This window comes from Fusibacter ferrireducens (genome assembly GCF_015352425.1).
GTDB classification, from domain to species: Bacteria; Bacillota; Clostridia; order Peptostreptococcales; family Acidaminobacteraceae; genus Fusibacter_A; species Fusibacter_A ferrireducens.
On sequence record NZ_JADKNH010000006.1, the window covers coordinates 115344 to 230686 of the forward strand.

The following is a 115343-nucleotide window of genomic DNA, read 5'->3' on the forward strand; positions in this document are numbered from 1 at the left end:
TGCTTCAGCATTTTTCATAAACAAATCCGAGTAGCCAACATCTAATAATAATTTAGTACCCTCATCCTCAATGTAGTAAGATACAGCCGGTTCCCCACAATAGTAAGCATCAATATACGTATTATTATCAACCAATACCTTAAGCTTCATTTCACACCTCACTTTTCTCTCATTATTCTTGAGTATATCATATTTTTAAGTAATCATCTTTTATAAAAGACTTTGATTTAAGAATTTTTACGACAACCATTGTCCTCCAAAACCTTGTACCTGTTAACGTTCAATTGCTTAGAGCAGTCTGAACATTCCTGTCTCTAAGCTGGACTAAAACGAATGAGATTCATAAGACTTTTGGCGGCGACAACATTTGTGTCATCTCTTGATGTGCCACAGCAAAAAACCTCCAATGATCACCTTAGACCATTGGAGGTTTACAGAACACTCTTTTATTAACGTATTTCGTCTATTGACGTACTTATGGTGTAACTGTGATTAAGAACTTTCTCACAACGGTTGCCTTTCCATTTTCCAATGTCACCATGACAACCTCAAGCGTTCCTGTTGAAAGGATATTATAATCCTGACCACTTGTGTAATTTGACCCGTTAATTTGAATCAATGACCCTGCAAAGCCTGCGTCCGTTACTGTGATTTTAATTGCAGAGGCTGAAGTTGCTATCCAACCCGTTACAGTACCTGTTGAGTCAGTTCCACCGGGAGCTGGAATCGCTACATTTGTGACGCCTCCCACTGGATTTGAACTGCCTACTGAAAGTGTAATCGCACTTGGCGATGTTGCCTGAACTGCATTTTCAGCAACAGATATTGTAAACGTTCTTACTGCTGTCGTCTTACCTGTTTCTGCTGTTGTCACCACAACTGTTAAAGCTGAAACAGAAGTTGCAATTACATAATCTTCTCCACTTGTATAAGCACTGCTATTAATTGTAATTTCAGATAAAGCTGATCCGGCATCTGTAACTGTAAATTTAATTCTATCGCCATTCATATAAGACCAACCTGTAACTGCACCTGTGGTATCTATGCCACCAGCTGCTGGAATTGCTACATTTGTAACACTCCCCACTGGGTTTGAACTCCCCACTGCAAGCGTAATGGCACTTGGTGTTGTTGCATCCACCATTGGCGTGTTCACAACTGTAAACATATCTGTATCTGGATCATAACCTGTTTTGGCAAATCGCACTTTATACATGCCCTCAAAAGTACCGCTAACTGGTGCCAATAAAAACTCGGTAGAAGGTAAATATGGATCATAATCAGACCCCACTTGGAAATTAACACTGATTAAGTTACCCGCACCATCAAACAATTGGATATCTCCTGAACTTAAGCTTTCAAGAAGCACTGATTGCCCCTTATCTTCAACCGTGACCCAAATTTCACCTTGATCGTACATAAAGGCACTCACTTCTGTGCTATTATCAGCCCAATTTGCAAAATTGAACGCATTGCTTTGAGCTATAACAGTAGGCGTAAAAGGATCAACGCCTGTATAGAGTTTGAAATTGGAAGTATAGTTATTCAAATCGCCGAAGTCTCCGAGTATTGCCAATGTCATTGAATTGGCAGTTTGGCTGATCAACCCATAATGACCAAATCGACTTGAATCCGAATTATAATACACATCAAAAGAATACGTTCCAGACCCAAATACAATTGTATTCGGCATCGAAATGGATGTAATATTTTGATCAAAAGTGACTGTAAAAGTATCTTTTGTCGTGGTAACGCTACTTACTGCTGGCACACTTGAGGCATCCTTAACAGTCACCACACAAATTGCAGAAAAAGTCGTGTTTGCCACAGAAGTTGCCTTAATATTAGCAGTACCCGCAGCCACCGCTGTCACCACGCCATTTGAAACCGTTGCTACACCCGTATTACTTGATGACCAAGTCACTGATTTGTTAGTTGCATTGGTTGGTGTCACTGTAGCCGTAATTGTACCAGTACTGCCTCCAACCGTTAAAGCCATCGATGTTGTGGAAAGGACAACGCCAGTGACGTTTACAGTATCGTTTCCACTGTCGTTGCCGTTATCACCACCTCCACTTGGTGTTGTAGGTGTTACCGGCGTAGAAGGCGCGCCTGGTATTACCTCTACCACTTCAGTTGGCGCGGTTTCAAAGGTAACATTTTTCACACTAACTTCTGCTGAATCTATAGTGCCCTTTCCTGTGATCTTTATTTCTGAATTCACTTTTATTTTTTTGACAACTGTATTTTGACCTAAATCAATATTTGAATTTGCTGCTGAAATTGAAACGGTCATCTCTTTAATGTTAGTCTCTCCTTGTGTTAAAACTGCAACATCAGGTGCATCCACTTGAACACTCTCAAAGCTACCTTCGAGGACAATCCCTTGACCTTTTGCATTATTAGAGATAACAACTTTAAGGCCATCAATATTGGTGGCAACTACACGAACTCTGCCACTGGAAGTTTTCTGAACCGTAACGCTTTTGTATTTACCGCCGTTAATGTGAATACTATTCGTACCACCACCTCTAACATAGGTCTCACCATCCACGGTCAAATTGTTTAATGTGACATCGCCATCGCCAACTTCTTCAGAGACGATTAAATCACCTGTTATGTGTAAATTTTGTAGTATCACGCCATCTGCTTTGATTACGACATGATTATCTACCGTTTCCATACCTGTTTCAGGCCCATAGGTGCCTGACTTATCATAAACAACATAAGCTTCTGCAAGCGTATTGTTAAGTGCCACAACCGCTTCGCCTCTTTTAACGATATCATTTGGTCTAAAGGTGTCATCTGGATAGCCTTTCATATAACCCGCTTCAACAACTGCATCTACGTAAGCTTTACTCCAGACTGCAATCCTTGACACATCAGAAAAACTACTGATCGATTGTGAATTCAAAGCAAGACCTCTAACCTTAGCGATAATAATAGCCGCCTCTTGTCTTGTAATCGATTGATTTGGCGCCATCATCTTATTGGGATAACCCGTAATGTAGCCAGCCGATACCGCATTTGACACCGTATTGTAGTACCAATCTGATGTTTTAACATCTTTAAAATCAATTTCTTTGCCTTGGGTAAAATAAAAGGCTTTATTGACTAAAGCCATAAATTCAGCTCTGCTAATAGCCGCATCCGGTCTAAAAGTATTATCTGGATAACCACTTGCTAAACCATTTGACAACCACTCGTTAATTACATTTTCAGCCCAATGTCCTGCGATATCATTAGGTCCTGCAAATGATACAACTGGAATCATAGTCGCTAACAAAATCAACGTCGTCAATAACGCAATTAATTTGTCCCCCCGCTTCCTTTTCTTCATAATAACCCCCTTGATATGTTATTTTTTTCCCTTTAAGGCCATTTTGTTTCATCATTATAAATCGTTCTCTGTACCGATTTAAATCAGATCTTCATTAAGCTTTCAACTATATCATGCCCCCTTAAAATTTCCATTTCTATTGCATCTATTGTGATCATTGTTTTATGTACTTTAATTCTGCATGAATGCAATTCTTATTAAGAATACAGCTATCAAGTCCTTATACCCATTATTCTTAAAAATTCTCTAAAAGTTTTATACAGCATTGGCTTTTAAAAAAATACTGTTTTATAATCACAAAAACCACACACCTTGATAATCTCCATCTCAACAAAGAGTCGGATACAATTCAAAGTGTGTGGTCTCCTAATATTTTAATATTTTATAATTTAATATTTTGCAATCTAAATCGCTTGTAATTAAGCCATCTCTACATCAGAATCGAGTTCATTCGGTGCATAGTAAACCTCTTCATCAAATTCATTTTCTGTTTTAGCGACGATTAATGTACAAACGGCATCGCCAGTGATGTTAATAACCGTTCTACACATATCTAAAATTCTATCAATTCCTAGAATCAGACCAATGGCTTCAACAGGTAACCCCACCTGTACAAGGACCATGGATAACATTACCAAACCAACCCCTGGAACACCAGCAGTACCAATAGATGCAATGGTAGCTGTCAAAATAACGGTTGCAAAGTCACCAATCCCCAAAGGAATACCGTAGAGCTGTGCTATAAACACCGTTGCAACCCCCTGCATAATTGCAGTGCCGTCCATGTTGATCGTTGCACCAAGAGGCAAAGTAAAAGAAGCCAGTTCTTTTTTAACACCTAATCTCTTTTCAGCCGTTTCTATGGTTACTGGAAGCGTTGCATTACTTGAAGAAGTTGAAAATGCAACTGCCATAGCGGGTGCAAAATTCTTAAAGAATTGAATTGGACTTAATTTAGTCGTCGCATATAAGAGCCCTTGATACGTTAAAACACCATGAATTACAAGAGCGCCTAGGACACATAACATATAGGCAAGCAAGGAGCCAATCGCGTCAAATCCAAATGTCGCCATAGTCTTACCCACTAGAGCAAATACGCCATAAGGTGCAAATTTCATGATCAGCATAACCATTTGAAGAATGACTTCATTGACTTGCTCTAACAGATCCTTAACCAATTTGGCTTTTTCACCTATAATTGTAATTGCCGTCCCTGTTAAAAGTGCAAATATAATGATTTGAAGCATATTGCCCTTTGCCATGGCATCGATGGGATTGGTTGGCACCATATTGATTAATACGTTCACAAAATCAGGACTTTCTGCCGCTTCATAAGTCATTTCCTGTGCTGTCATCTGCATAAAAGAACCTGGCTTTACAATGGTTCCAACAATAATCGCAATCGTGATGGCAATTGCTGTTGTCAATAAATAAAAACCAACTGTTTTACCACCAATTCTACCCAGTTTTTTGATGTCTCCCATTTGTGCTGCACCTAGAGTAAGTGACACAAATACAAGTGGTACCACCATCATCTTAATAAGAGCTATAAAAACCGACCCAAATAAAACAAACCCAAATCCTACAACATAATCTTTTACAATGACATTTTCACCAAAAGGATTTAAAATCAATCCGACGATGACCCCTAAAAGCATAGCAATCAGAATTTTCTTCGTTAAACTTGTACCTTTCATGTTGTTCCCCCTTTTTTAAAATTCAAAATAAATAAAAGTTTTACAAGATTACATTTTATTTATACAGAAGGGACTACATATTCCTACAAATTATTACAGAATCCTACGCATTTTCATGTCAATTTTGTAATAAAACAGTTCTATTTATTCATTTCAATAATCAACCCGGCGATGAATTTTTTTATATTGATCTTGCCGGGCTCTTTTGAGCGTCTTTTTAAATACTCCATTTCCTTTCTCACTTCTCTAAATTCAAATAGTGTATTGGCATACCGATCAAAATACATGTTTTCATAATCGTCAAGACCGATTTCAGCAATTGTTTCAAGCGCTTGTCCAATCGTTCGCCTTATGCGTTGCTCAATGGTCTTTTCATTGACGATTTCACCTTTCTCTCTTTCATACTTATCACTGACATACGTATAGAGTTCTGAAAGTCTGTAATCCAACACTTTTTTCCTGATGCCATCGTCAAATCCAAGAATAAATTCAACGATATGGAGGATGTCCTTTGTTCCAGAATCACTAATCACACCTAAGTGAGACAAAATCTCTTTTGCACTGGAAAGTGGGTCTCTATCTATTTTACTAATTTCCATAACTTGATCCTCATTCAAAGACTGCATACTTTTAAAGGCAGATTGAAATGAGTCAATCACTTTTTTCATTTTCAGTTTTTCATCAATCCGTTTGACGACATTAATCACCTCGATGACATTGATAGGCTTGTTAATATAAAACTCAATACCGCTATTATAGGCTTTAGAAACCATATCCTTTGCGTGCACTTCGCTGATCATTATAAACGGTAAATCCTTAAATTTAGGTTTCAATTGAGACACCAAAGTGATCCCATCGATTTTAGGTAGCAATAGGTCTACAATTACAATATCTGGCTTTAACTTTACAATTTCGTCAACCGCATTCTCACCAGTGGTATCCTTCCCAACCACATCGCCCAAATTCTGATTGACAATAATTTTTGAGAGTATGCTGATGACACTTATATCATCATCTATCAGATAGAAATTATAATTCATAAACGCCTCCTACTGTTGGTTTTCGGTGTCCTCTCGCTCACTTACCAAGCAAATCTTTGGAATTACTATATCAAATTTAGTGCTAATACCCTTTTGAGATTCTACCACCAATTTGCCCTCTAATATGTCTTCAACAAGATATTTAACGTGTGTTAACCCAATCCCAGAGGACATAATGCCATTGATTTCATTGTACTTCGTTGAATAACCGGGTTCAAAGATGAGATTTAAATCCATCTCTTCTATGCCTATGCCATCATCGTACACGCTTATAAAGATCAACTCGTCTTTCAAATTTTCATAGATGCTGATCAATCCTGTATGCTCAATGGCCTCGATCGCATTTACCACAAGGTTATTGAGCACTGAAATTAGAGCAAAATATTCATTGGTTTTGAAGTTATAGAACTTACTGATCTCAAATTTTATTTTTTTCCCTTTGGATTCAGCCAACTTTTGATTGGTTTCAGTGACAATACTGAGTATCTCAAAAAAAGACATTTGAAAACTTGAAGTCTCTTCAATACTCTTCTCTATACCTGCAATCACTCTCGTATAATCTTTTTTTATCTCGTGAATATCTTTCGCAACCGTTAATATGGCCGTTTTCTCTTCACCATCTTGAATTTTTTCATAGATCTCAAAACTGCGCCTCATGGCATCCTCTATATCATTTTTTGATTTTCTAAGAAAAAACAATTCCGTTTTCAAACTGGACATAAGAACGATCTTTTCCACAAATTTTTGATGATTTTGTCGCTCTTTAATATGTTGCAAATAATAGTTGGAAATATAGATTAAAATGGTCGTAAAAATGGTTCTAAACAATCCAATGATAATAATCGTATAAATCACATGTTCGAAATTGGCACTTTGCCATTCTCTTCTTACAATCACTTCAATAATGTTCGGAATACTATCGCAAATCCAAATGCTCAAAAAAAGTATCAGTGGATTTTTGAGAAAACTTCTCACATCCAGTAGCACAAAAAAGATGCTGTAAAAAATATAAAAGAAGACCACTGGATAGTAAATTTGAAACGCTTCTAAGTAAGTGCCATTTTGATTGAACACAAAAACGGAACTTCTTACGAAAAACATCAATAGTCCCACAAGATTAATCGTCGGTAACGGTTTAATCTCCTTAAACGTCAGCATGAGAATATTGAGTACCACAACTGCAAAGGTAAGTCTAAATTCTGTTCCAAATGGTGCGAAGTATATTTGTCCCATAAACGTGGTGAAAACAGCCACTAAAATGGTTTTTTCTATCTGCCTTGAGTTTTGATTGATCAAGCGCCTATCACATCCCCAAATTAAATTGTTACGTTTATTTTATCATATTATCATGGAAAATATTATTACGGAAAAAAGGCGCTTACATTTTGAAAATACAAATCGTAAACGCCTTTTATAACACCATCCTTCACTTTAGAAGATTTATTTTAATTCAAATCGATTCCGTTCAGAACCTGCTTTTATTTTTCACAAAATGCTTTTAGTCTTTTAAGGCCCTCTTCGATATTCGCCATACTGGTTGCATATGAAAGCCTAACGTAATCGTCCACGCCAAATGCAATGCCTGGAATGACAGCAATATTCGCATGATCTAATAAAACAGATGCTAGATCAATAGAATTTTTAACTTCAATGCCTTCTATTTTTTTCCCTAGGAAATAAGAAATATCAACCATTACATAAAATGCACCTTCTGGTTCAACACAGCTGACATTTGAGATATTATTAATGGTTTTAACCATGTACTGTCTTCTTTCGTCAAAAGCTTGTCTCATCACTTCAATTGGCGATTGATCACCATTAAGTGCTTCAATACTTGCATATTGTGCAATTGTATTTGGGTTAGAAGTTGCATGAGATTGAATATTGCTCATGATTTTAGCGATTTCCACAGAACTCGCTGTGTAGCCAATGCGCCATCCAGTCATGGCATAGGCTTTACTCAAGCCATTGACAACAATCGTTCTCTCTTTGAAGGCTTCAGAAAGCGCAGCAATGGAGTAATGTTGTTTGCCGTATATCAATTTTTCATAAATTTCATCGGATATGATATAGAGATCGTGTCGTACTGCAAAATCTCCAATAGCGACGAGTTCTTCCTTTGAATAAACAGCGCCCGTAGGATTGTTAGGACTATTGAGAATAATCGCCTTCGTCTTTGTTGTTACTGCTTGTTCCATTTGCTCTACAGTTACCTTAAACAGATTGGAAGCTTGTGCTTCAACTAAAACGGGCTCACCATCTGCCATCTTAACGAGTTCGTAGTAGCTTACCCAATACGGTGAAGGAATGATCACTTCATCCCCTGGATTTAAAAGTGCCTGCAATGAATTGAAAAGTGAATGTTTTGCACCTGATGAAACCACAATTTGCTCAGGATTGTAATCCAGTTCATTGTCTCTTTTGAGTTTGTCACAGATTGCCTTTTTTAATTCAATCAATCCAGATGCAGCAGTATAACCATTGCCGCCTTTTTCAATTTGTTTAATGGCTGCTGTTCTGATATACTCTGGTGTATTAAAATCAGGCTCTCCTGCACCAAAGCTGACGATATCAACGCCACTTTCCTTTAATTGTTTTGCTTTAGCTGTAATGGCTAAAGTCATAGATGCTGAAATACCGCTGTTTTTTATGGACAAAGATTTCATAAATTCGACCTCCAATGATCTCTAAAATTATGTTCATTATAACAACTCTTTTAAGAGATGTACACGCATATTGTTAACCTTTTGATGATTACCTTATTTTTTTTTAAAGTTTTTTTCAACATTTTATTTAAAAGTATTTAGAAGATTTTCATCTTTTTAAATGCTCTTCAGTTGGCTCGTGAAGACACTTGAATCTTGACCCATCATACTTATAAATATGCAGTTTTGCATTGCCGGCCACATGGTAATCCTTGATCTTGTGAATTTGATCCCCATTGAAAATTAATCTTAACATCATCAATGTCACGCCATGAGTGACGATCATAACACGCTTGAAGCGATTTGCTTCAAAATGTCGATCTAATAACTCTCTTACAAAATCATCTACGCGTTTATAGAGCATATGATAGTTTTCACCATCTTCTAACTTGAATTTTTCTGGTTCAAAATAGTACTCTCTGTATGCCTTTGGATATTTTTTTTCAATATCCTCTGAAAGCATCCCCTGCCAAGAACCCAGTCCAATCTCTCTCAAACGATCATCACATGTGATATGGACTGCATTATTCGTTGCAATCTGAAGCGTATTCAATGCTCGATTTGAAGGTGAAGAATAATAAGCATCAAATTCAAGGGGTCTAATCTCTCTGCCCAAATAATGAGCACTCTGTATGCCACTTTCAGTTAACGGTGAATTCAACCAGCCCTGCATTCTCCCCAGAACATTCCATTCCGTCTGTCCATGTCTTGCCATATAAATCTCTAGCATGCCATTCTCCTTTACCTCATGTAATCTCTATTATTTTATATGATTCCCTTATGAGTTTACAAGGAGAATTCAATAAAATAGCTGAAAAATAGCACTAAATAATCTTTTAGGGCAATTTTTTCTCTAAATCGTCTTTCGCTGATGGTACAAAAAAAGAACTATAAATCCTGCTTTTGAGAACGTCAAATTTGCGCCTCTAAAATAGGGTCTATAGCTCCTTTATCATCCACTTAAAACCTAGTATTCATCATACCAATCATCGGATTCACTTTCCTCAGAATCCACTGGTGTATAGCAAAGTTCATCTGGCGTACATAAGTTATGTCTAATCGCATTTACTCTTAATGAAGCATAGAGTTGTGCTTTAGTTGCATCCGCATAGGGGTTAACAAACCAAACGCCAATTCCAAACAGTAATCCACCCAAGATGTACCATCCTATGAAAGAAAGGTCTAACACAAATATGTCCCATTTTTGACCTCTTGTCATATCCATACTCAATTCAATAGCTCTACCGCTTTCTATGTTTGGATTGTCTGCCAAAATATAAGGTACCATTGAATAAGCATAATATTTTACGATACCCGGTATAATTAATAGCAATACCCACAATAAATTGTATACGCTTCTTATGAGCATGGTAATAACGATGTTGAAGTAGTACTCCGAGTTAAATCCAAATCCAACTTCTCTGAATGAAACCTCACGTTCAGTTCCTCTTAAAAAGTAGTTGCGTCCGCCAACTTCAAGAATATATCCCACAAATACTCTAAGTGCAATAAATACGACGATCATTACAATAATAGCAAAAGAAAAAACTGGTAACCATGATGTTAAACCGTCAAAGGTGATGTGCCCATTTTGATAAACATCGACTCTTGGCATTGGATTAAAATTATCCATACGCGAATTTGATCTCGTGGATGCTCCCGTTACAACCATAATGATCATACTCACAAAAAATGCTGTCATATAATTCTGTTTCAAAAACTTTTTAGCTTTCGTTTTAAGCTCTATTCGACTCCACATATATTCACCCCTCATCTATTTTATAAGATCTTGTTCATGATCTAACTCTATTTTAACTTAATACCCTTTAAAAAGCATTTTAAAAAGGTTAAAAACGTATTAAAAAACGACTTAAAATACAACTAAAACATGAATATATACAAAAAGGATAGAGATTTCATAATCTCTACCCCGATTATCACTTACGCGTTTTTAAATTTAGGCTTAATTTTTAAGCCAAGATATTGAGTTTGCTCTTTTGAGAGTTCATCTGCATCTTTTGAGTCGCCAACTGATATTGTTTTAGATACTCTTGTTTTTTAATCTCAGAGATTTGAGTCGTCAAATCCTCTTGAAGATTTGACCTTGAAGCAACTGTGTTTTCCTGAGTTATGTTATTGGCACGAACCGTCGATTCGAGTCCAGTGCTCTTGCTGCCCATTTTAGAACGCGCAGTGCTGACTTTTTCAATCGCCTGATCGATCTTATCTATATCAAAATCCTTTGTAACATCAAAATCTGCAAGGCCAAGCCCCTCTAAACTGGTGTTTTGAAGCTGCATAACTGTGCTCTGATTCCCAGTTTGAACGTTGAGTGGACTGTTTTGATTGAACAATTTAATCGTATTAAATTCGGTATTTTTAAGCGTATCATTTATGGAACTCTTAAGGCCTTCAATTTGAGTTTGAATTGCCTTCTTATCATCCTCAGTCATTATGCCATTCTTTGCTTGCACGGCAAGTTGTTTCATCTCATTTAACGGATCTGATACGGACTGAAGTGCACCATCAGCAGTTTTAAGTGCATCTATTGCAGTTTGAGCATTTTCAGTACCTTGATTCAATCCATTTATTTGAGAAGTCATTTTCTGTTCTATACCGACATTTGCAGGCTTCTTTTGTGCACTTTGGATCATTGGATTAAATGAACTCGACTCTATTCTCATAACATCACCACACTTTCGAAAAAAATTAAGGTCTCTTGTAGTTCATACCCTTTTTCCATTATGTCAACCAATTTTTTTAGTATTTTTTTAAAGTCCCCATAATACCTCTGGCCAAACTTGTGCCCAAAGACCTTCCAAAAGATGAAAACAAGCTCTTGGTTAGTTTGGTCAACATTGAATCCGGTTTACGCCCTCTTCTGGTCCTTTTCTTTGTGGTAGATTGCTCGCTCACAACTTGATTTTTCTGCCTTTTAAGTAACATTTCATAAGCTGAGTTGCGATCTATAGGCGTGCGGTATTTTTGATTGAGCTGCTCTTCTGGATAGTAATTGCAATTTTCAAATTTACCAATTAGGCTAGAAGGTGTTAACATAACTGCTTCTTCAAATGGTGTAGGCACACCATCCTCATCTAAGACGGATATGCTGACTTCACCCACTCCGTATTTCTTCATCTTCTCAAGCATTTCTTTCGGAATCATCTGATGTTTTATATCTTTCATGGTGTATGATCTTATGCCATGTTGAATACGATTCCCAAGCTGCGCCATAATCGAGTCGGGAATATCTGATGGACTTTGAGAAATAAAGAAAATCCCAACACCTTTAGAGCGTATTAATTTGATCACCTGCTCTATTTTACTGAGTAAAACCTCTGGAATGCCCTTGAAAATCAAATGGGCTTCATCAAAGAACAATACCAATTTAGGCATTTCCAAATCCCCCACTTCGGGTAATTGTTCGTATAGCTCAGATAATAACCAAAGTAAAAAGGCAGAATAGAGCTTGTCATTTAAAATAAGTTTGCTCGCTTCTAAAATATTTATAATCCCATCTTTCAAAAACAAATCTTTAATTTCTAGGACACTTTCTCCAAAAAAAACATCGATGTCACTTGCAATTAGGGCACGCTGAATCGCACCCAAAGACTGCTTGTTCAAAGTGCCATATTCCGCTTCAAAAGCCTTATTGTGATCATAGAGATGCTTAACGAGTTGTGTCAAATCCTTGAAGTCCAATAACAGTAGGCCTTCATCATCTGCGATCTGATAAATCGTATGCAGGAGATTGGTTTGGTTCGCATTCAGCTTTAATAATTTTGCCATGAGCATTGGCCCAAAATCCATTACAGTTGTCCTAATGGGAAGTCCCAGTTCATTGTATATATCCCAATAAAGCGTGCTGAATTTTTGAAATATAGGTGCTTCAAGATCATGTTTCTGTAAAAAATGTTCCAATCCTGATGTGAGTTTACCAACCTCACCGAAGCTGTTTAAATCCCCTTTGACATCGATCAAAAAAACGGAAGCACCCAGAGAAGCCATCTTCTCTGCCAAAAGCTTTAACGTCACTGTTTTACCAGTGCCAGTGGCACCTGTTATCAGACCATGACGCGTAATCATTCGACTATGTAGTTCTATAAATTCGCCAGAATGCTTTTTTGCAATTTCAACTTTCATGCATTCACCTCTATTTTTTGTTGTTTTTTTACACTTATAATAAAGTTTTTCCTAATTTTATCATATTTATTCTTATTAGGCAAAAAATATTTGAATCGCTTCATCGTGCCAACAGATGTATATAAGATTGTAAACTCTCGCGCCTGTGACCATTGACTCCTTCAACGGTTTCAGCAGCTAACATGGAATTCAAAACAGCCTCTTCAGTGGCCTCTACAACAGCTCTAAAGGCAATATCTATCTGGCTTTCGTCGATAAACGCATACTGTTTAATCTTCGATTTATCCGCCAAATTCATTTTATTTGCAGTGGAAAATCCAATGACGACCTCACCGCTACCATGTCCTATATAAGAGCCCAATCGTGCAAGTCCATTGACCGCACGCTTACAAATGCGTTTTAGCTGTCGATCTGAAACCGGTAAATCCATGGCAACAATAATCATGCAGGACCCTTTATCCACAGCCTGCTCATTTGCTTGAACTGATTTTAGCGCATCAATACGACTTCCGATCTCACTGTGATCTACAATTAAATCTGCTAATAAACCATGATTGGATAACACTAAAACCCCAAGTGTATATTGTTCCTCACCTATATTGAAACATCTGGATGACGATCCTATCCCACCCTTTAATTGATGACACGACATCCCTCTTCCAGCACCTACCGCCCCTTCTGAAAAGTCCACATTGGCTTCTTTTATGGCTTCAAGAACTTGATAGGCCTGAACTGATTTGTGCGTGATATCGTTTAAATAGCTGTCATTACATTCTCCAACAACTGGATTTATTGATTTTATCTTTGCTTCACTTGAAGCGATCATATAATCCACCAGTGCATCTTGGACACGTCCCACAGCTAATGTATTGGTCAAAGCGATTGGCGTTTCAAGCGTACCCAATTCGTCAATTTGTATTAGGCCAGTTGTCTTTCCAAAACCATTAATCACATGCGAAGCCGCAATCATCTTGTGTGCAAACATGTCCTCTTCAGATGGGATAATTATAGTTACACCTGTCTGTACGGCACCGCTTTGTAAAGTGGCATGCCCCACACGAATACCTGCGACATCTGTGATCTTGTTGAGGGCGCCTCTCTCGAGCGAGCCTATTTTTATACCCATTTCATGTGCTCTTTCAGGATAGTTGGATAGAAATGAAAGGCGATTTAAACTGTATATAATCTGCTTTTTATCAGATAAAATACCCGTTAGAGCGAAATGATAAAACTCAACCACTTTTACAGATGCTCTATTTTGAGCATGAATAATGCCTTCAACAGTAGAGAGCATCAAAACTTTAAACGCAAAGTTTAAGACGCGTTTGACACCTTCACGTACATAGCCATTATTTTGATAAGCTTTATCGAGTTCATAGCCAATCTCGGCTTTATTCTCGTCATAGTTGAAATTCCAAAGGCAGAGTGTACCAATAAGCGCTTTTGTAGCCTTGAGTTCAATGCCCCAAAAATACCACTTGTAAATCTCATATCCATTTAGGATCTTATCTATAAAATTTTTCGTTTCTTCATATGCTTTTTCTTCATAAGCTTTTTCATCACGTGTCTCATCAGGCATCGCATCAGTTGTCTGATTGACATAATTGAAATGATCCAATGAATGACGCATTTCATAAAGCGCATTGACATCTTCTTTTTTTAAAGCTCTCAATCTTATCCGATGACTTTCAAAGACCATACTCTGAGGCGGATTCTGTTTTAGTAACTGCTCCAATTGCATTTCTCTCCTCCTGTTTCAACAATTTCGCTCTAAATAGTATAGACAACAGATTAAACGTTCTCATTAAGTCATTAAAATTTTAAGCATTTTCTCTGTATTGTTCACAAATTGTTTTGTCGTGTTGTAGTGTTCTGTTTCCTCGTACTTGATACAAGCATAGTCCTGATCAATGCAGTATATTTTCGCATTTGGATACGCCATGAGGATTGGTGAATGCGTGGCGATGATAAATTGTGAATTTTCAAGAACCAAATCATGCATTCTCGACAGTAAAGCCATTTGTCTATTCGGGGAAAGCGCCGCTTCGGGCTCATCTAAGATATAGAGCCCCTTGCCACCTAATCTATTCATGAACAACGTCAAAAAAGATTCCCCATGAGAGAGTTGATGCAAGGATTTTCCCCCATAGGATTGAATTAATTTCGGACCACCACCAAAATCTCGATCTAACTCATCAATGTAAGATGCCACATTGTAAAAGCTTTCTGCTCTGAGAAAAAAACCATCTTTAGGGGATCTAATGCCCTTTACAAGTTTAATTTCATCGAATAAATTAGAATGTGAATTTTCAGTGGCAAAATTAAAATGCTTAGTCCCTCCCTCTGGATTATAGCCAAATGCCACTGCAATTGCTTCTAATATCGTGGACTTACCACTGCCGTTTTCACCGACTAAAAACGTCACGTTTGGATGAAATTCAAGTGAATCCAAACTCTGAACTGCTGGCAAATTGTAAGGATATACATTTTGTCTTGTCACATCATTCTGATTTTTATAAACTTCTCTAAGATATTGTTCTCTTATTTCTAACAATTGTTACTCACCAACTTCTTTTTTTCTTATTTCAAATGGGCTTTCCAATAAAGTGATCGTCTTATTAAAAGGATTGATTTCAACTTCACAGCCCAGTGGCAAGAGCCATTTAGGGTCCGTATGACCAAAGTCTCCCCCGCACATAACCAATAACTCGCCCAAATCGTTTTCAACAGTGAGAATGTTTTTAATGATTTCGTTGAGTGCATCGACTTCTTCATCAGAATAGTCTTTAGGCTTAGCAAACAAAACCCCTTTAACCTGCTCAAGAATCCCCTGCGTTGCATAATTCCTAAACATGTATCCGACAGTCATGGGGTCCGGCTTGTCTTCTGAGGTCTCAAACATCAATATTTTATCTGCCCAAAAATCTGATTTAGGCCAATAGGGCGTCCCCTTTAAAAATTCAAGGACTTCAATATTGCCGCCCCATAATTTGCCTTTGATGCTTTGATTGCCTTGTAAAGTATGCATCCCCTTATTATCAGAAAAAGGAAGACACTCTCCCAATGTTTCCATGCAGGTCCAATCCTTATATCCATGCGTCAATTGCTTGTACTCAGGATATTTATAGGGACATTCCAATGCCATTAAAAAAGTTTTAACATGTTCTATAAATGCACCTTCAAACGACTTGAGCTGAGCAAAACCAGCCATTACAGAAGGTCCATGTATCGTAGGAAGTCCCAAGACACTTAAATAACTTAAAAATGTAGTGGCATCTGAAAAACCCATAATCATTTTGGGCTTGGACATGATTTGATCCAAATCTAAATATTTAAGAATCCTCACAGATTCATAGCCGCCTATTGAACAAACAATGCCATCTATCTGATCATCTCCAAAGGCATCATTAATATCCTTTGCTCTGAGCTCAGGATGTTCATATAATGTTTTTCTGTCCAACCGAGCCGAGGGCATTTCCACAATTTCGATTTCCAGCGCATTTATTAAGTTTTGAAGTCCCAACTCATAGATATCTGGAAAAAGATTGGGCAGAGCAGCAGAAGGGGAAATAATCGCCAATTTCGACCCTTTTTTTATGGTTTTTAATTTTAATGTTTTCATCATGAACTCGCTTTCTATGGATTACTCCAACTAAATGATCTTGGGCCCCTTATGATTTAAGGACAGAAGTTATTTGTGATTCATCTGAGAATCCAATTTCAATCATGCACTCTATAAACCTTTCAAAAATATTTAAAATATTCTCAAGAGTATCTAAATCTTTAATAATGCCTGTTGCCTCATATGAAAGAATACTTTCATCAGAACTTTTTAAACATTTATCTTTTAACTTCGTTTCAATTGTAATTGGTTTTCCAAAAAGTAAAAGTGACTTTAATTTATAATCATTGAGCAATTGTTTTATTTTTTTTTCATCATTGCTCTTGACCACAAAGCGTTGATCAAATTCATCGTCACCAATGAGGATATCTTGCATCCCCAACATTTTACCTATACTACTGAAAAAACCTTCATGATAAATCTTGAAATTCAACTGATGAGGATTTTTAAAAATAGTTCTTATACGTGTATTCACAATAGGAGTATTCCCAACAATTGTCATGTAACCTTCAAGTAAAATAATATTGTTTTTGTACTGAAACGTCACTTTTTCTTGTTTTGTGAAAGTGGCTTTTTCATGCACGCCATTTCTTTTTTTACTAAGCTCTTCCCATGTGTTTTTTTTATTTTTCATTAGACGACTTTACGCTCCTTTCTCTATTTCTGGTTATTTATGTGTTTCTTTACATATGCCAACAAATGCGGTTGTATCTCTGGGTAAGTCAATGCCTCTGGCAATACATCAAAGCCCTGACAGCGTTCTATTTCATAATCAAAATTTAATTTCAGATGTCTAATTTCAGCATAATATAGTCTGCCATAACCCACCTCTCCCGCTCTTGTAACGCTGTAGTCACTTATGGGCACAAGTGTAAATTGATCTGCCGTACTCTCTTCTATAAGTTCTCTTCTAGCGGCTTCATCCGGCGTTTCCCCTGGCTCTATATGTCCCCCGGGTATTTCCCAAGTTGTTCTCTCTCTATGTTTAACAAGCAGCCACTGACCCTCATATCTGGACACAATGACAACGTATTTTAAATGTGATGTCACCTGCTCGCAATTCTTAAATTTAATTTCCATATATATTTACTCCTAATTATTAAGTCATTGTCTGTTTATTTCTATTTTAAAACTTATCCGCTGGCACAATTCAATCATAACTTTTTGAACATAGAATAGCTATTAAAAAACCATTAAATTCTATTCTACACTGAATTAGAAAAAGAGCGCATCTTTTTCGATGCGCTCCAATTGGGATTCTAAGGATTCTATTTTTCACTTAAAGGCCATACATTTATTTTCAAAATAGACCATGCTCAGAGTCTACTGAAAATCGATTATAATAGTACTTTCATTATTCTTTTCAAATTTCTACGGACGTTCTATGAGTAGCGACGTCCCCATGCCACCACCAATGCACAGCGTTGCAAGACCTTTTTTAGCATCTCTCTTTTGCATTTCGTGTAAGAGGGTTACCAAAATCCTAGCACCGCTTGCACCAACTGGATGTCCTAATGCAATGGCACCACCGTTGACGTTGACGATTTCAGGATTGAGATTCAAGTCTTTTACAACTGCTAAGGATTGAGCTGCAAAAGCTTCATTAGCTTCAACGAGTTCAATGTCTTCAATTTTCCAATTGAATGCTTTTAGAGCAGCCAAAGTTGCTGGAACAGGCCCATAGCCCATAATAGAAGGATCAACGCCTTTGGTGCCATACCCTTTAATCACAGCAAGATATTCAAGTCCAAGTGCCTCTGCTTTTTCTTTGCTCATGACGATGAGCATCGCTGCGCCATCATTGATTCCTGATGCGTTCCCGGCAGTTACAGTGCCATCCTTTTTAAAAGCTGGTTTTAGTTTTTGTAGTGCATCATATGTTGCACCATATCTAATATACTCATCTTCTGCCACTACAGTTGGCTCACCACGTCTAGAAGGAATTTCAACCGATACGATTTCATCCTTAAAGCGACCAGATTTTTGAGCGGCTTCTGCTTTATTTTGACTTGCCACAGCAAATTGGTCTTGCATTTCCCTTGTTAAAGCCCATTGTTCAGCAATATTCTCTGCTGTAATGCCCATGTGATAATTGTTAAAAGCATCCGTTAATGCATCTTTTATCATGTGATCCACCATTTCATAGTGGCCCATTTTTTGTCCCCATCGATTAGAAGGCGATAAATAAGGTGCATTGGACATACTTTCAGTCCCACCACACAAAATCACGTCTGCACCGTCAGAAGCGATAATTTGCGCTGCAAGACTCACGCTTCTGAGGCCAGATCCACATAAGATATTCACAGACATAGCTGGCACTTCCACAGGCACACCTGCGTGAATGGATACTTGTCTCGCCACATTTTGACCACAACCGGCACTCAGAATATTGCCGACTAATACTTCATCAATTTGATTGGGTTCAATACCAGCGCGCTTTATCGCTTCTTTTGCCGCTATTGTACCCAAATCAACTGCACTTAATGTTTTTAATGCACCGCCATAAGCCCCAACGGGTGTTCTTACAGCGGATACAATTACAACGTCCCTCATTTAATACCTCCTATAATCTCAAACCACCATTGACAGAAAGATTATGCCCTGTTATAAATGAGGCTTCATCACTCGCTAGGAACAGACAAGCATTTGCGATTTCTTGCGGTTCGCCCAATCTGCCAAGCATTGTCTTCGCTCTAATCGGATCGAGCACTTTATCCGGTACTGTTTTCATCATTTCAGTATTGACATAACCCGGTGCCACCGAGTTAACTCTCACTGCTGCACCTTTTCTGGAAAACTCTTTCGCCCATGTTTTTGCCATGCCAATAACGCCAGCTTTTGTTGCAGCATAATTTGTTTGACCCACATTGCCATATTCTCCAACAACAGATGCAATATTGATAATACTGCCTTGCCCCTGTGTCATCATTTGCGGTCCAATAACCTGTGTCATGTTAAAGACGCCTTTAAGGTTGACATCTATGACCATATCCCACATTTCTTCAGTCATCTTGTGAATTAAGCCATCTCTTGTAATACCAGCATTATTCACAAGAATATCTATTTTACCGTATTCAGCAACCGCCCAGTTGAAAAACTCAACAATTGCATTTCTGTCTGTTACATTCAGCGCATAGCCTTTTATATTTTCAGAATTAAAGGTTGCCTCTTGCATATCCACTGCAATAACTTTTGCGCCTTCTCTTTCAAATGTTTCACTAATTGCTCTACCAATACCCTGTGCACCACCTGTTACGATGGCCACTTTACCTTGTAATCTCATTGTGCCTCCAAAATTATAAGTTTAACCCCATTGGGCCTTCATTAAAAATTCGACTGTCCATTTCTTTTAAATTCTCTGAAATTGCAGGCTTAAAATACATTTGATCGATGATGTCCTTTTGTAAATCAACTCCTGGTGCAATTTCAGTTAAAGTCAATCCCTTTTCAGATAATTCAAAGACAGCTCTCTCTGTCACATAAATCACCGGTTGCCCTATTTCATAGGCATATTCACCAGAGAAAGTAATCTGTTCTACATCTGTTAAAAACTTCTTGGATTTACCTTCGTTTAATATGGTCAATTTACCCTCTTTAACTTCTAGTTTTAGACCACCTGCTGTGAAAGTCCCGCAGTAGACTACTTTTTTTGCATTTTGAGAAATATTGATGAAGCCACCGCAACCAGCAACTTTAGGTCCAAATTTTGAAACGTTGACATTGCCTTTAGGATCACATTGTGCAAGTCCTAAAAAAGTAACATCCAGTCCACCGCCATCATAAAAGTCAAACTGATAGGGTTGATCTATAATCATATCTGGATTTATAGCCGCTCCGAAACTTAGTCCACCTGCTGGGATGCCCCCAATGGTGCCAGCTTCCGTTGTCAGAATCAGACCTTTGATATTTTCTTCATTGGCCACCATGGAAACGCCTTCAGGTATCCCAATACCAAGATTCATAATAGCATTTTCCTTGAGTTCCATGGCAGCTCTTCTTGCAATTACCTTACGCTCATTAAGCGCCATTGGTGGAATGCTCTGAACAGGTACTTTAATGTCCTGACTATAAGATGGATTATATTGTTCTGCGAAGGTTTGCATGTGTTCATGTTGTTCCGCTTCCACAATTGCATCCACATAGATGCCAGGAATTTTGACCATTTTAGAGTTAATCGATCCATCTTCAACTATCTTTTCCACTTGAAGAATGACTTTGCCACCAGAATTCTTGACGGCTTGTGCCATAGACAGCATTTCAAGGCTTAAGCATTCCTTTTCAAAGGTGCAGTTGCCAAAACTGTCTGCATATGTGCCTCTAATAAAGGCAAAATCTATGGGAAAGGCTTTATAAAAAAGCCAATCCTCATTATTTATAGTCATAAGTTCTACCAGTTCATCTTGAGTCCTATTGTTTATTTTGCCACCCTCTAATCGTGGGTCCACAAAAGTTTTTAGACCAACCTTTGAAATAACGCCCGGTTTGCCGCCGGCAATTGCCCTGAACAAGTGAGAGATAACACCTTGTGGAAAATTGTATGCGTCGATTTGCTCATCTAGTGCTAATTTGCCAAGTTTTGGCGCTAGTCCCCAGTGTCCACCGACTACTTTTTTTACAAGGCCTACATGTCCAAAGTGATTTAAACCTCGATCTTTGCCATCGCCTTGTCCTGCTGCATAAACCAGAGTTAAATCCTTTGGATGTCCATTCTTTATAAATGCCTCTTCCACACCTCTGCTCAGTGCTTCAGGGTGCATATTACCTACAAATCCTCCGGTAACTAATGTTGAACCATCTTGGATGAGCGCAATTGCGTCTTCAAGTGACATCACTTTATTCATGTGATCCTCCTTATACGATTCCAGTTACGAGATAGAATATTGATACAACAAAGACAGCGATCAGCGGGATCACAGCGGTCATTGCTGCAATATCAAAGTAACTTTCTTTATGATTAAGTTTACAAACGGATAACAATGTGATTACAGCACCACAGTGTGGCAACGTATCGAGACCGCCTGATGCCATAAGCATGATTCTATGAAGTGCTTGCGGATCAATGCCCATTGACAAGAATTCTTTTGAAAGCACTTCAAGTGCAATGGCAGTACCACCAGAAGAAGAGCCTACTATACCAGCAAGTAAAGTTGTTGAAATTGCAACTTTAAAGATTGAAGGAATCGCAAGTGCAACGATACCTAATTTTACTGTTGTAAATGCTGCAAGAGACTTGATTACACCACCGTAACCCACTTCTGAGCCTGTGTTGAAAATCGGTAACAATGAACCCACCGCACCGTCAAATACAATTTTATTCGTATTGACTAAGAACTTTCTCATTGAAATTAAAATAAATACGATTGAAATTGAAAGCCCTAATACAACTGGCCAAGTCCCATTGATTTTAGAACCAGCGGCTTCATATGAAGCGATGATTGAAGGATTTGCAAAGTAAATCTTCGTAAAGATAAAGTTTAAAACAAATACTAAAATGATTGGTGTTGCTGAAATGCCAAAGTTTGGAAGGTCATCGCCGAGCTCATGTAATCCTTCATTTTCATGATTTCCGTAGCCTTCACCAGCAGCTGCTGCTTGTGCCGCTCTTCTGTTTAACCACCAAAGACCCCCGAAAAACATAATTGAACTCCCAATAAGACCTAAAATTGGACCTGCATAGATATCTGTGCCAAAGTAAACGGTTGGCATTGTATTAAGGTATTGTGGTGATCCTGGCATCGCCGTCATTGTAAATGTAAATGCACCCAGTGCAATGGCAGCAGGCAATAATCTCTTTGGAACATCTGCTTCTCTTAGAAGCATTGCACCTATCGGATACATTGCAAATACAACTACAAACAGTGAAACCCCACCATAAGTTAAAAGTGAAGTCGCAACAACAACTGCTGCAATGGCATGTTTCTTACCAAATTTGTCTGAAATAAAATGTGCGATTGAGGTTGCTGCCCCAGTAACGCCCATTAATTTACCAAATATTGCGCCCGCTAAAAAGACCGGAAAATAAGCTTGGATATATCCAGCTGCTGCTGGCATGAAAATATTAGATAGTGCATGCAACGCTGGTATCTCTCCTGACAAAAGTGCTGCAATCATTGCTAAAATTGGTGCCAATACAAGTACTGTTACGCCACGATACGCGAAATACATAAGAGAAAATAACGTCAATAATATCGCTAATACACCTAACATCTTTGTCCCCCTAAATTTTTAATAGAAAATTTAATTTCCAACAACTAATTGAATTAACTCGTAAAGAGTATATGCAAATGCCGCTATGGCAATTGCGTAGAGGCTATAAAATACCCCTAGTATGAAGTGTTTGCCTTTTTTGTATGCATCCACGTGTTTTGGATGCATTTTTTCTTTGAGATGATTTTTAGAATCTTTAATGACATTTGCAATCAAAACTGCAAGCATCCATATGAGTCCCAATAAAATCATCAAATACAATAAACCTAAATTTGTACCTGAGACCTTTTCAATGATGGAAATTATTGCACTCATAAACACCATTGGTATAAAAAGCTGATCCCATTTGAAGACACGGTATTCATTTTGATAAGTCTCTGAAATCAAAATTCTCACTAACAAAACTACCAAGTGCATATACTTATAGCTTTGCGGATAATATATTTGTTGTCCGATCGTAAACAACAAAAGGCCTTGATAAATCAAATTGAACACCAATGGTTTTTTTAAGTTGCGCATCATATTTGTTAAGTCTCCCATAGAAAATTCACCTCCACCCTATACAATCGCAAAACGCGTGCCAAACTTTTGAACACAAAAAAATGCATTTTCATTTAAAATTGTTTAAAACACGAACAATAATTGAGGGAATCTTTTGCTTTTTGCACTAAAATTCAAAAAAAGCGTAAACTATGATTTACGCTTTTTTTATAGCACTGTAACAAGTGTCAAGTTTTATTGACATAATTGACAACACTCTTCAAATTGTAAACATTTATTTACGCTTTCCTATTTGTAATCATTTCATTGTTGCTATCTGAGATCATATTTTTCTAACTTTGTGTGTAATGCCATTCTAGAAATCCCCAAATCTCCAGCAGTTTTAGTCTTATTGCCCTTAAAATAAATCAACCTTTCAAGTAAGAGTTTTTTTTCATAAATCTCCATCATATGTTTAAGGGGTTCTCCAGTGTAATCCAGCTCAGTGGTCTTCATAAAAGCTGGCAAGTGATACGGCTGAATAAAATCGTCCCCTTCCATGATATTATAAGCTCGTTCAATGATATTTCTAAGTTCTCTAATATTGCCCTGCCATTGATAATGTGAAAGTAGAAATTGTGCCTTTTCAGAAATTCCCCTCACTTTTCCATGATCTTGCTGATTGAGCTGATCTATGAAATGCTTGCTCAACAGCATTACATCTTCTTTTCGGTCTCTAAGTGGTGGTATTTTAAGGTTGATCACATTTAAACGATAATAGAGATCTTCTCTAAATTGTTTGGCTTCAACCATCTCAAGCAGATTTCTATTAGTGGCCGCAATTACCCTTACATCAATTTGCTTAGGTCTGTTAGAGCCCACCCGCTCCACTTCACCTTCTTGCAAAACTCTCAGTATTTTGGCCTGCATTTGCAGGGGCATATCGCCAATTTCATCTAAAAAAATCGTACCGAGATCTGCAAGTTCAAATTTACCTATACGACCATTTTTATCGGCTCCTGTGAAAGCACCTTTTTCATAGCCGAAAAGTTCTGACTCCAATAGTTGCTCTGGGATTGCCGCACAGTTGACAGAAATAAACGGCATATCATGTCGATTGCTTTCTTGGTGAATCGCATGAGCAAACAACTCTTTTCCCGTTCCACTTTCGCCCTGTATGAGCACATTGGATTTCGTATATGCTATTTTTTTGGCTTGATGTTTCAATTTATTCATTTGATCATTTGAAGTGATAATTTGTTCAAAAGTGTACTTCGCCTTGTGTATACTGCTGATTTCCGATCTTAAGTTTCGAAGTTCCTGTTCAATTTTAGTATATTTCTTATTGATATTATGAAGCTCAGATACATTTCTGAAAATGACTTTCCCAATGGCACCTGCCTGCTTGCCATCCACATAATAGGGAATTCGAGTCGCCACCATATAATCTCCGCGAATCTCTTGAAAATCATTTATTTCAGGCACACCTGTCTTTGCAACAATATGCATGCGCGTGTTAGGGATGACCTGTGTCACGTGTTTGCCAATCACTTCATCATCTTCTAAACCTAAAAACCGCTTATAGGCGTTGGATATCATGGTGATATTGCCATTTAGATCCACAACTAAAATGCCATCGTATGCCAACTCTAGTATGGATTTTAAAATAACCATTTCACTTTGATCCGCTTTAAGTTTTTCGTTAAGCGCCTCATATTTGGTTACATCATCAAAGATAGCAATTGCCCCCACGGGTTTACCACCTTCAAAGACCGGAATTCTAGAAGTAATACAGTGTCTTCCGTTTATTACAATGCTTACATCATGATCCACCGTAAGCGTTTTAAATGTATCCATCAATTTAGACTCTGCATAGACCTCTAAAATAGGTTTGTCTATGGCTTGCTCAATCGGTATGTTTAAGAGTTGAATCGCTCTTTCATTGATATTCTTCACTCTACCTTCATGATCTACTAAAATGATGGCATTCGTAATTTCTTCGAATACATTTTGGTTTTCTAAAACACAACTAAAAAAATTATTCAAAATAATCCCTCATTTCTGACTATTAGTTTTAGCCTTCATACTCTATATCACGCAAGTTCAATACCAAATGTAATTCTATTATAAAGGAAAATCTATAAAAATAGAATCGTTCATTGGGACGATTCTATTTTCATACAATTGTATATAGACAGTCTTTGCGCACTTCATTTCGAAGTATCTAATGTTTATTTTCTAACATGCTTTTTCGAATCTGATGACTCATTCGCAATATGTAATAGCCATCAAACACGACAATAAAAAAAATTATTATGAGACCGATCTGAAACCCTATTTTTAAATGCATCATATGCTACCTGCCTTCTAAATCCAACTCCAGATGAATATCATACGGTTCTAAATTGAACAATTCTTCGTCAAGCGCCTTGGCTAAAACACAACCCATGCTAAAATAAAAATTGATCGTGTTCTCTGACGGTGTTGCCGAAATATACAATTTCTTGCCGTTCAATTTTCTGGCGGCTTTCACAGCACTTTCCATAAGGGCCTTTGCAATCCCACGCCCTCTATAATTTTTAGATACAAATAGAATATCCATTTTAATATAATTGCAGTCTTTGCCTCGAAGCTTATTCTCGACAGAGGTTATCCCGATCAGGGTATCACCATTATAGGCGCCAATAACATATCCGCCACCCTCCAGAATTCGTCTTTGTCTTTCCAGTAAAGCTTGCTGTTCACCTTCTGGAAATCCATCCATCTCATAATACTCTTCTTCTAATTCTAATTTACCATCTCTGTAATAATAAACATGTTCTATAACTTCCCTGCGATCAATTTCTAAAAATGACTCTAACTCTTCCATTTTCATGTATCGATAAACCATTTTTCACCCCCAGAGATACTCTAATAAGATCATTATAGCATAATCGCCAAAATTTGAAGATAAAACTGTTTTCAATCCTATTAAATAATACATATAACATTGACTATCTTATATAATAAGATATAATATTATTGGCATACGCCATTTAAGGAGGCATAAGTATGGAAAAAGAAAGTCCAAATCAGTTTAGCAACATTAAAAATATCATAGGTATTATGAGTGGTAAAGGCGGTGTTGGAAAATCATCTGTCACGGCGCTTACTGCAATTACACTAAGAGAACAAGGCTATAATGTAGGAATTCTTGATGCAGATATAACAGGTCCCTCTATTCCAAAAGTTTTTGGCCTTAACCAAAGAAAAGCCATGGGAACGCCAAGTGGTGTGGAACCGGTCGTATCCTCTAGTGGCATAAAAATCATGAGTATCAATCTCATTCTTGATAATGAAGATGAACCCGTTGTCTGGAGGGGCCCAATTATTTCTAATGCTGTAAAACAGTTTTATACAGATGTCATTTGGGGAGATCTTGATTATTTATTAATTGACCTGCCACCTGGTACCGGTGACGTTCCTCTGACCGTTATGCAATCTTTAGCTATAGATGGCATTATAATCGTCTCAACACCACAGGATCTTGTTAAAATGGTGGTTAATAAATCCATGAAAATGGTAAAAATGCTCCACACGCCTATCATCGGTGTGATTGAGAATATGAGCTATTTTATTTGTCCTTCTTGCGATGAAAAACACAAGTTGTTTGGTGAGAGCAAAGTTCGAGATGCCGCAAAGAGCATGGGTACCCATCTCATCTCTGAAATTCCAATGGATCCTCTGTTGGTTGAACTCTCTGATGAAGGTAAAATAGAGCTCTATACCAAACATAATTTCACTTTCTCTGACACATATCAAAAAGAAATCAACAAGGCATTAGAACAATTTGAAGCAGAAAAGATCGTTGTCCCTTCTGCATTTAACATGGTTTAAGGCTATGACGTACTTAAAGAGTCTCATTGGATGGGACTCTTTTTTCTATCACACTTCTTTTAACATTCTATATTGTGCCAACGCATTTCTATGACTCGTCAATGCATTAGAACCTAAAAAACCTACCCTAGATCAAAACATATCGTTTCACTTTCAAGCAGGCTTATTTTTAGTTTGTTTTTGCTGGTTGCTTTTGTTGTTTGCTTATCTTTTGTAATAGAAAAACGTCTGGCTGGATTCAAAATTATAACGTTGTGGTTGAATAATCTGCTCTGTACTGCCCACGAAGAAATAGCCATCGTTCACAAGAGAATCGTAGAATTTTCTATACATTTCATCTTTAGCTTCTTCTGTAAAATAGATCATGACATTTCTACAAATGATTATATCAAATCCTTTTGGATATGGATCTCTCAACAGGTTCATCTTTTTAAATTCGACACACTTCTTAACCTCATCCTTAACTCTATAGGATTTACCCACCAATTCAAAGTATTTGTCCACATATTGCTTGGGCACATTTTTGATACTCTTTTCAGAATAAATGCCCACCTGAGCTTTTGAAAGTGCTTCATCATCAAAATCCACTGCATAAATTTTAATATCCTTAAGCGGTAAAAACTCACTTAAGCACATGACAAGTGAATAAGGTTCTTCGCCAGTAGAACATGCTGCTGACCAAATTTTAGGTCTCTTATTTCTTTTCAAAATTGCAGGAAAGACTTCTCCACGCAACGTTTCCCATTGACTTGGATTTCTATAAAATTCAGACACATTTATAGTCAAATAGGTAATAAATTCATCAAACGACTCTTTATCAGTATCTATCAACTTGAAGTACGAATCAAAATCTCCAAGACCATGTCTTGTAATTAAAGATTCAATACGTCTTTTCATTTGTCTCTCTTTATACAGCGTTAAGTCCAATTTTGTCTTATTAAAAACACGCTCTTTAAACTTTTCATAGCCTTCCATATAAAATCTCCTTTTGAAAAAATCAGTATCTGCTACATTTATATCCACACATATGCTTTTAAATCACAAATTATCGACCTCGACCCTGGATCGAACGCCTATTTATAGACACCCTTTCATTTAAAGTGACAGGATTAAAGCCGCCTTTACTATTTCAATTCTATTCTCACTGACGCTATTCCAGATCAAATAGGTTTCAATAACGGCTATCCAGTTGTTTACAATAAAAAAAAAGCCGATGAAATGAATTCATCGGCCTTAGGTTCTTATTCCTGCTCAGCCTCTTCTTGAATTGGATCGTTTACTGCTTTCATTGAAAGTTTAACTTTCTTTTCATCAGCAATATACTCTAATATTCTCACTTCAACTGTTTGATTAATTTTAAGAACGTCACTTGGTTTCTCAACATGCTCTTTAGCAATGTGTGAAACGTGAACAAGTCCTTCAATACCCGGTTCAAGTTCGACAAAAGCACCAAAATCAGTAAGATTGACAACTCTACCTTCATAGATACCATCCACTTCATATTTATCAGCAAAAGTCATCCATGGTTCTTGGCTAAGTTGTTTGATACTTAATGAAATTTTATTTTCATCTTTGTTGGCATCAATAATTTTAACATCAATGGTATCGCCTACACTGACAAAATCATTTACTGGTTTAATTCTGCCCCAGCTCATTTCAGTTACGTGAACAAGACCATCCATGCCACCAATATCAACGAAAGCACCAAAATTGGTAATTCTTTTTACTTCGCCTTTTACGACGCTGCCAATTTCGATTGTTTTCCAAAATTGTTCTCTTACAGCTTGCTTCTCTAATATAGCAAATTCTTTATGAGAAAAGACAGCTCTTCTTTTTTGTTTATTGATCTCAATTACTTTCACTTTAAGTTCTTGACCAATATAAGGTCTCAAATTCTTAACAAATCTGTCAGAGAGTTGAGATGCCGGAACAAATCCTCTAATTTCTTTAAAAAATGCAATTAATCCGCCATTTACAGCGTCAGCAATTTTTACTGTGATTTCAGCATCTTTTTCGTGTAACGCTTCAAGCTCGGTCCAATCTTTATCCACGTTTACTTTTCTAAGTGATAATAAAATATTACCTTCACCATTATCATGGTTCACAATGAATACGTCAAGCTCTTGTCCTACTTTAAAATTGCTTTCAATATCAAAGTTTGGATCTGCAGACACTTCATTTCTAGGAATTACGCCGTCAGATTTATAACCGATGTTTACGATTACAACATCAGTATTAACTTGAATTATGCTTCCTTTAACAACTGACCCTCTTCTTGGAATTCTCAATGATTCTTCGATTTGCTCCATCATCTCAGCCATTGAATTGTGATTTTCCATCAAAAAATACCTCGCCTTCATTTTCTATTTTAAGAATGACCGATTCAACAATCCAGTCTGGTGTTGAAGCACCCGCTGCGATACCAATTTTTGTATCACTTTTAAACATGGATACATCTACTAAATCATCCTTAGTTTCAATGTGAATTGTCGTAGCATTCTTGCTACATATTTCTACTAACTTTCTTGTATTTGAACTATGCTTTCCACCAATCACAATCATAAAATCAACAGATTTTGAGAGTTCAACACAAGCATTTTGCCTCTGTTCAGTTGCTAAACATATCGTATTGTTGATTATGACGTTAGATAGTTTTTTACTGAATAAGTCTATCATTTGATCCCACGTACTCAAATTAAACGTGGTCTGTGCTACAATACAAAAGGGTTCATCGGAAGGTTTCATATTTTCTACATCATGTAAGTTATTCATAATTGTAGCACTTTCATCACACCAACCATTAATACCAAGTACTTCCGGATGATTCATATCTCCGACAATAATTATATTATAACCTTTTAAGTGGTAAGATGAAACTGTATTTTGAATTTTTTTAACATAGGGACAAGTTGCATCATAAACTACAAATCCCTGTGCTTCTGCTAAATCATATACAAACTTTGGGGCACCATGTGAGCGAATAACTAAACGATCGCCATCTACTCTATTATCCACGAAATCTGTAAGTTTTTCAATGATTTTTACACCTTTTTCTTCATAATATTCAGTCACTTGATTATTATGAATAATTGGTCCAAGCGTAAACACCTTTTTTTGCCCATTATTGGATTCAATGAGGTCATCTAATATCTGGACAGCACGTTTAACACCGTAACAGAAACCAGAATGTTTTGCGATTTGAACAATCATTTTGCCTCCAAATATTGCATAGGAATTAATATTCTACACATTAAAATTCATTATATCATTTTTTATGCGAATTTACAAGTTCTCTAATTTAACATTTTCGATAGATTTATAAATACCATCCATAATCTCCTGAGATAGTCTCTCAAGGGTCTCAGAAGCGACCTTTTGATTATAATAAGCCTCTAAGACAACCGGTTCATGAAATATAACTCTCACACGTGAAAACAGCTTAAAATTGGAGTCGATTGTAACCGGTAAAATAGGGGTTTTAGTTCTAACTGCAAACAATGCAACACCTGATTTGACAGGCAATGGCTCAACACCTTTATTGCGAGTACCTTCCGGGAAAAGGGCCAAATTATCTTTTTTATTCAAAATGGTTAAGGCCGTTTTAATGGCTTTGATGTCATTGCCATCACGATCTACAGGAAAAACCCATACTTTTTTCAGTACCCAACCTACAATTTTATACTTGAAATTTTCTTTTTTAGACATAAAATGTGCTTGAAGCGGTAAAACCCCCCCTAATAAAAAGGGATCGTGCAAACTTGAATGGTTGCCGCATATGATATAATTTTGATTTCTATCTATATTTTCTCGGCCTATTAACTCCAGTTTAAAAAAAATTTTATAGTAAAGAAAAGAAGCTTTACTGCAAATTGCATAAAAAGTATTCATATTTTACTCCTAAATTTTAGTGGCGCTTTACTCCCGCTTTTAAAACATCTGCCAAAATAAGCTGCACAACATCGTCTATAGTCAAAGCCGTTGTGTCAATCAACTTAGCATCCTTCGCCTGAACAAGAGGCGCTGTTGCACGTTCTTGATCAATCTTATCTCTTGCTTCAATTTCTGCAATCATCTCTTCTAATGTAATGTGAATCCCCTTTGCTTCTAGCTCTAAGAGTCTTCTCTTCGCACGTTCCTTTGGCGTTGCCACAAGAAAGTATTTGTATGGTGCCTTGGGCAGGACGTGTGTTGCAATGTCTCTCCCATCCATAACAACTGATTGATCCCCAGCTATTTTTTGCTGTAAAGCCACCATTTTTTTTCTTACATACGCATCTTTAGCCACATATGAAACATTTTGAGTAACTTCTGGCATCCGGATCGCTTCTGTACAGTCTTTGCCATTGATATTGACGCTCTCTAAAGTTATTTTCAGATCTATTTCATCCACAAGTCGCCTTAACGCCGTAGAGTCGTCAAGATCAATATGATTGTTTAAAGCCTCATAAGTAACCGCTCTGTACATTGCACCTGTATCTAAATACGTAATGCGCAAATTTTGAGCTACAATCTTTGCCACAGTACTCTTGCCCGATCCAGCAGGACCATCAATGGCTATTTGAATAATTTGCATGTATTTACCTCTATCTCAGTTATTGTTGAATCATCTGTGTATCAAATCGATTTTCGCTGACGCTGCTTGAGGGTGAACATTCCTGCCTCTAAGCTGGACGAAAACTAATGATATTAATAAAACAAATACCACCTACTAGGGTGGTATTTACTTTAAAATTATATCGCATATCTAATTAAATATCAATCCATGAAATTACTTGATATTATAAACGCCGTAATCATCCCAAATGCGTTCCAGCTTTTCGAGATTTTTTTCAACGCCTTCTTTGCGTATGCTGACACCAATGATCAATGCATTAATGAGACTCATAGGTGCTACAAATGAATCAATAAATGTATTCATGTTGTATTTAGCAATTAAACAGTATTTAACTTTCTCATAAAGTGGTGAATTCATACCATCTGTTATGCCTATAATAGTTGCACTTTTTTTGATTGCGTAATTGACGCAATCATATGTCCTCTTAGAATAGCGCGGGAAAGAGAGTACAATCATAACATCATCCTCTGATAAATTCAAAAGTTGATCGTACACATCCTGTGCAGATTCTTGAATAATATGAATTTCTGGCAAAATAAAATTTAGGTAAAATCCCAAATAATTGGCCAGTACAGAAGAACTTCTAAGCCCCAAGATATAAACTTTCTTCGAATGAATAATTTCTTCGATGACCTTATCGATGAGATCATAATCAAATTGATCAATCGTCTGTCTGATGTGATCCATATCGTTAACCATGATTTTAGTCAAATACTCAGCTTCTTGGTGTTCTTTGGAGAGTTCAAAGCGTTGCACTGTTGTGAGCTTTGTCTTAATCGTCTCCTGAAGTTCTTTCTGTAATTGAGGGTACCCCTCGTACCCTATAGCATTGGCAAAACGAACCACTGTGGATTCACTGATGTTTACATTTTTACCAAGGGTAGATGCAGTCATGAAAGCTACTTTATCATAGTTTTCCAGTATAAAGTCTGCAATCTTTTTGTGACTTTTACTAAGTGTTAAATATCTTTGCCTAATGCGTCCTAATAAGTCTGAATTACTCATCAAATCACCTTTTACATTTGATTTGCCAGTTCATACCCCTTTTGCAAAGCGAGTTTATTTAAATCTTCTGTTCCCTTTGGAACTCTTGATAGAATAGCTGCTTCTAAACTCTCCGCACTTACAATACCAGTTAACCCAACAATTAAACCTAAAGCGACAATATTTGCAACAATTTCTTTACCAATAGCTGTTCTTGCAGTTTCAATGATTGGAACGCTAATGATTTTTTTCGCTTTAAGATCTTTAGGCAATTCAATTGAATCATCAACAATGATAGTTCCATCTTCAGAAATATCTCGAATATACTTGTCACTTGCAACTTGAGTTAATGCCAATGACATATTTGGTAATGTAACTTTTGGAAAATCTATAACACTATCACTTATAATAACTTCTGCTTTACTTGCTCCACCCCTAGCTTCTGGGCCATAGCTCTGGGTTTGAATGGCATTTTTATTATCTCTTAATGCTGCCTCTGCTAATATTATACCCGCAGTTATGAGTCCTTGTCCACCAGAACCCGATAATCTTAACTCTAATTGATTATTCATCTTACATATCTCCTTTAATTATACACTATTTTTTGAGTCTTTCGATAATGCCATCGTAAAGTTCTGTGTATTCAGGTTCGACTTTGTTGACGAATTCACCCATTAAGAATTTGCCTTCTACTTTTTCAGGTGGTAATTTTTCAGCTACCTTACGATCCACAAAGCTATCTTTAAGGAAGTTCATCATATCCACAACAGAACCTTTTTTATTCTTTCTACCATAGTAAGTTGGGCAAATCGAAATTGCTTCAACAAGTGAAAATCCCTTATGTTGTATAGCAGCTTCAATAAATTTTTGCATTTGAGTTGCATGGAAAACGGTTGTCTTTGCTGTATAAGTTGCACCAGCACCACCAGCTAATTGAGTAATATCAAAAGGTCTGTCGATATTCCCATAAGGTGCTGTCGTTCCTTTTTCATGAGTAGGTGTCGTTGGCGAATATTGTCCACCTGTCATGCCATAAATATTATTATTAAAACAAATCGTCGTTATATTGATATTTCTTCTAGCGGCATGAATTAAGTGGTTACCACCGATTGCAGATAAATCGCCATCACCAGCCACAACGATAACTTCGAGTTCAGGATTTGCAAGTTTAACACCAGTTGCAAACGCAAGTGCTCTACCATGAGTTGTATGAAGTGTATTGAAGTCCATATACCCTGGCGCTCTTGACGAACAGCCGATACCAGAAACGATACATACTTTATCTTTATCAAGTCCTAGATTTTCAATAGCTCTTCCCATTGCAGCCATTATGATACCATGACCGCAACCTGGACACCAAATGTGTGGTAACTTATCAACTCTAAAATAATTCTCTACTAACGGGCTATTCATTATAATACCTCCCTAAAAGATAGGATTAATTCTTCTGGTGTAATAATCTCACCATTTGCTTTTCCATAAAATCTCACTGGACACTTACCTTCTACAGATCTTTCCACTTCGAGTTTCAATTGTCCAAAGTTAAGTTCTGTTACTAAAATGTCTTTGACTTTTGCACCAATTTCTTTTATACGTGCTTCTGGAAAAGGCCATACGGTAATCGGTCTAAATAAACCTACTTTAACGCCTTCGTTACGAAGTTGCTTCACAACTGCTTTAGCAGTTCTAGCAGTGCCACCATATGCAAAAATCACATGTTCAGCATCTTCCATAAACAGTTCTTCATAATCAATGATATCATCAAGGTTATTATCGATTTTAGCCATTAATCTCTTAATAAGCACATCTGCATTTGCTGTACTGTTGCTTGGGAAACCTGTCTCATCATGCATAAGGCCTGTCACATGATATCTAAAGCCTTCGCCAAAAGATGCCATTTTAGGTACAAGATCATTTTCTTCTACTCTGTATGCTTTATAATCAGATCCCATTTCAGGTTTTACTCTATTATAAACTTCTACCTCAGATTGCTCTGGGATTTCGATTTTTTCTCTCATATGTCCTGTGATTTCATCTGTTAATAAAATAACAGGTGTTCTGTATTTTTCCGCTAAATTAAATGCTCTCACGGTTAAGTCAAAAGTTTCTTTAACTGAATCCGGTGTTAAGCAGATCACTGGGTGATCACCATGTGTGCCCCATTTAGCTTGCATAACATCGCCCTGTGCTGGTGATGTCGGAAGACCAGTAGATGGACCACCTCTTTGTACATTTACAACTACTAAAGGAATTTCAGCTAACGCTGCATATCCTATGTTTTCTTGTTTTAAAGAAAATCCAGGACCAGATGTTGCAGTCATAGCTTTACTGCCTGTCAATGATGCACCTATTGCCGCAGCAATACCTGCTATTTCATCTTCCATTTGAATAAATTTACCACCTATTTGCGGTAATCTCTCTGCTGATAATTCTGCAATTTCAGTTGATGGAGTGATTGGATATCCTGAATAAAATTTCATACCAGCCATTAATGCGCCTTCTACACATGCCTCATTGCCTTGAAGAAACTTCACTTTTTTAGCCATTATTCCTTACCTCCTAAAAAAATCGCAAAATCAGGACATCTCATTTCACACATCCTACATTTGATACAATGTTCACGATCTAACATGCTTACTTTTCCATTTTCATTAAATCCTAATACTTTTTTAGGACAAAAGGCGATACAAATACCGCAGCCCTTACACCAAGCTTCATTAATTTTAATTTCAAAATTATCTTTATTATCAGCCATTGGAAAACCTCCTTTTACTCTCTGAATTAATCATATCACAGTAAAATAGTTTTGCAAGTGCAATTTCATTTTTAGTTCGTTTTTTTGAAGAAATGCAATTATAATTGCATATTGTATAATTGACTATTCGTATTTTGGTATACACCCATATTGTATGCAAAGAAAAAGCCCCATTTTAAGGGCTTCTTTTAGACTTATTTGCGCTCAACAATCCACATCAGTGGCGGTGTATTTTTTTGATTGGTAAACGCCATTTTTAAAACATCAAACTCACTCTGTGACAAATTTGCAAGAAAAGAATTCATATGTATAAATTCCTCTGCACCTTCTTCGTGACCTCTATAGCATAATATAAAAATTAAACCGCCGTGTTTAAGATGATACATCGCTGAATTTAAGCTTTTAAGTGTCGTGTCGAAATGCGTTACGATGCTTTTATCCCCTTTTGGTAGATAACCCAGATTATATATAATAAAATCCACTTCTTCTGACTTTAAAAAATCAAAAGTTTCATGCGAGCACTGCTTTAGAACCAAATTTTCATCTTCGTCATAACCATTTGTTTTCAAAAGTGCCCTTGTGGATTCGATGGCGTCGTTTTGTATGTCTATAGCGTATAGACGACCTGAATGCGTTATTTTCTGTTTCAAGAAAAGAGCATCATTGCCATTGCCACAAGTTGCATCAATGACAGTCATTCCAGGTTTCAAGTAGTCATTCGCTATTATTTTATAAGCATTCACAACATTGCCAAGATACTTCATGCGTTACCTCTTGAACTCTTGCAGGGCTTATTAAAAAAGTCTGGCAAATCCACTTTAAAAACCAATTTTTCATCCGCCTTCATTGCAATTTCAAGACCTTCCGCTACAAAAAATCCATTTGCGCTCTCTTCAGATTTGATATACACTTGCGTCACTTTTTTATGATCTAAGTGATTAAGCACCGCTCTAAAAAGACCATCTCCAAGTTTAAAGCCGCGATCTTCATTTCTCACAAACAAATAACGCACCTCTGCTCTGTTCTCTCCCGTCATCTCATAGCCAGAGAGACCACAGATCTGATTGCCATCTTCCACGACATAACAATGGTCAACTTTGATTTTTAGATGTTCAAATTTCAACTGCGTCTCTTTGAGCATCTGGTCAACTGACTTCATGTCACTTGGTTTCATCATTCTGATTTGAATCATTATTCATCTCCTCCATTTCAATCGCCTTGCTTTGAAAAACATTAAACGCATCGAACTCATTTATTGAGGGCAGCTCCTTAATGGTTTTATATCCAAAGCTTTTTAAAAAAATGTCTGTTGTCCCGTAAATTTGTGGTCTTCCTATTTTTTCGAGTTTTCCAACGACTTCAACAAGCCTTCGCTCTATCAAATGCTGTAACGGTCCGTCTGAACTGACCCCCCTGATTTGTTCAATATCAAGCTTTGTTATGGGTTGCTTATACGCAATAATGGCAAGTACTTCTAATGCTGAATTGGATAAACCTTTGCTCTTGGAGGTCTGGCATAAGCTTTCTATATACGAATAGTTCTCTTTAAGAGTACAAAATTGGTAGTGACCATTCGTCTCAAGAATTTGAATGCCTCGTTCTTCAGATTCATATTTTAACATGAGATCATCAAGGAGTTTTCTCGTAATTGTAATTTTGAGATCCAATTGTTTGGCAATTTTTGAAATGCTCAGCGGTTCCCCCCATACAAAGAGCATGGATTCAATTGCTGATTGATACTTTTTATAATCTTCAATAATCTGATTACTCATCTAAAGTGATTTCCTTTCTGTGATTTCTAATCCACTCACATAACTAAATCATACTGAATCATACTGAATCACCATGTATTGTTGTCTGTTCCACATAGACGCGCTTTTTAATTTTGATCTCTTCAAATAGCCCATCTTGCTCAATTGAAATCTCTTTAAGTTTCAATAATTCTAATACAGCCAAAAAGGTCACAACGATTTCCTCCTTTGTCAATTCGTTCTCAAAGAGATCGGAAAAGACGAAATACGCACTGCCTTTCAACCGTTTTCGGATACCTGCCAATTTCTCTTCCACAGTAAAAGCATCTCTTTTGATGCCTTTAAAAAATCCTTTTCTGTGTTCGTCAAAGCGATTCATCTTTGTCATGAGCCTTTGAACAGCCTCAATTAAAAGTTCACTTTCTAGATTTTTATTTAACTCTTCTATCGATATTTGCTTTACATACTGCCCCAGCTCTTCTTGATCTTTAAAGACAACCTCATCCAGAGTGCCCTCTGTGGCTCTTAATTTCTCAGCGGCTTCTTTAAATCGCTTATACTCTATCAATCTCTTCACAAGTTCTCTTCTAGGATCTATATCCGAATACTCATAATATTCCATAGATTCATCTTTCTCAGGCAAGAGCATGCGAGATTTGATTTCAATCAACGTCGCTGCCATGACTAAAAATTCTGTGGATCGGTCTAAGTCCATTTCTTTAATGATCTCTAAATACTGCGTTGTAATCTTCACAATTGGAATATCGTAAATGTCAATTTCCTCTTTAGAAATCAGATGAAGCAACAGATCGAGTGGTCCTTCGAAAGCTTCTATTTGTACATCAATACTCATGCTTTATACTCTCAATATATTTTATTTCATCTTCCAGACTGAGGTCCAAGTGATGATTTATTTTATACTCTAAAAGGGCATCCATGAATTTGCGAATACATTCATTTTGCGGTATGCCCATGCGAATCAAATCATGACCGGTCAGATTTAAGCTGTACTGCTTTAAATTGATTTCATAGTGCATAATCTGATCTCTATAATGATGCGCCATGAGATTAAGCGTTTCAATTCTTTTATTATACAACAGTTTATATAGATTATAGTCATTAATTTCCGCATTATTTAAAAAGGCTTCTAAAGTCCTATTATACGCTTCATGGCATTTCTTAATTTGATGATCTACACCATATAGCCACTCTATATGCGTTATGAATCTGGACATTAAGAGCGTTCTCTTCTCTTCGCTTTCGTTCTTGAAAGTTTTAAGGAACATGTCCCCATAGTTAATTTCCTGCCAATTGAACGCCATCAACATTTTAAGATTTTTCTGCCACAGGTCGCCTTTAAAGAGCTTGGAAAACTCCAATTGGATTCTCGATAGCGGTAATTCTAAGAGCTTGTCCTCATAAAGCGCATTTGAAAGGGCGTTTAAAGTCTCTTCATCCATTCTGAAATCAAGTTGATTTACTATTTTCACGGCTCTCAAAATTCGAGAAGGATCTTCATTAAAGCTATTCAGATGCAAAAGTCTCACTTTTTTTAAGCTCATATCCGTATAGAAAAGGGGATGACTCGCGCATATATGGGATTTCAAGTAGTTTACAAGCGCTTCATCAATCCGTCTTTCCCTTAAATAAGTGGTCAACAGTTCCAAAAGAGAATCATTCAATTTAACATAGGCTGTATTGATCGTAAAATCTCGCCTGAGGATATCCCATTTTAAGGATGCTGCCTCATACTCATAACGGTTCAGCGTCTTATTGTAGGTCTCTTTTCGCATCGTTGCAATATCAAAGTGAATTTGATCTTCACTCTCGAAACGCATGGTTTGAAATTCAGAACACAGAGTCGCTTCATGCATCTCTTGAATCCGCTCATAGAGCGGCATAATCCCCGTTTTTGAAGCTTCAAAAGTAAAATCCAAGTCATAAGACTCTATACCGAGTAAAATATCTCTAATGAATCCGCCCACTATGTAAACTTGTTTCGAAGTTTGTTTTTGATATTCTAAAATTCGCTTTAAAAGTTCATGTGAAATCATTTTTTTACCTCTTCATGCTTCTCATTATAAGGCAATTTAGATATTTTTCATAGGAACATTCTAAAATCTCCACGGCTTTTGAGATAATATCTTTAGTCTCACTTACCCATAAAATTTAAACTTCCCAGCTCTGATTTTATTTCATAAGCTGGGAAGTTGCCTTTAAAATGTTCTATTATTCAATAGCAAGTACATCCTATTAAACAGCGCTTCATATTTTTATATCAAATAAAGAGGGTAAAATGGCAAAATCAAAAGAAACTTTTTTAATGGCTCAATGCCCATATCTATTCCACGATTTCATAAATATATTTGACTGGTTCTGGCTTTTTGGCACTAAAAGCAAATGCCGCTCTCACCATTTTCTCTGCTTCAAAAGTTTCTGCCGCATTGGTGTGAAGCACGCACAACACATCTCCAAGATTCACATGATCGCCTATTTTCTTTTTCAAACTGATCCCTGCCGCATAATCGATTGGATCTTCTTTTTTTTGTCTACCAGCACCAAGCATCATTGCCGATATGCCAACTTTTTCTGCATCAAATCCGCTGACATAGCCTTCTAAATCTGCTTTGACCTCAATGTGTTTTGAGGCAACAGGCAATTTCTCTGGATGTTCAATCATATCAGGGTTTCCGCCTTGAATTTCAACAAATGTTTTAAGTTTTTCAATCGCTTCACCCGATTGGATCAGTTTGTCAAAAAAAGTATGTGCTTCATCAACTGTTTTATAGGCGCCACCTAGAACAGCCATATAGGACGCAATCGTCATAGCGACTTCCGTTTCGTCTTCTGCACCATTGCCCTTTAAAACTTCTATGGCTTCACGAATTTCATTGGCATTACCCACCTCATGTCCAAGCGGTTGGTCCATATTCGTAATGACAGCCACAGTTTTCCGTCCTAAATGACTCCCTATATCCACCATGGTACGTGCAAGCATTCGCGCGTCTTCAAGTGATTTCATAAAAGCACCCGAACCCACTTTGACATCCAATACAATCGCATCAGCACCTGACGCAATTTTCTTGCTCATAATGGAACTTGCAATAAGTGGAATACTGTCAATCGTACCCGTTACATCTCTAAGTGCATAAATTTTTTTATCCGCTGGCGTCAAATCACCAGATTGACCAACGATTGCCATTTTATGCGCATTGACATTTTGAACGAATTCTTCACTGGTAAGCTCAATTTTAAAGCCCTCTATGGATTCGAGCTTATCCACTGTACCGCCAGTATGACCTAACCCTCGACCTGACATCTTTGCCACGGGAATACCACATGAAGCCACAAGCGGCGTCACGATCAAGCTGATTTTATCGCCAACACCACCGGTGGAGTGCTTGTCCACTTTAATGCCCTCAATCGCAGATAAATCCACCGTATCTCCAGATCTGACAAATGCATCTGTCAAATTCGAAGTTTCTTCCTTATCCATGCCTTGAAAATATATTGCCATGAGGAGAGCAGACATCTGGTAGTCAGGTACTTCCCCTTTAGTATAGCCTAGAACGATAAAATCAATTTCTTCTTTTGTGAGTTTTTCACCGTATTTTTTTTTATTGATCAAATCAACAATTCTCATGTAAATCCTCCAGTTAAGCTATCTCAACAATTTTCTTAACAAGCTCTATGAATGTCTTTTTCACTAAATTTGCAGTTTCAACGACTTCCTTGTGATTTAATGCAGTCACTTGTATGCCAGCGGCCATGTTCGTAATACATGAAATGCCAGTGACTTTTAAGGATGCATGTGCTGCAACTAAAGCTTCTGGAGCTGTAGACATGCCCACGGCATCGCCACCTAGAATACCTGCTAGCTTCACTTCTGCTGGTGTCTCGTACGCTGGCCCTGTATTGTAGAAATAAACGCCCTCTTTCAGATCAATTCCAAGACGACTTGCCTCTTCTAAAACACGTTTATTAAAAGTCTTGTCATAAATATTAGAAGCATCCGGGAATCTAGGTCCCAATTCATCCTCATTCTTCCCAATAAGGGGGCTTGCGCCTGTTAAATTGATGTGATCTGTGATCAACATCAAATCCCCTGCTTTAAAGCTTTTATTCACCCCACCAGCCGCATTGGTCAAGATCAAGTGTTCCACACCGATGGCCTTCATCACGCGCACTGGAAACGTAATCGCCTGCATGCTATAGCCTTCATAATAATGAAATCTACCTTGCATGGCGATCACTGTTTTACCACAGAGGTTCCCTACAACAAATCGACCTGCATGGCCCTGAACTGTGGAAATTGGAAAATGAGGAATTTCATCATATTGGATATACACAGGCGATTCAATTGCATCTGCTAGGATGCCCAAACCAGAGCCTAAAACCAATCCAATTTTTGGTTTTTCACTCAACTTAGATTCGATATAGTGCTGAGCTTCATTAATTTTAATCAATAAACTATCCATTTATAACTCCTTCAATTTTTTATTCTGAAAATCATCTGTCTCATATAAATCTATTTTAAAATTTGAGATTTAAAACTCTTCCCATGAGGTGTCTGTGGTATGCCGAGCATATCTGAAACTGTTGCTGCAATATCTGAGAAAGTATTCAGCGTGCCAATATCAACCCCTTCTTTTATAGAAGCGCCCGCCACAAGCACTGGAATGTACTCACGCGTATGGTCTGTCCCCGTATAAGTAGGATCATTGCCGTGATCCGCTAAGAAGATGATCACATCATCCTCACGCATTGCTTCCAACAACTCTGGAATCCTTGCATCCAACGCTTCAATTGCACCTTGGTAACCTTTAACATCTCTTCTATGCCCAAATTTAGCATCAAAATCAACGAGATTGGTAAACAGTATGCCTTTGAAATCTTGTTTTAGGTACTTCAATGTCTGTTCCACACCGTCCATATTATCCTTCGTATGAATATCTTCAGTGATCCCTTCACCATCAAATATATCCACAATCTTACCAACTGCCTTAACTTCTAGGCCATTTTCTTTTGCCATATCCAAAACCGTTTTATGAAAGGGTTTTAATGAATAATCTCTGCGATTTGAAGTTCTTTCAAAATGGCCTGGTGTTCCAATAAATGGTCTTGCAATGACTCTGGCAACTTGATCATCCCCCATAAGCATATCGCGTGCAATTTGGCACATCTTATAGAGTTCGTCGAGCGGAATGATGTCCTCATGTGCCGCAATTTGAAAAACGCTGTCTGCAGACGTATAGACGATTGGGTTACCCGTCTTCATGTGTTCCTCACCCAATTCATCTAAAATAACCGTTCCCGACGCAGGTTTGTTGCACATGACTTTTCTGCCAATCTTTTCTTCAAATGCTCGAATCACATAATCTGGAAAACCTTCTGGATAAGTCTTAAAGGGTTGATCTATCAAGAGGCCTGCAATTTCCCAATGCCCAGTGGTAGTATCCTTTCCATTGGACGCTTCAAGCGAACGTCCATAAGCCCCCATAGGCGAAGGATCAGCTTCAATGGCATCCACACCTTCTATATTGCCAATGCCCAGTTTTTTTAGATTGGGAATCTTAAAGTCATCCGCCTGTCTAGCAATATGCCCTAAAGTATCTACACCGATATCTCCAAATTTCTCTGAATCTGGCAGCGCACCAATACCTACACTATCTAATACAAATAAGATTACTCTGTTGATCATCTTTAACCTCCTTAAATCTATTATCTACTTAGATAAAAAATAAGAGCCAATTAGGCTCTTGGGTGTGTTTTTTCATAAACGTTTCTGATCTTGGAATTTGACATTTCGAGATAAATCTGAGTTGTGGAAACATCTGAATGTCCTAACATCTCTTGAACGGATTTTAAATCCGCACCATTTTGAATGAGATGCAGTGCAAATGAATGTCTTAAGGTATGAGGCGTTATGCTCTTTCTGATATCCAATGCCTCGGTATACCTCTTGACAACTTTCCAAAATCCCTGTCTCGTAATGCGTTTGCCATAATAATTGACAAACAGTGCTTCCTCATCTTCAGTAACAAGCTTATTGCGTCCATCTCTAATATATACTTCAACGGCTTTGGATGCAAGAGAACCAAGAGGTACAACCCTCGATTTTCCATTGTTCTTGCATCTGATATACCCCATGTTCGTATTGATGTCCGACAAATTAAGTGATACGAGTTCAGAAACACGAATTCCAGTTGCATAGAGCAACTCGATCATCGCCTTGTCCCTTTTGCCTATGGATGTTTTCAAATCTGGCTTTGCAATGAGCTTTTCAACTTCTGTCAAAGTGAGCACATTTGGCATTTTTCTTTCAGCCTTGGGTGCCTCTATGTCTAAAGTTGGATTATGGCTTATATACCCTTTATTGTGCAAATATGAATAAAAAGTTCGCAACGAAGCCACATTTCTTTGTATTGTGGAATTTGCTTTACCCTGCTTTTTAAGATAACTCACATAGGCAATTGTATCCACTTGACTTATTTTTAAGTAGTCTCCCAATTGTTGTTCATCAATAAAAATACCAAAGTAACGCAAATCTCTCTTGTACGCTTCCAATGTGTTTGTAGATAAATTCTTATGCTCCGTTAAATAGACTTCAAATTCTGATATATAACCGCTCATTCCCCAAAACTCCTTATTTTATTGTATCGGAATACACACTTATTTAAAAGCTAAATCCCCATCTTTTGTATAATTTATACAATTTAGTACTGCATTTTCTCTTTCATCTCTTTTTTCATGATGTACATGGCCTCATCTGCTTCGTGTAGAAATTCACTCGTATTTCTATGTTTTGAAGGTTTATACTGAGAAAAACCCGCACTGGCACTGGCACTAAATTTATACACATTTTGGAGATTTACTTGTAAGAACTCATCGCTAATGCGCTGCCAGACCCTTTTCGCTTGATGCATGCCACATCTTGAAAATATAATCATAAACTCGTCTCCCCCAAGGCGAGATATGACATCAAATTCTCTTAAATTGGATTGAATGGTATTCACAATGACTTTGATGAGCTTATCACCCTCTTTATGACCATATCGATCATTCACCACTTTTAAGTTGTTCACATCCACATAGGCGATGGTCAATTCCTGACCTTGTAAAGAGGCACGCGTCATTTCAGCTTTCAAGTAGCACAATCCAGCTTCACGACTCAAAACACCGGTCATCTGATCAATCTCCGCTTTATATTTATAGCGTTCAAGATTGTTGTCTATGATAAAATTGCGATTGACGAGCAATACGATGATCAGAGAGATCACTGTGATGAAAAAATAAGTGGACAACATATAAATGTTCAGATTAGAAGTTCCTGGTCCATTGATTACCCCAGTGGATGCAATCTCAATCAAACTTACAAAAGTTACTCTCTGATAAGCCAAAATCGCTGCAAATATGAAAAAATTGCTAATCACCAGCCGCCGTTCAACGCGTCTATTAATCGAAACAATATTTCTAAAAACTTTCATAATCAATTGGTAAAACTTCAAAAGTCCAAAAAAAATCACAAAATAGAGACCAATAACTGGAAAGTAAGGTTCCATAAAGAGCAATCTAAAATCGAGTACTCTATCATAAGTTAAAAAGCCCACATTGACTGTAACGAGAGATGCAATAGTTTGAATCAAAAAGAGCAAAACGACTGTGACTGAACTGATAAAACTGGACAACCCATAGAGCAGTCTCAGAATTAAAATCATCGAGCCATGGAGTGCCAATACATGTAGCAATTGAGTACCATCATAATAGAACATAAAAGCACTCAAATAAACCACCATTATAGCATGTTTAAATCGTGGTTGCTTGCTAAATTTTGGCGCTATGATTGACAACCCATAATAGGTAATTAGGGCACTGATCACCGCATATAGTACGCTCAAAAAAATTGTCATTGCAAAACCCCATCTTTCAATCCGATAAACCTATTTTGATTCTATTTTTTAAGTGCTTTTGCCTTCTCTATCATCTCTCTTGCATGATGTTTTGTTGCCGTTGTCATTTCCATCCCGCCTACTAATCGTCCAATCTCGTCAACAATTGAATTTTGATCAATTTCTTTTATGGTTGTCATGGTATTTTGAGTTGTCGATTCTTTTTCAATCAATAAATGATGATCTGAAAAAACAGCTATTTGTGGCAAATGGGTAATACAGATTACTTGACTCATCTTGGATAGCCTAGAGAGCTTTTCGCCAACAACATTTGCAGTTATACCACTAATGCCCGTGTCAATTTCATCAAAAATGAGCGTGGGTATATTGTCCAAATGTCCCAATACAATTTTAATGCCCAACATCAGCCTTGAGAGCTCTCCACCGGATACGACTTTCTTTAAAGGTTTAAACGGTTGCCCTAAATTTGTTGAAATTAAAAACTCAACTTCATCAAGACCATTTTCATGAACTCTTGTCATCACTTCAAGTTCAATCTTAAAACGCGTATCCTTCATATTGAGTTCAATCAATTCATTTTGGAGTGCACTTTCGAGTTTTTGGGCACTCTTCTGCCTTAAATCCGTTAAAACGCTGGCTTGTTCATTATAGATCAACAGAGATTGATCTCTTTGCTTTTTCAACTCAGAAACCTTGTTTTCAATAGATTCAAAATATTCGAGCTCTTCCACAATCGCACTTTCAAAAGCCAGTATTTCAGCTATAGATTGACCGTACTTTGTCTTCAAAGCGTTAATCGTATCCAGTCTTCTTTCAATAAACAAAAATCTCTCAGGATCAAATTCTAAGTTTTCCTTATAGTTTTCAACATCCTTAGATAAATCCTCCAGAGCATAAAATGCATCCTTCAGTCTGGCTGAAAAGTCCACAATTTCGTCATCAAAGGCCTCCAATTTGCTAAATTCATTAGAAAGCGTTGAAAGCTTATTGACAATGCCCTCATCATGATCATTTTTCATCCAAACAACGGCCTTTTCGAAACTCATTTTTAAAGCCTCAATATTGGATAAGTACTCAAACTCTTTTTCAAGCGCTGTATCTTCATCTGGCTTTAACGAAGCATTTGAAATTTCATCTAATTGAAAAGTTAGAAAATCAACTTTTTTTGCCTTTTCAAGATCATCTACCCTTAAGGCCTCTATAGCCTTGTCTAATGCTGCGATTTCTCTATATGTTGATTTAAGCGCCCTTTTGATCTCTTCGATTGGGATGCCGCCATAGGCATCAATTAAGTTAAGTTGATTCGATTTCATAAGTAATTTTTGATTTTCATTTTGTCCATGAAGATCAATGAGGCATTCTGTCACTTCTCTTATAATGTTGAGTGGTGTCACCTGTCCATTCACCCTAGAAATGCTCTTCCCTTTGGCTTGCACCTCTCTGGCAATGATCACAATTTCATCATCTGTAGGTATATCATACTTGACTAGGAGTTCATTTACGAGATCGTTGGTGTAAAAACTGGCTTTGATAGAAGCCTTATCTGCGCCGATTCTAACAGCATCTTTGTTCGCTGTTTGTCCTAAGATCAACCGAATAGCACCCAAAATAATTGACTTTCCAGCACCTGTTTCACCCGTTATGATATTTAGACCCGATAAGAAATCCACTGTAACATCTTCTATAAGAATGAAATCTTTGATTTTTAACTCAAATATCATATCGCCTCCGGCAAAATCGTCTATAATAAATCCTTAAATTGTTTAATTACTTTTTGAACTTGGCTTTCATCTCTAATCACTAAAAAGATCGTATCATCCCCTGCAATCGTGCCAACAATTTCTTTGATATTTAAAGCATCAATAGAAACTGCCGCGGCATTTGCCGAACCCACAAGCGTCTTTATAATAACCATGTTTCCCGCGTAATCCACTGAAACAACTGAATTTCGATAAATTTTGAGAAAACGATCATTCACAGCACCTTCTTTTTCTTTAATAGAAGCGTACTTATATCGGCCATCCTTGGTCAATACCTTAATCAATCTCATTTCCTTGATATCTCTTGATACCGTAGCTTGAGTAACTTGAAATCCTGAAGCTCTTAATTCGCTTGCCAACTCGTCTTGTGTTTCCACATCCTTAGCCTCAATAATCTCTAAAATCTTTGATTGCCTCGAATATTTCATAGTGCCTCCCTAATGATCATATTTCCACAGCTAATATTCATATTATATTACAAAAAAAACCTTTAGTAAAATATAACCCTCATAAGTTTTTTATATGTCTATTCTCACTTTAAGCTTATATACAACAACTGCGCCATTACCAGATAATGTTCCCCAACAGGCCTGCCAGAATAATATAGTAAATGGGATGTTTTTTATACTTATAAATCACCACAATAAAGAATAAAAACAACGCAACGGCCTTGAATTCAAGTCCATTAAAGATATTTATGAAATTCCCCTGACCCGTGTACAGCGACACAAGTGCAACCTGTAGGGTTGCCGTGGCAAGTAATCCAATGACGGCTGCCTTTAATCCGAGCAGTGTTGCCTTTACAATAGGGTGCTCATTAAAATGATTTAAAAATCGTGCAACAATCAAAGCCATCAAAAAGGCTGGCAGAATCACTGCAATAGAAGCGGCAATCGCTCCCATGACCCCATACTGCTGAAAACCTATGAACGTCGCCATGTTAATTGCAATTGGACCCGGTGTTGACTGAGCGATTGCAATTAAATTCGCAAACTCAGCATTTGTAAGCCAACTGTGTTCAATGGCAACAGATCTCAGAAGTGGAATCATAGCCAGCCCGCCGCCATAAGTAAATGCGCCAATTTTCACAAACTCCAATATAAATCTTATAAAAACCATCTTACTTCACCTTGCCTTTATAGACGAATGCACCCACAATCCCAGCTATGACAATGGTAATAATGGGCGAACCATTGTAAAACATAACAAAGACAAATCCCGATAGTGCAATTAAAAAGGCCATATAGTCTTTGATGGATGTCTTGACCATTCTCACCATAGAGTGACAGAGCAATGCCAAAACCACAATACGAATGCCTTTAAATGCATTTTGAACGATCTCTAATGACTCCAATTGTTTAAAGACAGCTGCTACCCCCAAAATAATCAAAATGGAGGGTGTAATGACCCCCAGAGCACATGCAATCGCACCCCCTACACCTGCCAATTTATATCCGACAAACACCGCAGTATTGGAAGCGATTACACCTGGCAGCGACTGTGCCACGGAGTAACTCTCAAGAATTTCATCCATGGTAAGCCATTTTTTATCCATGACGATTTCACGCTCAATAATAGGGAGCATGGCATATCCGCCACCTATGGTCAATAACCCTACTTTAAAAAAGGCAACATATAATTGTTGCCACTTTTTCAACTCCATTTGACTTTCTCCTACTCTATAATCAAAGCCTCATGTGCTTCCTGAACAAGTGCTTTTGTATCGAAACTAAATTGATTCTGTTTCTCCGCTGTTCTCTTTGCATATGCTAAAAATTCTATATTCCCTTTTGGGCCCTTGATTGGCGAATAAGTGAGTGCTGTTACAAGGAGATGTTGCGCCGCACAGAATGTCATCAACTCATCTAGAACGCTCACATGAACTTTAGAATCCCTAACGACGCCACTTTTTCGAACTGCCTCTCTACCCGCTTCAAACTGAGGTTTTATCAGAAAAACGATTTCCGCATCCACTTTAAGCAGAGATATTGCAACGGGAATCACCAGTTTAAGAGAGATGAAAGACACATCTATACTCACAAAATCAAGCTCTGTTTTAACCGTTTCCATCGTTAAATAACGTACGTTCGTACGCTCTAAATTTACAACTCTAGGATCATTTCTAAGTTTCCAGTCCAATTGACCGTAGCCAACATCCACAGAAAATACTTGTTTTGCACCATTTTGAAGCATGCAGTCTGTGAAGCCGCCTGTTGAAGCGCCAATATCCATACAAATTTTATCCTTTAGGTCTACACCATACATTGTAATGGCTTTTTCAAGCTTTAATCCCCCACGACTCACATATGGCAATACATTTCCTCTGACCTCAATTTCAGCGTCCACATCAATTTGAGTGCCCGGTTTATCCACTTTTTGTCCATTGACATAAACAACGCCAGCCATGATTGTGCGCTTCGCTTTTTCTCTAGACTCTATTATTTTTCGTTCTGATAAGAGTACGTCAATTCGCTCTTTAGCCATTTATTACCTCACTTACCTTTTTTACGATCCCCTCTTTATCGAGTCCCAAATCCTGCATCAACATATCTGTGTCACCATGAGGCACAAAGACATCGGGAATACCCAATTTATAAAATTTAGTTTTGCCCATGAGATCTGAATGATGCTCTATAAGTTTTGATATAACTTGATCTCCAAATCCGCCACTGATGGTATGATCCTCGATTGTGAAGACAAAGTCAATATTTTGAAGCAAGGATTCTAATCTGATGATGTCCAAAGGTTTTATCTGAGAGACATTGATCACACGCGCTCCAAGTTCATCTGCACAGGCTAAAGCTGTTTGAACCATTTTGCCTGTGGCAACAAGAGCAACTTTATCACCCTCGTGTAACACTTCAGGATGAAAAGTCAATTTCGATTGCGTATGCTCTCTTCCGGCACCCATTTGATGGGCCTTTCCTCTTGGATAACGTATTGCTATAGGGCCTTCTTTATAGGTAAGTGCAAACTGCATCATATCTTCGAGTTCAAATTGATCCTTAGGAGATAAAATCATCATCCCAGGCATATGTGACAAATAGCCAATATCAAAAATCCCATGATGTGTTTCACCATCATTCCCTACTAATCCCGCGCGGTCAAGACACAACACGACAGGCGCCTTTTGAATGCAAACATCATGTACAATCTGATCATATGCCCTTTGTAAAAAAGTCGAATAAATGGCTACATAGGGCTTTATGCCCTCCATTGCCAATCCAGCTGCCATGGTTACAGCATGCTGTTCTGCTATGGCAACATCAAATATGCGGTTGGGAAATTTAGATGCAAATTCATTTAATCCCGTACCATCGGCCATTGCCGCTGTAATTGCCACCACATTTTGATTTTCTGTTGCCAACTGAATAAGCTTATCTCCAAAAACTTTTGAGTAATCGTTTTTCGCCTTGGATTCAATACACTTTTCAGGATCAAATTGTCCCACACCATGATATTTATTGGGATCTTTTTCAGAAAAAGCATACCCCTTTCCCTTTTGCGTCAAAACATGCACTAGAACAGGGCCTTTGACATGCTTAATCATCTGAAAAGTTTCAATGAGTTCTTTTAAATCGTGTCCATTAATGGGACCAATATAAGTGAGTCCAATTTCTTCAAAAAAGAGACCGCCATCCACCACAAAATATTTTAAACTGTCTTTTAATTTCCCAATAAAGTCGATCATGTTATCGCCAATACTTGGTATTTTTGACAGTGTTGCTTTCGTATCCATTTTGACTTTAGAATACGTTTCCGTTGTTCTAAGTCTACTCAGCGCTTTTGCAAGGCCGCCTACATTTTCAGATATAGACATCTCGTTGTCGTTGAGCACAACTTTCATATTGGTTTTAACATGTCCTAAATAATTTAAAGCTTCAAGTGCCATGCCCCCTGTTAACGCGCCATCACCAATAATGGAAATGACTTCATTATGTGCCTCTTTGAGGTCCCTTGCCGTGGCAAAGCCAATCCCAGCAGAAATGGAAGTACTGCTATGCCCTGCTTCAAAAATATCATGTTCAGACTCTTTGCGCTTTAAAAAACCACTCAAGCCATTAAATTGTCTTAGAGATTTAAAGTCCTCTTTTCTGCCTGTCAAAACTTTATGTACATAAGCTTGGTGTCCAACATCCCACAACAACTTATCCGTTGGACTGTCAAATACATAATGTAATGCCACAGTTAATTCAACAACACCTAAATTAGAGGACAAATGACCTCCTGTCTTTGATATATTCTCCACTAAAAAAGCTCTCATTTCATGACAGAGTACAACGAGCTCTTCAAAGGATAATTGTTTGAGTGTATCTGGATTTTGGATACTATCAAGTATTTTATACATTTCTGTCCCTTCTTCCTTGGAGCATCTTCTTATATGTTCCAATTGAAAATACAAGTTTTAAAACATAAATGATTTTTCCTGTAAAATCAACAACTTCTTTCGCCCTTGATATTGCGATTTCTTTCCCGATAGCTTTCCCCCCTACGGTCATTGCAGCCACCAAGCCGCTAATGCCCACAGACAGATAAGGATAAAACTTCGTTGGAATATTGTATTGACTAATAGCCCCAATAATAATGCCAATGGTTGTTCCACTAATAATTCCAGCAATATCTCCTATGACATCATTACAAAAGTTAGAAACTTTAGAAGCATTTTTGATCAACATAATAGAGTATTTTGCACTTTTGATTTGAGCTGATGCCATGGAATGAAAGGGCTTTTCATTAGCTGCGGCAACAGCAATACCAATGGCATCAAAAAAAATACCGATGAAAATAATAATCATCAGCATCAAAAATGCCGAAAAGACATTCACATTGCGCATGAGTGCTTCAGAGACTACTGAAAAAATCACGGCAAGCATAAACGTCATTATAAATGTTCGAATAATCCAACGATAATTAATCTTTCTTTTTGCTTTCAAAGCATTTCACCTATCTAATTTATATTATGCAATCCCAACAAATAAAAAAATATGAATAAGGCTTAGAGGTAATCCAAAAGGTTAATTCTGCGGCTTAGGTCTAGTAGGATTTCCCATAAGATTACTGTTATGTCGCCAAAACAGCGGTTTCCCTTTAAATTCTTATTTATAGCGTTACCAACTATAAGACTAGACTACCACTTAGTCCACACTTCAATCCCTTTTTGATCTATAAAATAACAGTCTAGGAGATTTCCTCAACAGGCAAACTAATCCCTAGCCTCTTTTGCAACCACGGTTTTGATTAGCAATGGCACCCTCCTATTGGCCAATAGAAAAGCACCTGAACTACCGTCCACCGTCATCACTCAAGGCAGGCTACACTACACATAACCTTTCGACCAAATGTAGGTTTAATCTTGCACAAAGCAAGTCTCCACAGAGTGAGGGTCATTTCCCGCATGCCATTGCGGAATGCCCCCATATCCTTACTCCCAGCACCAACCCGAAACTGGGCGTTTCAAGCAAGAACCAGGAACTTCATCGATGTGCCCTTTAGCGGATTTTTAGCCCCGCCTTCAGAATTAGAAGCTCTGACTAGAATACTGCACCTCTAAGCCAACTCTATCATAAATAAGAATAAAGCTAACTTACAATGTTGGCAATCAATACGCCTAAAACTGCGCCAACAGCAACTTCAGTAGGTTTATGTCCTACGAGTTCTTTTAGTCTTTCCTCTTGCAAATGCTTAAACTCATAGATGTCCTTAATGATATCATTTAAAAGTTTAGCTTGTTTTCCAACTGACCTTCTCACACCTGATGCATCATACATGACGATAAACGACATAATGAGCGCAAGCGCATACAGCGGTGTATCAAATCCCATGGTCAACCCAATGGACGTTGAAGCAGCCATAATCGTAGATGTATGCGAACTCGGCATCCCACCAGATCCATGAAATCGTTCGAACTTAAATTCCCTCTCAAGAAGAAGTGTAATGATTACTTTGAGCGTCTGGGCAACAAACCACGCCAAAAGTGATGCCAAAAGCACCTTGTTTTGGGCTAATTGATTTATACTTTCCATGTTTCACCTGTTTCTAATTTATTATATCATCTCAATGATAATTTCCATGCTCTTAAGACATATCCTATATTGAATTCAATAACTTACTCTACATTATAAAACGTTTATCTGCTTTTGTCGATAAACGTCTCATTTTAGCATCAATAATCTCTATTCACTAAAAATTTTACAGTTTCAATTAAGAAATCACTTTGGATGTCAAGGGACCTTATGCCCTTTATGATCTCGCCTTCCAATTGTTTTATTCTCTTTTGAGTGTTATCAAGTCCCAAAAGCATTGGATATGTGCGTTTATCATTTTTAATATCCATTTGCGTTCTCTTTCCCAATTTTTCTGCTGACCCAATTAAGTCCAACAAGTCATCAACCACCTGAAATAAAAGACCCATTTTGCCTGCAATTTCTTCCACAGCATTAACGGCGTCCTCATGTGCACCACCTAGAATAGCGCCACTTTTCATCGCTGCAATAATCAGCTTGCCTGTTTTATGGTGGTTTATGAAATCAAGCGTCTCCACATCCATATCATCGCTCTGATACTTAATATCTGCCACCTGACCTAAGATCATCCCATTGCTTCCAGATGCCTTTAGGATTTCATGCATAGCCTGTATTGCTCGATGTGAATAATCTGATTTAATCACGCGATTAAGCATGACTTCATAAGCTTTATTGAGCAAACCATCTCCAGCAAGCACAGCCATATCATAACCATAGACCACATGATTCGTCGGCTTGCCTCGTCGTAAATCATCATCATCCATACATGGTAAATCGTCGTGAATGAGTGAATACGTATGAATCATCTCAATGCCCACGGCGAAATCTATTGCATCCTCATATGTGCCGCCAAAAGCTAAGCACATCTCTATTAATAAAAGCGGTCTAATGCGCTTACCTCCCGCTTTTAAGCTGTAAAGCATCGCATCATTAATAAGCTTTTGAGCTTGTGATGCGTCTTGAAAATATAAGTCTATCCGCTGTTCGAATGCGTCAATTTTCTTCTGATTATAATTCATTTGATCTCCTGCACATTGACGATTTTAACTGCCAATTCTAAGATTTTTTAAAATCATTTATATTAACTTCCTTTAAAGCATAATCATCTTCTAAAATCATTTTAATTCTAGTTTCAGTATCTTTTAAAATCTCAAAACACTCACGATATACCTTTATACCCTCTTCAAAATACTTAAGCATATCCTCTAAAGCTTCATTTCCATTTTCTAATGAATTGGAAATCTCATTTAACCGCATTATCTTTTGCTCAAAAGCGCCTTTTTTCCCATCTGTCATTTTGATCACTCCCTTTTTATTGTACCAAATCTCCCTCTTAATACAACTGTTTTACACGTGATTTAAGTCATTTTTAATCTTTTAAGATTTCTTTAACAATCGTTTCTACTTTACCATCTTTCAATGTGATTTCAACCTGTTCTTTTACACTGACCTCATTCACAGAGCGTATAATCGCTCCATTTTTTCTCATTATAGTATACCCCCTTTGCATCGTAGCTAACGGACTTAGCGCATTTATTTTGCTTCCCAGATATTCCAATTCAGCAAAGTTCGTTTTAAGTCTGAATTTCAAAATTTGAGTCATTTGATCTTTTAAGTGTTCTATTTCGCGATATTCTCTTTCAACTCTATAATTCAGCTTCATAGATAAGCGTTCCGGTGCTGTGGCTTCCAGCAACAAACGGCTGTTCTCAAGTTTACGCATCATCTGCTGTTGCATGGACTTCATCAGTTGATTTAAATACGATTCAATTTCCGCTTTTGATTTAATGGCGATCTCTGCCGCCGCTGAAGGCGTTGCCGCTCTAAAATCTGCAACAAAATCGGCAATTGTAAAATCGGTCTCATGTCCAACACCGGAAATAATAGGGGTTTCAGATTTAAATATCGCTCTGGCCACTTCAACCTCATTAAACGACCAAAGTTCTTCTATCGAACCGCCTCCACGCGAGAGGATAATTAAATCCACAGGCATTTTTTGATTGAAAAAATCAATCGCAGATGCAATTTCGCCAGCAGAAAACTCACCTTGAACTCGAACTGGAAAGATCAAGAGTTCTGCCAAATTAGACCGCCTGCCTGCAACCGATATAATATCTTGTATGGCAGCACCCGTTGGCGATGTTATAATGCCTATTTTTTGCGGCAAGTTCGGCAGCTTTTTTTTATATCTTTGATCGAACAGTCCCTCTTGTTCTAATTGTTTTTTCAAGGCTTCAAATTTGATATGTAACGCACCTAAGCCCACGAAAGTTAATGATTGTGCATACATTTGATATTTGCCATCTCGTTCATATATGCTTACCGATCCTTTTAAATGCACTTTTTCTCCATTTTTAGGCACACGATCTAACAATTTCACATATTGAGAAAACATAATACAACTCATTTTGCTCTCTTCATCTTTAATTGAAAAATAGGCATGACCACTTGAATGCAGTGTGAAATTTGAAATTTCGCCCTCTATAAGCACTTGGTTTAAAATTGGATCTGCACCAATGATCTTTTTTAAATATTTCGTAATTTCCGTTACCGAAAACGCTCTCATTTTTAGCACTTATAAAGCTCCTTCCATGAATATTTTTTCTCTACCCAGTAACGCTATCCCATAGGCATTATCTCTCGAATACTCTGGTTTTGCAAAATACAATTGATCGTAGTATTGATTTAAATAGGCTCTGATGATGCAATTGGATGCCACACCACCTGATATAATCACTGCTCTATCGGATTCAAAACCCTTTAGACAGTTCTCAAGAATATGTGCAATTGTATTGAAAAGGATTCTTGCAATTTCTTCATTTTCCACCTTGCCAATCAAGCTTTTAAAATAGTTTTCAAGCCCAGAAATATTGAATCCAAAACAGGCATGCTCTGCTGTATCCACTTTTAAGGGCACTTCTTTATACTGTGTCGCCTGGCTGCGCCCAGCCATTTCGTCTAGTGCTTTACCACAAGGAAAATCAAGCCCCATCTCAACGCCAATGCGATCAATGAGTTGTCCAAAATTGAGATCTAAGGTCTCTCCAATTAAATCTATCTTAAAGATTTTATTCGAATAATCCACATCCAAGAATTCTGTAGTGCCTCCTGAAAGATGCAATCCATAGAATTTATGTGGAATTCTACCTATGCCACTGGTTGCCAATGCCGCCATCAAATGGCCTTCTTGATGTGAAAACGTAAACATTGGAATGCCAAGTGCATTGGAAAGATTTCGGGCAAATAGTACACCTGCATTAAAAACAGGCATGTATGATCCTGAGACATTCCTAGGCGCATCACTCACCGCTATTGCCCTTAAATTTTTAACATCAAAAATAGCGGTAAGCGCTTCAAAGCTATCCGCTAGTTGATGTACGTGTTGATAAAATCCGTCTGATTGCCTTAACCCCTTTGACCCCGCTTTTACCCTGAGCAGTACATTCTTTTCAAAACGGATTTCCTGTGTTTGGATATCCACAAGCACCATTGAGGTCGTATAACAACTGGTATCAAGTCCTAGTATCATAACTTACTCCAGATTGATGAAATGTTTGAGTAGACCATTTATAAACTTGCCCGATTTTTCATCAACGTATTTTTTGGACATATTAATGGCCTCATTTACAGTTACTTTATTGGGAATGTCCGGCATCATTTTAAGTTCTGTAACTGCCGTTCTCAGAATGGCGAGATCTATTTTACTCAACCTTTCCATTGTCCATCTTTTAAGCAGTGGGGTAATTTCCCCATCGATCATGGCTTTGTTTTCAATAAACAGCCCCAAAACCTCATCAATGTATTTTTTGTCCACTTCTTCTTCGTATTGCTCTACCATTCGATCTGCAAAGGCTTTATCAAAAGTCGTGTGTATATCCATTTGATAAATGACTTCCATAGCAATTTCACGACTTCTACTCCTATTCATATGCGCCTCCTATACATCAAATAATGTGAAGCAAAGCTTCACATTATTTTGTCACTACTTCATATTGTCTTTCTCATTTTTTATATTAATGCCCGCTATATTCACGTTAACGCCTGCCACTTCCAGTCCCGTCATGGATTCAATTGCAAGCTTGACATTTTCTTGAACTTCTTTAGCCACCTCATGAATCTTTGTCCCATAGTCAACAATGACACTCAGCTCCACCAGTATGATATTGTCATTCATTTCAACTTGTATACCCTTATTGAAATTCTTCTTGCCGATCAGCTCAAGAACATCGTCCTGAAATGTGCCGTTTAAAGCTTTAATGCCCTTTATTTCTGAAGCTGCAATCGTTGAAATAACGCCAATAACATCATCTGCAATATTTACTTTACCGTGTTTATATGAATCAATAATCGTATTTTCAGCCATATTATTGCCTCCTATTCAAACTGTCTCTATGTTAAATCCATTATTTTCTACGTACATTTTATTATATCAAAGATGAATGGGTAATACAACTATGATTGAAATTGACCACTGCGTGGGGCTCATTTCGCCTTGCGAAAACGCTGCCTTCGCTTCTTAAAGGCAATGGACACTTTTTGACCTAGTGGTCAAAACCACTACACGTTAGCATTAAAAGATTAGGGACGGAGTATTTACTGTGTAAATACTAGCCGTCCCTGATATCTGTTCCACTCTGGTTATTTACGCTTTTTCTTCTGTTTCCTCTTCTTTACAACAATCACATTCGTCATCGCCACAACAATCGCATTCATCCGAAAATTCGATGATTAGTCCACAACTTGGACATTCGATCTCTTCACCTTTGTCAATTAATTGACCATCGACAAAAATTGTTTCCCCACAATCAGGACACTCGATTTCCTCAAAGTCATCTTGAAAATCTTCAAGTTCGTATATGTCTTCTTCGAGTTCAGCAAGGTCTTCATCAACTGCTTCGATGTAATCATCAAGTTCCATGACTGATTCGCTAATTTCGTCTAGCTCTTCATAGACTTCTTCCATTTCTTCTGCGAATTCTTCTAAAATGTTGATGATGTTTAGCAATAATTTGCCCTCTTTAGTTGAATCACTCATTTCCATACCTTCGGCTAATCCTTTAAGATATGACACTCTTTCATACATATAGCTCATGTGTTTTCCCTCCTTCAGTGGGTTTTATTTTTATTAAAACAGCTTGCGCTGGTTTAAACACTAAGCTCTGGATAAATACTCGCCAGTTCTTGTATCAATTTTGATTTTGTCACCTTCGTTGACGAAAGAAGGTACATTGATTTCTGCACCTGTTTCAACAATAGCTTTTTTAGTAACATTAGTCGCCGTGTCACCTTTAACGCCAGGCTCTGACTCTGTTACTAAAAGAACTACAAAGTTAGGCGGTTCCACTTGGAAACAGTTCCCTTTATAAAACTTAAGGGTCGCATTATCATTTTCTTTGATGTAAAGAATTGCATCTTCAACTTGTTCAGCTGATAATGGAATTTGATCATATGTTTCATTGTCCATAAAATAGTATAAATCGCCTTCGTTATACAAATATTGCATTTCTTTAGTCTCAATGTGAGCTCTTGGGAATTTTTCAGATGGATTAAAAGCTTGTTCTCTAATCGTCCCGTTTATTAGACTCTTGTATTTCGTTCTAACGAAAGCTGCACCTTTACCTGGCTTAACATGTTGAAAATCAACCACCACAAATGGCTCACCATTTATCTCAAATGTTACACCCTTTCTAAATTCACTTGCAGAAATCATTTCCTACCTCCAAAATTATATTAAATTATATTTCTATAAGATGTTCTGGCGCTTTCGTTAAACGCTCATAGCCATCTACAGTTACCAAAACCATATCCTTGATTCGGACACCGCTGTAGTATTAAAAAATGCTTTACAATACATCCTGTTCGCCAGATTCAAGTTCAGACCTTTAAGACGATGATCTTTGCATGTATTCGTCAAACCAGATCATATCATCTGCGTTGTTTTCACTTGCAAGTTCAAGCACTGCGCTTCTCGTCATATCGGAACAATATCCATTATATATACAACCCTAATCTGATGTCAAGAACTCTCCGTCTTCTATGATTTTATCAGATGCAACGCCATGTGGCAATGCCGATCTCATCCCAGATTTAATAATACTTTTAAACAGCTTGTTTTCAGTATTTTTAGATATCCTAAAACGATTGCATTCAGCAGATATTTTGCCTTTATTTTACCCTATTTTAATAAAACTTAGGATTTCAACAACAGGATTATGAGCTTAACGATCGCCGATGGGCTCAAAGACCGTTAATTGCTACGCCTTTTCATGTGTGAATTCCTGTCTTTTTACGAATTCAATGTCGTGCGCATACTTATAGACCACTGAACGTTTTATCTGCCCTGCCTTATAGAGTTCAAACAAGCTATTATCCATGTACATCATAGAATGTTTTCGTCCTGCAATAAGCGCCTGTGTAATCTCCTTGAGCTGATCATTGATGATATAGGACTTAATTGCGGCATTTGGCAATAAAAATTCATACGCCAACAATTGATTGGATTCATCTATGGCAGGTACCAATTGTTGTGAGATAATCCCCAACAAAGTCGCCGTCAATTTATATTTTCTCATTTCTGTTTTTTTATGCGAATTTGAAGTCACAATTTTTTCAATAGTCGATCGAGAATTATTAGCGGGTACACCTGCAATTACCAGTTTTCCTGACTCTGCTATCTGAAGTGCCAAATCGATAACCCGCTCATCAGATAAATCAGAAATCATCAAAATATCTGGATCATGCTTCATCGCTCCGAGCACGCCATCATATATTGTCGGGCAATCCGTACCAACATCTCTTTGCGAAATAATGGCATCATGGTGTTTGAACAGATATTCTATGGGCTCTTCAACTGTAATAACATGAGCCCTCGACGTCTGATTGATTTTGTTGATAAGTGCTGCAATGGTTGTTGATTTTCCAGATCCTGATGCGCCGCTCACAAGCAACAGTCCCCTTTGATAATTTATGAGTTCAATAAAAGCGTTGGGAATACCTAATGTATCAACCTCTGGGATATCGAATCTCAACAATCTAAAGGTAATACTCGCTGTGCCTCTTTGCATGATGATATTAATTCTAAACCGCCCCAAATTATGAATAGAATGACTGAAACTAACTTCACCATTTGATTTAAGTCGTTCCAATTGATCCTTATTGCAGATGGCATCCACAATACTATTTATCTCCAGATAGTCCACAGCCGCTTGAGCCTCAACCTGCTCAAGTTTTCCATTTTTTCTAATTACAGGCACAGCCCCTGGCACCAGATGAATGTCAGATGCTTGTCTCTCTAAAGCGTATTCCAAAAGTGTTATATAATCCATAACAAAGCCTCCAATGGATGAGCCTATCCCCTAGACACTAAAATTACAATTTTCTATTCAAGTATTGGTCAAAATCAATCAATTTACCTTCATAAGGTTGATTCATGTGTACACTGGTCAGCAAATAATCTGCCGTGGCAATATTCGTAGCAATGGGAATATTATAAAGTGTTGCAATTCTCAAAAGGGCTTTTACATCTGGGTCATGCGGATGCATGCTCAACGGGTCCCAAAAGAAGATCATAAAATTAATTTCTCCCTCAACAATTTTGCTGCCAATTTGTTGATCACCACCCAGCGGACCACTATTGACACCCCTCACCGGAAGTTCTGTCGCCTCACTGATCATTTTAGCCGTGGTACCTGTGCCATATAAAAAATGTTTCCCCAAAGATTCTTTGTTTTCATCACACCAGCGGATCATATCTTGTTTTCTGGAGTCATGTGCAATCAGTGCAATATGCTTTACAACTGGAATAACATGTGCATTTTTCTGTTCAGACATAGCAATCTCCTTTCTATTTGAAAAGCAGTGGTGACAACCACTGCTAAATCTTCTTATTTTTTTCTTGAATAATTGATGTTACTTTGGTAGTCATAATATCAATGGCAACCTTATTATAGCCACCTTCTGGGATAATAATATCCGCGTATTTCTTTGTGGGTTCAATAAATTGCTCGTGAGCGGGCTTAACCGTTTTTAGATACTGTTCAATTACAGATTCTAAAGTTCTGCCCCTTTCATTGATATCTCTTGTAATGCGTCTGATAATACGCACATCCGCATCCGTATCCACAAATATCTTAATATCCATCAAATCTCTCAACTGCTTATCTTCGAGAATCATGATGCCCTCTACAATGATAATATCTCTAGGACAGACTTTTATAGATTCTAGCTCTCGATTGTGCTTAGAAAAATTGTAGATGGGTTTTTGAATGGTCTTGTGATTGCAAAGATCGTGAATGTGTTCAATCAATAAACTCGTATCGAATGCAAGAGGATGATCATAGTTGGTCTTAACGCGTTCCTCATAGGTGAGATCACTCTGATCTCTATAGTAAGCATCTTGCTCTATAATCAAAATATTTTCATCCGGCAAGGACTGGAAAATAGCTTTTGCAACAGTACTCTTACCAGAGCCTGTTCCTCCTGCAACACCGATAACGATTGGCTTAGTCATGGAGACCCTCCTTAGGTTTTCTTAATATATAATAAGGCTTAACCTCAGATGCCACAGGTATTTTAATCACTTGCTGAGCATGAGGGGCTTTTTCAACCGACTCACCTTTATCATTAATAATCTGTTCTATCGTTTGATCCGCACTATAATAATTAGGTCCGATAATTTCGATTTTATCGCCTACACTGAAATGATTTCTTTGCTCAACAGTTGCCATTTTAGTCTCTGGATCATAAGATTTAACCACTCCTATAAAATCATATTCTCTTATATAAGAACTTGACGTATAGAGTTGGTCTTTATCAGTGGGTTTGTTTTGATAAAAGCCTTTTGTAAATTCACGATGAGAAGCCTTTCTAATTTCATCAAACCATTCAGGATTGTATTGATAGCCTTCTGGATCTCTATAATAAGCATCAATGGCTTCTCTATAGGCCCTCACTATATTGGCTACATAGTAGACCGTTTTCATTCTGCCTTCAATTTTGAGGCTGTTGAGGCCAGAATTTATGAGTTCAGGAATGTGTTCTATCATGCAAAGATCTTTTGAGTTGAAAAAGAATGTGCCCTTGTCGGTTTCCTCTATAGGTATATATTCCCCAGGACGGTTTACCTCAACCAATTGATATTCCCATCTACACGGTTGAGAACACGCACCTCTGTTGGCATCTCTATTGTTAAGATAGTTGCTCAAAAGACATCTTCCCGAATATGAAATACACATCGCACCATGTATAAAAGCCTCAATTTCAAGCGTTGGAGGTGTTTTAAGTCTTATTTCAGAGATCTCATCGAATGACAATTCCCGTGCTAAAATAACGCGTTTAACGCCTTGTTCATGCCAAAAATTCGCACTCATATAATTCGTATTATTGGCTTGAGTGCTCAAATGTATCTCTAGCTCAGGCGCATGCTGTTTAACGAACATAAAAGTTCCAGGATCGGATAGAATAACTGCGTCGAGACCTAGGTCTTTGATCTCTTCGATATACATCTCCAAATCTTTTATATCCTCATTATGCGGAATAATATTTAACGTCAGAAAGACTCTTCGACCATACGAATGTGCAAATTCAATGCCCTCTTTCATCTGTTCAATAGAAAAATTTTTAGCTGCAGCTCTAAGTCCAAACGTCTGTCCGCCAATATAGACAGCATCAGCGCCATAGATTATAGCATATTTGAGCTTATCTAAATCTCCTGCTGGTGCTAACAACTCAACTTTATTCATTCGTCTTTCCCTTCTTATAACTCACTGCAAGACCATCCCCCATTGTGAGAACAGTCGTTTCAAGATTAGGATGTGTGGTAATGAACTCGAGATATTTTCTCATGCGCTTTACAATCGTAATTTTGCGCCTTACCAAGTATTCATTGGTTGCAACCATCCCTTTATACAAAACGTTATCCGAAACAATAACGCCCGTTTCAGATAATAAATCATAAGCCGTTTCAAAAAAAGTCTGATAATGTCCTTTTGCAGCATCGATAAAGATCATGTCATAAGGGCCTTCAAGTGTTTTTATTACATCTTTAGCATCGCCGAGATGAATCGATACCGAAACATTTGGAACACTCTCGTTCAATCTTTCGAATGTCTCTTTTGCCTTTTCAGCCATGACTTCATTGAGCTCAATCGTATCAATATGACCGCTTTGCATACTTGTTGCAAAAATGGAAGCGGAGTAACCTATAGCCGTTCCAATCTCTAAAATGCGCACAGGTTTTACAATCCCTAAGAAAACTTTCATATACTGAGCAATTTCAGGATGTATGATGGGCACTCTATGAAGTGCAGCAAATGCTTCCAACTCTTCTAAAAGACCTGTGTGTTCAGGCAGTAAACTCCTGATATATTTTTCGACGTACTGATCCACTATTTTAGATTCCATTAGTTGCCCTTACCTTTTTCTTTATCTCTATTATGCCCTGCTAAAGTCTCATTAAAGTAGTGCGACCCATCATTCTTTTCTGTGGTGACAAAATAAAGATAGTTGGTATCCGCCGGATACAGAGCGGCGATAATTGATTGTTCTCCAGGCGATGCAATAGGCGCTGGTGTCAATCCTGCATGTTGATAAGTATTAAAAGGGGATACGATTTCAAGATCGTCATAAGTCAGGCGATCCTTGCGCTCTTTTAATACATATTGTATGGTTGCACAGGATTGCAACATCATCTTCTGGTCAATTCTGTTGTGAAAGACACTTGAGACAACAGGACGTTCCTCTGCGAGCTTGGTTTCTCTCTCTATTATGGATGCCAATGTGACCACTTCATCCACAGACATGTCCAATGCTTTAGCTCTATCATAATATTCCGGTTTAAAGATCTCGTTAAATCGGTTTAACATCTTTGAAACGATTTCTTTTTCACTTGAACCACGCTTGACAATATAAGTATCTGGAAACAAATACCCTTCTAAACGGTAACTGCGATCTACATTTTCTAAAAAAGGATACTCAAAGGGTTCATTCTCTAAAACTTGTATGAGGGCTTCTCGATCTGCAATCCCTTCTTCAACCAATTTATCAATGATCTGTCTTGTTTCAAAACCTTCTGGAATCGTAAACTTGACGTTGTCCTCGTATACTTCACCACTTGCAATTTTTCTAATGATCGCCTCAGATGACATGGATTGAGAGAGCATATAATCTCCCGCTTTCATCTTGCCATCGAGTTCAAGTGTTTTGGCCTTTGCCTTAAAAGCATTGACATTTTGAATGAGTTCATGTTCAAGAAGCAAATTTGCAATACTCGTCGTTGAAGCCCCTTTAGGCACCGCAACTAAAATTTCATCGGTATTTTCAGGGTTAACAGGTTCATTATATTTTTCTAAAATAGTGGCACAACCTGGCAACAGTAAGACCATTGCCAAGAGTGCTATGATATAAATTTTTTTCATATGGACCCCTTTTATAAAATATTGATAGCATATTTTAAGTAGCCAAATTGTTGTGGCAACAACTTAAATACACGATTTAAGTTGTTGCAGGGATTAAACTTCCATAAAAATCGGTAAAATCATTGGTGAACGCTTTGTATTTTGATAGATATACTGACTCAACGCATCCCTAACAGATGACTTTAAAGTCGCCCAATCTTTAATATTTTTATTTAAGCATTTATTGATTTCGGCATCAACTACCTTGCGTGCACCATCCATTAAAATTTCGGATTCTCTCACGTAGACAAATCCTCTTGAAATCAAATCAGGTCCATTGACGAGCTCTCCAGTGGTGCTGGATAACGCTACAACGATGATGATTAACCCATCTTCAGAGAGATGTTTTCGATCTCTTAAGACGATGTTGCCCACATCTCCGACGCCAAGTCCATCGATAAATACGCGACCCGCAGGTACTGATTTACCAATTTTAGCTGTTTTAGAGGTGAACTCAAGAACGCCTCCATTGCTCAAAATGAATATATTATTAGAATTCATCCCCATTTCCTGCGCCAACCTTTTATGTCTATCAAGGTGAACATATTCTCCATGAACAGGTAAAAAGTATTTTGGTCTTACAAGTGCGTGCATGAGCTTCAATTCTTCCTGTTTCGCATGTCCGGATACATGAACGTCCGCAAGCGATTCATAAATCATTTTCGCCCCTTTTTTGGTCAATTGGTTGATAATTTTACTCACACTTTTTTCATTACCAGGTATAGGGGAAGAAGATAAAATAACCAAGTCTCCAGGCACGATTTCCATACTTCTGTGTTCTGAATTCGCCATTCTTGCAAGCGCACTCATCGGTTCGCCTTGTGAACCTGTAGTGATGACGACAATTTCATTTTCTGGATATCGATCGATGTCTTTAACATCCACAATGATGTCTTCCGGCAATTTTAAATAACCGAGTTCCATAGCGACGTTAGAGACATTCACCATGCTTCTACCCGAAAAGGCAACACGTCTGTTATTCAGATAAGCTGCATTGATAATCTGCTGTAATCTGTGAATATTAGAGGCAAATGACGCCACAATAATCCTTGCTTCTGCATGTTTAAAAATGTCCTCAAAAGTCTCTCCCACAGTGCTTTCACTCATGGTGTAACCTTCCCTTACGACATTTGTACTATCTGCAAGGAGTGCTAATACCCCCTCATCACCAAGTCTTGCAAATCTTGAAAGATCCATTTTTTGTCCATCAATTGGCGTGAAGTCAATTTTAAAATCACCTGTGTGTACAATTTTACCATACGGCGTCTTAATCGCATATGCAACTGCATCTGCAATACTGTGACAAACCCTTATGGGCTCCACTTCAAATACACCCAATTTTATAATTTGACCCGGTACAATTGTGACGAGTTTTATATCGTTGAGCTTATGCTCTTTAAGTTTGTTTTCGACAAGCCCCAACGTCAATCTTGTGCCATAAACAGGTACATTGATTTCTTTTAAAACATAGGGCAGTGCACCAATATGATCCTCATGCCCATGCGTGATCACGATACCTCTTATCTTAGAAAGATTCTTTTTAAGGTAAGTGATATCTGGAATGACCACATCGATTCCAAGCAGTTCTTCTTCTGGAAACGCCAATCCACTGTCAATGACAAATATGTCATCTTCATATTGGATTACAGTCATATTCTTGCCAATTTCATTAAGACCACCAAGCGGGATAATCTTTAATGGGGATTCATTTATTACAGGACTTTCTGCCATCGGTGTTGCTGGTGACGTCGTTTTTTTCTTCTTTTGAGTGTTATTGCGATTTTGTTGACCATTCTGAGCGGAAACTTGTTGAGCCGCCTGCTGTGGCGCTTTTTTCTGTTTCGAACTCTCACCTGTTGCCTCATTATTTGAGGTTTCTTTTTTTGAAGCAGGTTTTCTTTCGCGTACTTTTTTTGTCGTCTGTTGCTTAGCTGATTGTGTTTTTTCAACCATTTCAGTTTTATTGTTGTTTTCATTTACACTTACATTCTTATTTTTATTTTCAATTTTTTGATTTGTCATAATTTCACCTCTCTAATTTTTGCGTGATATGACAAAGGCCGATCAATGAGTTTTATATACGAAAAATAAACCCTGTATCAAACAAGGTTTTTACATTTACTACATAAGCCATAGAATTTCAATTTATGATCAACAATCTTAAAATCATATTCTTTTTCTATTTTAGCTTCGAGTTGATCAAGTAAATCTCCTTCTACTTCTATTACTGCACTACAATTCGAACAAATCAAATGATGGTGATGATGCGAACCATCATCACAATACAATTCGTATCTTACACAGCCGTCCTCGAGATTTAAAGAGGTCACAACCTCTAATTCCTCTAACATTTGTAACGTCCTATAAACTGTAGCCAGTCCCATTTCTGGATTCCTTTGTTTAACGATATCATATATTTCTTCTGTATTAAGATGTCTTCCTTTGTTTTCTTCAATCGCATGGATAATAGCAAGACGTTGCGGCGTAAGTTTATATCCGGACTCTTTTAATTTTAGTTTATATGCTTCATGACATGAATTCATTTTAACACCTCAATACTTTTTTTAAAATTTTAACATATTGACAACAATCCGACAATACTCTGCTACTCTTCGTCTTCTTCTCCGTCCATCTCATCCATCAATTCATTGTAAGCCTGAATCACAGATTCAAGTTCTTCTTCATCTGAAATCGTTTCAAAGACAAATTCTGCATCTTCTTCCGTCACTTTAAAGATGAGCACCTCATCCTCATCTTCAACATTGGAAAGAATAGCATACTCTTGCTCATCGAGTTCCAAAGTTGCAATGATATTGAATTTTACCGCTTTGCCATTCTCGTCAAACAGCTCCACGACATCTTCATGACCATGGTCATGCGTGTCCACAACTTCGAACAAGTTTTCTTCTTTTTTCATTTTACACCTCTATCTTTTTAATATTTATCCTTAACATGGGCTATGCGCTTGGCCATATCCATGTATAGTTCTATTTTAAGTTACATTTATTCTCTTGGAAGACTGTCCAAATAACCTTGCAAAATCAATTGCGCTGCAATTTTATCGATTACGGTCTTTCGCTTTTGCCTACTCACATCAGCTTGTATCAACATCTTTTGGGCCCCAATAGTAGTCAGGCGTTCATCCCAGAATATAATTTCAACATCACGCTGAATGCGATCCGAATATTTGATTTTTTTTTCAAGTTTTTTGATAAAATCCTGTGTTTTTTCACCTTGTGGCCCCAAAGTGCCATTCATATTTTTAGGAAGTCCCGGGATAATTCTAGTGACTTCATACTCCACAATGAGATCCACCAATCGATCAATATCTTGTTTAATACTTTGCCTAAAAATAGTTTCTTTACCCTGTGCTGTTATTTTAAGCGCATCGCTTATGGCTACACCAATGGTTCTGTCACCTACATCTAGTCCCATATATCTCATTAATTCATATCCTCCAGTATAACCGAATATTTTCAAAATAACAATAGTATTCAAAAATAATGATAACATTTCTCATTTAGTACACTTTGATGCAAAACTCAGGACAAACAGATGCACAATAGCCACATAGCACGCATTTTGAACGATTAATGTGAATCTTCCCCCGATTCAATTCAAGGGCTTTATGATCGCACTTCTCTACGCATGCACCGCAACCAATACACCACTCTGCAATTTGAAGCTGTTTGGAATGGCCTCTTAAACGCTCTGCTAGAGATGCATCTACAGTTTCCCCATTAATCTTTTTTACATTGTAATCGATCTCGTCAAATGACTGCATGCCAAATGCAATCGAATCCAAAATCTCCAAATTTAGGACATAATCAAAACAAGCATCCACATTCGAAAGCAGATTGCCGCCACCTAACGGCTTCATGCCATAAATACCGCCCCCACTTTTTTTAAAGCTTTTTAAAGCCTCATACATCTCATCCATAGAACCATCTTGTATTCCAAGTCCATTCATGTTTACAATGGGATGTATGACTTCAATTTCAGGGTATTTAAGTGCCGCTCTTACCGCTTCAACATAGTGCGTTGATATACCGAAGGCTCTTATTTTACCTTGCGATTTCATCTTCAAAAAGTATTCAATCGCTTCATAGTGTCCTTTTATCGTAAGGCCGCTGGTCTGTTCATGGAGCATAAAAATATCTATATATTCCGTTCCAAGGCCTTTGAGCGCCTTTTCAAAACTCTCTTCAGCCGTTTCTTTTGAATAGGCATAACACTTACTCGCTATGACATAGTCAGAACGATCTATATGTTTTAACGCTTTATTGATGTGTGGGTAAGTCTCATAGAGTTCAGCCGAATCTAAAAAGTTAATGCCTCGTTCATATCCATACCGAATAAGAGAGGCCCCCTCTTCAGGTGATAAATTTCGCTGAAGAGGGCCCATTGTAAGACTTCCAAAACATAGTTTGGATACTTTGATGCCCGTTTTCCCAAGTTCTTTACGCTGCATCTTACTTCTTAACGCATTCCATATAATGTGTTAAGAGTTCCTCAAGGATTTCATCTCTTTCCACTTTTTTGATCATCGTCCTGGCATCATTATATGTTGTGATATAAGTTGGATCGCCAGAGAGCAAATAACCCACCAGTTGATTTACAGGATTATAACCTTTTTCTTCAAGTGCTTTAAAAACATAGAGTAAAATATCCTTCTGATTGCCTTGTTCCAAATAGTCTTCAACACTGAATTTCATCGTGTTTTTCATGTAAAAACCCCCTTCACCAAATGCCTATATCTATACTATACCCGATTTATGATAATAACTCATAAACTTTTGCAAGTGCTTCTTTAACTTTTTCAGGATGTTTGCCACCCGCTTGAGCCATGTTTGGTTTACCACCACCACCGCCACCAGCAACTTTGGCAACTTCTCTGATGAGATTGCCTGCATGAGCGCCCAGCTTAACGGCTTCGTCAGAAACCACTGCCAAGAACTCCACTTTATCTCCACTTGTATTTGCAAGTACCACAACACTATTTTCAAGCTTCGTTTTAAGTTGATCTGTCAAATTTCTTAAAGTAGTCATGTCTATGCCCGTAAAATCAGCCGTAATGACATTCATTCCTTGAATGACTTTAGCCCCTTGAATAAGACCATCTATATCACTTGTTACCAATTTATTTTTTAATTTTTCATTCTCTCTCTGAGATTGTTTCAATTCTAGAATCAAGGTTTCAACCCTCTTTTCCAAATCGTTTTGATTCGTCTTAAGCATATCAGAAAGCAGTTGAATTTTTCCATCAAGTTGTGTTAACATTTTATAAACATTTTCGCCTGTGATGGCTTCAATTCTTCTAACGCCAGCTGCTACACCTGTTTCACTGACGATTTTGAAAAGACCCGCCTCAGCTGTATTTTTAAGATGTGTTCCGCCACAGAGTTCGATGCTGTAGTCGCCCATAGTCACCACGCGCACCTTATCGCCATATTTCTCTCCAAAGAGTGCCATAGCCCCTTTAGCTCTAGCTGCATCAATACTCATATTCTCCGTTTGAATCGGGAGCATTTTTAAAATTTGATCATTGACACGCGTCTCTATTTTTTGAAGGTCCTCGTAGGACACGGCTTCAAAATGCGAAAAATCAAATCTCAATCGCTCAGGCGAAACCAAGGACCCCGCCTGTTCCACATGCGTTCCTAAAACTTCTCTAAGCGCTTTGTGCAGGAGATGGGTTGTAGAATGATTTCTTGCAATTGCAAGTCTTCTTTCTAAGTCAACAGAAGCGTGCACCATATCGCCTACTTTAATACTGCCTCTATTTACTTTAACATGAAGTGCTATTAATTTACCAACACTTTTTCGAGTTTCTTCTACCTCTGCTTCAAATTCAGCTGTGGATAATTTACCCGTATCAAAGACCTGTCCACCGCCCTCAGGATAAAAAGGTGTTCGATCGAGAACCACACTGACTTCCATACCTTCAAAAGCCTCATCTAGTAGCGACTCTCCAACAATTGCTATAATTTTGGATTCCACTTCTGTCTGATCATATCCAACGAACTCACTTGCCATATCTTTTGGCAATTGACCAAGCGCATCTTGTGCCCAACCAAGTTCATCACCTGAACCTCTCGCACTTCTAGCACGTTCTTTTTGCATGGTCATTTGTGCTTTAAAAGACTCTTCATCGACTGTCATCTGGTGTTCCTCTAATATTTCAAGCGTCAGTTCAAGTGGAAAGCCATAGGTGTCATATAATCTAAAGGCCTTCTCCCCACTGAGCACTTTGGTCTCTTCTTGATTAGATTCCATTTCCTCTATATACGCAGTTAAAATTGCCAATCCTTGATCAATGGTCGTTTGGAATCTTTCTTCTTCGACAGAGATAATCTTTTTAATATAGTCTTTTCTAGCCAAGAGGTTTGGATAACTCTCGCCGTAAGCCGCCATTACCGAGTCCACAAGTTCTGTGAGCACATTCCCTGTGAGGCCGAGCATTTTAGCATGTCGCGCAGCTCTTCTGAGAAGTCTTCTAAGCACATAGCCCCTGCCTTCATTGTTTGGCATAATGCCATCACCCACCATGAAAGTGATCGCCTTCACATGGTCTGTGATAATGCGTATAGAAATATCTTGTTTTCTGTTTTCGCCATAAACCACATTGCACATTGAAATAACTGCGTCTCTGATAGATTTTATCGTGTCCACTTCAAAAATAGTATCCACATCCTGCATGATACACGCAATTCTTTCAAGCCCCATGCCGGTGTCAATATTTGGATTTTCAAGCAAGTTATAATTGCCCTGATCATCCTTGTCATATTGAGTGAAGACATGATTCCAAAACTCTAAAAAGCGCTCGCATTCACAACCCGGTTTACAATCTGGATCACCACAACCATATTCGGGGCCACGATCAAAATATATCTCCGAACAAGGACCACAAGGGCCTGTTCCAATTTCCCAAAAGTTATCTTCTTTTCCCAATCTTGTTATTTTCTCTTCTGGAATACCAATGACATCTCTCCAAATTGTAAAAGCCTCATCGTCTTCAAAATAGACAGACGGCCATAACTTATCCACTGGAAGTTCTAACACTTCTGTGATAAATTCCCATCCAAATCGGATGGAGCCTTCTTTGAAGTAATCGCCAAAAGAAAAATTGCCGAGCATCTCAAAAAAAGTTGCATGTCTAGCAGTGACACCTACATTTTCAATATCCCCTGTTCTAATACACTTTTGACAAGTTGCCATACGTGGTTTTGGGGGCATTTCAGTGCCCATAAAGTATTTTTTTAAAGGTTGCATCCCTGCATTTACAAGCAATAAGCTCTTATCTCCCTGTGGTACAAGAGAGTAACTCGATGTTACATAGTGATCCTTAGATTCATAAAAATCCAAAAATGCTTTTCTTATCTCATTTAATCCCATAGATTTCATTGTTTAAGCCTCCTAAAAATTTTATCCTATAACTTGAGTCCACATTTTCTCAAAAAACAAAAAAACCTTCAAAAGCTGTAGGGACGACAACATCGCGGTACCACCCTACTTAAAGACATCCGAAGACATCAATCACTCTTAAAGGTAAACTGCAAAATAACGATTGCAAATCGCAAACATCTACTATTCGTTCAATATTTGAGCTCAGAAGCTGCTTCGATCACGATGAATTCATTTCAGCAAGAGAATTCTCTCTAAAGTTGTGATTTACTCCTCTTCGTCATAGCGATTACATATTCTCATTATAAATAGTTTATCACAGTTTTTTTAAAAATAAAGTCTTTTTTAAAATTCTATATCTACAACATCATGATGATCGTGATCTTCATTTGGATCAAAATCTTTTAAAGCCTCATAATGCAAATCATTTTTAGTAGCATAATCATAAATGGCAGCTTTTAAAGCTTGCTCTGCTAGAACTGAACAGTGAATTTTCACAGGAGGAAGTCCTCCAAGTTCATCTACCACTTGTTTGTTCGTGAGCTTTAAAGCTTCTTCAACCGTCTTGCCCATGATGAGTTCTGTTGCCACTGAAGATGCCGCAATTGCAGAACCACACCCAAAAGTTTTAAACTTGACATCTTCTATGATGTCGCCGTTAACTTTAATATAAATACGCATAATGTCGCCACACTTGACGTTGCCAACTTCACCCACACCATCCGCATTTTCAATTTCGCCAACATTTCTAGGATTCATGAAATGATCCATAACTTTTTCTGTATACATTCTTATTTTCCTCCCAAAACTCTATCGTATAGCGGTGACATCATTCTCAGTTTATGAACGACTTCTTTTATAGCTTCAATTGCATAATCCACATCTTCTTCAGTTGTGAAATCGCCAATGGAAAGTCTCAAAGAACCGTGTGCGATTTCATGCGGCAAACCAATTGCCAAAAGCACATGCGATGGGTCTAGAGATCCTGAAGTACAAGCAGATCCACTTGAGCCTGCGATGCCTTTTGCATTCAGGCTGAGCAGCAAGGCTTCACCTTCAATAAATTCAAAACAAACACTTACATTGCCCGGATGTCTTTCCGTCGGATGTCCGTTGTATCTCGAGTAGTCGACACTTTCGATAATGCCCTTTGCAAGTCGATCTCTCAAAGCAGATAATCTCTCAATGTGCTCTTCTAGATTCGCATCGGCGAGTTCAGCCGCTTTTGCAAAGCCCATAATGCCTGCTATATTTTCAGTGCCCGCTCTGCGATTGCGTTCTTGAGCGCCACCTTCAATAAGATTTTGAATTTTGATACCTTTTCGAATATATAACGCACCTACGCCCTTAGGACCATAGATCTTGTGGCTTGAAATACTCATCAAATCTATTTTTAGCGCTTCTACATCTATATGCACATTGCCATAAGCCTGAACCGCATCTGTATGGAAAATTACTTTGTGCTTTCTCGCAATTTCACCAATACTTTTAATATCTTGCATAGTGCCAATTTCATTGTTGATGAACATAATTGAAATCATGACGGTCTTTTCTGTGATAGCAGCTTCAAGAGCTTCTAAGCTGATCCGCCCCTGTGCATCCACTTCAAGATAAGTCACTTCAAAACCCTCTTTTTCAAGTGCTTTACAAGTATGCAAAATACCATGATGTTCAAATGTCGTCGTGATCAAGTGGTTGCCTTTAGCTTTATTGGCACGCATAACACCTTTTAGCGCCCAATTGTCAGATTCAGACCCTCCCGCTGTAAAATAGACCGTCTCTGGTGTCGTTCCCATTGTCTTTGCGATTGTGGATCTCGCAGACTCCAGTGCACGTTTTGCATCTTGACCAAAAGCATGTATGCTTGAAGCATTACCAAAATTTTCTGTAAAGTAAGGCATCATTGCATCTAAAACTTCTTGCTTTACTGGAGTTGTTGCTGAATAGTCCATATAGATCTTTTTCATAAGAACCCTCCTCATAAACTTAATTATTTGATACTTTCTCGCCAGTGTTGAATAGGTGTTACATGTTATTTACATTCACAGATCGTCTCAATAATGAGGCTATCCCGATTTTGTTCGTAATCATCAACCATGTGCTGCAATGTAATGGAATTGACAACACTCGTGATACTTTCATATATCTTTTCGTAAATGACCTTCGTGACACAATACGTAGAGTGATCACAAGCATCACCATCATCATCCTCAACAACACAGTCTGTAGGAGCAAGAGGACCTTCTAAAGTTGTTAAAATGATACCCACCGTAATTTTATCTGCTGGTCTAGCAAGCATATAGCCACCTTGAGCGCCCCTTATGCTCTTTACAAGACCTGCTTTACGCAATGGTGATATCAATTGTTCCAAATAATTCACCGAAATGGCTTGTCTTTCAGAAATACTCGTTAAAGATATGGGCCCTTCGCCGTAATGCATGGCCAAATCAAACATTGCCTTAAGGCCATATCGTCCTCTCGTCGATAGTTTCAAAATTATCCTCTCCTTCAATTCCTAGTTATTTACTATGAAATCTACTTCATTATAATATATCCGATTAATTGAGTCAACTTTAAAAATGTACATATCTATAAATTTATTGTTAACATTTTATCTAAATGTGCCGATAATGGTTATATAACTACAAAGAATGAGGTGTTAACATGTCAGAACGCATGAATGAACTCTACAATTTAACTCAGAAAGCACAAAAAATGGAACTCATAAATGAAGAAATTGCACTTGGCATTTATCAAGAAATCTTTGAAAACTATACCCCGAAAATTTCAAAAACGTATGAAAGTGGCATCCGGCTTTTGGAAAAGAGACACCGTTACGATGAGGCACTTTCCATTTGTAAACGTGCAATGGAATTGATTCAGGAAGATCAAATTTCTGGAACCTTAGGCCGATTTGAATCCATCCAAGAACGCTTAGAACGTAAAATAAAAGAACTCAATCCAGAACCCGTAAGTCCCGAGAAAAAGTCCTTTAAATTAAATTATAAAGTGGCTCTGTTTTTCTTTTTTGTCCTCATAGCCGTTTTTTTTCTCTTTAAGCTCTCCAATCCTTATGAAGATATCAATGTCAATCTCGAAGGCAAAGAAGCTTTAGAAGGTGCCGATCAAATTTTTGGCACTTCTAAACCCGGTGAAACAAATTCTGATGAACAAGCCTATCCCATTACAGAAAGCATGATTGAAATTACTTCAACAGAAGGCCTTAAAAATCATGATGTCACCCGCATAAACATTATCCCGCAAAATGAAACACTAGGCTTCGGTATTCTCGTTGCAGCGGGTACAAGCGAAAAACGCTGTCAAGAAATAGCAATAGATGTCGTAAAAACGCTTGCAGGTGCGGCTTCTGCAACTTACTCTGACATCAAAGGTCCCGGTATCGGTTCTCTTGGTGAGATCTATGATTATTATGAGCTCGTCATCTCAGTTGGCACGGGTATCACAGAGGATGAAATCATAGCGAGAGGCACAAAGAACAAAGGTTCATCTGATATCTACTGGCGCAAGTCTCAAAATTGAACGCACGCCTCCAAAATTTAAAATGTACTTAGAACGTGACCGTCTGTTCTTGCCAAATTGAATGCTCATCCAAATAGCGCTCAACATAAGTCACTTGATCCTCTTGATCCACCAATATAACCGTTTGATAAATCGTGCCATAAGTCTCCAAATCTATAAAAATAGAAGAAAGATCACGTTCTAGTGCAATTTCAATTCCCGTATCTGGCAAATACGCATCTGCGGGGATTTCAGAATCTTTTAAAATCTCAAAACAGGCTTCTAAATCCAATTGGTCCTGCTCAATAAGGCCCTTTAGTCTTTTTTTGGCTTTTTCCACCTTGTACCAAGCTGTATCTAAGAAAGCATTACTCAATCCATGAATGCCCGATTCGACTTTGACAATATGATCTTCAACATTGGAGTAAAAGTAGAGCTCATCCACTGTACCTGCCACTAAATTATAGGGATTGTACTGGTTCCTTTTTTTTCTCGCACATTCCAAATATTCTAGCGCAGACATGTTGCCCCTTAAGTAGTCCACAGTGAGTTCCCCTCTGGAGGACTGATTTTCTCTGTTGAGTTTAAAGTTTCTATGATTCGTTAGAAAAGACAACTTTTTATCTCTCGTAATGCCGAGCCAAGTCCCACAAGCTTTTAAATCCCTACCTGCCAATAAATTGGGCGCATCTTCCCAAAAACATGACGGCTGAGTGGGCCTAGACTTAAATTCATCTCTATTGCCAAGATAAATTAATTTATACTTGGGGTGTTGATTAAGTGCAAACAGAATTGTACACATGGCTTACCTGCTTTCAATTGTGGGCATCACCATTTTCGCTCTCAGGCGTTCTGAAAATGCATCGCCTTTCAACACAGATACAAGTCTTAATGCAAATTCAAGGGCAACGCCAACACCTTTACCAGTGATCAATTTGCCATCTTGTACAACGGCTTCATCGATTTGGATGCACTGATCCAACTGTTTTAAATAATTGGGATAAGCGGTCACTTTCTTTTGATCAATAAGGCCCCAATCATAGAGCACCGAAGGTGCTGCACAAATCGCTGCAATATAGCAATCGTTTTTAAAGCCATTGCTTATCAGCGCTTTTAAATCCAAGCTTGCTTTGAGATTATCAATACCAGGAACTCCCCCTGGTAAAACCATCATTTCTACATTTTCCATTTGAGTTATCGAACCCATTTCTGCATCCATTTGAACTGTGATGCCATGCCCGCCCGTGATTTCATTTCCACTTATACCGATCATTTTGACATCTATTTCTGCACGACGTAAAACATCGACAGTGGCAAGCGCTTCAACTTCTTCAAATCCTGTTGCAAAAAAAACATATACCATCTTTCATTCCTCCAATTTAACTTTTTCTATATTATCATTATATATTATTTAGTTAAAATCATGAGACATTTTTGTGATAATTGCGTATAATTAGGGTAACAGATAAAAAAATGGAGGTACTCTAGTATGTTTAAATATGCCAAGAAAATGGAAGAAGAAAGAAAATATTATGAAGATATGCTCGCAAGATCAGAACAAAGACAAACGGCTAATCTTTTAGTGGGCCTTGCGATTGGTGCGGTTGCAGGTTACTGTGCTAAGAAATATGTATTGCCAAAGCTCGCTGAAACAGAGTATAAGGAAAGACTCTCAGAGGAAACTGATCTTTTAAAGGATCGTTTTAATGATCTTAAACACTCATTTCTTTCGTTGAAAGACAAACTGCCTTTTGGCGATTGTTGCGATGATCTATGCTGCTGTGGCGATAGTGATGAAGATTGTTGTTGCGATGATGAATGTTGTTGTGAAGACGATAAAGATGAGACCGAACCTTCTGAAACCACTGAAGAATCTCCTGCGGAGCCTAGTGTTGATGATGAAATAGAAAAAGCAGAGGATGCGGTTAAAGCAGAAGATACTGATAAAGCATAATGAGGTTAGAAAAAGTTGCCACATAAATAAACCGCTCCCAATGCGTTAGACCTGATCGTCTGACTTATTGGGAGCGGTTCAAAAATGGCAACTTTTTTAATTGAGCTCACCACTTTTAAAAAAGCCTAAACACTTAATCCATCATATTCATCATGGCTTCCATGTTCACCTCTTGAAACTCAATATCACTTGCCGGTTGAAACAGGTTTGCATCTACTTTTATATTGCTTTCTATTTCTACCACTTTAAGCGTCATCATAGGTTGCTCTCCAGCGATCACCTCATATTTTAAAGGTGTGCTGTATTGAGTTGAATACCACATTTTTACAAGCACATTGCCCATTTCGTCATCTGCTTCAGTCGCTTCAATGTAGACAACTTCTTCTCCATCAAGTGTTTCCACCCTTGCAGAAATAGCCTCTGAAGAAGCATCAGTGAGCTCTGCAAGTTTAGTACTCATATCCATCATCAAGCCTGCATCTTCTGCCGATTCAAGATCAGCATCTATAATTTTAACGCCTTGCCCTGTGCCCTCAACATAGTTATACATTACTTTCTCTTTGGCATTATTGATGACAACACTTGTCCCAACGCCTTCAACTACAGTCTCTGTCCTTGAATTATCGCCATCATAATACATCGTTGACATTGTCTTTGTTCCAAAAGCACTGGTTTCCATAACCATTCTCATACTTTTGGGTTTGCTCAGAGATAAAGAATTTAAGAGTTCGGTCCCCTCTAAAGAGCGGTCTAACGCCGCAACTTCTGGCTCAGCTGCAACGGCTTCAACAGAATTAGCCGTTTGGGTTGCATTTTCCTCAGGCGTCTGACTGTCTTGATTTGCTGATTGTGCCTGCTCAGCAGTCTGTGTACTTTCCGCTTGAACCAGTTCTTTTGTCTCTCCAGTTGTCGTCTCACTTGCACATCCAAACATTAGTGCTGTCAAAATCGCAATCATTAAAATCATCCAAATATTTTTTTTCATCTTTTCCTGCCTTTCTACTCTAAACTAAAAGTACCAATTTTCACTTTTTCTCTCTCTTGAACACTTGGGTTTATCGTCATATAAAAATTATGATCACTTGTTCTGTAGTAGAGTCCAAAGGTCTCGCTTCTGGTCTCTCCCGGTTCCACTGGAAATCTATTGCCATAGCTGTAACCTTCATATTCAAGCTCACTGCCATCCTCTGCACAAACTTGTCTAATGGTGCTGAACATTCCTACACTTGTAAATTCAATTGCTTCATCCGATTGATTTTCCATGGTCATATCCAGTACAAGGAGGCCCATATCCGGTTGATCATAATTGGAATCATAAGTATTTACGGGTTCTATTCTAACGCCATCAAAAGTGATGCTCACGCCTTCAAATTCAACGGTATCTCCCACTGTAAAATCACTTTTAACACCACCATTTTCGAATACAGCATCATAAGTCACATCTATATCACTGCCAGTGACCTCAATGGCATCACTGAGCACCATCATTTTACCAATTTTTAAAATATATGCATCAGATTGTATTTCAGTGATGTCAAATGCCGCTTCACCGATGATTTTATTGCCACTTAAAATATTGCCATCTAGGAGATCCACCTCGTAGTGAGGATACATAATATCCAAATAGCCTTCCTGACCATTTGAGTTTACCATTCCCAAGTTCATCATTGCGCTGAAATTATAGTTCTCAGCACTGTCATTATAAGCTTCCATCTTTAAAACAAGATATTTGCTTCCGTCCACTTCATCTAAACGAGCACCTATAACGCTGTATTTCATATCACCTTGAATATAGGCTTCTCCACATCCTACAACATCGCCATTTGGCAGTTTTTCAGCCTCATCCATATCTTGAGACAATTTACTCACTTCGGAAACAACCTCTGCGACTTCATTGCTGATTTCTTTAACCGTTGGTGTGCTCTCTGCATTTGCTTTCTCAGTTTGATTGGAACACCCAACTATTGAAATGGATATAAACATGAGAACACATATCTTAATCATTTGACTTTTCATATTCACAACTCCTATGATTATCTTCTTAAGTTTTTTTCAAAGACTTGGCGTCTTATAGACTTAACGATTTAAAAGCGCATCCATTTTTATGAATACCAAATTTCACGGATACCAAAACGGCATGTTTTCGCCATCATTATTACTATTATCACCATGATCTATTATTTTGTAATCCGATGGCATTGCGTAAAGAAGCTCATCCATTTCACCAATCCCTACGACTTCGTATGTGATTATTGCGCCATCGATCACATCCTCAGTCAATGATTCTTTACTGTAGATCTTGACCGCTATGATTTTATTTTGAGCTTTATCAATCACATATTCATAAAAGCGAATCATGCCGCTGACTGAATCCACATGGTTATCATAAAATGTGTAACTTTTAACATTTTTCTCATCTTTTACACTGTATAATCCCACTTTTTCAAAATCAAAGCATCTCAATTCTAAGGATGACTTTTCATAAATTTCTGCCATTTTGAGTTCGGGACATATTGTGTAAAAATCAGATTCACTTCTATATCGAATAATTGTTCTTTCATCGCCATTCATACTTTTATTGCGAGTGAGATATAAAGGCCTATCCAACGTCATTTCTTTGAGGCCACCCGAATAAATCGTTATATTTCCGCCCACATCCGATTGAAGCATCATTGCATGTGGTTCTTTTGGAACTGTGTTTTCAACGGCACCTGCAAGCGTCTTTGTATCTCCACCTGTCATTGAAAAAACAAATAAGGTAATATCTCTAAATTTAACATCATCAGGTCTGTAAAATACAGTATCTTCGATGAACTTGTTTTCAACACTTGTTGAAATGATACGTCTCTTTAATAACCCCTCTTGATCAAATATAAGCTGCTTCAAGAGAACGCCATATTTAATGGATATCCATTCTTCATACAATTGACCGTCCAATTCAGTTGCTCTATAGACTACCGGTTCGCCTTCCAAAGTGGTGATTTTACAATTTAATACGGTTTCTCCCTTTTCCAAAACAAATGGATTATAGGTAGGCGCACTCAATTCACTAAGCCCTTTATAAAAACAGGCATTGCCCATGACTTTCTTTGTCAACACTGCATCTGGATCTGTAAAATTACCCATCATGAACTCAGACACTTCATAGTACACGCCTTCATCATCATCATAATATCTAAAATACTTTTCATATTCATCTACGATCTCGGCTTCATAGATGCTGTCATGCTTTAAACAAACTGTCTTTACAGACTCATACTGGCTGTAATCCAAGTCTCCAAAAAAATCGTTCCAGGTCAGTTTATCGATATCATATATGATTTCGATCCCCTCTACACCTCTATACTTCATGGCATGATAGAGCGCTTCATCTGATAAACTTGAATCGTATTGAATTACGTCTTCTATATTGGGTTCATAATCACTCTTTTCAATAGCAGACAATGGTGACTCAAATCCCATTTCCGAAGCTTTTGTCATTTTAGCCATGTCGAAGTTCCATTTTACATCGGCAAACTTTAGCGGTTCATCGGTAATAGGAATAGATACAGCCAATTCAGACTGACTTTGTGTTGGCTCTGGTTGACTTTTATCTAGGGTCACCTCCTGCTGTGGTCCGTTTATTGTGACAGTTGCAACCTTTGTCCCAACATTTAAACCACTTTCACTGTCGCCTTTGCACCCCAAATTAACCAACATCACACATATGATAATGACAACAACGCCAATGCGCTTAGCTATTTTCATTAGTCCCTCCCAAGTAAATTAGCAATACCTGCAAGTTCTTCTAGTGGATTGTTCAATCCCTTTGTCTCGCCTTTATGCCCACTCTTAGCCGCTGAATAAATTCGATCCGCCATTCGACTAAAAGGTAGCGATTGAAGCCAAACTAACCCTGGCCCCTGTAAAGTCGCCAAAAACAAACCTTCTCCTCCAAAAATACCCGTTTTTATGTCTCCAGCAAATTGCACGTCATAATTTATACCAGATGTCATGGCAACAAGACATCCCGTATCCAGCTTAAGTATTTCTCCAGCCTGTAATTCTTTTTTTATGATTGTACCTCCTGCATGCAAAAAGGCCATGCCATCGCCCTCTATTTTTTGCATGATAAACCCTTCTCCTCCAAAAAAACCAACGCCAATCTTCTTTTGAATGTGAATGTCTATTGAAATACCCTTTGCAGCGCATAAAAAGGCATCCTTTTGACAAATTAGACAGCCATTATAATCTGCTAAATTTGCCGAAATGATCTTACCTGGATACGGCGCAGCAAAAGCCACATGCGCTTTACTTTCACCGCGATTGGTGAATAAAGTCATAAAGATGCCTTCACCTGTAACAGCCCTCTTTCCGGCACCGATGAGCTTACCCATAAAACCTTTACCATGCCCTTTATTGCTCCCATCTCCAAAAATGGTTTCCATCTGGACTTTGTCGTCCATATACATCATTGCCCCTGCTTCTGCGAGTACGCCTTCTGAACGATTGAGTTCGATCTCCACAAATTGCATATCATCGCCATACAATAAGTAATCCATTTTACGAGCTCCTGCCATCATTAAAGCCCCCCTTCTTAGATTTTTGAGAATATATCCTCAAATTAAGTTTACTTTTTTTACATCCAATAAGGTATACACCAGTGGTCATTCTACATTGGCCCACGAGTCATTCTTTTTTAGCCAACTCACATATAAAAATAAAAAAGACCCAGAACTAAATCTGAGTCTAAAGTAATGCGCTTTTAAGGGGTATGACTATATTCGAGGAAAAACCCTCTAAGTTGTTGTGTGTATATTTTGCCTTTCCTCCAACGAGTGACAACCTGTCATCTATGCCGATAAGACCGTTGCCCTTGACAAGTGCCACTGTACCCACACCATTATCCATCGTTTGCAGTATGATCTGATCATCGCTGACAGTTACTGAGAGCAATAATTTGGTGGCTTTGGCGTGTTTCAACGTATTGGTCACTAATTCTATCGTCACCTTTCTCACAATATCAAATACCTTCTCTTCTAATCGATTGTTTACACCTCGTAAAAAGAAAGTAACACTAACACCGCTAATATTGACAACTTTCAACATATTTCTAAGTTCTCTTTCTAAATTTGCAGTTGTATAAATTTCCTTTTTATCCCTAGTTTGGATGCTCTTCATTTCATTAAAGCCCTCACGGATTGCCATGCTTGCCTTATCTAAACTTTCCATTGCACGATTCCTATTGTTTCTGTAAAACATCTTACTCACTTCTAATAGTTTAATGGTAATGACCAATGAATGACCTAAAATATCATGCAATTCTCGTGCAATATAGCTTCTGGCACCCACATGAGAGGTCTGTTTTAACAACATAATCTGCTCTTCTAGCTTTTTATTGGCAATTTCCAACTGCTTATTTTCTTTATCAAGTTCATTTTTGGCATATTGATGTGACGAAATATCTGTAAACGCAATGATAAAACGCTTGCCTGTAAAACGCCTGAGCGTATTGACATAATATTTATAAACACGCCCATTGTGCTCGATCACGGTATTATGCTCTGATTCATCATCAGTCATTATCGCTATTTTTTGCTGCATTTCTGATAGATCAAAGTGATTGTCAAACTGCTCGTTTGAGTACAATATTGCTGCATTTGAATTGAGGACCAATATGGGATTATCCAATCTGCTTGCAATTTCATGCTTCATAATAGGCGTTAAATCAAAAAACTCATATTTGAAAGTCGCATAGACAAAGATCAGCAAGGACCAAGTGTATACAATGGGGGTAATATCAAATATGAGGTCACCAATCCCCAATTTTATAAAAAAACTTTCCAATACTCTGGATATATAAATCAAGTTAAACCCCAGGGGCAATAAAATGGCAAAAGCAATGAGATTGCGTTCCAATCTGCTCTTGTCTTTGAGTTGATTGCTAAACTTGCGACTGCATAAAACAGTTCCTGTGATCATAAACAGATAATTGAGAACGACATATGCATAAAAGAGCACGCCAAAATCATCTTCACTAAAGTTAAATATTTTGTAGAATTTATAATGGTAGGGATTTGTAGCAACCAGTGCAAATTCCAAAATCGCAATGGTATAGATCACCATTCTCAATTTCTTTTTCATAGGTCTGCCCTTGTAATAAGTATAAGCAAAATCTAAAAAACTGGCACCTAGAAGACATATGCCGAAATAATAGAGCACAATAAAAAACCAACGGAGCTCTACTATGGGGGAAACCGTTTTAAAAATCTTTCCAACAAGCCAAATGATCATAGAAGTTTGCACCACAAAAAACGCTCTCAACGCAGCATTCTTATTTGTCTTCATATAGATCACTACGAATCCAGCTACATTTACAATAAGCGCAAAATAGTTCCACAGAACAATTGTAAGTATACGATTTCCTCCAACGCTAGTCACAATTTTTCACCTACACAATACCATTTTCTATTGCAAAGATAGCAATTTGCATTCGATCTGAATATTCAAGTTTCTCGAGTATCTTGCTCACATTGTTTTTAATGGTACCCTGTGAAAAAGACATCAGCGCACCGATTTCTTTATTGCTATAACCCGCCGCAATATATTTTACAATCTCAATCTCTCTTTCATTTAAAATATCTTGATATTGAGATTTATAATTACTGAGCCCTTTAAATCGATCCACCATAATTTTTTTGACACTTTCGTGTATCACTGTGAGACCATTATAGATACATTTTATACTGCGTGTTAAGTCTTTATGACTGATATTTTTTACGATGTATCCATCCGCATTATTGACAAAGGACTCCATGATATTATCCGGATTTTCAAAAGTGGTCAAAATGACAACTTTAATGTGAGGGTATTTTTGTTTGATTATTTTGGTTGCAGTCACACCATCCATTGTTGGCATTTCAATATCCATGAGTACGATATCGGGATTTAAAGTTTCACAGAGCTTCACCGCTTCATCACCATTTTCACCCATGCCCACCACTTCTATTGCCTCATCATTTTCAAGTAAATAAGCAATGGATTCCCTTAATAAAAGTTGATCATCCACCAGAATTAATCTTATCATTTATACCTCCCTGTTGTCGCTTCAGTCAGTAGCGCTTCACCGTAATAGGCCCTATAGTTAGAGACGGTCTTTCTCACATCTTCCAAGATGGTGTTGCTCTTTTTTATCGAATCTTCTATATAAGTTTCAAAAAAAGGCGTATCTATATTACGCTTAGTGCGGTCAATCATTTGTGATAAAACATTCATTTGTGTTTCTCTAGAATTGATAATTTCTTCAAGCAACGCACTGATTTCTTTTTCTTTTTCAAGGCGATAGACCACCAGTGCATGTTTTTTTAATCTTTGATTTACCGCTTTAGAAACCTCTCGTCTTTCTTCAAGCACATGTAACAAATTAATGAGTTCCGTTATTTCAGTGATGGTTATAATCTTACCAATTACTTTTGAGGCATCTTTAAGTTCGCCAGTTTTAAAAGCAAAATAATGTTTTTGATCATTGTGTTTTTGATCATTGTGTTTCAGAACGATGTACTCTCTGCCCAGATGATTGGACTTGATCACAATTTCATCATTAAAAAGATCTTGTACCTGTGTCATTTTCATACCCTCAGTTGATTTAAAAAAGCTAGAATTTTGAGAAGAGTTATTTTTATAGAGTATTTTACCCACCTTATCGACTACAAAAATACAATCTAAACTCATGTCACCCATCTTATCAAAGACGTGCATTGTCACGCCGGATTCATCCTGCGTGTACAACTCTAAATTCAAGAAAAAAACATATCCAAAGCCTATCATGATTTCAAAAAAATCTAAGCGGGTGCTATTTTTAAATAGAGCCAACGTATAAATCAGCAATGGGCTTAAAAAAAATATTTTCAGCATCATTGCAATTACTTCATTGCCCCCTTTAGGATTTGGTCCGAGATCGCGCATTTGAACCATCATTTTGCTCACACTGGAGATGATATAGACCATTAAAAGTGCTAAGACGATTATCTTATATAAAATGCTATACGTTGCTTGATGAAACATGTAGTCTTCTAGGATCAAGTCGCTCATCCATAAAATGAGAATACCTCCCCAATAAATTCCTGTTAATAAAATTTTTAGAGATTTTGAAATTTTACCTTTAAAGAGAGCACCCCACCAAATAAATATAGCCTCCAGCACATAATAACTCATTAAGACAATTAAAATTGTACTTTCGCTATTTCGAAGTGTTCTTGCTAAAATCAAATTGGGCATTACGCCTTCAATTGTATGTAAAATAGCAAAAATAGTGATCAATGAAAAAAGAATATAAGCGTACCTTTTGTTCTGCTTGTCGCTCAGCCTATAATAGCTATAAGTTACACTTGCCACCACAAACATTGTCAGAAAAGTCACTAAAACGATATTAAAAAACTGATAATAGGTATAATATCTTCCATCGCTCATTATTTATTGGCTCCCATTGAATTATTGATTCCCTCTAACCTGATATGTCTTTTATTATACACTAACCAGTAGACCAATTGAAGTGCCTCAAGTCACTGGAACGCCTACTGTAATTGCCATAAAAAAAGAGACTGTTCCCAAAACGATGAATCCATCACTTTGCTTCAATCTCTTCTAACTGCAACGATACGCTTCTAATGGCAACTCAATGGTAAGCTTTCAGCTGCAACTATAATATTTTTTTTAAGCGGTCACTCCGAATATTTAGTCCGATTGAGATAAGCCTTAATGGTAGCTTCATACCCCAACGTCGTTGGTCTGTAATAGCGTTTATCTTTAATCTGATCCGGCAGATATTGTTGTTTGATATAATGCCCTTCAAAGGCGTGTGGATATTGATACTTTTGATAAGTTGAGTCGCCGCTATAATTGCGCTCAAGTTTCAACGAAGTACCGTCTTTGAGATAATAGGGGATTTTACCTGTATCATGATTTGCAAGGTCTTCTAAAACTTCATCTATCCCCAAATAAGCCGCATTGGATTTTGGTGCTGTGGCCACATATGTTGCCGCTTGTGCAAGCAAAATACGGCCTTCCGGCATCCCAATAAAATCCACTGCCTGTGCTGCATTATTGGCCACAACCAACGCCATGGGATCTGCATTGCCAACATCTTCAGCTGCACAGATTACAATTCTTCTGGCAATAAATCTCGGATTTTCACCACCGTATATCATCTTCCCCAAATAGTAAAGTGCCGCATCGGGATCAGAACCACGCATGCTCTTAATAAATGCCGAAACGATATCGTAATGATTATCTCCATTTTTATCATAGTCCAAATATTTCATTTGAAGACATTCTTCAATTACTTCTGGTGTGATGTTAATTTTTCCAAGTAAATCATCTTGAGAAAACACAGCGAGTTCCAAGACGTTAAGTGCCCGTCGGGCATCCCCTGCTGCCATTTCAGAAATATAATTTTTAGTCTCATTTGAAATATCAATATCATACATCCCTAGACCATTTTCCATGTCAGAAAGCGCCCGATCAATAATTTTTAAAATGCTTTCGCTGTCCAGTTTTTCAAGTTTAAACACAGAGGATCTTGAAATCAAAGCACTATTGACTTCAAAATATGGGTTTTCAGTGGTTGCGCCTATCAATATAACCGTCCCATCTTCCACAAAAGGGAGAAGAGCATCCTGCTGACTCTTATTAAATCTATGAATCTCATCAATGAACAGAATGGTCCGTTTCCCATAAAGTTTTTGGTTATCCTTTGCAAGCTGCACCGTATCTCTAATATCTTTAACGCCTGAAGTTACTGCATTTAAGCTGATAAACTCCGACTCCGTCTTTTTAGCGATAATTTTTGCAAGTGACGTCTTTCCACTTCCAGGGGGACCGTAGAGGAGTATTGAACTCAATCTATCCGTCTGTATCAACTTTGAAAGAAGTCTACCTTCTCCGATGATCTTCTCCTGTCCAAAAAAAGCATTTAGCGTTTCAGGTTTCATACGTTCTGCTAAAGGCGCTTGTTTTTCCATTTTCTCTTTAGCCATTAAATCAAATAAGTCCATTTTTAAACCGCCTTCTCCAAAGTCCACTTCACAATCTCATTAAATGTCATTTTAAGTGTCTCCACTTCTTTATTTAAAAAAGCATCTTGCCAATTCAAGTAATATTTTCTCAACGCATCATTTGCGGTGATCTTCAAGGGTTCTAAGTATTCTAATAAGAGTTGATGCATCACAATCAACAGCCGATAGCTCAATTCGTCATCGAGTATTTTAGCAACGGCTTCAATACAGGTTAACACAGCCGTATAATATGCCGATATCGTCACTTCTTCAAAATTTTGAACACCGTGCTGGTCTAAAATATTTTGAAGATTGTGAGGGGTGATCCCTTTAAGTCTAGACATCATCTGGTAAGCTTGAAACTGTATTGTTGAAAATAGGATCGTGGGATTTGCTGAAAGGTTTATAAACTCAGAGCCCAATGGATTTTTAGATAACCCAGGGACTTCTGCAACAAAAGTGCCGATGCCTCTTTTGACTTCGAGGACGTTTCGACTTTCAAGTGTTTTGATAGCCTCTCTCAGTGTTGCTCTTGAAATATTGAGTTCTTCTGACAACTGCAATTCGTTAGGCATCTTATCGCCTGGCTTAAACAGCCCTTTAACAATTAAATCTACTATATTTTCAACAATTTTTTCTGAAAGCAGTTTTTTTTGATACATCATATGCACTCCCTTGAATTTACGCTTTAAAATTGTAAAGCGGTCTAATGATTTCCACTACGTCAACAGTATCTTCAATATACTTCAAAATCATTTCAATTGATTTATATGCCATTGGACTTTCATCTAAAGTCCTCTCTGTAACACTGCTACTATAAATGCCCTTCATTTCATCTTGAAATTCTGAAAGAGAGAGTTTTTCAATGGCCATTCTTCTGCTGAGCAACCGCCCTGCACCATGAGGTGCTGAATAATTATAAGCTTCATTGCCTTTTCCAATTGCAACGATTGCCCCATCCCTCATGTTAATCGGGATGATTAATCTTTCACCTTTCTGTGCGCTCACAGCACCCTTCCGAATCATCATATCCTCAAAATTAATGTAGTTATGCACGGTTTCAAAGTGAAAAAGCGACTCAAAGGGAGTCCCTAAATGGGCACAGATCTTTTGAGCGATTATTGTCCGATTGAGCGAAGCATATTTTTGAGCAAATTTCATATCTCTAAGATAGTCCTCTCGATCTTGACCTTCTAAGAAAGCCAATGCATTAGACACATGATAGGGCGCCATCTTTTCTTCAAATTCTGAGAGCACTTCTTTTTCTAAAGCCTTATTTTTTTGTTTGCGAATCCGTTTAAGAGCCTGTTCTCTTTCTAATTTGAGCTTCTTTTTAGTGCGTTCGCAGTAATGCATCGCTTTTCTCTGATAAAACGTCGCCACTTGATGTCCAAAATTTCGACTGCCAGTATGAATCACTAAATACTTTTCACCCTGTAAATTCACATCAATTTCAATAAAATGATTACCGCTTCCCAAAGTGCCCAACGAGAGCATATGTTTTTTGGCCTCAGAATGGGTTAATTTTGAAATTTTCTCAAGTTCTATTTCAAAATTGGCTTCTATTTCAACGGATAGATCATCATAAATTTCAAAACCGCTTGGTATATTGGCCTTGATAAACTGATCTAAACTTTCAAAATCAATTTCTCTTTGCCCTAAAGCCACTGCCATCATGCCACAGCCTATGTCTACGCCAATTAGGCTGGGTACAATTTGGTTTGGAACTTGCGCTGTGAATCCAATGACACACCCTTTTCCCGAATGACAATCGGGCATAATGCGAATGTTTTGATCTCTAAAAATATATAAGTCACAGACACTCTTGATCTGCTTCTTTGCATCTTCTTCAATTTCATCACAAAACACGATGGCTTTGTTATACTTCCCACTAATTTCAATCATTCTATCACATCCTAAGTTGACTACAAAATTCTGAACGCTTTTTTCACAACTCAAATATTCCCTTAAACCACTCAAACAACTCTCATTAGATGCATTGTAGATATCAGCTCAATTGTATCATGATTGCAATGGATTTTCAAAATTCAGATTTATTCCAGTCAGCTACTTCATATTGGCACTTTATATAATTTTAGCAGATTTATGTACTTTTTTTATGCGTTTGCTCAACTTTATTTCTAAAGTTTTTTTCCATTTTAGCCGATACATCATTATGCAAGGATGCCTATGATTTCAAGGAGGAATAATTATGGAATTTCATGTTAAATCTTACGAATACTCAAAAATGGAAAGTGTTAATGCTTCCATTTCAAAATCATCCAAGGGGGATTATAAAGCAAAAGTTCAATCCTCTGTAACAGAAAAAGCAATTTCCCAAGAACAAGATCTTTACATCAACGATTCATTAGAAATCGGCGCAGAACAGCTCAACTCCAACAATACTTATAAATTTGATGCCAAAAAAATAGCCGAAATGAAAAAAGAGATGTCTTTAAAAAGCGACTCCTTTAAAGAAATGATTCGAGATATGCTTCAAAAGCAGGGTCTAAATGCCAATATGATCTTAGGCAAATTAGATCAAGGTGAAACCGTTGAAGTAAAAATTGATGCTGAAACGAGAGCCAAAGCTCAAGAAAACATTTCTGAAGATGGCTACTGGGGTGTTAAAGCAACTTCTAAGCGTATTTTAGATTTTGCCAAAGCAATCAGTAATGGTGACCCTTCAAAGGTTGAGATGTTAAGAGAGTCTTTTAAAACCAGCTATGAGGAAGTTAAAAAACATTTTGGAGGAAAACTTCCTGAAATCAGTCAGAAAACTTACGACGCGGTTATGGCAGGCTTTGATGAATGGCAAAATGGTGAGAGTGACCCTGATGAGGCTTCAAAATCATCAGCCTCTGTTTGAAGCACCTATAAAAGTGTCATTTCATAGAATAATTGAATAACTTTACTTATTACAAATCGATACACCTCATCCAACTAAGTGTATCGATTTTTCATTGTCTTACCTACAAAATAATTCACTTCATTTCATTGCTCTTAATCATAAAAAAATCATCGGTCTTCTCTTTAACCACAAAAATAATTGAGATATGATATAGCCCCCCTCGAGGAACCATTTCAGATACGCCGCCTATGCATTTTATGACAATGCTCACGAACTTTCCAAATTCATTTACAAAATCACTCAGTGCTTGCGTCTCTTCACATACAATCTTAAAAATCAATATGTGCTTGCCATTTGTCAAATCCGATTTGAGCACAATGTGATCAATATTTGAATCACTGCTTTTGATATGTCCTAAAATTTCACCAATGATCCCTGTAATCTGTTTGAAATTGTCATAATAAGGATCATGTCTACTCTCTTTATGGATTTCTATTATTTCACCAAGTTGATAATTTTTATCAAAATACTCCACAAGATCATCTACATCAAACACTCTTAACGAGAATTTTGAGTAATCAAAAACCTTATTGATGTAACCCATCCTAGTGTCCATTTTCTTCATATGAGTTGCAAACAGCTCTTCCTTACCCTCTTTTTTAACGTGATCCTCTTCTCCCTCATTAGAAATATATGCATCCATTTCTTCGGAAAGTTTTATCACGTCTTCTGTCACTAACTGATGATGATAATTGACCGTTTTAATAATTTCCTCAAAGAGTTTCAGAAAATAGTCTATTTTTTCATAGCCTTCTGTCAATAGTTTTTGATAGAGTTCATTTTTTTTCTCCAGCGAACGCTCTTTGGTCTCTTTTGAGTGCTTTTCATGGTAAAGTTCAATGCCTTCTTTAATATAAACTTTTAGCTCATGATCTAAATCCCATGGTTTGGTTAAGAACTTATAGATATCGACCTTGTTAACAGTCACAAGGATTTGAGGCAATTGCGTATAACCACTTAACACAATTTTGACAGTATCCGGACTCATCTTGTGGATGAATTGAAGCAATTCAAGCCCATTCATCCCAGGCATTCTCATATCTGTAACCACAACCGCAATTTCTTCTTTTGCGAAAAGTTCAATCGCCTTCTGTCCAGATTCAATAAAAAAGGTCTCATACGGCTCCGCTCTCAGCCCTCTGTTAAGCGCCTTTAATATTTCAACTTCATCATCTACTATAAGGACTTTATATTTGCTATAATCGATCATCTGGTCCTCCTGCTACTCATTTTCATATTTTTCTATAATGGGCTTTAAATAATCCAAATCTATTTTTAATATATCCAGAGCGCCTAAAAAACTGGAACCCAAAATCTCATATTCCTTCTTCTCAATAAATGTGGACAAAGTCACAATCGCTACCAATTCCTTGTGGATGATATGTTCATCCAAAGGTCTGTGATGATACATGCAAACTTCTATCAACTCCATTGGGAAAGCCCACCAATTTAGAAAGTATCCACCAACAACAGCATGGTCTATTTTGAAAAGTGATCTTTCAAGAACAGTAATTTGACCATCACTGATATCTTGTTGTAAAACCTCTGTTGAATAGGCATTTTCAAATATTTGGAGCATAATAATTTTACCGATATCGTGAATCAAACCAGCAGTTCCCACAATAGACGGGACTTTCTTTTTATAATATTTTTCATAGAGATCATAAAAGATATTATTGGTTCTTGCAGCATGTTTCCAAATGGATTCGCCGCTTTTAATCAAGGCCTCTTTCATCTGTGAAATTTCATAAGACAAAATGATTTGCTTTAAATTGTTTAACCCAATGTACATGACAGCCTGTTGTAAATTACCCGTTTTAGCCTGATAAAATGCGGAATTAGCAAGCCGTAATATATTCGATGTAATCGCTAAATCTTCTTCTATTATGACACAAATTTCCTCAATACTCTTGTCTTTTTGAATTAACATGTTAATGCGATCAAAAAGCCTTGGCAACGTCTTCACGTTTTCAAAATTCTGAACTTTATCAAACAAGTCTACTTGCTCAAACTCATCCTCCAGTGAAAACATTTTACGAATACTACTGATAATTTCATCATTATTCCAAGGTTTATAAAAATATTGCTTTGCAAGGTTTTTACTGACCGCCTCAGTGATGCTGTCCACAGAAGCGTATCCGCTCAAAGCCACCCTTATAGTTCTAGGAGAAGCTTCTTTGAATACTTTTAAGAGCCTGATACCATCAAAATTAGGCATCTTGATATCTGTAACCAACATATCAATAAAATCTAGAGATAGATATATTTTAATCGCCTCATTGATCCCGTCGGCGTAGTAACACTCATATTCAAGATTTCTGAAAAGTCGTTTTAAAGACCTTAAAATATTGGCTTCATCATCTATAAATAATATTTTCCTCATCCGCTTTCCCCCTTTTTGTAGCTTATATATTCAAATATTCATCAACAGTATCAGCATCTACTTTACGAATCGGAATTTTTATCTTAAAAGTAGTGCCCATACCGTATTCAGAAATAAAACTGATCTCTCCCCCATGCTTATTTGTTATTATATCATACGCAATGCTCATGCCTAACCCTGTTCCCAATCCAACCTCTTTTGTGGTGAAAAAAGGCGTAAAAATACGCTCCTGATCTTCTTTTTTAATGCCCATGCCGTTGTCCATGATTTCACAATAAACATATTTCTCATCACTCCGAGTTGTGACTTTGATAATCCCCTTAAAGTTTTTACCTCTCTCTTTAATCGCATGTACTGCATTGATTAAAATATTCAGCAATACTTGATTGATTTCCCCCACGATTGCATAAGTTAGCGGCACATACTGCATGTCTTTAATCACTTTAGCATCGTATTTGATCTCATTATTGGCAATCATCAACGTCTCTTCAAGGCCTTCGTTGATGTTATATTTAGCAAAATTGGTCATGTGATCCATTCGAGAAAACTTTCTGAGTCCGTTTACTATTTTCTCGACTCTTTCAAGCCCAACACTCGTATCCTGAAATAAACTTTCGTAGTCGTCAATAATATAATCATAGTCACTGTTTGCAACAGTATGCTCGACTTGTTCAAAGAAGTTGGCCATCTCTTTGGATATGTCTGCACTTTCACAAGTACTTTGAAAAGTGACAAATTCATTTTTCAATGTAATCAATAATTTCGTGATCTCTCTAAAGTATTCATCTAAAATTTTAAAATTGCTTTTCACAAATCCCAGTGGATTATTAATTTCATGTGCTACTCCCGCAGCAAGTTGCCCTATCCCTACTAATTTCTCCTGATTTAAAATCTTAATTTGAGCTTGGTTTATTTCTTTAATCTTCTGTGTCAACTGATAATTCATGTCCAAAATAAGATTCTCCAAATTGTGCGCTTCCGTAACCTCCTCAATTTGACACATGAATAGCGTTTCATCCTCAACAAGTTGTTCCTTTAACAAAATATTAAAGCGTTGTTCTCGGAGGGCATGTTCTTTGGACTCAAATTCTACTGGCTCATATGCTTTGGGCTCAAATTCTACTGGCTCATATGCTTTGGGCTCAAATTCTACTGGCTCATATGCTTTGGGCTCACACGATTGAGGATCGAACGATTGGGGATCGCATTCCAAAACGAACTCAAGCAATGCCTCTTTTTTGCCCAAATTTCTCATTAAAAGAATCTCTTTTTTTAAGTGTGCTTTCCAAGCAGAATGCTTATTGATCAAATCATCAAAAGCCTTATTGCTAACCACTAAATCACCACTTTTATCAAAAATGCCAAATATTGTTTCCAACTGAACGCAATATTCGAAAAAACCAGTTTCAACACGGCTTTCACTTAAACGATGTGATTGCTCTTTAGCCCAAACCCAATTCGATAAACCCATATAGACTTCCTCCTAGATCTTCTAAAAAATATATACCCTTAAAATAAAAAGACAAACCCATTATCAGGTCGGTTTTTAGAACGCAAAAAAAACCTGTATTCATCTAAATATAAAGGATATACAGGTTTTTATTGCTCTTTAAGTTATATTAAAGTAACCACTACATGATCTATATAATGATCTTATGGATATATTCAGAGGTACACGCCTTCAACATCGCCCCATAATCTAATCTAAACTGAACGATTTGCCCCACTTGATAAGAAGATCCCGTTTTAGTTAAATCCATAATCATATGATCACTTGATGCGCCTATGATTTCAATGCGTTCGTCTAGGGGTGTCAAACCCTCTGGATTGATATCTTGTCTACCTATTGCCGCAATCGCGCGCAACATTTTACCCTTATCTACGAAGTTGGGTTTATTGCCAAAAGCATCCACACCGATCTCTCCAGTTGGCATAGAATCTTTCATTTTTAATTCAATAATTTCAGCTTCAAGGACAAAAGCATCCTCATGTGCTCCTATAATAGTATTGCCATAAGCGGTTTCTCTCCCGAGTACAATGGCTTCACCAAGTCTGAGATTATTGATTTTGGTTGGCATTTTACCATTATCGATCAAAGACAAACTGCTTGAATTGCCTCCTGATACAACATTCAACGCTATGCCATACTCTCTTTCAATTTTTTCGGCAATAGATGCCAATTCACCTAAATTTTCTGGTCCTGGTATCACGCCGCCATAACATGTTAAATTAACGCCGATGCCTTCTAAAACAATGTGTTCCATGCCCATAATAGCCTTTACGGTTTCATCCACATCCGATTTCAAGATGCCTTCTCTTAAATCGCCTAGATCTATCATCAAAATCACACGATGCTTCTTTGACATTTTTCCAGCTGCTTGATTGAGCATTTTTATAGTTTCAATTTCTGAATTTAAGCTGATGTCGCATAGGGCTATCACACGATCCACTTCAGATTGCATCGGTAGTCTCAACAGTACCTTATCACAATTTATCGCACCCATTTTCTCAAAGTTCTCCAGTCTTGAGTCAGCCACAGCTTTTGCGCCACCATCGATGGACGCTTGAACGATAGCGGGAATGCCACAATAAACTTTTGATACTGTATATAAGTCGATATGCATTCGAGCTGCTTTTTCTGCTAGGAGCGCTGTATTTTCTTTGATCTTTTGACGATCTATAACCAGTCTTGGATACATTTTACACCTCATTATCTATTTTAAGAGATTTTTTTAAAAGCCGCAACGCAGAGGCTTTATGTTCTTTTGAAAGTACCCCCAATGAAGCCATAATATAATCGTTATCGATTAAAATTTGCGTCTCATTTTTAGGCAATAGTTTATCGCCTAGATGATTCTTGGTGATCTCATGGAGTAATGCCACACGATTGGGCAGGCGCGTACAAGCACCACCAGTCCCTATGATAAACTTAACGCTTGTTAAATCTTTGCCTTCAGCATAAGTCTTCTTGCCACCTCCTGCGAATAAGGTTCTGAATCCACCTGCATGTCTATTGGCAGATACAACAATCGCTTCTTTGGCGAGCCTCTCAACGAATATAATTTGATCTGGGCTCTCAGGAATAGGGACATGGGTATCCATCAAATTTTCAATGGCTTCTATGGACATTCCCAATTCTTTTGAAAGATTTTCTATGCCGATCATTTCAACGATATTTTTCATGTTGATATAGACGCCAAGGTCTCCTTCAACCGTTCTCTTAGCCAAGGGCTCAGGTGCAATCAATATCCTTGAAATCTCATCGCTGTCAGCAGTTACCGAATGAATATCTGTGGTTGCGCCGCCAACGTCAATTGTAATGAGATCACCAATTGCCTCTCGTAACATTTTTGAAGCTTCCATAACGGCGCCGGGTGTCGGTATGATTGTGCCTGATACCATTTCCCGAATATGTTCCATGCCTGGTGCATGAATAATATGTTCTTCAAAAATGTCTTGCAGCACTTTCCGTGTGGGCTCAACATTCAACAGGTCAATTTTAGGATAGACGTTTTCGACAATATAAAGCTGTTTTTCTTTCCCCGTTTCCTCAAAAATCAATCTTATTTCTTCTTGATTTTCAATATTGCCTGCATATAATACAGGAACATCCATGTCGAGATTAGCAATGAGTTCAGCATTGTAAAGTGCTGTATCCCGTTCACCATAATCCACGCCACCTGCAATCAGAATGATGTTGGGGTTTATCGCCTTTATCTTTTGAAGATCCGTTCTCCTGAGCTTCCCTGCCGTCACCATATGAATATTGGCTCCAGCTCCTAACGCTGCCTCTTTTGCCGCTTTAGCCGTCATATCATAGACAAGACCGTGAACAGTCATTTTTAAGCCGCCAGCGGCACTGCTGGTCGCTAGAAGCTTACTGTATTCTATCTTATCCGCTTTTAATAAAACTGCTAAATCTGCCACAGCACTGTGAAGTCCAATTGTGACATCGCCTTCAAGCACCGAAGTTGGCGCTTGTCCCTGTCCTATAAAAACGGGATTTGACGTATCAATACCATCAAAGGCGTTGACAACAGTTGTCGTACTGCCAATTTCAGCAACTAGTAAATCCACTCTCATTTCTTCACCACCATTTCACATTATAACTCGCCTAACTCATACATTCAATCCTGCACGTGTGTAAAGAAAGAGAGCGGTTCGCAAACCGCTCTCTCTCTTGATTAAAATAACAAGATTTGAGCCGAAAGCTGTGCTAAGGCATGTTCACCCTCAAACAGCATCAGCGAAAATCGTTTTGAGGCATCGAAAGATGACTCAAATGTTTTTTTGCGATTATTCACCTCTTAGTGCCTTTGCTTTTTTTACGATAAATGTTGCGACATTAACACCCCTGTCATAACGCCCAAAGCCCTCGTCCATACCGTTTTCTCTTGCAATTTCTGGTGTTACCTGAGTGCCTCCAGCACAGATAATAAATTTATCTCTTACGCCTTTTTCCACTGCATATTCATGAATACGTTTCATGTTTTTATAGTGGACATCGTCATGTGAGATGATGGTTGATGCCAAAATGACATTTGCATTGAGTTCAATGGCTGCATCAACTAGTTTTTCAACAGGTACACTTGTCCCAAGATATTCAACTTCCATGCCATACTTCTCAATACCACCATGTTTGATATCAATAACTTCTCTAAGACCAACGGAGTGCTCATCTTGTCCCACTGTGCCCGCTACGATTTTAACTGGATGTGCCTCTATTAACGCTCTGATTTCATCATCACTCATCACTTCTGGTTCCGGTGGAATTTCAACCGTTCTCATGTCGAGATCCATATCCAGAACCCCTTTAACTTGTATTCTTGTCCCCTCCGATGGATGAAGCGCCTCAACATGGATCACTTCTGCATCTTTGAGGTTCATTTTTTTGGCAAACTCTAAAGCTGCGTATTGAGAAGGTCTTGCTGCCAATGGAATAACGAGGTCTACAGTGACAACACCATCTCCAAGCCATTGAACCTCTGGTTTAACAAATGGTGATTCCCCATGTTCACCTCTATATTTTTCGGTCTCTTCCAAGCGTTTATTCACGTTATCCGTCTCATCGAGTTCATCTATAAAGATGATCTTTTCAGGCTTTTCAAAAGTACAGCCGTCTATTAACCTTGCAGGATCTTTTTCAGCTGCTTCATCATATTGAGCCACGTTATTGTGGCCATAATGTGCTGTAACCGGTGCAAAGTAATCAGCTGCTCTTTCATAAACTGAACCTGCGCCAACGCCAGCATCGATCTTACGACCGATACCATCTCCATTTCTCTCTGGATACATGCCTGAATCCACGAAGAATCCCTTTTCAACAGCGTTAAAGTAGCCGCCATTTTCCAAAATTTCTTCAATGTATAAAACAGCTCTCTCCTTCAGTTCTCTTGCCTGCTCTCTGAGATACCCTTCAGATTTAAGCTCTACCATCTCCATTAACCCATCAAGTCCTGTCAAGGTTTGTTTAGCGGTTTCACAAGCCTCAATATTATACATATGCCAAGGCACATTTCTGCCTTCGTCTGGTGTAATTGTGGATTGAATGTCCGCTGAAGTCATTCTTGAAATAAGCATGTTCATAACATGTGTCACTGTGGCTTCTCTTGAAGAAGAGGTGATATACTTAGTATTCATTTGAGCTCTCATTTTGTACTCATCAAACAATTCTCTAAGGGCAACAGCATAAGGCAAGTCCAGCTTCATGCAAGGTGCTGGTGTGGATGTTGGCGGTACAGTTGATAAAGAAATATTGGCTTTAGGCATTCCCACTTTATGCGAATAAAGTGCATTGATTCCATGTTGAACCATTAATTCAGGCATCACTTTCCATGCTTCTCTAGCCGTTGCATTTGCATTATGAGCGCCATCAATTTGAACCATGTCTGCCCATGCCATTACTTTTTTGGATTCAGCAGCGTCAACAAAAGATCTCACCATATTGATGTTTCTGTAAAGCACGTTGTATTGTGGATCTTGATGTGCCCCGTTTACACCTTCTTCTGCAAGCATAACTGCAACATCTGGACCAGCAACACCTGACACGTATGAATGGTAATTAATTGGCCTGCCGACTTCTTCTTCAATTAGGTCCAGTGCTTTTCTATGCGCTCTGACTTGCTTTCTTGAAATTGGAATACCACCGATTCCCTGTGGTGTACCTTCTATAAGGCCATCAAAATGCGATTGCCCAGCGGTTCTGATCACCATGATGTGATCTGCCCCATGCCAAGCTGCCATCCTCATACGTCTAATATCATCTTCAAATCGACCTGAGGCGATTTCAGTTGTGATTGTATTATTAGGCTGTGGATCTATGTTGTTAAAATATTGAGATGCAGGACCTGCAATATAATTTTTAAGAGGTGTAGACATGTCTGAGTAAGTGAAAGGGCCATAAACTTGCTTGTCGCTTTTTTCTCTCCAAACCCATCCCCTTCTTTTAGGTACATAATGCTCAAGGTCATTTAATATTTCTTTTACATCGAGCTTCTTGTTGATATCCAGCTTTTGCATTATTTTACCCCTCCTTTGAACATTGTCACAGCATCATCCCAGTGTTTCCCTTCGATCAATTCAAGACCTGCTGTTCTAATATCAAGATTTTTGGCCTGAGCCACTTTGTAAACCACGTGTCCAGCCCCATGGCCTATTAATCCCCTGTCTATAGCGCCATCTACTAGAGGCTGTGCTTCAAGACTAGAAAATCCCATTCTGAGTAGTACTGATCTTTCCACCGCTGGTGATGTGTGCGTTTTTGCCAAGTCAAGTAACGGGTCAACAACTTCCTCCAGTAGATTCCAGAAACGTTCTTTGAGCTGTTCATCTGTGAGATCTGCTAGATGTACTCTTCTTTGTTGAAAGTCATCTTCTCTCTTTAAAAAGCCTTTCATTGAATGATCCTCCTTATTTTTTATCTCCGCATGAGATTTAAGCTTCAAAATATAAAAATTAGAAAAATGTGATTTAAAATTTAACTTCAAGTTCCCTTAATACACTGAGTACAAACGCTTCATCCATTCCTGTCTCATCCATTAAAAACTGAATATCCTCTTTAGAGACAGATTTGACATTGTTATTTTGAACTGCATTTTTTACCACTGATTTACGTATTTTTTCCATGTCTAAATCAATGGCTTGAATGAGACTTGGATGTTCGGGTAAAATGATATTCACACCAGGAATTTGATCTTTTGGATTGCCGAATTTAATTTCGATGCCATTATCTCTCGCAAATGAGAGTTGAGGTTGAATATGCTTGCCCGCACCAGTATATTCTGTCTCTTGAACGATGATGATTTGATCTTCATCGAGTTCACGTGCAATGCTGAAAGCCGCCGCAAGTGAAGTATTACCTGCAGGACCTCTTTCTAGGCCTTCTATCTGAGCAAGTGCCTCTGTCATGTAGAACACTTCTCCTTGTGTTACAGTGACATAGCGATCCATATAACGCATAGGTCTTGCCGCTGACCGCGGGACATCCGAGCGATCTGGATACGTCGCAAATGGCAATCCAAAACCCGTGTGTCCTGTTGTAAATGATTTTTTATTAAATTGGCTGTCACTTGCCATGTGAAGACCTGATAAATCCACAGAGGCACCCACAACGACAGTATCTGTAGCTCCAGCCTTGATTAAACCTCTTGCTGTACCTGTTAGGTTACCACCGCCTGCATTCGTACAAACGACCACATCTGGGTCCTTACCCACTCGCTCTCTCATTTGCATTGAAAGTTCATATCCCAAAGTTTCAACGCCTGCTATGCCAAATGGCGTATAGAGTGAGGCATTAAAATAGCCCGTTTCTTCAAGTAACAAAAGAAACTGATAAAATAATTCGGGCCCAACTGTAAGTTGGACAACTTCTGCACCGTAAGCCTCGCACTTACGTGCTTTTTCCACTATTTCAGGCTGTCCTAGACCTTTAGAATCAAATGTCTCTTGAACGATAATGCACTTGAGCCCTTGCATTGCCGCCTGTGAGGCAACAGCAGCACCATAATTGCCGCTTGTTGCTGCAATAACGCCCTTGTAACCTAGTTTTTTTGCATGATGAACGGCATTTGCAGCTCTTCTCGCTTTAAAACTGCCCGATGGGTTTCCACCTTCATCTTTAATAAATATACGGGCGCCTTTGCCTTTTTCAGAACATTTTCTAGCAAGTGCTGTCAAATTTTTGAGTTCAAAAATTGGCGTATTGCCCACACCGGTTTCTCCTTGAATGCTTTGCATTTCCTCAAGTGTGTACCCTGTTTCATGCATCATTTTTTCATAATCAAAGCCAATCCCATCGCTTTCAAAAGTTGCGTAGTCTATCCCAATAGCTTTTTTCATAATTTCATTTCTTCTGCTCATCACTGCTTGATAGCTATTATCTTTCATCTACGTCACCTCCAAAAAGGATATCTTTTAAATCGATCCCTATTTGTAATAATTCAGGCACAAAATTACCAAAGGAATGTGAGTAAGTAGGATTGAATTCAACAATTTTACCCGTTTCCAATCGGCCTGTAATCGTTTTAACAGTAACTTCCTCGCCTAACTTTGAATCCGACTGTGCAAAACCTTTAACCCACATTTCAAGAGGCACTTTTTTAGTATCTTCCGGCACTTGAGGCGCTCTTTGCTCACTGGTTAATATAATTCTATGAATTTTGACCCAATCGCCCTTTTTAATTTGCATCTCGGGCACCACCTTTCTGTATAATAACATTTGAGTCACCTGTTGATGTCTCAAAACGATTTTCGCTGACGCTGTTTGAGGTTGAACATCCCTCATCACAGCTTTTGGCTCAAATCTTGTTGTTTTAATAACATTTGAGTCATCTCTCGATATCTCAAAACGATTTTCGCTGATGATCGCTGTCTGCCGAAACCTTATTTGATCATTTTTCTCATATCTCCCATGATTGCTCTTGGAACTGGCAAATCAAGCATTGTTTTAAGACCTGGATCAGCATTAATGACTTGTGGAATCATGTTGACACACATGGCAATTGTCCCAAGACCGCCCTCAACTTCTGGTCGAATACTCATATTGACTTCTGGCGTACCCTTTATTGTGACATAGTCCCCAGTAAAAGTACCTTCCATTTCTGGTTCAATTTGTTGTGGATGAATCATATCAATTTTCACTTCGCCATTGACAAAGCCTTGACCTGTCATGTTGACACCAGCTACATTGCCAGCAGCCGCAAAACCATATGGCGATTTGCGATCAACATTGGTCACAATAGGTTTCATTTGAGTTTCATATTTTTCAACGTCCCATCCTATTGCATCACCAATCATTCGAATGGATTCAGCAAAGCCAACATGACCTGCAAGCGAACCATCAGCTACACCAGCGTTAAACTCGTCCACAGTGATGCCCACGCCTTGCTCTTCCATTACCGCAGGACCAAATGGCGATAAACTGTTCACACGTTTCGCTTCAATATGCGTTACATCTGTCATACAACCCGTCAAAATAACCACTAATAAGTCCATGATCAAACCCGGATTGATACCTGTTCCCAAAATAGAAACGCCATTTTCTTTTGCTATTTTATCGAGTTCAGCAGCAAGTTCTGGATTTTGAGATTGCGGATAAGACATCTCTTCTGCAGTAGAAATCACATTTATTTTTTTCTCAAGCACAAATTTTAATCTTGGAAATGCTTTTGCTGTAAAAGAGTCCGTCGCACAAAGACAGATGTCAGCACATTTCTCCGTTAAGACTTCTTCTATATTGGGATTGACAATCACACTAGGTCTATCACCTCTATCAACTCCAAGGATCTCATATATATCTTTACCGACTCTTGCTTCATGTCTATCACAAACACCCACAATTTCAACGCCAGTTTTCGACGCTAACATTTTCGCCATACCACTACCCATGGCTCCAAATCCCCAAATTACTACTTTTACATTCTCATTTCTCATCAGAAAACACCTCCATATTGTAATTAGCCTTATGACCATAAATAAACGCAAATACTGTGCCAAATGCATAAAACGATTTAGAGAATGCTTTAAGACATTGAAAACACAGGATGTTTATATATTCATACATTGTATTTCCCAAATAACACCACCCAAATTCAGCGTTATATTTTACATATTTATACATAATTCGCAAAAAATCTTGCTATTTTAATTGAAAATCAAATTTTCTCTAGAATAAAGCAAAATATTTTGCTATCTAAAATAATTAAAGCAAAATATTTTGCATTTTGTTTTTTATACACTTTCTCTTTAAAGTCATCTGTAAATAGTTTATAATCTCATAAAGCGAGGTAATCCTATGAAAGCGATAATTAAGGACCCACAAATTAAAAAGTTTTGCTATTATGGTTTTTTTAAGAATTTAAAATTCTTTGAACCCTATCTCATTATTTATCTGTCTTCAGTTGGGTTATCCTATCTTCAAATTGGTGCCTTATACGCTTTCAGAGAAGCCGTCGTTTATATTTTTGAAATTCCTTCGGGTATAATTGCAGACACTTATGGCAAAAAATTTGAGCTCATGACCTGCTTTATTTTTTATATGATTTCGTTCTCGCTGTTCTTTATCAGCAGCCATTTTTATGTCATCACGCTGGCAATGCTCTTCTTCGCACTGGGCGAAGCTTTTAGATCCGGCACGCATAAAGCCATGATTTTTGCCTATTTGGAACAAAAGAATTGGTTTGAATACAAGACATTCGTCTACGGCAGAACACGTTCCTTTTCGCTCATTGGAAGTGCACTATCTTCAATCATTTCTATTGCATTCTACTTATATGCAGGGAATCTTAAAATATTATTTGCATTTTCCATATTGCCTTATGTGTTTGATTTCATATTAATCGCCTCATATCCCGAGAGTTTAAACGAACGCCATAAAGTTACTTTTTCTCTTTCCGACTTCTTTAGGGAAAACAAAAGACAATTAACGCGCTTTTTAAAATCCAAAAAATTGATCATGCTCACGTTGAATGCCGCATCTCTAGATGCTATTTTTAAAAGTGTTGAAGATTACATTCAACCTATTCTACAATTGCTCATCATCGCCACATTTGAAGCTACGGAGTCAACTCTGGTGGTCTATTTGGGTGTTGTCTATGGCATCATCGGTGTGATCAGTGCCGCTGGATCACGCAATGTCTATAAGCTTCTCAATCGCTATTCAAAGGCAAACCTCTTGGATCTGTTTTATAAACTCATGATCCTGATCTTCTCAGGTATTGCACTTTTCACTTATTTTGAGCTCAGAATGATTATTGTGTTGCTCTTTATCCTTTCCAATATTTTAATAGATTCAAGACGGCCAGTCTTCGTTGACATTATTGGTGATCACTTGGAAAAAGACCAGCGTGCCACGGTCTTATCCATAGAAAGTCAGTTGAAATCGTTTATCGTAATTTGCGTGGCCCCTCTATCTGGTGCCATTGCCGATCATTTTGGCTTCACTGCTGTCTTTATATTCTTAAGTGTACTTATGTTGATTTTATTGCAATTTTTTTCCGTTACAAAATTGTTCCAAAAACAAGCAAGCCATTAGCTTATTTTTATTCATGGAGGCCAAATGAAGAATAAAACTGTTTATCTACTCATGATCCTTGCCACATTTTTCTGGGCTGGTGCATTTATTGCCGGCAAGTTGGGCATCAATGCATTGAGTCCCACACTCTTGACTTTTTTTCGGATGGGGCTTGCCAGCTTGATTCTCTTTCCTGTGTTAATCCACAAACACCCCCAGACTTGGAAAATAAATTCTGACCAACTCAAAATCGTCATTGCCACAGGCCTGATTGGCATGATTGGATATCACATGTTCTTTTTTAGCGCACTCAAATACACCACAGCCTCAAAAGCCGCTATGATCAATGCCAGTAACCCGTTGATTACTGCTTTTTTAGCCAGTTTATTTGTCAGTGAAAAACTCACTCTAAAAAAAATCTTTTTTATTTTCACAGCACTTTTAAGTGTCATTTTTATTCTCATTAACGGCAATATAGAGAACCTACTGACCTTAACTCTGAATAAAGGCGATCTCCTCATGCTTTGTGGTACGCTCTCATGGGCGATCTACTCTGTTATTGTGAGAAAATACATCCGTCAATTTGGGGCATTAAAACTTTCTGCCTACACCTTTTTGTCCAGTACCATAATGCTTGCCCCCTTTGCACTGATCACTTTTGTCAAGACCAATGCCATTGCCGTAGGACTCAATCCCTACCTTGCCGTGATCTATATGGCCATCTTTCCCACAGTAATCGGCTATCTCATCCAGCAATATGCCATTGGTCAAATTGGTGCATCTAAAACAGCTCTTTTTATCAATCTCGTCCCCATAATCTCCACTTTACTGGCAGTTATACTGCTCAACGAAACCGTTCATTTCTATCATCTTGTGAGTCTCATTGGCATCATACTCTCTGTCATTGGATTTAATCGCGTCAAGGTGTAGCAGGCCCTATTGTTGCACTTAGAAACATCCAATGCACCTTATCAGTGTTCTATCGACTTATGAAAAAAACTGGCCTCATTGCCTTCAATATATTTGAAGACTTTAAGAACCAGTTCTTTTTAATTAAGCAATTTTTATAATTATTTCAACTTACGCCAACATCATATTTTTACTCATGTCAGCATGGTAAAATCATGTAGTTTGATGCCCCTTTTTTCTTGACATTCTTTTTAATTTTAGCAAGTTGTTCACTCAATTTTTCAGAAGTTGAGTAAACAGATAAATCGCCGTATATACCAGAAACAGATAAGGAAGTCAAAGGCAACTCTCTGAAGACGCCAAAACGATCTTCCGAATGTATTTTTCCAATCTCCAAATGCTCTTCTTTAAAAAACAAGGCCTTGTCACGTTCAAATCTTGAAATAATAGTCTTGCATAAATTCACATAAGTGTCCATTTCTCCGTTGACCACTAATACGAAATCATCGCCACCCACATGTCCCAAGAAATTCGAGTAAGGGAATCTCTCCTTTACCAACTCTTTGAGCATATCTGCCAAATATCGAATCATGACATCTCCTTTTTCGAAGCCATAAACGTCATTGTAAATTTTAAACTCATTGATGTCTACGTATAAAATAAGCGAACTGCTTTTATAAGCAACCAAATCTGTCAAAACCCTATTGATAATCGGATTACCTGGAAGTCCAGAAAGCGGATTATGTTCCTTTGCATTATTTTTTTCATACATCAATGCGTATTCCATGATCTTTTTCATAGTCACAAGTCCAAAGTATTGATTACCCTTTATAACAATGACATCATCAAATAAGCGATCATCAGATCTCTCCATAGCCTTTTTGGCCACCACATTAATGGGCGTAAAATAATCCACCACTAGAGCATGTTCGTACATGATTTTAGAGATAGGGCGATTGGAGAACACCGCATAGCCATACTTTCCAGACATGGCTGCATCTAAATCATGTTTCATGACAATGCCCTTTGGGATGTTATTGTCACAAATGCAGACACTTTGCTTGCCTGTATTCTCTAAAAAACTCTTAATCGTCACACAGTGCGTCATGGACTCATAAGTTGTTTGATCACTCTCACTGACCAAAGTGGAAATATAGTGATACTCTGATGAGTACGCATTCATATTGTTCGCAATTTGGTTATAATCTTTGATTCGCTTAATCAAATCATCATCTGCATTGGACAGACTTCGAGCAGGTTGTTTTAGATAAAACCCTTGCGCAGCATGTACGCCAAGCAAAATAAGCGTTTTGAGCTCCTCTTTTGATTCTATTCCCTCAGCAATTACCTTGATATTAGTAGTAATAGAAGTATCCACAAAGGCTTTTATTAAAGACTGTTTAAAAGCATCCTTATCGATGTTTCGAATAAGATCCATATCAATTTTTATAAAGTGCGGCCTCACTTCATTAATGGTTTTAAGCCCTGAATAACCTGCACCAACATCATCTATTGCAATCTGATAACCTTGTATCCGGTAGTTTTCCAAAATACCCTGAAAAGACTCGTAATCATTGATTGAAGTCCGCTCGGTGATTTCAAAGACAATTGAATTTTCCGAAAGTCCATTTTGAGCCAAATATTCCTTTGTAAGTCCTGATTTAAACTCAGTGGATTTCATAATGTCAGGATCAACATTTATAAATAGAAGTTGATTCTTTTTTAGCATTTTAGCCCTTTCAAGTGCCTTTTGTCGAAATAACATTTCGAGTTCCCATATTTTCCCTAATTCATGTGCTGTTTCAATCAACTTGAGCGGCGAATAAAGCGGTGTATTTTCTGGTCCACGCGATAACGCTTCATAGCCCAATACTTCACCCGTTTTTAGACTAAAAATAGGTTGATACAATGTTGTAATACTCTCGTTTTCAAGTATCTCTAAGAAAATTGACTCAATATCGCTTTCATTTTCTACATGTTCTGTTACATCCATCAATGGTAAAGTCATGAAGAATCCCTCTCTTTCTTTTCAACCATACCATTCAGATTTTAAATCCTTGTTAAGACCAAATCAAACTTAAGTAAAAATAATCATTCAAAAATTCAGTCTGCAATAAAAAAAGAGCCTATTCGGCTCAGTCCATTGAAATTCCATATATTTTAATTTTATATTGTAGATTTTGCCTTGAAATATTGAGGTGTTTCGCCGCTTTAGACACATTATTATAATAATAGGCCAATGTCTTTTTTAAAATATCCTTCTCGATATTTTGTAGATGCACATTGAGATCATCCACTTCTATGACATCGTCTTGGATGTATTTGCTCTTTAAGAGAAGCACTTCTAAAACATGACTTGGCATGTGTTCTTTTGTAATCACATGTTCATCTGTAATAAGATTCATGGCCGACTCAATGAAATTTTTTAACTCTCTTATATTACCTGCCCAATCGTAAACTTTAAATGCATTTTGAAGTTCCTCAGCAAGCATCCATACATCCTTGTCCAATTTGTCATTATATTCTCTAATAAAATAATCCACAAGAAAGGGAATATCATCTTTCCGTTCATTGAGGCTGGGAATTCTGAGATTGATGACATTGATCCGATAATAGAGATCCTTACGCATATGTCCGCTTTCAATGAGTACCTCTGGCGCTTCGTTGGTAGCCGCAATAATCCGAACATCCACAGGAAGGTCTTTATTCCCGCCAACACGCCTTACATAATTTTCTTGTAAGACTCTTAAGAGCTTAGCTTGCAATGACATGCTCATACTATTAATCTCGTCTAGGAAGAGTGTGCCTCCGTCTGCTTGTTCAAAGAGTCCTGGTCTGTCCTGAGCACCTGTAAAAGCACCCTTAGCTGTGCCAAAGAGCAAGCTCTCCAAGAGGGAATCCGGTATTGCAGCGCAATTTTGAGCAATAAAGGGATGATTTTGTCTGGCGCTGGCAAAATGAATACTCTGAGCAAACAATTCCTTGCCAGTGCCTGTATCCCCATAGATTAAAACGCTTGAAGTTGAATTAGAAGCTCTCTTTGCAATTTTAATAGCTTCTTGATACTTCTCATTCTTGCCAATCAGTTCATCAAAATGGTATTGCCTAATGCCCAATTCCTTCTTGACAGGCTTTATTAACTTCTGTTGCAATTCAATGATTTGCTCCGTCATATCTGTGACTGCAGTGAGATTTTTGGCGATTTCCACAGCGCCTATAAGTGTCTCTTCTTCAAAGATTGGGTATGTAGTATTAATTGTTGAAATGCGTTTCCCTTTTAAATTCAGATACGTTTGTTCTCTATTAAAAATGGGCATTCGAGTGTTGAGCACAGTGAGTAGAGTGGAATTCTCTTTAGTCCAGTCTGGAAATATATCCAGTAGATGCCGTCCAATTACTTGATTTTTCTTTAGTCCTTCAATCTCTTCCATTGCTTTATTGTAAACAATTGAAATACCATTGAAGTCAACAATGTGGATGCCTTCTTCAATGGTATCTAATATATTTTTACTTGCTCTAAATAATATTTGATCCAAATTCATAAAATCCCCCATTTTTTGAGCAATTTCAACCTTACAATGGTTGCATTTCCTTGTGATGCTTTTGTACAATCATTTCAATATGCGCCGTATATTTTTTACTTTTAAGAAATTTCTGATCATTTTTTTTGATGACCAAATAAGTGCCAACCATCAATACAAGTCCTAAAAGTGCAGAAGGCACCTCAATATTACTTAAATTCATCATTCCAAAGATCGGTTGCCCTAAAAATACACCTATTAAAAGTGCCGCAAGCGGTATTATATACATGATAAAGGCCGCTTTAAGTACACTATCTGTCCCCATGACCACTTCAACCAAATCGCCTTCTTCGCCATGTACATCATTAAGTGCTATTAGGTGAACATCCTTTTGATCATCACCCAAATGGCAAGCGCCACAATTGCCGCAAGCAGTATGTCTCATCAGCTTCACTTTTGAATATTGCCCCATCTCTTTTACAATAATACCAGTTCGATTCATCATATCACGCCCTTTCCGATTCAATCCATCATTTTATCTACTCTATCGATTAAACCCATTTACCATTTCACGAGCTCATACAAATGCATAAAAACAGCACTGCCTTCGTGAGTCTGTCTTCACAAGATTGTTTCTATACTATAATTATAGGCCTTCTAAAACAAAGCGTCAATGAGAAGAACTCTCATTGACGCTTCACATCGCTTTATTTCTTATTTTTTTTCAACAGGTGTTATTTTAAGGAATAGCTCATCAAGCTGTTTATCATCAGCGAACCCAGGCGCATTTGTAAGCGGACACCTTGCATCTTGCGTCTTAGGGAATGCAATAACGTCTCTGATGTTCTCTGTCCCTACGATCAACATAATAATTCGATCCAAACCATATGCAAGTCCACCATGTGGCGGCGCTCCGTATTTAAAGGCATCAATAAAGAAACCAAATTTCTCGTTGGCATCTTCTTCTGTGAAGCCAAGCGCTTTAAACATTCTCTCTTGAACTTCTGGAACATGAATCCGAATCGAACCGCCACCAATCTCATAACCATTGAGAACAATATCATATGCCTTTGCCCTACAATTTGCTGGGTCTGATTCCAACTTTTCAATATCCTCATCCTTAGGTGATGTAAACGGATGATGTTTTGCCATGTAACGATTTTCTTCTTCGTCATATTCAAAGAGTGGAAAATCCGTTACCCATAAAAATTCATATTTTGAACGATCAATCACATCTAATTTTTTAGCAACTTCGCATCTAAGCGCACCTAAGGCATCGAATACAACACTTGATTTATCTGCAACGAACACCAGTAAATCCCCGTCTTCACCATTCATCTTTTGAATAATTTCACCCATCATTTCAGGGGATAAAAACTTGGCGATTGGAGAAGTCACTTCACCACCTGAAAGTTTAATCCAAGCAAGTCCTTTTGCACCATAAGTTTTGACAAAATCCTCTAACTTGCCAATCTCTTTTCTTGAAATATTGCCTGCATGGCCTTTGAAGTTTATGCCTCTAACATCACCACCATTTGCGACGGTATCCTTAAATACTTTAAAATCAGATGTTTTGACAATTTCATTGATGCACTCCAATTCAAAGCCAAATCTCAAATCGGGCTTATCTGAACCAAAACGCTCCATAGCCTCTTTATAAGTCAACCTCTTAAGCGGTAGAGCCACTTCAACATCAGCGACTTCTTTAAAGATGCGCTTAAGCAATTGCTCATTCATGCCCATCACATCGTCCTCATCCACAAAGGACATCTCTATATCAATTTGAGTAAACTCAGGCTGACGATCCGCTCTGAGATCTTCATCTCTAAAACATTTCGTAATTTGATAATATCGATCAAACCCAGAAACCATAAGCAATTGTTTAAACAATTGCGGTGACTGAGGTAATGCATAAAATTTGTTAGGGTTAACACGACTTGGAACCAAGTAATCCCTTGCACCCTCTGGAGTCGGTTTTGTAAGCATTGGCGTTTCCACATCTATAAAGCCATTTTCATTAAAAAAACTTCTGACAACTGAAGTCACTTTATGTCTAGTGATAAGACTTTTTTGCATTTTAGGCTTTCTAAGGTCTAGATAACGATACTTAAGTCTCAATCGCTCACCAGCATCATCGTTATCCTCCACGTGAATAGGTGGTACTTCAGACTCGCATAAGATCTTTAGTTCTGATGCAAAGACTTCAATTTGACCGGTTGGCAATTGATCATTGACAGACTGTCTCTTTTCAACTTTCCCTGTTACAGCCAGTACGTATTCATTTCGAATCGAAGATGCTTTTTCAAAGGCTTCAGCAGAGACATCCGCATCAAAGATAATCTGACAAATACCTTCCCTGTCTCTTAAGTCTACAAAAATCAAGCCACCAAGATTTCTTCTTTTTTGTACCCATCCCATTAAAGTTACGGTTTCACCAATATTGGCTTCACGTAACGCACCACTATAATGTGAACGTTTTAATCCATTTAATGCTTCACCCATGTCTTCCTCCAATAATTTATTTACCAGCTCGAATTTCTGCTGTTATTTTTTTGATTTTATCTGTTTTCATACTCGTGAATTCATAATCGAGGATTCATGATCGAGGATTCATGACTATTATATATAAATCCTGCGGATTCATCAATACGCCTGATGCTTTTTTGCAAGCACTTCATCAAACCGCGTAATATAATCCTCAACGCCTTTAAAATTGGCGACGCGCTCAAATCGATTTTCCTCAGGAAAACAAATTTTAGAAACCGCACCAGCACCTAAAGCCACTATAGTGTGTCTTTCTTCCATAATCCTCATATTGTAAAGCGATTCATAGCCAATCTTGGCATAGCCTACATTTTCAAGATGACCGATCATCTTTTTTTGCCTATACATATAATAAGGCGCATACCCATTTGCTCTAAGAGATAGGTCCGACATATGCATCATAGTCGCCACTGTATGATCATGAGAGAGCTCGTATGCTTCTATCGATTCGTGAAGTCTAGATGCTCTTTTAACCGCTAATGTGTGAATGGTTATATTTTCAGGATCGAGCTTCAATGTCTCATCAATTGTAGCACTTGCCAATGCCACATCTTCCTCAGGAAGTCCCATGATGAGATCCATGTTGATACTCCTAAAACCAATCCTTTTAGCCAATTGCATAACCTCTTGAATATCGGAGACCTTATGATTTCTGCCAATCAAATTTAACGTCTTATCATTCATCGTTTGGGGATTGATACAAATACGATCGACGCCATACTTTTTCAAGACTTTAAGTTTAATCGCATCAATCGTATCTGGTCGGCCTGCTTCCACTGTAAATTCCTTCACAAGGCTCAAGTCAGTGGCCTCACAAATGGTTTGTAATAATCGTTCCATTTGCACAGCATCTAAGCTGGTAGGCGTTCCGCCGCCTATATAAATACAATCAATCACCTGACCCTTTTTATGGATCAGATCAAAGGTAAACTTAATTTCTTCCAATAATTTTTCTAAGTAAATCGGCACTAACTTTGCCTTTTTTTCAAGTGAATTAGAAGGAAAAGAGCAATAAAGGCATCTTGTTGGACAAAATGGAATACATATATATATCGATATTTTATCGGATTCTATTGGAAATAAGTAAGGTCTTTCTCTTTGTGCAATTTCAAGCAGCAAATTGATCTTTTCTTCCGATATGAGATACATTTCACTCAGTTGCTTTCTGATTTCAGAAACACTGAGGCCTTGATCCATGAGTTCATGTACAATCTTAACCGGTCTAATGCCAACGAGAATGCCCCATTTGGACATGGGTTCATAGTATTTGACCATCAACTCATATAAAGCCCTTTTCATTTTGCGTTTGAAATGGGCTTTTACGGTTTTCAGTTCGACAACTTCATTATGATGATCCACTTGTATCTCTAATCGAAGACACATTTCTGATTCAGAATCTTTTTTTACATCGGATACTGATTCTACAGAACATACCTGCACACCTGAGGATAAAGATGAATTTGAAGGCACATATTTGTAATCATCTATCACTTCCACAATCAGACCATAATCGCCTTCTGAAAGATGCTGATTGTACATGTCCTCATCCTCAGTAAAGGATAAGTGAGATTTTAACACAAAGATCTCAAGCAGGTTTTCAAGATCATAAAAATGTTTTCGATCCCTTACAAGCACTATTAAATTCTTCATTTTTGCAACATCCTAACACCTATAAAAACGGATTTTTCTTTCTTTCAAAACCAATGGTCGTACTGGCACCATGTCCTGGATATACAGTGACATCATCCTCTAGAGCCAGCAATTTATCCTTAATTGCACTGATCATCTGTTTATGATTACCACCATATAAATCCGTTCTCCCCACAGAACCGTAGAACAGCGTATCCCCTACGAACAATATTTTCAGGGTGCCAAAGTAAAGACAAATACCACCTTTGGTATGCCCCGGTGTATGGATCACACTACATTTATGTTTACCAACAGCCAATTTGGCATCTTCACCAATCGTTTTGTCCGCTTTAAATGCAATGTCCGGTCCATTCATATTAAGCGTTAAATTCAGCGCTGGATCTTCTAAGAGTTCCGCATCATCGTGATGAATTAAAACTTTTGAACCCGTCAGCTTTCTGAGCTGTTCTACTGCACCAATATGATCACCGTGCCCATGCGTCAAAACAATATATTTTACTTTAAGATCTTTGCTTTCAATTTTTTTATAGATGCGATCCGCTTCTCCACCTGGATCTATTACCATGGCCTCTTTGGTTTCCTGATCTGCTATAATATAGCAATTAGCAGCATAAGAACCAACGGCAAGTCTTTCAAGTATCATGTTTCCTCCTTAAATCGTTCACTAAAAGTTTCTTTGTGAATCCAACATTATTGTTACAGGCCCATCGTTTTGAATGTCAACGATCATATGAGCCCCAAATGTACCCTTTTGCACAGTAATGCCTTTACCCTTCACCGCCTCCATAAAGGACTCGTATAAAAGATTGGCTTCTTCAGGTTTTGCCGCACTGCTAAAACTTGGTCTCTTGCCTTTTCTCACATCCCCATATAGGGTAAATTGTGAAATACAAAGCATTTCTCCACCAACATCTAAAAGCGATAAGTTCATTTTATCATCAGCATCTTCAAAAATGCGCAAACCACATATTTTCTCTACCATATATTCGACATCCTTTTGAGTATCACCTTCGCCGACACCCAATAAGACATTTAATCCCTTTTTAACCGTACCTACAATTACGCCATCAACCTCCACAGATGAAAAATTCACCCGTTGAACAACTGCTCTCATGTCTAGCTCCTTTATTTTTTACGATGTAACCCTTTTAACTTCAATGACATCCGATAACATTTTTACCTTTCGAGTAAATTTGTTGAGTTCTTCTATATCTGAAATCTCCATGGAAATATTGATGATTACGATGCCATTTTTATCAATTTTAGCACTAATTCCCGTCATCATCATATTGAGGTCATGCATCATTGTCGTAATATCCGACAAGAGTCCCTTTCTATCTATGGATACCACTTGAATATTGGTCAAATATGACGATTCTTTAGAATCAGCCCATTCTACTTCTATGAATCTATTTTTGGAATCATCGGTCTTCTCAAAGTTTTCACAGTCAGCTCTGTGAATTGTAACCCCTCTTCCACGGGTGATATAACCAATAATTTCATCGCCTGGAACTGGGCTACAGCATTTGGCAAATCGAATTAAAATATCATCAATGCCCTTAACGGAGACACCTGTTTCATTTTTCTTTTCTTCTTTTCGCTTCGAATGCTCTTCTGGTTTTTCAACTTCAGGGACCTTTTTAGCCTGTTCTTCTTTTTGTTCTTTAATATACTTTTCTCTAATTTTAGGGACGACTTGATTCGTCAAGATCCCCCCATATCCAATGGCATTATACATATCATCTAGAGACTTTAAGCTGAGTCTTCTCAATATTTCGGCTAAATATTCTTCATTGAGCACAACCTTAGTTGGTAAATTTTGCTTACGCAACTCGCTCATGATCATTTCGTGACCTTTTTCAATATTCTCTTCGCGACGCTCTTTCTTAAACCATTGTTTGATACGTTGTTTTGCCTGTGTGCTCTTTACAAACTTAAGCCAATCACGTGAAGGACCAACTGCATTCTTACTCGTTAGAATTTCCACGCGCTGTCCATTTTGAAGCTGATAGTTAATCGGTACAATGCGGCCATTGACTTTGGCACCAACGCATTTGTTCCCCACTTCAGAGTGAATTTTATATGCAAAATCGATTGGTGTAGACCCCACCGGCAAATCCACCACAGCTCCATCAGGCGTAAAGACAAATACTTCTGTATTGAAAAGGTCAAACTTTAAGGACTTCATGAATTCACTCGGATCTTTAAGATCGCTTTGCCATTCCATCATTTGTCTGAACCAAGAAATTTTCTTTTCCATCTCTGTGTTGGCAGCATTAGTGCCCTCTTTATACTTCCAATGCGCAGCGATACCGATCTCAGCGATTCGATGCATTTCTCGCGTTCTAATTTGGATTTCAAAGGGTTCGCCATTCCCCATTAAAGTCGTATGAATAGATTGATACAGGTTTGGTTTAGGCATGGCGATATAATCTTTAAATCTGCCAGGTATAGGCGTCCAAAGCGTATGCACCGCACCCAAGGCACTGTAACAATCTTTGATATCATCACAAATAATACGAATTGCCGTAATATCATATATTTCATCAAATTCCTTGTGCTGATATTTCATTTTTTTATAAATGCTATAAAAATTTTTAGGTCTTCCATATATTTCGAAGTTTATGTGAAGTTCAGTGAGCGCTTT

The 115343-nt window shown here is 37.8% G+C and carries 110 protein-coding genes, 1 pseudogene and 1 other annotated feature (2 of these 112 cut by a window edge); of the genes and pseudogenes, 6 read left to right on the forward strand and 105 right to left on the reverse strand.

Features of this window, described 5'->3' with window-relative positions; genetic code table 11:
* The 22 genes from ISU02_RS10885 to ISU02_RS10990 form a co-directional block, all read right to left on the reverse strand.
* Nucleotides 1-150, reverse strand: partial view of an MBL fold metallo-hydrolase gene (locus ISU02_RS10885; RefSeq protein ID WP_194701874.1) — the beginning only. Its footprint begins 657 nt before the window's first position; the window shows 150 of its 807 coding nt (coding positions 1-150); its start codon is at nt 148-150; the stop codon falls past the left edge of the window.
* 325 nt (nt 151-475) lie between these two features.
* Entirely contained in the window at nt 476-3340 is a 2865-nt protein-coding gene (locus tag ISU02_RS10890) for an S-layer homology domain-containing protein (protein ID WP_194701875.1), read from the reverse strand.
* A 419-nt stretch (nt 3341-3759) separates the two neighbouring features.
* Complete coding sequence (locus ISU02_RS10895; protein WP_194701876.1) at nt 3760-5037, reverse strand: dicarboxylate/amino acid:cation symporter; 1278 nt, start codon at nt 5035-5037, stop codon at nt 3760-3762.
* A 140-nt stretch (nt 5038-5177) separates the two neighbouring features.
* Nucleotides 5178-6077 carry a response regulator gene (locus tag ISU02_RS10900; RefSeq protein ID WP_194701877.1) on the reverse strand — a complete coding sequence of 300 codons (900 nt, stop codon included), beginning with the start codon at nt 6075-6077 and terminating at the stop codon, nt 5178-5180.
* A 9-nt stretch (nt 6078-6086) separates the two neighbouring features.
* The gene (locus ISU02_RS10905) at nt 6087-7373 is read right to left on the reverse strand and encodes a sensor histidine kinase (RefSeq protein ID WP_194701878.1); all 1287 of its coding nucleotides are present in this window, start codon (nt 7371-7373) and stop codon (nt 6087-6089) included.
* A gap of 182 nt (nt 7374-7555) precedes the next feature.
* Nucleotides 7556-8743 carry a pyridoxal phosphate-dependent aminotransferase gene (locus ISU02_RS10910; protein ID WP_194701879.1) on the reverse strand — a complete coding sequence of 396 codons (1188 nt, stop codon included), beginning with the start codon at nt 8741-8743 and terminating at the stop codon, nt 7556-7558.
* A 148-nt stretch (nt 8744-8891) separates the two neighbouring features.
* Nucleotides 8892-9512: a histidine phosphatase family protein gene (locus ISU02_RS10915; RefSeq protein WP_194701880.1), complete on the reverse strand. Its 621-nt coding sequence runs from the start codon at nt 9510-9512 to the stop codon at nt 8892-8894.
* A gap of 237 nt (nt 9513-9749) precedes the next feature.
* Nucleotides 9750-10541, reverse strand: coding sequence for a DUF975 family protein (locus tag ISU02_RS10920; RefSeq protein WP_194701881.1), 792 nt, complete (start codon nt 10539-10541; stop codon nt 9750-9752).
* A gap of 211 nt (nt 10542-10752) precedes the next feature.
* Nucleotides 10753-11466 carry a flagellin gene (locus tag ISU02_RS10925; RefSeq protein WP_194701882.1) on the reverse strand — a complete coding sequence of 238 codons (714 nt, stop codon included), beginning with the start codon at nt 11464-11466 and terminating at the stop codon, nt 10753-10755.
* A gap of 76 nt (nt 11467-11542) precedes the next feature.
* Nucleotides 11543-12925 (reverse strand): helicase HerA-like domain-containing protein, encoded by a 1383-nt coding sequence (locus ISU02_RS10930; protein ID WP_194701883.1) that lies wholly within the window; start codon nt 12923-12925, stop codon nt 11543-11545.
* A gap of 100 nt (nt 12926-13025) precedes the next feature.
* A complete protein-coding gene (locus tag ISU02_RS24315) occupies nt 13026-14666 on the reverse strand; it encodes a GNAT family N-acetyltransferase (protein ID WP_194701884.1) in 1641 nt (546 codons plus the stop codon).
* Between the two features lie 63 nt (nt 14667-14729).
* Complete coding sequence (locus ISU02_RS10940) at nt 14730-15479, reverse strand: AAA family ATPase (RefSeq protein WP_194701885.1); 750 nt, start codon at nt 15477-15479, stop codon at nt 14730-14732.
* Nucleotides 15480-15482: 3 nt separating this feature from the next.
* Nucleotides 15483-16550: a S66 family peptidase gene (locus ISU02_RS10945; RefSeq protein ID WP_207736263.1), complete on the reverse strand. Its 1068-nt coding sequence runs from the start codon at nt 16548-16550 to the stop codon at nt 15483-15485.
* Between the two features lie 46 nt (nt 16551-16596).
* On the reverse strand, nt 16597-17181 hold the full coding sequence (locus tag ISU02_RS10950) for a hypothetical protein (RefSeq protein WP_194701886.1): 585 nt from the start codon (nt 17179-17181) through the stop codon (nt 16597-16599).
* 23 nt (nt 17182-17204) lie between these two features.
* Entirely contained in the window at nt 17205-17627 is a 423-nt protein-coding gene (locus ISU02_RS10955) for an NUDIX hydrolase (RefSeq protein ID WP_194701887.1), read from the reverse strand.
* 291 nt (nt 17628-17918) lie between these two features.
* Entirely contained in the window at nt 17919-19100 is a 1182-nt protein-coding gene (locus tag ISU02_RS10960; RefSeq protein ID WP_194701888.1) for an acetyl-CoA C-acetyltransferase, read from the reverse strand.
* Nucleotides 19101-19110: 10 nt separating this feature from the next.
* Nucleotides 19111-19830, reverse strand: coding sequence for a beta-ketoacyl-ACP reductase (locus ISU02_RS10965; RefSeq protein ID WP_194701889.1), 720 nt, complete (start codon nt 19828-19830; stop codon nt 19111-19113).
* A 13-nt stretch (nt 19831-19843) separates the two neighbouring features.
* Complete coding sequence (locus ISU02_RS10970) at nt 19844-21388, reverse strand: acyl CoA:acetate/3-ketoacid CoA transferase (RefSeq protein WP_194701890.1); 1545 nt, start codon at nt 21386-21388, stop codon at nt 19844-19846.
* 10 nt (nt 21389-21398) lie between these two features.
* Nucleotides 21399-22754: a GntP family permease gene (locus ISU02_RS10975; RefSeq protein ID WP_194701891.1), complete on the reverse strand. Its 1356-nt coding sequence runs from the start codon at nt 22752-22754 to the stop codon at nt 21399-21401.
* A gap of 30 nt (nt 22755-22784) precedes the next feature.
* Nucleotides 22785-23294: a hypothetical protein gene (locus ISU02_RS10980; protein ID WP_194701892.1), complete on the reverse strand. Its 510-nt coding sequence runs from the start codon at nt 23292-23294 to the stop codon at nt 22785-22787.
* Nucleotides 23295-23567: 273 nt separating this feature from the next.
* Complete coding sequence (locus tag ISU02_RS10985; RefSeq protein ID WP_194701893.1) at nt 23568-25280, reverse strand: sigma 54-interacting transcriptional regulator; 1713 nt, start codon at nt 25278-25280, stop codon at nt 23568-23570.
* A 310-nt stretch (nt 25281-25590) separates the two neighbouring features.
* The gene (locus ISU02_RS10990) at nt 25591-26124 is read right to left on the reverse strand and encodes a GNAT family N-acetyltransferase (protein WP_194701894.1); all 534 of its coding nucleotides are present in this window, start codon (nt 26122-26124) and stop codon (nt 25591-25593) included.
* Nucleotides 26125-26285: 161 nt separating this feature from the next.
* On the opposite strand from ISU02_RS10990, the gene ISU02_RS10995 reads away from it, so the two are divergent.
* Nucleotides 26286-27110 (forward strand): Mrp/NBP35 family ATP-binding protein, encoded by an 825-nt coding sequence (locus tag ISU02_RS10995; protein WP_194701895.1) that lies wholly within the window; start codon nt 26286-26288, stop codon nt 27108-27110.
* A 204-nt stretch (nt 27111-27314) separates the two neighbouring features.
* On the opposite strand, the gene ISU02_RS11000 is transcribed toward ISU02_RS10995, so the two are convergent.
* From ISU02_RS11000 to ISU02_RS11255, 53 genes and pseudogenes are all read right to left on the reverse strand, one after another.
* Nucleotides 27315-28085: a CheR family methyltransferase gene (locus ISU02_RS11000; RefSeq protein ID WP_194701896.1), complete on the reverse strand. Its 771-nt coding sequence runs from the start codon at nt 28083-28085 to the stop codon at nt 27315-27317.
* 266 nt (nt 28086-28351) lie between these two features.
* Nucleotides 28352-29449 carry a 30S ribosomal protein S1 gene (gene rpsA, locus ISU02_RS11005; RefSeq protein WP_207736265.1) on the reverse strand — a complete coding sequence of 366 codons (1098 nt, stop codon included), beginning with the start codon at nt 29447-29449 and terminating at the stop codon, nt 28352-28354.
* A complete protein-coding gene (ispH, locus tag ISU02_RS11010; RefSeq protein WP_194701898.1) occupies nt 29424-30320 on the reverse strand; it encodes a 4-hydroxy-3-methylbut-2-enyl diphosphate reductase in 897 nt (298 codons plus the stop codon). Before ispH ends, rpsA begins: the two co-directional genes overlap by 26 nt.
* 72 nt (nt 30321-30392) lie before the next feature.
* The gene (locus ISU02_RS11015; protein ID WP_194701899.1) at nt 30393-30998 is read right to left on the reverse strand and encodes a lysophospholipid acyltransferase family protein; all 606 of its coding nucleotides are present in this window, start codon (nt 30996-30998) and stop codon (nt 30393-30395) included.
* 16 nt (nt 30999-31014) lie between these two features.
* On the reverse strand, nt 31015-31683 hold the full coding sequence (gene cmk, locus ISU02_RS11020) for a (d)CMP kinase (protein ID WP_194701900.1): 669 nt from the start codon (nt 31681-31683) through the stop codon (nt 31015-31017).
* Nucleotides 31684-31878: 195 nt separating this feature from the next.
* Entirely contained in the window at nt 31879-32730 is an 852-nt protein-coding gene (locus tag ISU02_RS11025; protein ID WP_194701901.1) for a MurR/RpiR family transcriptional regulator, read from the reverse strand.
* 11 nt (nt 32731-32741) lie between these two features.
* Nucleotides 32742-33281 carry a 2-oxoacid:acceptor oxidoreductase family protein gene (locus ISU02_RS11030; RefSeq protein WP_194701902.1) on the reverse strand — a complete coding sequence of 180 codons (540 nt, stop codon included), beginning with the start codon at nt 33279-33281 and terminating at the stop codon, nt 32742-32744.
* Between the two features lie 25 nt (nt 33282-33306).
* Nucleotides 33307-34122, reverse strand: a complete 816-nt coding sequence (locus tag ISU02_RS11035; protein ID WP_194701903.1) for a 2-oxoacid:ferredoxin oxidoreductase subunit beta — start codon at nt 34120-34122, stop codon at nt 33307-33309.
* A complete protein-coding gene (locus ISU02_RS11040; RefSeq protein ID WP_194701904.1) occupies nt 34122-35255 on the reverse strand; it encodes a 2-oxoacid:acceptor oxidoreductase subunit alpha in 1134 nt (377 codons plus the stop codon). Before ISU02_RS11040 ends, ISU02_RS11035 begins: the two co-directional genes overlap by 1 nt.
* The gene (locus ISU02_RS11045) at nt 35255-35464 is read right to left on the reverse strand and encodes a 4Fe-4S dicluster domain-containing protein (RefSeq protein WP_194701905.1); all 210 of its coding nucleotides are present in this window, start codon (nt 35462-35464) and stop codon (nt 35255-35257) included. Before ISU02_RS11045 ends, ISU02_RS11040 begins: the two co-directional genes overlap by 1 nt.
* A 194-nt stretch (nt 35465-35658) precedes the next feature.
* Entirely contained in the window at nt 35659-36228 is a 570-nt protein-coding gene (locus tag ISU02_RS11050) for a tRNA (mnm(5)s(2)U34)-methyltransferase (RefSeq protein WP_194701906.1), read from the reverse strand.
* Entirely contained in the window at nt 36225-36656 is a 432-nt protein-coding gene (locus tag ISU02_RS11055) for a GNAT family N-acetyltransferase (RefSeq protein ID WP_194701907.1), read from the reverse strand. The genes ISU02_RS11050 and ISU02_RS11055 overlap by 4 nt, the downstream gene beginning before the upstream one ends.
* Nucleotides 36625-37236, reverse strand: a complete 612-nt coding sequence (gene scpB, locus ISU02_RS11060) for an SMC-Scp complex subunit ScpB (RefSeq protein WP_194701908.1) — start codon at nt 37234-37236, stop codon at nt 36625-36627. Before scpB ends, ISU02_RS11055 begins: the two co-directional genes overlap by 32 nt.
* Before the next feature lie 58 nt (nt 37237-37294).
* A complete protein-coding gene (locus ISU02_RS11065; RefSeq protein WP_194701909.1) occupies nt 37295-38068 on the reverse strand; it encodes a segregation and condensation protein A in 774 nt (257 codons plus the stop codon).
* On the reverse strand, nt 38058-39269 hold the full coding sequence (locus ISU02_RS11070) for a CCA tRNA nucleotidyltransferase (protein ID WP_194701910.1): 1212 nt from the start codon (nt 39267-39269) through the stop codon (nt 38058-38060). Before ISU02_RS11070 ends, ISU02_RS11065 begins: the two co-directional genes overlap by 11 nt.
* A 287-nt stretch (nt 39270-39556) precedes the next feature.
* Nucleotides 39557-40858 carry a pyrimidine-nucleoside phosphorylase gene (locus ISU02_RS11075; RefSeq protein ID WP_194701911.1) on the reverse strand — a complete coding sequence of 434 codons (1302 nt, stop codon included), beginning with the start codon at nt 40856-40858 and terminating at the stop codon, nt 39557-39559.
* 13 nt (nt 40859-40871) lie between these two features.
* A complete protein-coding gene (locus tag ISU02_RS11080) occupies nt 40872-41693 on the reverse strand; it encodes a purine-nucleoside phosphorylase (protein WP_194701912.1) in 822 nt (273 codons plus the stop codon).
* A 50-nt stretch (nt 41694-41743) separates the two neighbouring features.
* Complete coding sequence (locus ISU02_RS11085) at nt 41744-42916, reverse strand: phosphopentomutase (protein ID WP_194701913.1); 1173 nt, start codon at nt 42914-42916, stop codon at nt 41744-41746.
* A 50-nt stretch (nt 42917-42966) separates the two neighbouring features.
* A complete protein-coding gene (gene xerD / locus ISU02_RS11090; RefSeq protein ID WP_194701914.1) occupies nt 42967-43848 on the reverse strand; it encodes a site-specific tyrosine recombinase XerD in 882 nt (293 codons plus the stop codon).
* Between the two features lie 83 nt (nt 43849-43931).
* Nucleotides 43932-45125, reverse strand: coding sequence for a GGDEF domain-containing protein (locus ISU02_RS11095; RefSeq protein ID WP_194701915.1), 1194 nt, complete (start codon nt 45123-45125; stop codon nt 43932-43934).
* Nucleotides 45126-45166: 41 nt separating this feature from the next.
* Nucleotides 45167-46846 carry a DNA repair protein RecN gene (gene recN / locus ISU02_RS11100; protein ID WP_194701916.1) on the reverse strand — a complete coding sequence of 560 codons (1680 nt, stop codon included), beginning with the start codon at nt 46844-46846 and terminating at the stop codon, nt 45167-45169.
* Between the two features lie 20 nt (nt 46847-46866).
* A complete protein-coding gene (locus ISU02_RS11105) occupies nt 46867-47313 on the reverse strand; it encodes an arginine repressor (RefSeq protein WP_194701917.1) in 447 nt (148 codons plus the stop codon).
* A gap of 136 nt (nt 47314-47449) precedes the next feature.
* Complete coding sequence (locus tag ISU02_RS11110; RefSeq protein WP_194701918.1) at nt 47450-48004, reverse strand: chromate transporter; 555 nt, start codon at nt 48002-48004, stop codon at nt 47450-47452.
* A gap of 1 nt (nt 48005) precedes the next feature.
* Nucleotides 48006-48548, reverse strand: coding sequence for a chromate transporter (locus tag ISU02_RS11115; RefSeq protein ID WP_194701919.1), 543 nt, complete (start codon nt 48546-48548; stop codon nt 48006-48008).
* 11 nt (nt 48549-48559) lie between these two features.
* Nucleotides 48560-49369 (reverse strand): TlyA family RNA methyltransferase, encoded by an 810-nt coding sequence (locus ISU02_RS11120; RefSeq protein WP_194701920.1) that lies wholly within the window; start codon nt 49367-49369, stop codon nt 48560-48562.
* Nucleotides 49362-51233 carry a 1-deoxy-D-xylulose-5-phosphate synthase gene (gene dxs / locus ISU02_RS11125; RefSeq protein WP_194701921.1) on the reverse strand — a complete coding sequence of 624 codons (1872 nt, stop codon included), beginning with the start codon at nt 51231-51233 and terminating at the stop codon, nt 49362-49364. The genes ISU02_RS11120 and dxs overlap by 8 nt, the downstream gene beginning before the upstream one ends.
* Entirely contained in the window at nt 51226-51819 is a 594-nt protein-coding gene (locus ISU02_RS11130; protein WP_194701922.1) for a hypothetical protein, read from the reverse strand. Before ISU02_RS11130 ends, dxs begins: the two co-directional genes overlap by 8 nt.
* Before the next feature lie 645 nt (nt 51820-52464).
* Nucleotides 52465-52908 carry a divergent PAP2 family protein gene (locus ISU02_RS11135; protein WP_194701923.1) on the reverse strand — a complete coding sequence of 148 codons (444 nt, stop codon included), beginning with the start codon at nt 52906-52908 and terminating at the stop codon, nt 52465-52467.
* 140 nt (nt 52909-53048) lie between these two features.
* Nucleotides 53049-53927 (reverse strand): polyprenyl synthetase family protein, encoded by an 879-nt coding sequence (locus ISU02_RS11140; protein ID WP_194701924.1) that lies wholly within the window; start codon nt 53925-53927, stop codon nt 53049-53051.
* A gap of 37 nt (nt 53928-53964) precedes the next feature.
* A complete protein-coding gene (gene xseB, locus ISU02_RS11145; protein WP_194701925.1) occupies nt 53965-54204 on the reverse strand; it encodes an exodeoxyribonuclease VII small subunit in 240 nt (79 codons plus the stop codon).
* Between the two features lie 73 nt (nt 54205-54277).
* On the reverse strand, nt 54278-55474 hold the full coding sequence (gene xseA / locus ISU02_RS11150; protein ID WP_194702067.1) for an exodeoxyribonuclease VII large subunit: 1197 nt from the start codon (nt 55472-55474) through the stop codon (nt 54278-54280).
* Nucleotides 55475-55483: 9 nt separating this feature from the next.
* Nucleotides 55484-56437 (reverse strand): tRNA (adenosine(37)-N6)-threonylcarbamoyltransferase complex transferase subunit TsaD, encoded by a 954-nt coding sequence (locus ISU02_RS11155; RefSeq protein ID WP_194701926.1) that lies wholly within the window; start codon nt 56435-56437, stop codon nt 55484-55486.
* Between the two features lie 3 nt (nt 56438-56440).
* Nucleotides 56441-56836 carry a transcription antitermination factor NusB gene (nusB, locus tag ISU02_RS11160; protein WP_194701927.1) on the reverse strand — a complete coding sequence of 132 codons (396 nt, stop codon included), beginning with the start codon at nt 56834-56836 and terminating at the stop codon, nt 56441-56443.
* A 54-nt stretch (nt 56837-56890) separates the two neighbouring features.
* Nucleotides 56891-57271 (reverse strand): Asp23/Gls24 family envelope stress response protein, encoded by a 381-nt coding sequence (locus ISU02_RS11165; protein ID WP_194701928.1) that lies wholly within the window; start codon nt 57269-57271, stop codon nt 56891-56893.
* Nucleotides 57272-57550: 279 nt separating this feature from the next.
* Nucleotides 57551-58000: a CD1247 N-terminal domain-containing protein gene (locus tag ISU02_RS11170; RefSeq protein WP_194701929.1), complete on the reverse strand. Its 450-nt coding sequence runs from the start codon at nt 57998-58000 to the stop codon at nt 57551-57553.
* A 60-nt stretch (nt 58001-58060) separates the two neighbouring features.
* On the reverse strand, nt 58061-58618 hold the full coding sequence (efp, locus tag ISU02_RS11175) for an elongation factor P (RefSeq protein ID WP_194701930.1): 558 nt from the start codon (nt 58616-58618) through the stop codon (nt 58061-58063).
* A 298-nt stretch (nt 58619-58916) separates the two neighbouring features.
* Nucleotides 58917-59066: pseudogene (locus ISU02_RS24320) on the reverse strand (Xaa-Pro dipeptidase); the annotation flags it as partial.
* A gap of 96 nt (nt 59067-59162) precedes the next feature.
* Nucleotides 59163-60233: a type IV pilus twitching motility protein PilT gene (locus ISU02_RS11180; RefSeq protein ID WP_194701931.1), complete on the reverse strand. Its 1071-nt coding sequence runs from the start codon at nt 60231-60233 to the stop codon at nt 59163-59165.
* 43 nt (nt 60234-60276) lie between these two features.
* A complete protein-coding gene (locus tag ISU02_RS11185) occupies nt 60277-60738 on the reverse strand; it encodes a methylglyoxal synthase (protein WP_194701932.1) in 462 nt (153 codons plus the stop codon).
* Between the two features lie 43 nt (nt 60739-60781).
* Nucleotides 60782-61417, reverse strand: a complete 636-nt coding sequence (udk, locus tag ISU02_RS11190) for a uridine kinase (protein WP_194701933.1) — start codon at nt 61415-61417, stop codon at nt 60782-60784.
* Nucleotides 61410-62648, reverse strand: coding sequence for a peptidase U32 family protein (locus ISU02_RS11195; protein ID WP_194701934.1), 1239 nt, complete (start codon nt 62646-62648; stop codon nt 61410-61412). The genes udk and ISU02_RS11195 overlap by 8 nt, the downstream gene beginning before the upstream one ends.
* Nucleotides 62641-63309, reverse strand: coding sequence for an O-methyltransferase (locus ISU02_RS11200; protein WP_194701935.1), 669 nt, complete (start codon nt 63307-63309; stop codon nt 62641-62643). Before ISU02_RS11200 ends, ISU02_RS11195 begins: the two co-directional genes overlap by 8 nt.
* Nucleotides 63309-64322 carry an endolytic transglycosylase MltG gene (mltG, locus tag ISU02_RS11205; protein ID WP_194701936.1) on the reverse strand — a complete coding sequence of 338 codons (1014 nt, stop codon included), beginning with the start codon at nt 64320-64322 and terminating at the stop codon, nt 63309-63311. The genes ISU02_RS11200 and mltG overlap by 1 nt, the downstream gene beginning before the upstream one ends.
* Nucleotides 64323-64415: 93 nt before the next feature.
* Nucleotides 64416-66092 carry a ribonuclease J gene (locus ISU02_RS11210; RefSeq protein WP_194702068.1) on the reverse strand — a complete coding sequence of 559 codons (1677 nt, stop codon included), beginning with the start codon at nt 66090-66092 and terminating at the stop codon, nt 64416-64418.
* Nucleotides 66093-66460: 368 nt separating this feature from the next.
* Nucleotides 66461-66904 (reverse strand): Fur family transcriptional regulator, encoded by a 444-nt coding sequence (locus ISU02_RS11215; protein ID WP_194701937.1) that lies wholly within the window; start codon nt 66902-66904, stop codon nt 66461-66463.
* A gap of 62 nt (nt 66905-66966) precedes the next feature.
* Nucleotides 66967-67278 (reverse strand): DUF1292 domain-containing protein, encoded by a 312-nt coding sequence (locus tag ISU02_RS11220; RefSeq protein ID WP_194701938.1) that lies wholly within the window; start codon nt 67276-67278, stop codon nt 66967-66969.
* Nucleotides 67279-67364: 86 nt separating this feature from the next.
* Nucleotides 67365-67805, reverse strand: a complete 441-nt coding sequence (ruvX, locus tag ISU02_RS11225; RefSeq protein ID WP_194701939.1) for a Holliday junction resolvase RuvX — start codon at nt 67803-67805, stop codon at nt 67365-67367.
* A 76-nt stretch (nt 67806-67881) separates the two neighbouring features.
* A complete protein-coding gene (locus ISU02_RS11230) occupies nt 67882-68832 on the reverse strand; it encodes an aldo/keto reductase (RefSeq protein ID WP_194701940.1) in 951 nt (316 codons plus the stop codon).
* Between the two features lies 1 nt (nt 68833).
* Nucleotides 68834-69088: an IreB family regulatory phosphoprotein gene (locus ISU02_RS11235; protein WP_194701941.1), complete on the reverse strand. Its 255-nt coding sequence runs from the start codon at nt 69086-69088 to the stop codon at nt 68834-68836.
* Between the two features lie 46 nt (nt 69089-69134).
* Nucleotides 69135-71765, reverse strand: a complete 2631-nt coding sequence (gene alaS / locus ISU02_RS11240; RefSeq protein WP_194701942.1) for an alanine--tRNA ligase — start codon at nt 71763-71765, stop codon at nt 69135-69137.
* Between the two features lie 76 nt (nt 71766-71841).
* Nucleotides 71842-72058 (reverse strand) — a binding site (T-box leader).
* A gap of 52 nt (nt 72059-72110) precedes the next feature.
* The gene (gene nifU, locus ISU02_RS11245; protein WP_194701943.1) at nt 72111-72554 is read right to left on the reverse strand and encodes a Fe-S cluster assembly scaffold protein NifU; all 444 of its coding nucleotides are present in this window, start codon (nt 72552-72554) and stop codon (nt 72111-72113) included.
* A 2-nt stretch (nt 72555-72556) separates the two neighbouring features.
* Nucleotides 72557-73732 (reverse strand): cysteine desulfurase NifS, encoded by a 1176-nt coding sequence (gene nifS / locus ISU02_RS11250; protein WP_194701944.1) that lies wholly within the window; start codon nt 73730-73732, stop codon nt 72557-72559.
* 65 nt (nt 73733-73797) lie between these two features.
* The gene (locus ISU02_RS11255; RefSeq protein ID WP_194701945.1) at nt 73798-74259 is read right to left on the reverse strand and encodes an RrF2 family transcriptional regulator; all 462 of its coding nucleotides are present in this window, start codon (nt 74257-74259) and stop codon (nt 73798-73800) included.
* Between the two features lie 170 nt (nt 74260-74429).
* On the opposite strand from ISU02_RS11255, the gene ISU02_RS11260 reads away from it, so the two are divergent.
* A complete protein-coding gene (locus ISU02_RS11260) occupies nt 74430-75305 on the forward strand; it encodes a hypothetical protein (RefSeq protein WP_194701946.1) in 876 nt (291 codons plus the stop codon).
* Between the two features lie 28 nt (nt 75306-75333).
* On the opposite strand, the gene ISU02_RS11265 is transcribed toward ISU02_RS11260, so the two are convergent.
* Both ISU02_RS11265 and ISU02_RS11270 read right to left on the reverse strand, forming a co-directional pair.
* Entirely contained in the window at nt 75334-76086 is a 753-nt protein-coding gene (locus ISU02_RS11265) for an NRDE family protein (protein ID WP_194701947.1), read from the reverse strand.
* Nucleotides 76087-76089: 3 nt separating this feature from the next.
* Nucleotides 76090-76647, reverse strand: a complete 558-nt coding sequence (locus ISU02_RS11270; protein ID WP_194701948.1) for a DJ-1 family glyoxalase III — start codon at nt 76645-76647, stop codon at nt 76090-76092.
* Between the two features lie 126 nt (nt 76648-76773).
* Here ISU02_RS11270 and ISU02_RS11275 point away from each other — a divergent pair, with 126 nt between their 5' ends.
* On the forward strand, nt 76774-77238 hold the full coding sequence (locus ISU02_RS11275; protein ID WP_194701949.1) for a hypothetical protein: 465 nt from the start codon (nt 76774-76776) through the stop codon (nt 77236-77238).
* Nucleotides 77239-77371: 133 nt separating this feature from the next.
* On the opposite strand, the gene ISU02_RS11280 is transcribed toward ISU02_RS11275, so the two are convergent.
* The 10 genes from ISU02_RS11280 to ISU02_RS11325 all read right to left on the reverse strand — a co-directional run bounded on the left by ISU02_RS11280 (nt 77372) and on the right by ISU02_RS11325 (nt 89174).
* A complete protein-coding gene (locus tag ISU02_RS11280) occupies nt 77372-78223 on the reverse strand; it encodes a hypothetical protein (protein WP_194701950.1) in 852 nt (283 codons plus the stop codon).
* 14 nt (nt 78224-78237) lie between these two features.
* A complete protein-coding gene (locus ISU02_RS11285; protein WP_194701951.1) occupies nt 78238-79254 on the reverse strand; it encodes a hypothetical protein in 1017 nt (338 codons plus the stop codon).
* Between the two features lie 102 nt (nt 79255-79356).
* Complete coding sequence (locus tag ISU02_RS11290) at nt 79357-80985, reverse strand: hypothetical protein (protein ID WP_194701952.1); 1629 nt, start codon at nt 80983-80985, stop codon at nt 79357-79359.
* A complete protein-coding gene (locus ISU02_RS11295; RefSeq protein ID WP_194702069.1) occupies nt 80985-81797 on the reverse strand; it encodes a TIGR00266 family protein in 813 nt (270 codons plus the stop codon). The genes ISU02_RS11290 and ISU02_RS11295 overlap by 1 nt, the downstream gene beginning before the upstream one ends.
* 169 nt (nt 81798-81966) lie before the next feature.
* Entirely contained in the window at nt 81967-83658 is a 1692-nt protein-coding gene (locus ISU02_RS11300; protein ID WP_194701953.1) for a sensor histidine kinase, read from the reverse strand.
* Between the two features lie 10 nt (nt 83659-83668).
* Entirely contained in the window at nt 83669-84304 is a 636-nt protein-coding gene (locus ISU02_RS11305; RefSeq protein WP_194701954.1) for a response regulator, read from the reverse strand.
* Nucleotides 84301-85686, reverse strand: a complete 1386-nt coding sequence (locus ISU02_RS11310) for a transcriptional regulator (protein WP_194701955.1) — start codon at nt 85684-85686, stop codon at nt 84301-84303. Before ISU02_RS11310 ends, ISU02_RS11305 begins: the two co-directional genes overlap by 4 nt.
* Nucleotides 85687-85937: 251 nt before the next feature.
* Entirely contained in the window at nt 85938-87296 is a 1359-nt protein-coding gene (locus ISU02_RS11315) for a replication-associated recombination protein A (protein ID WP_323985037.1), read from the reverse strand.
* On the reverse strand, nt 87272-87934 hold the full coding sequence (locus ISU02_RS11320; protein WP_207736267.1) for a FadR/GntR family transcriptional regulator: 663 nt from the start codon (nt 87932-87934) through the stop codon (nt 87272-87274). The genes ISU02_RS11315 and ISU02_RS11320 overlap by 25 nt, the downstream gene beginning before the upstream one ends.
* A 16-nt stretch (nt 87935-87950) precedes the next feature.
* Nucleotides 87951-89174 (reverse strand): RtcB family protein, encoded by a 1224-nt coding sequence (locus ISU02_RS11325; RefSeq protein WP_194701958.1) that lies wholly within the window; start codon nt 89172-89174, stop codon nt 87951-87953.
* 307 nt (nt 89175-89481) lie between these two features.
* Between ISU02_RS11325 and ISU02_RS11330 the strand changes: the two genes are divergently transcribed.
* On the forward strand, nt 89482-90138 hold the full coding sequence (locus ISU02_RS11330; RefSeq protein ID WP_194701959.1) for a hypothetical protein: 657 nt from the start codon (nt 89482-89484) through the stop codon (nt 90136-90138).
* Nucleotides 90139-90253: 115 nt separating this feature from the next.
* On the opposite strand, the gene ISU02_RS11335 is transcribed toward ISU02_RS11330, so the two are convergent.
* From ISU02_RS11335 to ord, 10 genes are all read right to left on the reverse strand, one after another.
* The gene (locus ISU02_RS11335) at nt 90254-91390 is read right to left on the reverse strand and encodes a response regulator (RefSeq protein ID WP_194701960.1); all 1137 of its coding nucleotides are present in this window, start codon (nt 91388-91390) and stop codon (nt 90254-90256) included.
* Between the two features lie 12 nt (nt 91391-91402).
* Nucleotides 91403-92563: an HDOD domain-containing protein gene (locus ISU02_RS11340; protein WP_194701961.1), complete on the reverse strand. Its 1161-nt coding sequence runs from the start codon at nt 92561-92563 to the stop codon at nt 91403-91405.
* A 22-nt stretch (nt 92564-92585) separates the two neighbouring features.
* The gene (locus tag ISU02_RS11345; protein ID WP_194701962.1) at nt 92586-94034 is read right to left on the reverse strand and encodes a sensor histidine kinase; all 1449 of its coding nucleotides are present in this window, start codon (nt 94032-94034) and stop codon (nt 92586-92588) included.
* Nucleotides 94035-94203: 169 nt separating this feature from the next.
* Entirely contained in the window at nt 94204-95262 is a 1059-nt protein-coding gene (gene orr / locus ISU02_RS11350) for an ornithine racemase Orr (RefSeq protein ID WP_194701963.1), read from the reverse strand.
* A gap of 1 nt (nt 95263) precedes the next feature.
* Nucleotides 95264-96646, reverse strand: a complete 1383-nt coding sequence (locus ISU02_RS11355; RefSeq protein ID WP_194701964.1) for a GlmL-related ornithine degradation protein — start codon at nt 96644-96646, stop codon at nt 95264-95266.
* A 213-nt stretch (nt 96647-96859) separates the two neighbouring features.
* A complete protein-coding gene (gene oraE / locus ISU02_RS11360; protein ID WP_194701965.1) occupies nt 96860-99082 on the reverse strand; it encodes a D-ornithine 4,5-aminomutase subunit OraE in 2223 nt (740 codons plus the stop codon).
* On the reverse strand, nt 99082-99459 hold the full coding sequence (locus ISU02_RS11365; protein WP_194701966.1) for an ornithine aminomutase subunit alpha: 378 nt from the start codon (nt 99457-99459) through the stop codon (nt 99082-99084). The genes oraE and ISU02_RS11365 overlap by 1 nt, the downstream gene beginning before the upstream one ends.
* Nucleotides 99460-99532: 73 nt before the next feature.
* Nucleotides 99533-100948: a 2-amino-4-oxopentanoate thiolase subunit OrtB gene (gene ortB, locus ISU02_RS11370; protein WP_194701967.1), complete on the reverse strand. Its 1416-nt coding sequence runs from the start codon at nt 100946-100948 to the stop codon at nt 99533-99535.
* Nucleotides 100938-101249, reverse strand: coding sequence for a 2-amino-4-oxopentanoate thiolase subunit OrtA (gene ortA / locus ISU02_RS11375; RefSeq protein ID WP_194701968.1), 312 nt, complete (start codon nt 101247-101249; stop codon nt 100938-100940). The genes ortB and ortA overlap by 11 nt, the downstream gene beginning before the upstream one ends.
* Nucleotides 101250-101443: 194 nt before the next feature.
* Complete coding sequence (gene ord / locus ISU02_RS11380; RefSeq protein ID WP_194701969.1) at nt 101444-102493, reverse strand: 2,4-diaminopentanoate dehydrogenase; 1050 nt, start codon at nt 102491-102493, stop codon at nt 101444-101446.
* A gap of 361 nt (nt 102494-102854) precedes the next feature.
* Between ord and ISU02_RS11385 the strand changes: the two genes are divergently transcribed.
* Complete coding sequence (locus tag ISU02_RS11385; RefSeq protein ID WP_194701970.1) at nt 102855-104093, forward strand: MFS transporter; 1239 nt, start codon at nt 102855-102857, stop codon at nt 104091-104093.
* A gap of 24 nt (nt 104094-104117) precedes the next feature.
* Nucleotides 104118-105002: a DMT family transporter gene (locus ISU02_RS11390; protein ID WP_194701971.1), complete on the forward strand. Its 885-nt coding sequence runs from the start codon at nt 104118-104120 to the stop codon at nt 105000-105002.
* A 178-nt stretch (nt 105003-105180) separates the two neighbouring features.
* On the opposite strand, the gene ISU02_RS11395 is transcribed toward ISU02_RS11390, so the two are convergent.
* From ISU02_RS11395 to ISU02_RS11430, 8 genes are all read right to left on the reverse strand, one after another.
* On the reverse strand, nt 105181-106989 hold the full coding sequence (locus ISU02_RS11395; RefSeq protein WP_194701972.1) for a GGDEF domain-containing protein: 1809 nt from the start codon (nt 106987-106989) through the stop codon (nt 105181-105183).
* 127 nt (nt 106990-107116) lie between these two features.
* On the reverse strand, nt 107117-108523 hold the full coding sequence (locus ISU02_RS11400; RefSeq protein WP_194701973.1) for a sigma-54 interaction domain-containing protein: 1407 nt from the start codon (nt 108521-108523) through the stop codon (nt 107117-107119).
* A 31-nt stretch (nt 108524-108554) separates the two neighbouring features.
* Complete coding sequence (locus ISU02_RS11405) at nt 108555-109007, reverse strand: SoxR reducing system RseC family protein (protein ID WP_194701974.1); 453 nt, start codon at nt 109005-109007, stop codon at nt 108555-108557.
* A gap of 209 nt (nt 109008-109216) precedes the next feature.
* Nucleotides 109217-111004 carry an aspartate--tRNA ligase gene (gene aspS / locus ISU02_RS11410; protein WP_194701975.1) on the reverse strand — a complete coding sequence of 596 codons (1788 nt, stop codon included), beginning with the start codon at nt 111002-111004 and terminating at the stop codon, nt 109217-109219.
* A 141-nt stretch (nt 111005-111145) separates the two neighbouring features.
* Nucleotides 111146-112696, reverse strand: coding sequence for a coproporphyrinogen dehydrogenase HemZ (gene hemZ, locus ISU02_RS11415; RefSeq protein ID WP_194701976.1), 1551 nt, complete (start codon nt 112694-112696; stop codon nt 111146-111148).
* Between the two features lie 19 nt (nt 112697-112715).
* On the reverse strand, nt 112716-113339 hold the full coding sequence (locus ISU02_RS11420; RefSeq protein ID WP_194701977.1) for an MBL fold metallo-hydrolase: 624 nt from the start codon (nt 113337-113339) through the stop codon (nt 112716-112718).
* Between the two features lie 21 nt (nt 113340-113360).
* Nucleotides 113361-113810 carry a D-aminoacyl-tRNA deacylase gene (gene dtd / locus ISU02_RS11425; RefSeq protein WP_194701978.1) on the reverse strand — a complete coding sequence of 150 codons (450 nt, stop codon included), beginning with the start codon at nt 113808-113810 and terminating at the stop codon, nt 113361-113363.
* An 18-nt stretch (nt 113811-113828) separates the two neighbouring features.
* On the reverse strand, nt 113829-115343 hold the 3' portion of the coding sequence (locus ISU02_RS11430) for a RelA/SpoT family protein (RefSeq protein ID WP_194701979.1). It continues 663 nt past the right edge of the window; the window shows 1515 of its 2178 coding nt (coding positions 664-2178); its start codon lies beyond the right edge, outside the window; its stop codon occupies nt 113829-113831.

What these genes read in the sequence shown, in the direction of transcription:
- ISU02_RS10890 (WP_194701875.1), bottom strand. Translation starts at nt 3,340, where the DNA reads ATGAAGAAAAGGAAGCGGGGGGACAAATTAATTGCGTTATTGACGACG.
- ISU02_RS10895 (WP_194701876.1), bottom strand. Translation starts at nt 5,037, where the DNA reads ATGAAAGGTACAAGTTTAACGAAGAAAATTCTGATTGCTATGCTTTTA.
- ISU02_RS10900 (WP_194701877.1), bottom strand. Translation starts at nt 6,077, where the DNA reads ATGAATTATAATTTCTATCTGATAGATGATGATATAAGTGTCATCAGC.
- ISU02_RS10910 (WP_194701879.1), bottom strand. Translation starts at nt 8,743, where the DNA reads ATGAAATCTTTGTCCATAAAAAACAGCGGTATTTCAGCATCTATGACT.
- ISU02_RS10915 (WP_194701880.1), bottom strand. Translation starts at nt 9,512, where the DNA reads ATGCTAGAGATTTATATGGCAAGACATGGACAGACGGAATGGAATGTT.
- ISU02_RS10920 (WP_194701881.1), bottom strand. Translation starts at nt 10,541, where the DNA reads ATGTGGAGTCGAATAGAGCTTAAAACGAAAGCTAAAAAGTTTTTGAAA.
- ISU02_RS10925 (WP_194701882.1), bottom strand. Translation starts at nt 11,466, where the DNA reads ATGAGAATAGAGTCGAGTTCATTTAATCCAATGATCCAAAGTGCACAA.
- ISU02_RS10930 (WP_194701883.1), bottom strand. Translation starts at nt 12,925, where the DNA reads ATGAAAGTTGAAATTGCAAAAAAGCATTCTGGCGAATTTATAGAACTA.
- ISU02_RS24315 (WP_194701884.1), bottom strand. Translation starts at nt 14,666, where the DNA reads ATGCAATTGGAGCAGTTACTAAAACAGAATCCGCCTCAGAGTATGGTC.
- ISU02_RS10945 (WP_207736263.1), bottom strand. Translation starts at nt 16,550, where the DNA reads ATGATGAAAACATTAAAATTAAAAACCATAAAAAAAGGGTCGAAATTG.
- ISU02_RS10950 (WP_194701886.1), bottom strand. Translation starts at nt 17,181, where the DNA reads ATGAAAAATAAAAAAAACACATGGGAAGAGCTTAGTAAAAAAAGAAAT.
- ISU02_RS10955 (WP_194701887.1), bottom strand. Translation starts at nt 17,627, where the DNA reads ATGGAAATTAAATTTAAGAATTGCGAGCAGGTGACATCACATTTAAAA.
- ISU02_RS10960 (WP_194701888.1), bottom strand. Translation starts at nt 19,100, where the DNA reads ATGAGGGACGTTGTAATTGTATCCGCTGTAAGAACACCCGTTGGGGCT.
- ISU02_RS10965 (WP_194701889.1), bottom strand. Translation starts at nt 19,830, where the DNA reads ATGAGATTACAAGGTAAAGTGGCCATCGTAACAGGTGGTGCACAGGGT.
- ISU02_RS10970 (WP_194701890.1), bottom strand. Translation starts at nt 21,388, where the DNA reads ATGAATAAAGTGATGTCACTTGAAGACGCAATTGCGCTCATCCAAGAT.
- ISU02_RS10975 (WP_194701891.1), bottom strand. Translation starts at nt 22,754, where the DNA reads ATGTTAGGTGTATTAGCGATATTATTGACGTTATTTTCTCTTATGTAT.
- ISU02_RS10980 (WP_194701892.1), bottom strand. Translation starts at nt 23,294, where the DNA reads ATGGGAGACTTAACAAATATGATGCGCAACTTAAAAAAACCATTGGTG.
- ISU02_RS10990 (WP_194701894.1), bottom strand. Translation starts at nt 26,124, where the DNA reads ATGGTTTATCGATACATGAAAATGGAAGAGTTAGAGTCATTTTTAGAA.
- ISU02_RS10995 (WP_194701895.1), top strand. Translation starts at nt 26,286, where the DNA reads ATGGAAAAAGAAAGTCCAAATCAGTTTAGCAACATTAAAAATATCATA.
- ISU02_RS11000 (WP_194701896.1), bottom strand. Translation starts at nt 28,085, where the DNA reads ATGGAAGGCTATGAAAAGTTTAAAGAGCGTGTTTTTAATAAGACAAAA.
- rpsA (WP_207736265.1), bottom strand. Translation starts at nt 29,449, where the DNA reads ATGGAAAATCACAATTCAATGGCTGAGATGATGGAGCAAATCGAAGAA.
- ispH (WP_194701898.1), bottom strand. Translation starts at nt 30,320, where the DNA reads ATGATTGTTCAAATCGCAAAACATTCTGGTTTCTGTTACGGTGTTAAA.
- ISU02_RS11015 (WP_194701899.1), bottom strand. Translation starts at nt 30,998, where the DNA reads ATGAATACTTTTTATGCAATTTGCAGTAAAGCTTCTTTTCTTTACTAT.
- cmk (WP_194701900.1), bottom strand. Translation starts at nt 31,683, where the DNA reads ATGCAAATTATTCAAATAGCCATTGATGGTCCTGCTGGATCGGGCAAG.
- ISU02_RS11025 (WP_194701901.1), bottom strand. Translation starts at nt 32,730, where the DNA reads ATGAGTAATTCAGACTTATTAGGACGCATTAGGCAAAGATATTTAACA.
- ISU02_RS11030 (WP_194701902.1), bottom strand. Translation starts at nt 33,281, where the DNA reads ATGAATAATCAATTAGAGTTAAGATTATCGGGTTCTGGTGGACAAGGA.
- ISU02_RS11035 (WP_194701903.1), bottom strand. Translation starts at nt 34,122, where the DNA reads ATGAATAGCCCGTTAGTAGAGAATTATTTTAGAGTTGATAAGTTACCA.
- ISU02_RS11040 (WP_194701904.1), bottom strand. Translation starts at nt 35,255, where the DNA reads ATGGCTAAAAAAGTGAAGTTTCTTCAAGGCAATGAGGCATGTGTAGAA.
- ISU02_RS11045 (WP_194701905.1), bottom strand. Translation starts at nt 35,464, where the DNA reads ATGGCTGATAATAAAGATAATTTTGAAATTAAAATTAATGAAGCTTGG.
- ISU02_RS11050 (WP_194701906.1), bottom strand. Translation starts at nt 36,228, where the DNA reads ATGAAGTATCTTGGCAATGTTGTGAATGCTTATAAAATAATAGCGAAT.
- ISU02_RS11055 (WP_194701907.1), bottom strand. Translation starts at nt 36,656, where the DNA reads ATGATTCAAATCAGAATGATGAAACCAAGTGACATGAAGTCAGTTGAC.
- scpB (WP_194701908.1), bottom strand. Translation starts at nt 37,236, where the DNA reads ATGAGTAATCAGATTATTGAAGATTATAAAAAGTATCAATCAGCAATT.
- ISU02_RS11065 (WP_194701909.1), bottom strand. Translation starts at nt 38,068, where the DNA reads ATGAGTATTGATGTACAAATAGAAGCTTTCGAAGGACCACTCGATCTG.
- ISU02_RS11070 (WP_194701910.1), bottom strand. Translation starts at nt 39,269, where the DNA reads ATGATTTCACATGAACTTTTAAAGCGAATTTTAGAATATCAAAAACAA.
- ISU02_RS11075 (WP_194701911.1), bottom strand. Translation starts at nt 40,858, where the DNA reads ATGAGAATTGTTGATTTGATCAATAAAAAAAAATACGGTGAAAAACTC.
- ISU02_RS11080 (WP_194701912.1), bottom strand. Translation starts at nt 41,693, where the DNA reads ATGGATAGTTTATTGATTAAAATTAATGAAGCTCAGCACTATATCGAA.
- ISU02_RS11085 (WP_194701913.1), bottom strand. Translation starts at nt 42,916, where the DNA reads ATGATCAACAGAGTAATCTTATTTGTATTAGATAGTGTAGGTATTGGT.
- xerD (WP_194701914.1), bottom strand. Translation starts at nt 43,848, where the DNA reads ATGAGCGGTTATATATCAGAATTTGAAGTCTATTTAACGGAGCATAAG.
- ISU02_RS11095 (WP_194701915.1), bottom strand. Translation starts at nt 45,125, where the DNA reads ATGACAATTTTTTTGAGCGTACTATATGCGGTGATCAGTGCCCTAATT.
- recN (WP_194701916.1), bottom strand. Translation starts at nt 46,846, where the DNA reads ATGATATTTGAGTTAAAAATCAAAGATTTCATTCTTATAGAAGATGTT.
- ISU02_RS11105 (WP_194701917.1), bottom strand. Translation starts at nt 47,313, where the DNA reads ATGAAATATTCGAGGCAATCAAAGATTTTAGAGATTATTGAGGCTAAG.
- ISU02_RS11110 (WP_194701918.1), bottom strand. Translation starts at nt 48,004, where the DNA reads ATGGTTTTTATAAGATTTATATTGGAGTTTGTGAAAATTGGCGCATTT.
- ISU02_RS11115 (WP_194701919.1), bottom strand. Translation starts at nt 48,548, where the DNA reads ATGGAGTTGAAAAAGTGGCAACAATTATATGTTGCCTTTTTTAAAGTA.
- ISU02_RS11120 (WP_194701920.1), bottom strand. Translation starts at nt 49,369, where the DNA reads ATGGCTAAAGAGCGAATTGACGTACTCTTATCAGAACGAAAAATAATA.
- dxs (WP_194701921.1), bottom strand. Translation starts at nt 51,233, where the DNA reads ATGTATAAAATACTTGATAGTATCCAAAATCCAGATACACTCAAACAA.
- ISU02_RS11135 (WP_194701923.1), bottom strand. Translation starts at nt 52,908, where the DNA reads ATGGAAAGTATAAATCAATTAGCCCAAAACAAGGTGCTTTTGGCATCA.
- ISU02_RS11140 (WP_194701924.1), bottom strand. Translation starts at nt 53,927, where the DNA reads ATGAATTATAATCAGAAGAAAATTGACGCATTCGAACAGCGGATAGAC.
- xseB (WP_194701925.1), bottom strand. Translation starts at nt 54,204, where the DNA reads ATGACAGATGGGAAAAAAGGCGCTTTTGAGCAAAAGATAATGCGGTTA.
- xseA (WP_194702067.1), bottom strand. Translation starts at nt 55,474, where the DNA reads ATGAGAGCGTTTTCGGTAACGGAAATTACGAAATATTTAAAAAAGATC.
- ISU02_RS11155 (WP_194701926.1), bottom strand. Translation starts at nt 56,437, where the DNA reads ATGATACTAGGACTTGATACCAGTTGTTATACGACCTCAATGGTGCTT.
- nusB (WP_194701927.1), bottom strand. Translation starts at nt 56,836, where the DNA reads ATGAATAGGAGTAGAAGTCGTGAAATTGCTATGGAAGTCATTTATCAA.
- ISU02_RS11165 (WP_194701928.1), bottom strand. Translation starts at nt 57,271, where the DNA reads ATGGCTGAAAATACGATTATTGATTCATATAAACACGGTAAAGTAAAT.
- ISU02_RS11170 (WP_194701929.1), bottom strand. Translation starts at nt 58,000, where the DNA reads ATGAGCTATATGTATGAAAGAGTGTCATATCTTAAAGGATTAGCCGAA.
- efp (WP_194701930.1), bottom strand. Translation starts at nt 58,618, where the DNA reads ATGATTTCTGCAAGTGAATTTAGAAAGGGTGTAACATTTGAGATAAAT.
- ISU02_RS11180 (WP_194701931.1), bottom strand. Translation starts at nt 60,233, where the DNA reads ATGGATTATATAACACTTTTGGAATACGCTTTAGAGAGACAAGCATCT.
- ISU02_RS11185 (WP_194701932.1), bottom strand. Translation starts at nt 60,738, where the DNA reads ATGTCTGAACAGAAAAATGCACATGTTATTCCAGTTGTAAAGCATATT.
- udk (WP_194701933.1), bottom strand. Translation starts at nt 61,417, where the DNA reads ATGACTAAGCCAATCGTTATCGGTGTTGCAGGAGGAACAGGCTCTGGT.
- ISU02_RS11195 (WP_194701934.1), bottom strand. Translation starts at nt 62,648, where the DNA reads ATGAATAAAGTTGAGTTGTTAGCACCAGCAGGAGATTTAGATAAGCTC.
- ISU02_RS11200 (WP_194701935.1), bottom strand. Translation starts at nt 63,309, where the DNA reads ATGGAATCTAAAATAGTGGATCAGTACGTCGAAAAATATATCAGGAGT.
- mltG (WP_194701936.1), bottom strand. Translation starts at nt 64,322, where the DNA reads ATGAAAAAAATTTATATCATAGCACTCTTGGCAATGGTCTTACTGTTG.
- ISU02_RS11210 (WP_194702068.1), bottom strand. Translation starts at nt 66,092, where the DNA reads ATGGCAGAAAGTCCTGTAATAAATGAATCCCCATTAAAGATTATCCCG.
- ISU02_RS11215 (WP_194701937.1), bottom strand. Translation starts at nt 66,904, where the DNA reads ATGAATTCATGTCATGAAGCATATAAACTAAAATTAAAAGAGTCCGGA.
- ISU02_RS11220 (WP_194701938.1), bottom strand. Translation starts at nt 67,278, where the DNA reads ATGAAAAAAGAAGAAAACTTGTTCGAAGTTGTGGACACGCATGACCAT.
- ruvX (WP_194701939.1), bottom strand. Translation starts at nt 67,805, where the DNA reads ATGAGATATATGGGACTAGATGTAGGTGACAGAACCATTGGTGTAGCC.
- ISU02_RS11230 (WP_194701940.1), bottom strand. Translation starts at nt 68,832, where the DNA reads ATGCAGCGTAAAGAACTTGGGAAAACGGGCATCAAAGTATCCAAACTA.
- ISU02_RS11235 (WP_194701941.1), bottom strand. Translation starts at nt 69,088, where the DNA reads ATGAAAAACACGATGAAATTCAGTGTTGAAGACTATTTGGAACAAGGC.
- alaS (WP_194701942.1), bottom strand. Translation starts at nt 71,765, where the DNA reads ATGAAATCTATGGGATTAAATGAGATAAGAAAAGCATTTTTGGATTTT.
- nifU (WP_194701943.1), bottom strand. Translation starts at nt 72,554, where the DNA reads ATGTATACAGAAAAAGTTATGGATCATTTCATGAATCCTAGAAATGTT.
- nifS (WP_194701944.1), bottom strand. Translation starts at nt 73,732, where the DNA reads ATGAAAAAGATCTATATGGACTATTCAGCAACAACTCCAGTAAAGCAA.
- ISU02_RS11260 (WP_194701946.1), top strand. Translation starts at nt 74,430, where the DNA reads ATGTCAGAACGCATGAATGAACTCTACAATTTAACTCAGAAAGCACAA.
- ISU02_RS11265 (WP_194701947.1), bottom strand. Translation starts at nt 76,086, where the DNA reads ATGTGTACAATTCTGTTTGCACTTAATCAACACCCCAAGTATAAATTA.
- ISU02_RS11270 (WP_194701948.1), bottom strand. Translation starts at nt 76,647, where the DNA reads ATGGTATATGTTTTTTTTGCAACAGGATTTGAAGAAGTTGAAGCGCTT.
- ISU02_RS11275 (WP_194701949.1), top strand. Translation starts at nt 76,774, where the DNA reads ATGTTTAAATATGCCAAGAAAATGGAAGAAGAAAGAAAATATTATGAA.
- ISU02_RS11280 (WP_194701950.1), bottom strand. Translation starts at nt 78,223, where the DNA reads ATGAAAAAAAATATTTGGATGATTTTAATGATTGCGATTTTGACAGCA.
- ISU02_RS11285 (WP_194701951.1), bottom strand. Translation starts at nt 79,254, where the DNA reads ATGAAAAGTCAAATGATTAAGATATGTGTTCTCATGTTTATATCCATT.
- ISU02_RS11290 (WP_194701952.1), bottom strand. Translation starts at nt 80,985, where the DNA reads ATGAAAATAGCTAAGCGCATTGGCGTTGTTGTCATTATCATATGTGTG.
- ISU02_RS11295 (WP_194702069.1), bottom strand. Translation starts at nt 81,797, where the DNA reads ATGGCAGGAGCTCGTAAAATGGATTACTTATTGTATGGCGATGATATG.
- ISU02_RS11305 (WP_194701954.1), bottom strand. Translation starts at nt 84,304, where the DNA reads ATGATAAGATTAATTCTGGTGGATGATCAACTTTTATTAAGGGAATCC.
- ISU02_RS11310 (WP_194701955.1), bottom strand. Translation starts at nt 85,686, where the DNA reads ATGAGCGATGGAAGATATTATACCTATTATCAGTTTTTTAATATCGTT.
- ISU02_RS11320 (WP_207736267.1), bottom strand. Translation starts at nt 87,934, where the DNA reads ATGATGTATCAAAAAAAACTGCTTTCAGAAAAAATTGTTGAAAATATA.
- ISU02_RS11325 (WP_194701958.1), bottom strand. Translation starts at nt 89,174, where the DNA reads ATGATTGAAATTAGTGGGAAGTATAACAAAGCCATCGTGTTTTGTGAT.
- ISU02_RS11330 (WP_194701959.1), top strand. Translation starts at nt 89,482, where the DNA reads ATGGAATTTCATGTTAAATCTTACGAATACTCAAAAATGGAAAGTGTT.
- ISU02_RS11335 (WP_194701960.1), bottom strand. Translation starts at nt 91,390, where the DNA reads ATGATCGATTATAGCAAATATAAAGTCCTTATAGTAGATGATGAAGTT.
- ISU02_RS11340 (WP_194701961.1), bottom strand. Translation starts at nt 92,563, where the DNA reads ATGAGGAAAATATTATTTATAGATGATGAAGCCAATATTTTAAGGTCT.
- ISU02_RS11345 (WP_194701962.1), bottom strand. Translation starts at nt 94,034, where the DNA reads ATGGGTTTATCGAATTGGGTTTGGGCTAAAGAGCAATCACATCGTTTA.
- orr (WP_194701963.1), bottom strand. Translation starts at nt 95,262, where the DNA reads ATGTATCCAAGACTGGTTATAGATCGTCAAAAGATCAAAGAAAATACA.
- ISU02_RS11355 (WP_194701964.1), bottom strand. Translation starts at nt 96,646, where the DNA reads ATGAGAGTGGATTTACTAGTTGCTGAAATTGGCAGTACGACAACTGTT.
- oraE (WP_194701965.1), bottom strand. Translation starts at nt 99,082, where the DNA reads ATGCAAAAGCTGGATATCAACAAGAAGCTCGATGTAAAAGAAATATTA.
- ISU02_RS11365 (WP_194701966.1), bottom strand. Translation starts at nt 99,459, where the DNA reads ATGAAAGGCTTTTTAAAGAGAGAAGATGACTTTCAACAAAGAAGAGTA.
- ortB (WP_194701967.1), bottom strand. Translation starts at nt 100,948, where the DNA reads ATGAAAGATAATAGCTATCAAGCAGTGATGAGCAGAAGAAATGAAATT.
- ortA (WP_194701968.1), bottom strand. Translation starts at nt 101,249, where the DNA reads ATGCAAATTAAAAAGGGCGATTGGGTCAAAATTCATAGAATTATATTA.
- ord (WP_194701969.1), bottom strand. Translation starts at nt 102,493, where the DNA reads ATGAGAAATGAGAATGTAAAAGTAGTAATTTGGGGATTTGGAGCCATG.
- ISU02_RS11385 (WP_194701970.1), top strand. Translation starts at nt 102,855, where the DNA reads ATGAAAGCGATAATTAAGGACCCACAAATTAAAAAGTTTTGCTATTAT.
- ISU02_RS11390 (WP_194701971.1), top strand. Translation starts at nt 104,118, where the DNA reads ATGAAGAATAAAACTGTTTATCTACTCATGATCCTTGCCACATTTTTC.
- ISU02_RS11395 (WP_194701972.1), bottom strand. Translation starts at nt 106,989, where the DNA reads ATGACTTTACCATTGATGGATGTAACAGAACATGTAGAAAATGAAAGC.
- ISU02_RS11400 (WP_194701973.1), bottom strand. Translation starts at nt 108,523, where the DNA reads ATGAATTTGGATCAAATATTATTTAGAGCAAGTAAAAATATATTAGAT.
- ISU02_RS11405 (WP_194701974.1), bottom strand. Translation starts at nt 109,007, where the DNA reads ATGATGAATCGAACTGGTATTATTGTAAAAGAGATGGGGCAATATTCA.
- aspS (WP_194701975.1), bottom strand. Translation starts at nt 111,004, where the DNA reads ATGGGTGAAGCATTAAATGGATTAAAACGTTCACATTATAGTGGTGCG.
- hemZ (WP_194701976.1), bottom strand. Translation starts at nt 112,696, where the DNA reads ATGAAGAATTTAATAGTGCTTGTAAGGGATCGAAAACATTTTTATGAT.
- ISU02_RS11420 (WP_194701977.1), bottom strand. Translation starts at nt 113,339, where the DNA reads ATGATACTTGAAAGACTTGCCGTTGGTTCTTATGCTGCTAATTGCTAT.
- dtd (WP_194701978.1), bottom strand. Translation starts at nt 113,810, where the DNA reads ATGAGAGCAGTTGTTCAACGGGTGAATTTTTCATCTGTGGAGGTTGAT.